General features: G+C 64.8%; 94 protein-coding genes and 1 pseudogene. 43 read left to right on the forward strand and 52 right to left on the reverse strand.

The features are described from left to right. The 7 genes and pseudogenes from C493_RS05065 to C493_RS05095 all read right to left on the reverse strand — a co-directional run. Positions 1–947: elongation factor 1-alpha (locus C493_RS05065; RefSeq protein WP_007258335.1), on the reverse strand; the 947-nt coding region annotated here is incomplete at its 3' end. Between the two features lie 801 nt (positions 948–1,748). Next, positions 1,749–2,890 (reverse strand): annotated as a pseudogene (locus C493_RS05070) (homoserine dehydrogenase). After that, complete coding sequence (locus tag C493_RS05075) at positions 2,890–3,453, reverse strand: hypothetical protein (RefSeq protein ID WP_007258336.1); 564 nt, start codon at positions 3,451–3,453, stop codon at positions 2,890–2,892. The pseudogene C493_RS05070 and the gene C493_RS05075 overlap by 1 nt, the downstream one beginning before the upstream one ends. 580 nt (positions 3,454–4,033) lie before the next feature. Next, entirely contained in the window at positions 4,034–5,038 is a 1,005-nt protein-coding gene (locus C493_RS05080) for a Bug family tripartite tricarboxylate transporter substrate binding protein (RefSeq protein WP_007258337.1), read from the reverse strand. Between the two features lie 63 nt (positions 5,039–5,101). Beyond that, positions 5,102–6,004 carry an NAD-dependent epimerase/dehydratase family protein gene (locus tag C493_RS05085; protein ID WP_007258338.1) on the reverse strand — a complete coding sequence of 301 codons (903 nt, stop codon included), beginning with the start codon at positions 6,002–6,004 and terminating at the stop codon, positions 5,102–5,104. A 249-nt stretch (positions 6,005–6,253) separates the two neighbouring features. Further along, positions 6,254–7,030: an IclR family transcriptional regulator gene (locus tag C493_RS05090; RefSeq protein ID WP_007258339.1), complete on the reverse strand. Its 777-nt coding sequence runs from the start codon at positions 7,028–7,030 to the stop codon at positions 6,254–6,256. Between the two features lie 251 nt (positions 7,031–7,281). Beyond that, positions 7,282–7,971 carry a 4-carboxy-4-hydroxy-2-oxoadipate aldolase/oxaloacetate decarboxylase gene (locus tag C493_RS05095; RefSeq protein ID WP_049889143.1) on the reverse strand — a complete coding sequence of 230 codons (690 nt, stop codon included), beginning with the start codon at positions 7,969–7,971 and terminating at the stop codon, positions 7,282–7,284. 130 nt (positions 7,972–8,101) lie between these two features. Here C493_RS05095 and C493_RS05100 point away from each other — a divergent pair, with 130 nt between their 5' ends. Beyond that, complete coding sequence (locus C493_RS05100) at positions 8,102–8,758, forward strand: MBL fold metallo-hydrolase (RefSeq protein ID WP_007258341.1); 657 nt, start codon at positions 8,102–8,104, stop codon at positions 8,756–8,758. Here the strand turns inward: C493_RS05100 and C493_RS05105 are convergent. Further along, positions 8,743–10,092 carry a glycerate kinase type-2 family protein gene (locus C493_RS05105; protein ID WP_007258342.1) on the reverse strand — a complete coding sequence of 450 codons (1,350 nt, stop codon included), beginning with the start codon at positions 10,090–10,092 and terminating at the stop codon, positions 8,743–8,745. The two genes, C493_RS05100 and C493_RS05105, sit on opposite strands and share 16 nt — an antisense overlap. A gap of 94 nt (positions 10,093–10,186) precedes the next feature. Continuing rightward, positions 10,187–11,194: a Bug family tripartite tricarboxylate transporter substrate binding protein gene (locus tag C493_RS05110; RefSeq protein ID WP_049889144.1), complete on the reverse strand. Its 1,008-nt coding sequence runs from the start codon at positions 11,192–11,194 to the stop codon at positions 10,187–10,189. A 219-nt stretch (positions 11,195–11,413) separates the two neighbouring features. Here C493_RS05110 and C493_RS05115 point away from each other — a divergent pair, with 219 nt between their 5' ends. Then, complete coding sequence (locus tag C493_RS05115) at positions 11,414–12,457, forward strand: zinc-dependent alcohol dehydrogenase (protein WP_007258344.1); 1,044 nt, start codon at positions 11,414–11,416, stop codon at positions 12,455–12,457. A gap of 360 nt (positions 12,458–12,817) precedes the next feature. Here C493_RS05115 and C493_RS05125 read toward each other — a convergent pair whose 3' ends face one another. Beyond that, positions 12,818–13,495 carry an MBL fold metallo-hydrolase gene (locus C493_RS05125; RefSeq protein ID WP_007258345.1) on the reverse strand — a complete coding sequence of 226 codons (678 nt, stop codon included), beginning with the start codon at positions 13,493–13,495 and terminating at the stop codon, positions 12,818–12,820. A gap of 236 nt (positions 13,496–13,731) precedes the next feature. Between C493_RS05125 and C493_RS05130 the strand changes: the two genes are divergently transcribed. The 3 genes from C493_RS05130 to C493_RS05140 all read left to right on the forward strand — a co-directional run bounded on the left by C493_RS05130 (position 13,732) and on the right by C493_RS05140 (position 16,782). Next, positions 13,732–14,241: a tripartite tricarboxylate transporter TctB family protein gene (locus C493_RS05130; RefSeq protein WP_007258346.1), complete on the forward strand. Its 510-nt coding sequence runs from the start codon at positions 13,732–13,734 to the stop codon at positions 14,239–14,241. Beyond that, a complete protein-coding gene (locus C493_RS05135) occupies positions 14,241–15,722 on the forward strand; it encodes a tripartite tricarboxylate transporter permease (protein ID WP_007258347.1) in 1,482 nt (493 codons plus the stop codon). Before C493_RS05130 ends, C493_RS05135 begins: the two co-directional genes overlap by 1 nt. Before the next feature lie 619 nt (positions 15,723–16,341). Then, positions 16,342–16,782 (forward strand): universal stress protein, encoded by a 441-nt coding sequence (locus tag C493_RS05140; RefSeq protein ID WP_007258348.1) that lies wholly within the window; start codon positions 16,342–16,344, stop codon positions 16,780–16,782. 70 nt (positions 16,783–16,852) lie between these two features. On the opposite strand, the gene C493_RS05145 is transcribed toward C493_RS05140, so the two are convergent. Together C493_RS05145 and C493_RS05150 are read right to left on the reverse strand one after the other, a co-directional pair. Beyond that, positions 16,853–18,025 (reverse strand): MFS transporter, encoded by a 1,173-nt coding sequence (locus tag C493_RS05145; protein WP_007258349.1) that lies wholly within the window; start codon positions 18,023–18,025, stop codon positions 16,853–16,855. A 705-nt stretch (positions 18,026–18,730) separates the two neighbouring features. Beyond that, the gene (locus C493_RS05150) at positions 18,731–19,720 is read right to left on the reverse strand and encodes a transcription initiation factor IIB (protein ID WP_007258350.1); all 990 of its coding nucleotides are present in this window, start codon (positions 19,718–19,720) and stop codon (positions 18,731–18,733) included. A gap of 224 nt (positions 19,721–19,944) precedes the next feature. On the opposite strand from C493_RS05150, the gene C493_RS05155 reads away from it, so the two are divergent. From C493_RS05155 to C493_RS05165, 3 genes are all read left to right on the forward strand, one after another. Continuing rightward, entirely contained in the window at positions 19,945–20,484 is a 540-nt protein-coding gene (locus C493_RS05155) for a DUF84 family protein (protein WP_007258351.1), read from the forward strand. A 205-nt stretch (positions 20,485–20,689) separates the two neighbouring features. Continuing rightward, positions 20,690–20,923, forward strand: coding sequence for a DUF7123 family protein (locus tag C493_RS05160; RefSeq protein WP_083912374.1), 234 nt, complete (start codon positions 20,690–20,692; stop codon positions 20,921–20,923). Between the two features lie 110 nt (positions 20,924–21,033). Next, on the forward strand, positions 21,034–21,702 hold the full coding sequence (locus C493_RS05165; RefSeq protein WP_049889146.1) for an HAD family hydrolase: 669 nt from the start codon (positions 21,034–21,036) through the stop codon (positions 21,700–21,702). Positions 21,703–21,780: 78 nt separating this feature from the next. On the opposite strand, the gene C493_RS05170 is transcribed toward C493_RS05165, so the two are convergent. The 5 genes from C493_RS05170 to pyk all read right to left on the reverse strand — a co-directional run bounded on the left by C493_RS05170 (position 21,781) and on the right by pyk (position 26,747). Continuing rightward, positions 21,781–22,398 carry a winged helix-turn-helix transcriptional regulator gene (locus tag C493_RS05170; protein ID WP_007258354.1) on the reverse strand — a complete coding sequence of 206 codons (618 nt, stop codon included), beginning with the start codon at positions 22,396–22,398 and terminating at the stop codon, positions 21,781–21,783. 80 nt (positions 22,399–22,478) lie between these two features. After that, complete coding sequence (locus tag C493_RS05175; protein WP_007258355.1) at positions 22,479–23,621, reverse strand: SPFH domain-containing protein; 1,143 nt, start codon at positions 23,619–23,621, stop codon at positions 22,479–22,481. Between the two features lie 149 nt (positions 23,622–23,770). Then, a complete protein-coding gene (locus C493_RS05180; RefSeq protein ID WP_007258356.1) occupies positions 23,771–24,355 on the reverse strand; it encodes an NfeD family protein in 585 nt (194 codons plus the stop codon). A gap of 79 nt (positions 24,356–24,434) precedes the next feature. Then, positions 24,435–24,911 (reverse strand): DUF7312 domain-containing protein, encoded by a 477-nt coding sequence (locus tag C493_RS05185; protein ID WP_007258357.1) that lies wholly within the window; start codon positions 24,909–24,911, stop codon positions 24,435–24,437. A 78-nt stretch (positions 24,912–24,989) separates the two neighbouring features. Then, positions 24,990–26,747: a pyruvate kinase gene (pyk, locus tag C493_RS05190; protein WP_007258358.1), complete on the reverse strand. Its 1,758-nt coding sequence runs from the start codon at positions 26,745–26,747 to the stop codon at positions 24,990–24,992. Between the two features lie 134 nt (positions 26,748–26,881). Between pyk and C493_RS05195 the strand changes: the two genes are divergently transcribed. Next, on the forward strand, positions 26,882–27,169 hold the full coding sequence (locus tag C493_RS05195) for a GYD domain-containing protein (protein ID WP_007258359.1): 288 nt from the start codon (positions 26,882–26,884) through the stop codon (positions 27,167–27,169). Here the strand turns inward: C493_RS05195 and metG are convergent. Next, complete coding sequence (gene metG / locus C493_RS05200; RefSeq protein ID WP_007258360.1) at positions 27,166–29,265, reverse strand: methionine--tRNA ligase; 2,100 nt, start codon at positions 29,263–29,265, stop codon at positions 27,166–27,168. The two genes, C493_RS05195 and metG, sit on opposite strands and share 4 nt — an antisense overlap. A 207-nt stretch (positions 29,266–29,472) precedes the next feature. Here metG and C493_RS05205 point away from each other — a divergent pair, with 207 nt between their 5' ends. Beyond that, on the forward strand, positions 29,473–30,828 hold the full coding sequence (locus tag C493_RS05205) for a sodium-dependent transporter (protein WP_007258361.1): 1,356 nt from the start codon (positions 29,473–29,475) through the stop codon (positions 30,826–30,828). Between the two features lie 17 nt (positions 30,829–30,845). Here the strand turns inward: C493_RS05205 and C493_RS05210 are convergent, their stop codons facing one another. The 7 genes from C493_RS05210 to C493_RS05240 all read right to left on the reverse strand — a co-directional run bounded on the left by C493_RS05210 (position 30,846) and on the right by C493_RS05240 (position 38,068). Further along, the gene (locus tag C493_RS05210) at positions 30,846–31,193 is read right to left on the reverse strand and encodes a hypothetical protein (RefSeq protein ID WP_007258362.1); all 348 of its coding nucleotides are present in this window, start codon (positions 31,191–31,193) and stop codon (positions 30,846–30,848) included. 391 nt (positions 31,194–31,584) lie between these two features. Then, entirely contained in the window at positions 31,585–32,670 is a 1,086-nt protein-coding gene (gene mfnA, locus C493_RS05215) for a tyrosine decarboxylase MfnA (RefSeq protein WP_007258363.1), read from the reverse strand. Between the two features lie 254 nt (positions 32,671–32,924). Beyond that, positions 32,925–35,264, reverse strand: coding sequence for a phosphoenolpyruvate synthase (gene ppsA / locus C493_RS05220; protein ID WP_007258364.1), 2,340 nt, complete (start codon positions 35,262–35,264; stop codon positions 32,925–32,927). Between the two features lie 173 nt (positions 35,265–35,437). After that, on the reverse strand, positions 35,438–36,193 hold the full coding sequence (locus C493_RS05225; RefSeq protein ID WP_394295407.1) for a 50S ribosomal protein L11 methyltransferase: 756 nt from the start codon (positions 36,191–36,193) through the stop codon (positions 35,438–35,440). 148 nt (positions 36,194–36,341) lie between these two features. After that, entirely contained in the window at positions 36,342–36,722 is a 381-nt protein-coding gene (locus C493_RS05230) for a nascent polypeptide-associated complex protein (RefSeq protein ID WP_049889147.1), read from the reverse strand. Between the two features lie 65 nt (positions 36,723–36,787). Then, positions 36,788–37,306: a DedA family protein gene (locus C493_RS05235; protein ID WP_007258367.1), complete on the reverse strand. Its 519-nt coding sequence runs from the start codon at positions 37,304–37,306 to the stop codon at positions 36,788–36,790. A 192-nt stretch (positions 37,307–37,498) separates the two neighbouring features. Then, positions 37,499–38,068: a PUA domain-containing protein gene (locus C493_RS05240; RefSeq protein WP_152421101.1), complete on the reverse strand. Its 570-nt coding sequence runs from the start codon at positions 38,066–38,068 to the stop codon at positions 37,499–37,501. A 151-nt stretch (positions 38,069–38,219) separates the two neighbouring features. Between C493_RS05240 and C493_RS05245 the strand changes: the two genes are divergently transcribed. Next, entirely contained in the window at positions 38,220–38,402 is a 183-nt protein-coding gene (locus C493_RS05245) for a hypothetical protein (RefSeq protein ID WP_007258369.1), read from the forward strand. Positions 38,403–38,510: 108 nt separating this feature from the next. Here C493_RS05245 and C493_RS05250 read toward each other — a convergent pair whose 3' ends face one another. After that, positions 38,511–39,008 (reverse strand): LabA-like NYN domain-containing protein, encoded by a 498-nt coding sequence (locus C493_RS05250; RefSeq protein ID WP_007258370.1) that lies wholly within the window; start codon positions 39,006–39,008, stop codon positions 38,511–38,513. A 189-nt stretch (positions 39,009–39,197) separates the two neighbouring features. After that, positions 39,198–40,022, reverse strand: coding sequence for a M48 family metallopeptidase (locus C493_RS05255; RefSeq protein ID WP_007258371.1), 825 nt, complete (start codon positions 40,020–40,022; stop codon positions 39,198–39,200). Between the two features lie 451 nt (positions 40,023–40,473). Between C493_RS05255 and dapA the strand changes: the two genes are divergently transcribed. The 11 genes from dapA to C493_RS05310 all read left to right on the forward strand — a co-directional run bounded on the left by dapA (position 40,474) and on the right by C493_RS05310 (position 50,071). Further along, complete coding sequence (dapA, locus tag C493_RS05260) at positions 40,474–41,424, forward strand: 4-hydroxy-tetrahydrodipicolinate synthase (protein WP_007258372.1); 951 nt, start codon at positions 40,474–40,476, stop codon at positions 41,422–41,424. After that, on the forward strand, positions 41,421–42,188 hold the full coding sequence (gene dapB / locus C493_RS05265; protein ID WP_007258373.1) for a 4-hydroxy-tetrahydrodipicolinate reductase: 768 nt from the start codon (positions 41,421–41,423) through the stop codon (positions 42,186–42,188). Before dapA ends, dapB begins: the two co-directional genes overlap by 4 nt. Then, positions 42,185–43,021 (forward strand): 2,3,4,5-tetrahydropyridine-2,6-dicarboxylate N-succinyltransferase, encoded by an 837-nt coding sequence (locus tag C493_RS05270; RefSeq protein WP_007258374.1) that lies wholly within the window; start codon positions 42,185–42,187, stop codon positions 43,019–43,021. Before dapB ends, C493_RS05270 begins: the two co-directional genes overlap by 4 nt. A gap of 100 nt (positions 43,022–43,121) precedes the next feature. Then, positions 43,122–43,373, forward strand: coding sequence for an AbrB/MazE/SpoVT family DNA-binding domain-containing protein (locus C493_RS05275; RefSeq protein WP_007258375.1), 252 nt, complete (start codon positions 43,122–43,124; stop codon positions 43,371–43,373). A gap of 6 nt (positions 43,374–43,379) precedes the next feature. Next, positions 43,380–43,760: a type II toxin-antitoxin system VapC family toxin gene (locus tag C493_RS05280; RefSeq protein WP_007258376.1), complete on the forward strand. Its 381-nt coding sequence runs from the start codon at positions 43,380–43,382 to the stop codon at positions 43,758–43,760. Between the two features lie 52 nt (positions 43,761–43,812). After that, positions 43,813–45,189: a diaminopimelate decarboxylase gene (gene lysA, locus C493_RS05285; RefSeq protein WP_007258377.1), complete on the forward strand. Its 1,377-nt coding sequence runs from the start codon at positions 43,813–43,815 to the stop codon at positions 45,187–45,189. A gap of 4 nt (positions 45,190–45,193) precedes the next feature. Further along, positions 45,194–46,024: a diaminopimelate epimerase gene (gene dapF / locus C493_RS05290; protein ID WP_007258378.1), complete on the forward strand. Its 831-nt coding sequence runs from the start codon at positions 45,194–45,196 to the stop codon at positions 46,022–46,024. A 2-nt stretch (positions 46,025–46,026) separates the two neighbouring features. Further along, a complete protein-coding gene (locus C493_RS05295; protein ID WP_007258379.1) occupies positions 46,027–47,256 on the forward strand; it encodes a M20 family metallopeptidase in 1,230 nt (409 codons plus the stop codon). 193 nt (positions 47,257–47,449) lie between these two features. Then, complete coding sequence (locus tag C493_RS05300) at positions 47,450–48,256, forward strand: enoyl-CoA hydratase/isomerase family protein (RefSeq protein WP_007258380.1); 807 nt, start codon at positions 47,450–47,452, stop codon at positions 48,254–48,256. 106 nt (positions 48,257–48,362) lie between these two features. Beyond that, positions 48,363–49,265: a BKACE family enzyme gene (locus C493_RS05305; protein WP_007258381.1), complete on the forward strand. Its 903-nt coding sequence runs from the start codon at positions 48,363–48,365 to the stop codon at positions 49,263–49,265. Further along, positions 49,262–50,071, forward strand: a complete 810-nt coding sequence (locus tag C493_RS05310; protein ID WP_007258382.1) for an SDR family oxidoreductase — start codon at positions 49,262–49,264, stop codon at positions 50,069–50,071. Before C493_RS05305 ends, C493_RS05310 begins: the two co-directional genes overlap by 4 nt. Positions 50,072–50,086: 15 nt before the next feature. On the opposite strand, the gene C493_RS05315 is transcribed toward C493_RS05310, so the two are convergent. Then, a complete protein-coding gene (locus C493_RS05315; protein WP_007258383.1) occupies positions 50,087–51,784 on the reverse strand; it encodes an acyl-CoA carboxylase subunit beta in 1,698 nt (565 codons plus the stop codon). A 164-nt stretch (positions 51,785–51,948) separates the two neighbouring features. Here C493_RS05315 and C493_RS05320 point away from each other — a divergent pair, with 164 nt between their 5' ends. Next, positions 51,949–53,115, forward strand: a complete 1,167-nt coding sequence (locus C493_RS05320) for an acyl-CoA dehydrogenase family protein (protein WP_007258384.1) — start codon at positions 51,949–51,951, stop codon at positions 53,113–53,115. Positions 53,116–53,687: 572 nt separating this feature from the next. Here C493_RS05320 and C493_RS22985 read toward each other — a convergent pair. Beyond that, positions 53,688–53,825: a hypothetical protein gene (locus tag C493_RS22985; protein ID WP_161606882.1), complete on the reverse strand. Its 138-nt coding sequence runs from the start codon at positions 53,823–53,825 to the stop codon at positions 53,688–53,690. 25 nt (positions 53,826–53,850) lie between these two features. Beyond that, positions 53,851–55,527 carry a class I adenylate-forming enzyme family protein gene (locus C493_RS05325; RefSeq protein WP_049889148.1) on the reverse strand — a complete coding sequence of 559 codons (1,677 nt, stop codon included), beginning with the start codon at positions 55,525–55,527 and terminating at the stop codon, positions 53,851–53,853. A gap of 426 nt (positions 55,528–55,953) precedes the next feature. Here C493_RS05325 and C493_RS05330 point away from each other — a divergent pair, with 426 nt between their 5' ends. After that, positions 55,954–56,925: an MFS transporter gene (locus tag C493_RS05330; RefSeq protein WP_007258386.1), complete on the forward strand. Its 972-nt coding sequence runs from the start codon at positions 55,954–55,956 to the stop codon at positions 56,923–56,925. 65 nt (positions 56,926–56,990) lie between these two features. On the opposite strand, the gene C493_RS05335 is transcribed toward C493_RS05330, so the two are convergent. Beyond that, the gene (locus tag C493_RS05335) at positions 56,991–57,764 is read right to left on the reverse strand and encodes a CPBP family intramembrane glutamic endopeptidase (RefSeq protein ID WP_049889149.1); all 774 of its coding nucleotides are present in this window, start codon (positions 57,762–57,764) and stop codon (positions 56,991–56,993) included. A 120-nt stretch (positions 57,765–57,884) separates the two neighbouring features. After that, the gene (gene purB, locus C493_RS05340; protein WP_007258388.1) at positions 57,885–59,273 is read right to left on the reverse strand and encodes an adenylosuccinate lyase; all 1,389 of its coding nucleotides are present in this window, start codon (positions 59,271–59,273) and stop codon (positions 57,885–57,887) included. Between the two features lie 177 nt (positions 59,274–59,450). Here purB and purH point away from each other — a divergent pair, with 177 nt between their 5' ends. Together purH and C493_RS05350 are read left to right on the forward strand one after the other, a co-directional pair. Beyond that, a complete protein-coding gene (gene purH / locus C493_RS05345) occupies positions 59,451–61,088 on the forward strand; it encodes a bifunctional phosphoribosylaminoimidazolecarboxamide formyltransferase/IMP cyclohydrolase (RefSeq protein ID WP_007258389.1) in 1,638 nt (545 codons plus the stop codon). Between the two features lie 301 nt (positions 61,089–61,389). Then, entirely contained in the window at positions 61,390–62,514 is a 1,125-nt protein-coding gene (locus C493_RS05350; protein ID WP_007258390.1) for a hypothetical protein, read from the forward strand. 115 nt (positions 62,515–62,629) lie between these two features. On the opposite strand, the gene carA is transcribed toward C493_RS05350, so the two are convergent. Next, positions 62,630–63,706 (reverse strand): glutamine-hydrolyzing carbamoyl-phosphate synthase small subunit, encoded by a 1,077-nt coding sequence (gene carA / locus C493_RS05355; protein WP_007258391.1) that lies wholly within the window; start codon positions 63,704–63,706, stop codon positions 62,630–62,632. 102 nt (positions 63,707–63,808) lie between these two features. Here carA and C493_RS05360 point away from each other — a divergent pair, with 102 nt between their 5' ends. After that, positions 63,809–64,222: an Lrp/AsnC family transcriptional regulator gene (locus C493_RS05360; protein ID WP_007258392.1), complete on the forward strand. Its 414-nt coding sequence runs from the start codon at positions 63,809–63,811 to the stop codon at positions 64,220–64,222. Between the two features lie 93 nt (positions 64,223–64,315). On the opposite strand, the gene C493_RS05365 is transcribed toward C493_RS05360, so the two are convergent. The 3 genes from C493_RS05365 to C493_RS05375 form a co-directional block, all read right to left on the reverse strand. Further along, positions 64,316–64,777 (reverse strand): universal stress protein, encoded by a 462-nt coding sequence (locus C493_RS05365; protein WP_007258393.1) that lies wholly within the window; start codon positions 64,775–64,777, stop codon positions 64,316–64,318. Between the two features lie 136 nt (positions 64,778–64,913). Next, a complete protein-coding gene (locus tag C493_RS05370) occupies positions 64,914–66,032 on the reverse strand; it encodes a GNAT family N-acetyltransferase (RefSeq protein WP_007258394.1) in 1,119 nt (372 codons plus the stop codon). 271 nt (positions 66,033–66,303) lie between these two features. Then, a complete protein-coding gene (locus C493_RS05375; protein WP_049889150.1) occupies positions 66,304–67,023 on the reverse strand; it encodes a PHP-associated domain-containing protein in 720 nt (239 codons plus the stop codon). Positions 67,024–67,476: 453 nt separating this feature from the next. On the opposite strand from C493_RS05375, the gene C493_RS05385 reads away from it, so the two are divergent. Continuing rightward, positions 67,477–68,043, forward strand: coding sequence for an NUDIX hydrolase (locus C493_RS05385; protein ID WP_007258397.1), 567 nt, complete (start codon positions 67,477–67,479; stop codon positions 68,041–68,043). A gap of 147 nt (positions 68,044–68,190) precedes the next feature. Continuing rightward, complete coding sequence (locus C493_RS05390) at positions 68,191–68,508, forward strand: DUF7853 family protein (RefSeq protein WP_007258398.1); 318 nt, start codon at positions 68,191–68,193, stop codon at positions 68,506–68,508. 83 nt (positions 68,509–68,591) lie between these two features. Here C493_RS05390 and C493_RS05395 read toward each other — a convergent pair whose 3' ends face one another. Continuing rightward, the gene (locus tag C493_RS05395) at positions 68,592–68,900 is read right to left on the reverse strand and encodes a hypothetical protein (protein WP_007258399.1); all 309 of its coding nucleotides are present in this window, start codon (positions 68,898–68,900) and stop codon (positions 68,592–68,594) included. 79 nt (positions 68,901–68,979) lie between these two features. Beyond that, positions 68,980–70,005 (reverse strand): zinc-binding dehydrogenase, encoded by a 1,026-nt coding sequence (locus C493_RS05400; RefSeq protein WP_007258400.1) that lies wholly within the window; start codon positions 70,003–70,005, stop codon positions 68,980–68,982. Positions 70,006–70,195: 190 nt separating this feature from the next. Between C493_RS05400 and C493_RS05405 the strand changes: the two genes are divergently transcribed. Together C493_RS05405 and C493_RS05410 are read left to right on the forward strand one after the other, a co-directional pair. Next, positions 70,196–70,876: a MogA/MoaB family molybdenum cofactor biosynthesis protein gene (locus tag C493_RS05405; protein WP_007258401.1), complete on the forward strand. Its 681-nt coding sequence runs from the start codon at positions 70,196–70,198 to the stop codon at positions 70,874–70,876. A gap of 1 nt (position 70,877) precedes the next feature. Further along, complete coding sequence (locus tag C493_RS05410; RefSeq protein WP_007258402.1) at positions 70,878–71,675, forward strand: 5-formyltetrahydrofolate cyclo-ligase; 798 nt, start codon at positions 70,878–70,880, stop codon at positions 71,673–71,675. 512 nt (positions 71,676–72,187) lie between these two features. Here C493_RS05410 and C493_RS05415 read toward each other — a convergent pair. From C493_RS05415 to infB, 6 genes are all read right to left on the reverse strand, one after another. Then, a complete protein-coding gene (locus tag C493_RS05415; RefSeq protein ID WP_007258403.1) occupies positions 72,188–72,514 on the reverse strand; it encodes a DUF7126 family protein in 327 nt (108 codons plus the stop codon). Further along, positions 72,511–73,428 (reverse strand): glutamine-hydrolyzing GMP synthase, encoded by a 918-nt coding sequence (guaA, locus tag C493_RS05420; RefSeq protein WP_007258404.1) that lies wholly within the window; start codon positions 73,426–73,428, stop codon positions 72,511–72,513. Before guaA ends, C493_RS05415 begins: the two co-directional genes overlap by 4 nt. Next, complete coding sequence (gene pyrG, locus C493_RS05425) at positions 73,428–75,131, reverse strand: glutamine hydrolyzing CTP synthase (RefSeq protein ID WP_007258405.1); 1,704 nt, start codon at positions 75,129–75,131, stop codon at positions 73,428–73,430. The genes guaA and pyrG overlap by 1 nt, the downstream gene beginning before the upstream one ends. Positions 75,132–75,281: 150 nt before the next feature. Next, complete coding sequence (locus tag C493_RS05430) at positions 75,282–75,677, reverse strand: hypothetical protein (RefSeq protein ID WP_049889154.1); 396 nt, start codon at positions 75,675–75,677, stop codon at positions 75,282–75,284. 80 nt (positions 75,678–75,757) lie between these two features. Next, the gene (locus C493_RS05435) at positions 75,758–75,967 is read right to left on the reverse strand and encodes a hypothetical protein (protein ID WP_007258407.1); all 210 of its coding nucleotides are present in this window, start codon (positions 75,965–75,967) and stop codon (positions 75,758–75,760) included. 123 nt (positions 75,968–76,090) lie between these two features. Further along, positions 76,091–77,890, reverse strand: coding sequence for a translation initiation factor IF-2 (gene infB, locus C493_RS05440; RefSeq protein WP_007258408.1), 1,800 nt, complete (start codon positions 77,888–77,890; stop codon positions 76,091–76,093). 212 nt (positions 77,891–78,102) lie between these two features. Here infB and C493_RS05445 point away from each other — a divergent pair, with 212 nt between their 5' ends. Further along, positions 78,103–78,348 carry a PRC-barrel domain-containing protein gene (locus C493_RS05445; protein WP_007258409.1) on the forward strand — a complete coding sequence of 82 codons (246 nt, stop codon included), beginning with the start codon at positions 78,103–78,105 and terminating at the stop codon, positions 78,346–78,348. A gap of 4 nt (positions 78,349–78,352) precedes the next feature. After that, positions 78,353–78,811: an NOB1 family endonuclease gene (locus C493_RS05450; RefSeq protein WP_007258410.1), complete on the forward strand. Its 459-nt coding sequence runs from the start codon at positions 78,353–78,355 to the stop codon at positions 78,809–78,811. A gap of 36 nt (positions 78,812–78,847) precedes the next feature. Here C493_RS05450 and C493_RS05455 read toward each other — a convergent pair whose 3' ends face one another. Further along, complete coding sequence (locus tag C493_RS05455; RefSeq protein ID WP_007258411.1) at positions 78,848–79,969, reverse strand: CPBP family intramembrane glutamic endopeptidase; 1,122 nt, start codon at positions 79,967–79,969, stop codon at positions 78,848–78,850. Between the two features lie 195 nt (positions 79,970–80,164). Next, on the reverse strand, positions 80,165–81,466 hold the full coding sequence (locus tag C493_RS05460) for a hypothetical protein (protein WP_007258412.1): 1,302 nt from the start codon (positions 81,464–81,466) through the stop codon (positions 80,165–80,167). Positions 81,467–81,683: 217 nt separating this feature from the next. Between C493_RS05460 and C493_RS05465 the strand changes: the two genes are divergently transcribed. Next, on the forward strand, positions 81,684–82,136 hold the full coding sequence (locus C493_RS05465; RefSeq protein ID WP_007258413.1) for a response regulator: 453 nt from the start codon (positions 81,684–81,686) through the stop codon (positions 82,134–82,136). Positions 82,137–82,172: 36 nt separating this feature from the next. On the opposite strand, the gene C493_RS05470 is transcribed toward C493_RS05465, so the two are convergent. Beyond that, complete coding sequence (locus tag C493_RS05470) at positions 82,173–82,982, reverse strand: TrmB family transcriptional regulator (RefSeq protein ID WP_007258414.1); 810 nt, start codon at positions 82,980–82,982, stop codon at positions 82,173–82,175. Positions 82,983–83,714: 732 nt separating this feature from the next. Next, positions 83,715–84,281: a response regulator gene (locus C493_RS05475; protein WP_083912375.1), complete on the reverse strand. Its 567-nt coding sequence runs from the start codon at positions 84,279–84,281 to the stop codon at positions 83,715–83,717. 148 nt (positions 84,282–84,429) lie between these two features. Between C493_RS05475 and C493_RS22990 the strand changes: the two genes are divergently transcribed. Together C493_RS22990 and C493_RS05485 are read left to right on the forward strand one after the other, a co-directional pair. Then, complete coding sequence (locus tag C493_RS22990; RefSeq protein ID WP_161606883.1) at positions 84,430–84,585, forward strand: hypothetical protein; 156 nt, start codon at positions 84,430–84,432, stop codon at positions 84,583–84,585. Between the two features lie 146 nt (positions 84,586–84,731). Continuing rightward, the gene (locus C493_RS05485) at positions 84,732–85,205 is read left to right on the forward strand and encodes a DUF5812 family protein (RefSeq protein WP_007258417.1); all 474 of its coding nucleotides are present in this window, start codon (positions 84,732–84,734) and stop codon (positions 85,203–85,205) included. A 337-nt stretch (positions 85,206–85,542) separates the two neighbouring features. Here the strand turns inward: C493_RS05485 and C493_RS05495 are convergent, their stop codons facing one another. Beyond that, positions 85,543–86,205, reverse strand: coding sequence for a helix-turn-helix domain-containing protein (locus tag C493_RS05495; RefSeq protein ID WP_007258419.1), 663 nt, complete (start codon positions 86,203–86,205; stop codon positions 85,543–85,545). A 128-nt stretch (positions 86,206–86,333) separates the two neighbouring features. On the opposite strand from C493_RS05495, the gene secF reads away from it, so the two are divergent. Together secF and C493_RS05505 are read left to right on the forward strand one after the other, a co-directional pair. Further along, positions 86,334–87,221 carry a protein translocase subunit SecF gene (secF, locus tag C493_RS05500; RefSeq protein ID WP_241430876.1) on the forward strand — a complete coding sequence of 296 codons (888 nt, stop codon included), beginning with the start codon at positions 86,334–86,336 and terminating at the stop codon, positions 87,219–87,221. Next, positions 87,218–88,837 carry a preprotein translocase subunit SecD gene (locus C493_RS05505; RefSeq protein ID WP_007258421.1) on the forward strand — a complete coding sequence of 540 codons (1,620 nt, stop codon included), beginning with the start codon at positions 87,218–87,220 and terminating at the stop codon, positions 88,835–88,837. The genes secF and C493_RS05505 overlap by 4 nt, the downstream gene beginning before the upstream one ends. Positions 88,838–88,911: 74 nt before the next feature. Here C493_RS05505 and C493_RS24265 read toward each other — a convergent pair whose 3' ends face one another. After that, the gene (locus C493_RS24265) at positions 88,912–89,016 is read right to left on the reverse strand and encodes a DUF7563 family protein (RefSeq protein ID WP_449289423.1); all 105 of its coding nucleotides are present in this window, start codon (positions 89,014–89,016) and stop codon (positions 88,912–88,914) included. A 799-nt stretch (positions 89,017–89,815) separates the two neighbouring features. Here C493_RS24265 and proC point away from each other — a divergent pair. Genes proC through C493_RS05520 form a run of 3 tightly spaced genes read left to right on the forward strand, consistent with a single transcriptional unit; the run spans position 89,816 to position 92,745 of the window. Beyond that, positions 89,816–90,592, forward strand: coding sequence for a pyrroline-5-carboxylate reductase (gene proC / locus C493_RS05510; protein ID WP_083912376.1), 777 nt, complete (start codon positions 89,816–89,818; stop codon positions 90,590–90,592). Continuing rightward, positions 90,585–91,424 (forward strand): glutamate 5-kinase, encoded by an 840-nt coding sequence (proB, locus tag C493_RS05515; protein WP_007258423.1) that lies wholly within the window; start codon positions 90,585–90,587, stop codon positions 91,422–91,424. The genes proC and proB overlap by 8 nt, the downstream gene beginning before the upstream one ends. Beyond that, positions 91,417–92,745: a glutamate-5-semialdehyde dehydrogenase gene (locus C493_RS05520; protein ID WP_049889155.1), complete on the forward strand. Its 1,329-nt coding sequence runs from the start codon at positions 91,417–91,419 to the stop codon at positions 92,743–92,745. Before proB ends, C493_RS05520 begins: the two co-directional genes overlap by 8 nt. Here C493_RS05520 and rnhB read toward each other — a convergent pair whose 3' ends face one another. Beyond that, positions 92,746–93,474 (reverse strand): ribonuclease HII, encoded by a 729-nt coding sequence (gene rnhB, locus C493_RS05525; protein ID WP_007258425.1) that lies wholly within the window; start codon positions 93,472–93,474, stop codon positions 92,746–92,748. A gap of 173 nt (positions 93,475–93,647) precedes the next feature. Beyond that, entirely contained in the window at positions 93,648–95,021 is a 1,374-nt protein-coding gene (locus C493_RS05530; protein WP_007258426.1) for a tRNA pseudouridine(54/55) synthase Pus10, read from the reverse strand. 149 nt (positions 95,022–95,170) lie between these two features. Here C493_RS05530 and C493_RS05535 point away from each other — a divergent pair, with 149 nt between their 5' ends. Together C493_RS05535 and C493_RS05540 are read left to right on the forward strand one after the other, a co-directional pair. Then, a complete protein-coding gene (locus C493_RS05535) occupies positions 95,171–96,334 on the forward strand; it encodes a S1C family serine protease (RefSeq protein ID WP_007258427.1) in 1,164 nt (387 codons plus the stop codon). Between the two features lie 223 nt (positions 96,335–96,557). Beyond that, positions 96,558–96,755 carry a DUF7511 domain-containing protein gene (locus C493_RS05540; protein WP_007258428.1) on the forward strand — a complete coding sequence of 66 codons (198 nt, stop codon included), beginning with the start codon at positions 96,558–96,560 and terminating at the stop codon, positions 96,753–96,755. The last annotated feature ends 60 nt before the right edge of the window (positions 96,756–96,815 follow it).

Here is a 96,815-nt window from a genome sequence, read left to right on the forward strand (position 1 = left end):
AACGTCTCGGCGACGCTTGGCGGCTCGTCGGCTGGGCCACAGACGTCACCGCGGCGGATGTCGTCCTTGCCGATGCCGCGGACGTTGAATCCGACGTTGTCACCGGGTTCGGCCTTGGGCACCTCTTCGTGGTGCATCTCGATCGTCTTGACCTCGCCGCCGACGTCGCTCGGCTGGAAGGAGACGTTGTCGCCGATGTTCATGACACCGGTCTCGATACGTCCGACGGGGACGGTACCGATACCGGAGATCGTGTAGACGTCCTGGATCGGGAGTCGGAGCGGTGCGTCCGTCGGTGGCTCCGGCTCCGGCAGGTCGTTGAGGGCCTCGAGCAGGGTACGGCCGTCGTACCACGGCGTCTCGTCGGAGGCCTCGGCGATGTTGTCGCCTTCGAACGCCGAGATCGGGATGAACGAGGCGTCGTCGGTCTGGAACTGCACCTGCTGGAGCAGCTGGTTGACTTCGTCGACGACCTCGTCGAAGGTGTCCTCCTTGTAGTCGACGACGTCCATCTTGTTGACGCCGATGATGAGTTCGTCGATACCGAGGGTACGAGCCAGGAAGACGTGCTCCTGGGTCTGGGGCGCGACGCCGTCGTCGGCGGCGACGACGAGGACGGCGTTGTCCGCCTGGGACGCCCCGGTGATCATGTTCTTGACGAAGTCACGGTGGCCAGGACAGTCGACGATGGTGAAGTCGTAGGCGTCCGTCGAGAACTCCTGGTGGGCGATGTCGATGGTGACACCACGTTCTCGCTCCTCGGCGAGGTTGTCCATGACGTAGGCGAACTCGAAGCCGCCCTTACCCTTCTCTTCTGCTTCTTCGCGGTGCTGCTCGATCACGTGCTCGGGTACGCTCCCCGTCTCGTAGAGGAGTCGTCCCACGAGCGTACTCTTCCCGTGGTCAACGTGGCCGATGATGGCCAGGTTCTGGTGTTGTTCGCTCATTGTTGTAGCTCACGCGCAGAGGCGCTTATATCGGTCTCTTTGGCTCGTTGCGGTTAAAACCATTTCGAAAGCGTATTCTGCCGAACCCGACGCCGTCTTGCGGTTTGCTCAGCGTTCACACAACACGATTGGTTCGACAGACGACGGCTGGTCGAATCGACCGGGGTGCAGTCTCCCGTTTCGCTTCGACGACGCGGCCCCATCCCAAACGGTTCTAGATCGTTCGACACATCGGCGTCCGATATCGTTGACGAGTTCGTCGATTGTATAATAGCCACTGAAACGAGTTACACACTGACCGTAACGTCATCTGGCGATCAAGTTCGCAATGACGTTCGGTGGGTACTATAGCTCGCTGCGCTCGAGAACGAAGAGTACCGACTCCGACATCGCGGCTCGTCGTCTGGGTTCTCGCTCTGGGGTCTGGCGGCGCTGGCTCTGAGTTCTCTAAGCGGCGCTGGCTCTGGTTGAGTGATATATTGCCCGCGCGTATGCGGAACGCTGCGAGTCGGGCCGGAGGCTACCCCCGACGATAGTAGCTCTTGCAACGATTTATACACCAATCGCAACGCAGCCCTGCGATCGGGCGTGCGATAACTTGCAAGAGCTACTATCGGCCCACCGACGAGAGTACAGACTCGATCGTCGGCGAACGCATCGGCAAGGAGCGAAAAACGTCGGGAATCCGCAGTACCGAGACGAGACGAGTCGATTCGAGCGTCACGTTCGACCTATGGTAGTCAGTGAACGTCACTGCACACCCAATCGCAGGATGGCATTGCGATCGGTGTGTAAATCGTTTCACTGACTACGATAGCGTGAGGGAAGTCGACCGACGTCCGAGAGCACCGCCGTCGCCGTCTCCGGGCCGCCCGCGCCGCGCCCGCTCGAGTGTAGCGAACCGGCGTTGCGGGTCTCGAGCTGGACGATGTTTCGCGTGCCGGTGACCGCGAGCGCACCGTTCTCGGGGACGAGTCGTGGGCCGACGCGGACGCTGTCACGGGTCGCCTCGCCGATGAGCCGGATCGTCCGGCCGTCCTCGGCCGCGAGGTCGAGGGCGCTGCCGGGGATGTCCTGAATTCCCTCGACCGTCGCATCCTCGAGTGAGAAGCCGCCGCCGTTGAGGACGTTCGCGAGGATGACGAACTTGAGCGCAGCGTCAGTGCCATCGACGTCGAACGTCGGGTCGGCCTCCGCGACGCCCAGATCCTGGGCTTCCGCGAGGACGTGCTCGTAGTCCAGTCCTTCGGCGGCCATCCGCGTCAAAATGAAGTTCGCGGTGCCGTTCAGGACGCCGCGGGCCGCGGNTCCGCGAGGACGTGCTCGTAGTCCAGTCCTTCGGCGGCCATCCGCGTCAAAATGAAGTTCGCGGTGCCGTTCAGGACGCCGCGGGCCGCGGTAACAGCCTGTGGCGTACAGTCCTCGACCGTCGACAGCACCGGGATGGCGCCGCCGACGGTCGCCTCGAACCGAACCGACCCCGCGCTCTCTGCCTCGAGTGCGCGCAGGTCTTCGTAGCNCGACAGCACCGGGATGGCGCCGCCGACGGTCGCCTCGAACCGAACCGACCCCGCGCTCTCTGCCTCGAGTGCGCGCAGGTCTTCGTAGCGTTCGGCCACGGGACCCTTGTTCGCGAGCACGACGTGGCGGTCGTCCTCGAGGGCGCGTTTCACGTGCGAGAAGCCGGGCTCGGCGTCGCCGAGCGTCGTCGGGGTCGTCTCGACGAGGACGTCGTAGTCGGTCTCGAAGACGTCTTCGGGGTCGTTGATACCGATGGGCTCGTCGCCTCCCTTTCGCTGGAGCGCCGATTCGACGTCGATGCCGTCGGCGTCGATCACGGCGTTCGTGGAGTCGGCGAGCGCGACGACTTCGTGGCCGTAGTCGCCGGCGAGGTCGGCGACCGACTGGCCGACTGTCCCGGCGCCGAGAACTGCGAGCTTCATCAGGCGTCCACCCCCAGAAGCGGCTCGACGACGGTAAGATCCTTCTCCGCGCTGATCGAGCGAATCGTCTCGAAGACCTCCTCGGATCGGCCGGAGTCGATCGCGAGTCGAACTCGCGCACTCGAGATGTCGCCGGTTCCTTCAGGCGCCGACAGCGACAGGTCGAGGAACGCGGCGCTCGTGCTGTTTTCGATCTGGAGGATCGTATCCGAGAGATCCGTCTCGATGAGGTGGCCGACGAGGACGAGCGTGACCTCCTCGCCGTAGCGTTCGGCACCGGCCTGAATGACGTTGACGCCCGTCTCGCGGAGCCCCTCGACGATGTCGTCGAAGCGGTCCGGCGGACAGCCGAGGTCGACTTCGACCGGGATGTGGCCACGCGGCGTGATATTGCCGCGCTCGTGGTGGATACTCATGAGGTTCCCGCCGTTCTCGGCGATCGGCGCGAGCGCGTCCAGCAGTTCGCCGGGCTCGTCGACAAGCTCGAGGCGGACGGTGTACGTGCGAACGCCGCCGTCTGCGACAACCGTTCGATCCGTTCGTCGGGACGGTGTGTCACCCATGGTCGACACCACCGCTCGACGCGTTGTAGTCCGTGCTCGTGGGCATGGTATACGACTCCGTAGCGGGCACGTAAAAGGTTATAGATATGCGTATTCTCGCCTGAGAGCCGTCGAGAGAGTCGCTACGGCGATTCAGTCTCGAGTCGGTCGTCGGTTGGCGGGACGCTCGAGAAAATCGCTACTAAGATAGTTTGTTTACTTACTATTTCTACAGATAGCCATATACATTACCTGTCGGGAAAATTTGTTTATGAACTGTACTGGAAACGATCGGAGACTGCTAACCGACCATTTGAACCCGATTTCCGACCAGTTAGGCAAATAGTTGGCGAGGGCGGAGAAACGAGATAGCCGACAGTGTGACGCACACTGAATAAGATTCGTATGGCCGAAATTTTGGCATTTCGAGCCCAGATACGACAATTTCTGAGTATATGCCTGATGGCGCCCGTCGGAGTTATACTTTCTCCGCTCTGTTTATTACCAGATTTAATAGTATCATATGCTTCTGGTAGGTTGGTCTGAAGAAGACGAGTGGAGCGCTCTTCGGTCGGTGACCGAAACCGTGCCTCCGGTCGGCTCAAATTCCGAGTTCGTCGATAATCTCGCCGTAGGTTTCGTACTGGTCGTCCATGAAGTCGGCCAGTTCGTCGGGGCCGCGTCGAACCATCGCGTAGTCGTTCGACTGCATGAACGATTCGAACGCTTCGTCCTCGTAGACCGCGTTGTAGACCTCGAGGAGCGAATCGTAGACGGTATCTGGCGTCTCCGGCGGGACGAAGCCGGCGAGCCACGACCCGAGCTCGAGATCGTACCCCAACTCGGACAGCGGCTCCGTTTCCGGCAGCGCGTCGTGGCGCTCGTCGCTCATGACGCCGAGTGCGCGCAGCGGTCCGTCGTGTACCTGCGGGGCGACCTCGGGTGCGCCGACGGTCGTCGCGTCGACTTCCTCGTTGACGGTGTTCTGAATCGCCGTCTCGGCACCGTCGTAGGGGACGTGCTGGACGTCAATATCGGCCTCGAGTTCGAAGCCGCCGGCACAGAGGTGCCAGGTACTCCCGGTTCCGGAGTTGCCGATCTGGAGTTCTCCGGAGTTGTCGTCGGCGTAGTCGACGAGGTCGTCGATGGTCTCGAACGACGAGTCCTCGTGGACGGCGACGGCCGCCGGCGTCTCGGTGTACTGAATGAGCTGGCGGACGTCCTCCGGGCCGAGGTCCGCGAGTCCGAGGTGGTCGAACATCGTGATTTCGCCGGCGATAACGCCGATCGTGTGGCCGTCGGGCCTGGCCGATCGGGCGACCGAGGCCATTCCGACCAGTCCGGTGCCGCCGGTCTCGTTGACGACGGACCAGGACGTCTCGGTGTGCGCTTCGGCGACGTCCGCGATCGCACGGCTCGTCTGATCCGCGCTTCCGCCGGCGGCCCACGGCGAGACGATTTCGATCTGTCGCGTCGGAAAGTCGCCGGGCTCGCTCTCGAGGGCGTCCAGACAGCCCGCGACGCCGACGAGTCCGCCGACACCGGCGCTGCTGAGGAGGGATCGCCTGCTAACCGCTCGTTCCGAACCGCGGCTCGCATCGTGCATTCACCGTGAGCGTTGTGTGACCGGGGTAGTAGACCTTTTCATCCGATCGCAGCGATCACGTCGTTACGATTGCGGCGTCTCGTTCACGTTCGGCGGCTGGTCCCACTCGGAGCCGTCGTCCTGCGGTTCGTAGCCGAGGACGTCCTTGGCGTGTTCGGTGTCGAACCAGCGGGCGGCGTTGTCGCTGACGGCGTAGAACGTGTCGTAGGTGACGGTCTCGTTCTCGAGGCAGCACTCGATCAGGTGCGCGAAGTCTCGCTGGGAGGTCCAGGAGGCTTTCAGTCGGTCGACCATCTCCTCGTACTCCTCGCTGCCGCGCTCCCACGAACCGGTCTGGGACGGGTCCCAGGCGTCGTCGCCGTCGACCGCGTCGTCGGTGCCGCGGTGGACGCCGCGCTCGGCGTCGCCGTAGGGGTGGTCGTACGCTTCGGCGCGGACGCTCGAGATCCGAATCGAAAAGAACTGCGAGGGGGCGCCCTCTCGTCGCGCATAGACGCGACCCATGTTCTCGCCGAACACTTTCGTCGCGCCGTAGAAGCCGTCGGGCTTCGGGAGCGTCTCGTGGTCGAGGAGCAGGTCGTGGTCCTTCTCGTAGAGCTCCGGCGCGTTGTCCTCCTCGTAAAGTCCCATCACGCGCTGGGAGGAGGCGTAGATCACTTTCTCGACGCCGGCGTCTTCCGCGGCCTCGAGGACGTTGACGGTGCCGACGATGTTCGGCTGGATAACCTCGTCCAGCTCCGCGCCGGCGTCGGACTGCGCCGCGAGGTGGATCACCGCGTCCTGGTCCTCGAACGCGGGACGGATCGCGTCGTAATCGCTGATATCCGCGACGTGCGTCTCGTAGTCGGGGTGGTCGTTGCGGTCGAGCAGCGTGAACTCGTACTCCTCCGAGCCGATGAGATGCGTCCGTAGCGCCTGCCCGGCTTCGCCGAACGGACCCGTAACTAAGACGTTTTGCGTAGCCATTTCTGGAGTCTATCGGTCGCTACAGCCGAATCGCCTATATATGTTTCGGAGCCCCGCCCTATGCCGGTTCCGCGCTCGACGCGACTCCGCCGCCGCGCAGGCCTTTCAATATTATCGAAACTCGAGCGATCGCAATCAATCCGTTATTACACCCATACAATCGTAATACCAGTGTGAGAACGACGGGACGGTGTCTGGGTACCAGCCTCCGGTTGACGGCGAAAATCGGGAACGGACGCGGCCGCGTCGCTACTGGTGCTGGCGAATTTTCAGTTCGATAATGTTCTGCTTGTTGTGCAGTTTGGGGACGAGTTCGTCCTCGATTCGGTCCGTCCCCATCCGACTGAGCGGACCGCTGACGCTGATCGCACCGATTACCCCGTCCGGTTCCGACACTATTGAAGTCGCGACGGCACAGACGCCCGGATAGTGTTCGCCGCGATTGATCGAGTAGCCTCGGTCGCGGATCGTCCGTAGCTCGTCGCGGAGGTCGTCCTCGTCGGTCACCGTGTTTTCGGTGACGGCGGGGAGGCCGCGCTTCTCGAGGACGGCCTCGAGTCGCTCCTCGGACAGTCGCGCCAGGATCGCCTTCCCGGTCGCCGTCGAGTGAAGGTGGAGGTGCCGGCCGAGGGGCGCGTTGTCGTCGACCGAATCGGGGCTCTCGGACTTGTACAGCTGAACCGCGTAGCCGTTCTCCTCGACCGTGAGGTTCGCGTGTTCTCCTAACTGCTCCCGTAGATCGTCGATCTCGGGCTTCGTCGCCTGAAAGAGCGCCATGGTGTCTCGCATTTCGCCGCCCGTCGCGAGAAACCGAAAACTGCAGTCGTACTCGCCGTCAACCTTGACGACGTACCCGGTATCGAGTAGCGTCGACAGGTGGATGTGGGCGGTGCTGACCGGCATCTCGAGATCGTCGGCGATCTCCGTGAGCGTCGCGCCGTCGCGCTCTCGCAGGTATTCGACGATGGTGAACGACTGCTCGACGCTCTTCAGCCGCCGCGTGTCCGTTTTCGTGTTCTCCCCCATACCGCGTGGTACGGTCACGCGCTATTAAGGGCTACGGGTTCTTTCGACCATTTTGAAACTCGGTCGTCGTCGGCGATCTGCAGCCGTCACTTCGTGACCGTCCGCTGGTACGACGGACCCGATCGCAGAGGGCAGACGACTCGAGTCGTCGATTATCGATCAATAACGGAAATAAAGGATGAATATATATGGCGGCAATATCACCGCGTGTTTCGGCGTCTCGACGCGTCAGTCCGAGTCGAGAACGACTATCACTGGATCGAGTCTTCCGGACCGACGACCTCGAGGTCCTCGAACAGGCTGTCGTAGCCGTTGCGTTCGAAGAGGTACTCGCCCTCGAGGACGTCCTCGCGGACGTCGTCCTCGGAGGCGAGCTTCTCGCGCGAGCGCTCCAGGACGGTCTCGGCGCTGTCGGCGGGGACGACCGCGAGGCCGTCGTCATCGCCGACGACGACGTCGCCGGGTTCGACGGTGACGCCGCCACAGGAGACGGGCACGTTGATCGAACCGGGGTCTTGCTTGAGCGGACCGCGCGGGTGGACGGCGCGGCCGTAGACGGGGAACTCCATCTCGGCGATCTCGCGACTGTCGCGGTAGGCGCCGTCGATGACGAGACCGGCGAGATCGTTCGCCTGGCAGGAGGTACACATGAGTTCGCCGATGTGGCCCGTCTCGGTGAAGCCGTCGGCGTCGATGACGAGCACGTCGCCGGGTTCGGCCATCGTGATCGCCTTGTGGATGATCAGGTTGTCTCCCGGGGCAGCCTTGACGGTGATCGCGGTTCCCGCCACGTCGATCCCGTCGTAGGCGGGACGAATGCCCGAGTCTATCGTCAGCCCGACGTTCCCCGTCACGTCGGAAACGATGGTGCTCGGAACGTCTTCGAACGCCGCCACGATATCGCGGTCCGGTCGCTCCACGTCGTACTCTATCGTATGCATAGTGGGGAACACAGCCGAGCGTTACGTTAATCTACCGGTTCTCGAGCACCCGGGCCGGCGGAGCGAAACTCCACGCCGCTGGGAAGTCCACTCGCGGTTTATACGGACGGTCGCCGATTGTTCGGACGCAATGTCCGTCCGAGAGCTATCCGACGGTATCCACGCCATCGAGTTCGACCACATCCGCGTCTTCGTCCTCGAAGACCGGCCCGAAGACACGATCACGCTCGTCGACGCAGCCTTCCCCGACGACGGCGACGAACTGGTGACGATCGTCGAGGCGGAGTTCGGCGGCCTCGACCGCGTCCTCATCACTCACGGCGACGAGGGACACTTCGGCGGGCTTCCGACGTTGATCGAACGCTTCGATCCCGAAATCGCCGCGCCGGCGGGTGCGAAACACTTCTACGAGTCCCTCGACGTTCGACCGGACGTCGAGTTCGTCGACGGCGACCGGCTCGCCGGAAACGTCCGCGCGATCGAGATCCCCGGCCACACGGTCGCGACGACCGCGTTCTTACTCGAGGACGATCGAACGCTGATCTCGGGGGACGCACTCGAGGGCTCCGACCGGCGCGGCCTGCCGCCGGGCTACCTCGTGCCGCCGGCCGAGCAGTTCAACGATCACGGTCACGCCGCGGCGGAGCGCAACCTGGTCAAACTGTTCGACCACGACGTCGAGACAGTGCTGGTCCATCACGGGACCAGCGTCCACGAGGAGCCACTCGAGAAACTCAACGACTGGCTGCTCGACCGGGAGTGGACGCTCACCTACGACCGGGAGTGATCGTCGGTCGCGGGAACGAGCAGCACGCGCAGATCGTTCACGTTCGTCCCGGTCGCGCCGGATCGCACGAGCGCGCCGCGCTCGTCCAGATACGGGTAGGCGTCGTTGTCGGCCAGCATCGCTCGAGCGCGACGCTCGTCGTCGACGACGTCGGGTGTGACGACCGCCCCCGCGGCGTCGGTCGGCCCGTCGATCCCGTCCGTGTCGACGGCCCCGAGTACCGTCTCGGCCGGTAGCTCGAGCGCCGCGCCGAGTGCGAACTCCTGGTTCGGGCCGCCCGTTCCGTCGCCGGTAACCGTCACCGTCGTCTCGCCGCCCGAGACGATCGCAGCGGGTGGGGAGACGGGGCGGCCGCTCCGACGGATCTCCTCGGCGATAGCGACGTGGGTCGTGGCGGCCGCTCGAGCCTCGCCGCGGATCGACGACGACAGGAGCAGCGGCTCGAACCCCGCGCGTTCGCAGACCGCGGCGGCCGCCGTCAGCGCGGTGGCGTTGTCCGCGAGGATGGTCACGGACGCCGACTCGAGGGCCGGATCGTTCGGTCCCGGCGTCTCGGCGACGGTTCCCTCGACGCCGGCCCGAAGCTGGCGCGTGACGGCCGCCGGCGCGTCGATTTCGTACGTCGCTAACACCTCGAGTGCGTCCTCGTACGTGGTCGGGTCGGGAGACAGGGGGCCGCTGGCGACGACGGACGGATCGTTCGACGTCACGTCGCTGAAGACGAGGCCGACGGTCGTCGCGGGGGCGAGTTCGCGAGCCAACTGCCCTCCCTTCAGCGCGGAGACGTGCTTTCGGACGGCGTTGATTCGATCGATCGGCGCGCCGCTCCGGAGGAGTTCGTCGGTCAGGGTCCGAACGTCGTCCAGGTCGACGCCCTCGACCGGCGCGGTCAGCAACGCGCTGCCGCCGCCGGTCACCGGCGCCAACACCAGCGTCTCGTCATCGCACGCCCGCGCTCGCTCGAGAACGCGACGCGCGCCGTCGACGTTCGGTTCGCTCGGCGTCGGATGGGTGCCCTCGATTACATCGACGGGACCCGCCGGCGCCGGATCGTCCGTTACGACGACGCCGCCCGCCAGTCGCTCGCCGAGGCGGTCGGCGAGGTGACTCGCGATCCGTCCCGCGGCGTTGCCGCCGCCGAGGACGACGACCGACTCGTAGCTATCGAGGTCGTACTCGTCGACGGCGATCCGGAGCGTCGATCCCTCGAGGTCGATCGCGTCCGAGAGAACGGTATCCGGATGGGCGGCCGTGATCCCGGCCTCGAGTGCGTCGAGTACCGCTCGAGTCCCCCGCTCCCGAGATCCGCCGTGGCGCGTGTCGCGGTCGAACATGGTCGAGAATATCGCTGTGACGACCTAAAGGTTCGGCCGATCCACGGCTGAATCCGTGAGCTTCTCGAGGCGGTCGTCGTTCGGCAATCGGGGCTTAGATGTCGAGGTCGTCGATGAGGTCGCCGTAGTACTCGTACTGCTCGTCGAGGAAGTCGGCGAACTCGTCCGGGCCGCGCTGGACCAGCATGAAGTCGTTGTTATCCATGAACTCCTCGAACTCCTCGTCCTCGAACACCGACTCGTACACGTCAACGATCTCGTCGCGCGTCTCGTCGTCGACGTCGCCCGGCGCGAAGTGGCCGAGCCAGGACCCGATCTCGATGTCGAGGCCCTGGTCCGCAAGCGTCTCCACGTCCGGCAGCGCGTCGGCCGGCTCCTCGAACGCGACGCCGAGGGCCTGCAGTTCGCCGTCGTGAACCTGCGGCGCGGCTTCGGCGGCACCGACTGCGGTACAGTCGGCTTCACCGTTGATGACGTGCGACATCGCGTCGGATGCACCGTCGTAACTGATGTGTTCGACCTCGACCCCCGCCTCGTCGGCGATCCCGGCTGCGGCCAGGTGCCAGGAGGAGCCCGTCCCGGAGTTCGCCATCTGGAGTTCTCCCGGATTGTCCTCGGCGTACGCGATCCAGTCGTCGAGCGAATCGATGTCGTCGTTGTCCTCGTGAACGACGAGCGTCGCCGGCATCTCCGTGTACTGCATGATCGGCGTGATGTCGTCGGGGCCGAGATCCTCGATGTCGCGGTGTTCGAACATCGCGATTTCCGGCGCCGTACAGCCGAGCGTGTGGCCGTCGGGATCGCTGGTGGCGACGGCGTTCATTCCCACCGAACCGGAGCCGCCGGTCTGGTTGCTCACGTTCCAGGAGACGTCGGTGTGGCTTTCGGCCACCTCTGCGATCTGTCGACTCGTCCGGTCGGCGCCGCCGCCGGCGGACCACGGCGCGACGACTTCGACCGAACGCGACGGCCAGTCGCCGTCGCCCTGCAGTTCGTCGAGACAGCCTGCCGTCAATCCGAACCCAGCGGCACCCACCGCTGCCAGTGCGGTGCGTCGACTGACCGTGCGCTGTTCCCCACAACCATTGGTATTCTCTACCATTATACCTGAAGGAATTCTCATGCCAATATTTAAAACCTTCGAATATGGAGATGGAACGGTATTTTATTGACAGAATATATGTCATAATATCTCGATACGGGTCGCCAGCCGGTTCTGTGCCGGACGGGGCGACGAGCACCGATCGACGGCCAGTGAGAGACAGCGGACCGTTCTCTCCCGATCCGTAAGTTTATAGCTCGGTAGCGAGGAAGGGAGACCATGCGCGGCCTAGCCAAGACCAGTCGTAGCGCTGGGAGTATGGAACTCGTCACCGCCGACCGTCCAGAGCCGGCGGCGGACGAGGCGCTGATCGAGGTGGAGTACGCCGGACTCTGTGGAAGCGACGCCGGTATCTACGCGTTCAAGCCGGCGTTCGAACGGATGGAACTCCCGACGATCATCGGTCACGAGTACACCGGCCGAATCGTCGAGACCGGCGACGCGGTCACGACGTTCGACGTCGGCGACCGCGTCGTCGAGCGACCGATCCGGAGCTGTGGTGTCTGCTATCAGTGCGAGATGGGACAGGCGAACGTCTGTCCGAACAAGGAGATCACCGGCGTCGACCACGACGGCGCCTACGCCGGCTACATCGCCGTCCCCGAAGAAGACCTCCACCCGGTTCCCGACGACATCGAGCCACAACACGCCGCGCTCGTCGAACCGACCGCGATCACCACGCGCGCGGTCATCCAGAACTCGAGAGTCAAACCCGGCGACCGCGTCCTCGTCGCCGGACCCGGACCGATGGGAATCCTCAGTGCGCAGGTCGCGGACGCACAGGGCGCCGAGGTCGTCGTCGCCGGCGTCGGTCAGGATACGGCCTACCGTCTCCCCCTCGCCGAGGAACTCGGTTACCCGACGATCAACGTCGAACGCGACGACCTCGAGGCCTATCGCGAGGAGCGAACCGACGGCGTCGGCTACGACGTCGTCTTCGACACGACCGGCCACCCCTCGGGACTGGCGATGGCGATCGACGAGGTCCGAACCGGCGGACAGATCGTTCTCGTCGGGCAAACCGGCGAGACGACGGTCGACCTCACGCCGCTCGTCCGCTCGGAGATCGATCTCCAGTGTACCTACAGCGCGATGTACGAGGACTTCGAGCGCGCGTTCCGGCTGATCGACTCCGGCGACGTCGACCACGACACGTTCCTCGACGATCGGTTCAGCCTGCTCGAGGCCGAGTCGGCGTTCGAAACGTTCCTCGAGGGAGAGACCTGCAAACCCGTCTTCGACGTTTCGGTGCTTCGCGACTGACGAGGCGCGATCGACGGCGCTAGTGTGACCGCGATCCGTTCAGCGATCGTACCGGTTGTCAGTCCGCACGCTGTTCGACGTCGAGTCGACCGCGAGTCGCGTTCGGTCGACTGGCGGGAGAAAAGAGCCCGTTCGATCACTGACGCTGTTCCTGTCGACTGCTTGACTCTCGAGTGTCCGACTCGTTATCACCCTGTGACCTCGCGCTCGAGCCTCGACGCTCCTACCCCGTTCCGTGCCCGTCGAGCCTCGACACTCGAGCGAATCCGTGTACAGAAAACTGCCCGTCGATCCCGACACGGCCGCGGGTCGAGTCGCGGGTTCGCCGGGACGTCGTCATCGTCGCTGCCGAGATCCGTCTTACTCGTCGTCCGTCCGCGGGTCCCACTCGTTCCACTCGCGCTCGACCAGGAAGTCGTCGAGTTTCTGCTTCGGGTTCTCGAAGACGTGCGAGCCGTGGAAGACGAGTACCGCCTCGAAGTCGTACTCGAGCAGGTTGTAGAGGTTGAGTTCGGCGGCCTCGTGGTCGTCGTTGAACAGCGCCGGCGGCGGGAGAAGGTATCCCTCCGGCATTCCGCCGCGGTCGGCGCCGTCGAGCGTGTCGCCCGAGATCAGAATCTCGCGGTCCTCGAGCAACAGGGCCGACGTCGCCTCGGTGTGGCCGGGCACCTGAACGACGCGGATGTTCCCCTCGAGCAGGTCGCCGTCCTCGTAGGCGACGTCGGGTTCGACGTCGAGGTCCGCTTCCTCGAGGTGGTCGTAGAGCTTGGATTCGTCTGCCGGCATGACGAGTTTCGGATCGAACGCGTCGACGACGTGGGCGAGACCGCCGTGGTGGCCGTGGTCGCCGTGCGTGAGGATAACGCGATCGATGTCGCCGTACTCGGCCTCGAGCGTCTCGACGAGTTCCTCGCCGTTCTCCTCGAAGGCGGTGTCGACCAGCGTCGTCTGGCCCGTCGGCACGTCCTCGAGCACTAACACGCGGACGTGTTCGAACTGAACCTGATCGATACCGTCGGTTACGCTGCTCAGGGTCATGAACGGTTATCGATAGCGTCAGTTCCCTCATTAACCTGTCGGTGGGATAGCGACGGCGAGATGGCCGAATCGGCCCCCCTCGGGACGACCGGTCGCCGGCCGGGGCGCTCGAGTCGCCGTCGACCGAAACCGGTCAACGGGACCGAATGTCCGGTAGCCGCGCGGCAGGGCCGCTCTTTCAGTAAATTTATGACGATCCATGATAGTCAGTGCACTACGAGCACGGGAGATTACAGATGATAAAGAAATTCACACGGAGCGTTCGACAGCTAAACGTAGACAACATCACGTCGAATCCGCTCGCGGCCGTCTTCATACTGCTTTCGTTCGCGACGATCTACTACGCGAGCCAGTTCCCGAGCGGAGAGGGACTCGGGGCCGGATTCTTTCCGATCGTCATCTCCCTGACGATCATCGTCTTCGCGGTCGCAGATATCATCGTCGACGACGATACGGAACTCGACGTGAGTGACTTCGAACTGACGCCAGCAGTGATCGTCACCGGGTTGCTCCTGGCGTACCTCGCTGTGATGCCGTACACCGGCTTTCTCGTCGGTTCGATGCTGTTCCTGCCGCCGATCATGTACTACTCCGACGTTCGATCGAAGCCGCTGATCGCGACAGTGTCGCTTCTCTTGCCGATCGTCCTGTTCTACATCTTCAGTCGGATCTTCATGGTTCGACTGCCGGAGGGGATTATTCCGATCTCACGGCTACTCCCTGAGCTTCCGCTGATGGTGATATAATGGTCGTCGAACACATCGCAACCGGCGTTTCGAACGTCATGGATCCGGCCGTTCTGGCCGTCATGATCGGTGGGGTGTTGCTGGGGATGCTCATGGGATCGATCCCCGGTATGACCGCGACGATGACCATCGCGGTCATGCTGTCGTTTACGTTCACGATGGAGCCCGCGACCGGGATGATGCTCCTGCTCGGCATCTACGGCGGAGCCGTCTACGCGGGGTCCATTCCGGCGATCCTGATCCGGACGCCCGGGACGCCGTCGGCCGCGGCGACGATCTTCGACGGCTACCCGCTCTCGCAGAAGGGAGAGGCCGGACGGGCGATCAGGGTTGCGACGATCGCGTCGTTCGTCGGCGGATTCATCAGCGTTCTCGCGTTGATGTTCTTCTCGCCGGTCATCGCGGACGCGGCGATGCAGTTTCGCTCGCCCGAGTTCTTCGCGCTCGCGATCTTCGGACTGACGATCATCGCGAGCGTCAGCGGCGACTCGCTGACGAAGGGGATGATCTCCGGGCTGCTCGGGATGCTCGTCGCGACGGTCGGGATCGACCCGGTGTCGGGCTACCAGCGGTTTACGTTCGACGTTCCGGAACTCCTCACCGGCGTCGAGTTCATCGCGGTGATGATCGGCCTGTTCGGGATCGCCGAGGGACTCAGAAAGTACTCCCAGGGGATCAGCGACGAACAAAACAAGATCAACCAGCAGATCACGGGCTTTCTCCCGTCGAAATCCGACCTGAAGGCGATCGCACCGACCTCCGTCGGCTCCGGCGTGATCGGCTCGCTCATCGGCGCGATTCCCGGCGCCGGCGGTGACATCGCCGCGTTCATCACGTACAACGAGGCGACCCGATGGCTCAAGGACACGATGCCGTCGTTCGGCGACGGAAACGTTCGCGGCGTCGCCGCCGCGGAGTCCGGTAACAACGCGAGTACCGGCGGCGCGTTGATTCCGACGTTCACGCTCGGGATTCCCGGCGACTCGGTGTCGGCGATCCTCATCGGCGCGTTGCTCGTCCACAACGTCAACGCCGGACCGGAGCTCTACCAGGACGAGACCGGCCTGCTGTACACGATCTTCGTCGGCTTCCTGCTCATCTACGTCTTCATCCTGATCTTCGGGCTTCTCGGCGCGAACTACTGGGCGCGGCTGATCAACATTCCCCAGTCGCTCATCTGGCCCGTCATCTTCGTCCTCTGTGTCGTCGGGGCGATCGCGCTCCGCGGAAACGTCTTCGACGCCTGGATCATGCTCGCCGCGGGCGGGCTCGGGTTCATCATGCGACTGCGGGGCTATCCGCTCGCGCCGATGGTCCTCGGACTGATCCTCGCGCCGATCGCCGAGGAGAACCTCCGGCGCTCGCTCGTTATCTACGACGGGCCGATGGAAGTCCTCACCGCCAGCCCGATCGCCGTCGTCGTCTTGCTCCTGAGCGTGGCCACGATCCTGCTCCCGGTCGTGCGAGCCATGCGAAGCTAACGACGAACCGCACCCCTTCGGTTCGTTGATATCGACTCTTTTCACTCTGTCCTGCGGGTGTCGACTGACGCGCTCGACGCGCGAGTGACCCACCCGTCGTCCTCGTAGACCGTCGTTCGAATTCAGCGATGGTTCTGAGTAGCAGTTGAAACGAGTTACACACCGACCGCGACGTCGTCCGGCGATCGAGTGGGCAACGAGATCGGTGATCGATAGCTGGCACTCGCGACGGAAAAAGCGAGGTCGACACTCGAGTCGCTGCGACGAAGCGTCGTCGGCGTATACGAACGATCGAATCGATGGTGCGTCGACGAACGCTACACTGTTTCAATAATGGTGAAACCCTGTATCTGCCTGCAAATCGGGCTCTCTCGAGGTCTCCTCACAGGCATTTACAGTAGTACCTCTGTATACAATTGGGTGGTTCGCTACACAGCTAGTTTCAACAGTACTGAAATCGTCTGATTTGGGTCTGAAACAAACCACTCGGTAGTGGTACTCTCGTGGCGACCTCTTCGACGGAAAAGAACACACGGTTCAGCAGACCGAACCGAGCCCATATACGAACCCGTGATACACGGGAGCGTAACTTTTTGTGCCTCGCACTGTATCCTCGGATATGCACACGGCGTTAGTCGTCTTGACCGAAGAATCGGCAGATGAACAGTTGTTGGCGGCCGCAAAGCGATACGCGACCGGAACCGACACCGAACTCCTCGTCTGTACGTTCGTCGACCGGCAAGAGTACCAGCGCGAGGCTCGCACCGACGCCCGGGACGGGAACCAGGTTTCGACGCTCGAGATGATCGAATCGGACGCCGAAGCCGAGGCCGAGTCCGTCGCGTCGCAGGCGTTCGAAGGGACCGATATCTCGTATACCGCCCTCGGTGCGGCGGGTGAGTTGCCGGAACGGATCATCGAATTGGCGAACGAACGGGACTGCGATCACGTCTTCGTGACCGGGCGAAACCGATCGCCGACGGGGAAGGCGCTGTTCGGCGACGTCGCCCAGACGGTGTTGTTGCGATTCGACGGGGCGACGACGGTGACGACGAAGTGATCGCGAGCTGGCGTTGGCTCGAGTGACGCGCAACCCTCATGACCGGTGACGAGATGGTCCAGGAGCGATCTCAGTAGCCGAGGTCGAACAGGGCGTTGACGAGCAGGAGGGCGCAGACGAGTCCGAGGAGTGCGGTCAGGAATCCGAAGGAGACGGCCCAGCCGAACAGATCGGCGAGGAGTCCGACGACGACGGAGCCACTCGCCGCGACGGTCATATACACCGTCCTGAACAGCCCGAATCCGAACGACTGTTCGTCCGCCGAGAGCCGATCCATGAATCGCGGGAACACCGCCGCGCCCCACCCCATCCCGATGCCGAGGAGAAGCGTCCCGGCCGTAAGCGTCACGAGATCGCCACCGGTGACGAGCAGCGCGAGTCCCGCGATGCCGGCAGCCATACAGAGACCGATCGCGACGTCGCGACCGAAGCGGTCGGCGATCGCGCCGACGCCGACCTGTAACGTCCCCTGAATCAGGAAGTAGACGCCGAAGAAGATCCCCGCGACCGTGGTCGAATACCCGTGGTACTGGGCGAAAAACGCCGGCAGAAACGAGGCCACGGCTTGCCAGGTGAACTCGACGATAATCGCGATGACGCCGGTGAAGATCACCGCCGGTCGGGAGAGCAGCCCTCGCATCGCTCCGAGGTCGAACAGGTCACGCAGCGGCTGCGTCGGTTGGCGCGGTTCGGTAGGCCGGATTCGCCACGCCGCGAGAACGAATACGGGAACGCCGACGGCGACGGTGAGCGCGACGGCCGGCCGCCAGCCGTACCGGACGGCGACCCACGAGACGATAACCGGGGCGGCGAGGCCCGCCAGCGGGGCCCCGGAGTTGTGGACGCCGATCGCGGTGCCGATATCGTCGTAGACGCGCGTGAGCAGCGTCGTCGCGACGCTGTAGTGTAATCCCGCGAGGGCGCCGAGCACCAACACGCCGGCCGAGAACACGACGAACCCGGGCGCCGCGACGATGACGAACGTCGCGAGGACGGTTCCGGCGATCGAGGCGAGAATCACCAGCCGCTCGCCGTACCGTTCGGCGAGGAGACCGCTCGGAAACTGCGTCAGCGCGTAGGTGAGCCACATGCCGGAGAGCGCGGCGCCGATCATCGCGTTCGAGACGTCGAACTCGGTCGCGACGTCGGGGACGACCGGACTCAGCGCTAACCGGCCGTACACCGTCACGAAGAGCGCGAGCGTACAGATGACCAACACCGTATCGCGATACTGCCAGCGCATCACCGATTCGTCGGTTCGAGCGACCGGTACCTAAACGCTGCGACAGACGCTCGCGTCCCGTCTCCGCGAAGAACCGAGACTCGAGGCGACGTTCGGCGTCTCCGAAGGAGCGCCGAGGCTGGTCGCTCCCGCCGGAACCGTCGGCGTCCTCGTCGCCGTCGTCGCGACGGGATCGATCGCTGGACGTGTTCCGTGACAACTCGACGGATTCAACGATCAGACGACTATTATTTCGCTAAGCAAACTACTAGATAGCCATTATAGTATGGGATATGACTGGTTTAGAGAAGAGAGTAAAACACCGGCAGTAAATCAGCTTAGAAGCCGCTGAAGTGCATGTGTTCGTGTACACCGAGTCGAGAGATACAACAGTAACATCTATTTTCTCACCTTATTTCCCGATAAGATAGACACACATGCCCGGAGAGCTTCAATATCTATAACACAGCAGTTATAACGGACACAAAAACTAGCTTCTTCAACAAGCCTACGAATAGCTATCATAAGTTAGAACTGACTCTCGAACTATCTGTATATGGATGTTTTGAGATGGGCTCGAGCAGACACCGATCCGAAACTGTATGAGGTAGTCACGCACGCCTATCGGGAGTCAAACCAGTAAGGACGAGACGCGGTCTCGAGCGAACCGAGAAAGACAAACAGCAAAGAGATCGTCGAACGTCGACGACTGTCGACGAGTGCCGATTACGCCAGACCGAGAGTCTCCTCGGCCTCGAGGAGTTCGTGGTAGCGGTTCCGGATCGTGACTTCGGAGATGTCCGCAACGTCGCTGACGGCGGCCTGGGTCGTCTTTTCGTTGGTGAGAAGCGCTGCGGCGTAGACGGCGGCGGCTGCGAGGCCGACCGGCGACTTCCCGCTGTGGACGCCCTTCTCCTTGGCGTTCTGGAGGAGTGCGCGGGCGCGGTGTTCGGCTTCGTCGGAGAGTTCGAGTCCCGAGGCGAACCGGGGGACGTAGCTCTCGGGGTCGGCGGGCTGGACCTCGAGGCCGAGTTCGCGGACGACGTAGCGGTAGGTGCGAGCGATCTCGTTTTTCTCGACGCGGGAGACGTCGGCGATTTCGTCGAGGCTGCGGGGAACGCCGGCCTGGCGGGCCGCGGCGTAGACGCAGGCCGTCGAGACGCCCTCGATGGAGCGGCCGGGGAGCAGGTCCTCGTCGAGCGCGCGGCGATAGATGACCGACGCGGTCTCACGGACGTTCGTCGGGAGGCCGAGCGCGGAGGCCATGCGGTCGATCTCGCCCAGTGCCTGTTTCAGGTTGCGCTCCTTGGAGTCGCGGGTCCGGAAGCGCTCGTTCCACTTGCGCAGGCGCTGCATCTTCTCGCGCTGGCGTGAGCCGAGGGAGTTACCGTAGGCGTCCTTGTTACGCCAGTCGATGTTCGTCGAGAGCCCCTTGTCGTGCATCGTGTTCGTCGTGGGCGCGCCCACGCGTGACTTCTCGTTTTTCTCGGTGGCGTCGAAGGCCCGCCACTCGGGGCCGCGGTCGACGGAATCCTCCTCGACGACGAGGCCGCAGTCCTCACAGACGGTTTCGCCGTGTTCGTCGTCGACGACGAGGTTGCCTGCACACTCCGGACAGGCGAGGTCGTTTTGCTCGGATTCGGTCGCGGTCTCTTCGGTGTCGGTTGTTTCGCGTTCGGTACGTCGTACTCTGGTGTTCGATGGTGTGTTGCTCATGCGATGGCGAATGCTGACCGGCCGAACTGGCTGCAAAAGCCCGGACGGGTTCGTTACCTTCCACGTTCAGAGACCCGATGGTTAAGGGTTTCGGAATCGAAAGCCGACACCTCTCGAGACCGGGTAATTCGTCGAAACTAGTATGATCGATAGAAACATTAAAGGTGAGAAGCAGTGCCAAACCGGTACGCCCAACCGCGTCCGCGACCAGCGGCCACACAACGATGGAACCCGCAGTCGTAGTCGCAGTCGGAAGCACGAACCCCGTCAAACGTGAGGCCGTCGAACTGGCCCTCGAGCGATTCGAACCGACAGTCGTTACTGCCGCCGTCGAGTCCGGCGTGTCGGAACAGCCCCGGTCGATCGAGGAAACCGTCACCGGTGCGGAAAACCGCGCTCGCCGAGCGCTCGCGGCGACCGACGCGGACTACGGCATCGGTCTCGAGGGCGGCGTCGCTCGAATCGACGGCGTGCCGGGACTTTCGCTCATCATGTGGGCCGCCGCGACGGACGGGGACCGACTCGAACGCGGCGGTGGACCGACGCTTCGCCTTCCCGACGCTATCGCCGAGCGACTCGACGGCGGCGGCGAGCTGGGGCCGGTACTGGACGACAGACGCGGCACCGACGGCCTCGCCGAAGCCGAGGGCGCCGCAGGCGTTCTCACCGGCGGACTCACCGATCGCACGCGAGCCCTCGCTGAGGCGGTCGCCTGCGCGGCCGGCCCCTTCGTCGCCGACGCTGGGACGCACACTACGTCGTAGTTCGAGACAGTCACGAGTAGCATTCAGTTACAAAAGACGGTATACACCCAGTGACAGTCAAGAATACACCTATATTAACCGGACGTACCAACGAAAGCTTTCTGCCGGGTTATGGGTCCATTAACCGGCGGAAAAATCGCCAGACTGCGGCGGGGTAACTGCACGTACCAAACCCCCTAAGGGCATTCCTGGCATCCAATCGGGTATGAGCACTGCAATGGCGGCCGACCTCACGAGCAAGCAACGACAGATCCTCCAGTATCTTCGCGATAACGCCGGAACGAAGACGTACTTCAAATCACGGCTCATCGGGAAGGAACTCGGGATGACCGCAAAGGAGGTTGGCTCGAACATCACCGCGCTACAGGACGGTAACTACGACGTCGAGATCGAAAAATGGGGTTACTCCTCGAGCACGACGTGGAAGGTTAGTACGTAGCGTTCACGCGACCGGTCTTCCAGACACGCAGTGCCGTTCGGCCTGCTGCTTTCCTCCGGGTTGACGGCGTTCATCGTTATTATTCTCCAGTTGGTAGTTGACAATCAGCAATGCCAACGCCACTAGCGATCTGCTTCGATATGGACGGCGTCGTTCTCGAGGGGCCGCGGACCGATCCCGCCGTCTACGCCGACGCCGCCGACGCTGCGCTCGAAACGCTCGACGCGGATCCAACCCCCGATCAGCGTTCCGATCTCAGACGCAACGATCTCGAGGGCGTCAGAGAACACTGCGAGCGGCTGGGGATCGACCCGACGCGGTTCTGGGAACTGCGAGAACGGTACGCGTCCGAACGAACACACGACAGAATCCGATCGGACGAGCGCGGGTTCTACGACGACGTCGACGCGATCGCCGCCCTAGCCGACCGAACCACCGTCGGACTCGTGACGAACAACAGACAGGCGACCGCCGAATTCGTCGCCGAGACGGTCGCCGCGGACTTCGACGTCGTTCGCGGTCGCGACCCGACGTTCGAAGGCTTCGAGCGTCGCAAACCCGACCCCTACTACCTCGAGGATGCCCTCGACGACCTCGGCGTGACGAACGGCCTCTACGTCGGCGACTCGATCAAAGACGTGACCGCCGGTCGCGCCGCCGGCCTCGAGACCGCGTTTCTCCGCCGTCCGCACAACGACCACCTCGAGCGACCCGCTGACGCGACCTACGAACTCGAGTCGCTGGCGGCGCTGCCGTCGCTGGTCGAGGCGAGCGAGTAACCGTCGCAGAACGCGAACCCGACGCAAAACGAATCCGAATCGGTGAGTAATAGCGTATTACCGGCCGATAAGATACGCTTATTCGACGTACTCGAGATACTGGTCGGCGTTCCGGGCGAGTTCCTGTGCGGCCACACCGAAGGAGTCGGCGTGGCGGACGACGAGGAGCAACACTGTCGCCGGACGGTCGACGGCATATCCGTCCTCCCGGGAGAGCAACCCGGCCTCCTCGAGTTCGCCGGCGTACTTGCTTACCGTCGGCGGCGAGACCTCGAGCGCGTCGGCGAGATCGCCCGCGGTCGCCTCCGGCCGTCGGAGGAGTTCGATCAGCATGCCCCTGGGTGTTTCCCGGCGGAGATAGCCGAGCGCTTGCTTTTCGAACTCGTCGAACCGACCCGAGGTGACGAACCGCTTGTAATCGCCGTCGCGATAACGCTCTATTACCTCGAGCTCTTCGAGGCGGCGCAGGTGATGTTGGGTCTCTCCCGTTCCGAGCTGGAGATCGTCCCGAATCTTCGAAAAGTGCGCTCCTGGAGTCGTCGACAGGTAACCAGCAATCGCGTCGCGAGCGTCGCTCTCGCCGGTTTCGGCCGCGGCGGTCTCGGAGAGTCCGACCACCGATGATGCCGCACCGATCGCGGCGAAGCGACGGAGGGTCGCTCGCTTCTCGTCGTCGACCCCGTTTGATGTCGTCATACTGTGCGTACTACCGGGGACGGGTTGGCCCCTAAAACAGGTTTCGCTCCGCTTTATTCACCGAAAACGGACTCTCTGGACTACGGACTCTTATCGGAGTTGGCGTCACCCGCAAACTCCTGATCCATCTCTTCGATGACGTCGTCCGGATCCGAGATTTCGGCGGCGTCTTTGCCTTCCTTGATCGCCTGGGCCTCCTGTTCCATCGCCTCGAGGTCCATCTCGGCCTCCTCGTCGATCTCGCCGATGATCTCGGCGATGTCGTCGAGGCCGATCAGTTCGCGCGTCTCCTCGTCGAAGTCCAGGCTCTCGAGGGAGTCGCCGTCTTCCTTGACGTCGCTGCCCGAGAGGTGCTTGCCGTAGCGGCCGACCATCGACGTGAGTTCCTGGGGCATGACGAACGTCGTCGACTCGCTCTGGCCGATTTCGGTGAGGGTCTCCATCCCCTGGTCGATGATGGCGCGTTCGCCCATCGATTCGGCGGACTTGGCGCGTAGGACCGTCGAAATCGAGTCACCCTGTGCCTCCAGGATCTGACTCTGCTTTTCACCCTGTGCGCGGATGATCTCACTCTGCTTGTCACCTTCGGCCTTCTCGACGGCGCTGCGGCGTTCACCCTGGGCCTCGAGGATCATGGCACGGCGCTTTCGCTCGGCGGAGGTCTGTTGTTCCATCGCGCGCTGGACGTCCTTCGAGGGATTGACCTCGCGGACCTCGACGGACTCGACGCGGATTCCCCACTCGTCGGTGGGTTCGTCGAGTTCCTGGCGGATGCGGGCGTTGATCTCCTGGCGCTTGTTGAGCGTGTCGTCGAGTTCCATATCGCCCAGCACGGCGCGGAGGGTCGTCTGGGCGAGGTTGGAGACGGCCTTCTTGTAGTCGTCGACCTGCAGGAACGCCTTCTTGGCGTCCATGACCTTGATGTAGACGACGGCGTCGGCCGTGACCGGCGAGTTGTCCCGCGTGATCGCTTCCTGACGGGGAACGTCCAGCGTTTGCGTTCGCATGTCGAACCGGTAGGTGTTCGAGACGAACGGCGGGACGAAGTTGATACCCGGCTCGAGCAGTTTACGGTACTCGCCGAAGACCGTGAGTGCGCGCTTTTCGTACGCGTCGACGATTTCGATCGCACTGAGCAGTGCGGCGATAACGACGAGGAGGACGAGGGCGCCGAGGAACAGGAGGGCGCCACCGGTTTGCAACGGGAGTAGTTCTACGACCATAGTTTCGTCTTGTGAGTCTGGCGGCAAAAACGTTCCCTTATTTCAGCAACATATACGGGTCGATGAGTGTCGGTGGGCGGAATCGAGACCGCCGCACGGGGCGCACGGTACTGGTCTACCGGCCCGTTTCGTCGGACCGGTCGGACGGATCAGTTCGACCGCTCGGTTTCGGTTTCGGTCTCTGGGTCGGTCTCCGACTCCTCGTTCTGTGACGTCTCGTCCGAATCGACACCCTGTGCGAGCGCGCGGTCGATCTCGTCTTCGCCGATCGCGCCGAGGGATTCGACGGTCAGGACGTTCCCGCCGCCGGGATCGAGAACGATGATCTCTTCGCCCTCCTCGATCGTTCCGCTCGCGGTTCGCGCGCTGTAGTATGGCGCAAAGCCGCCTTCGTCGAGTTTGACCTGGCCGTCTCGCGTCGTGATCGTCTCCGTGGCGTACCCCGTCGTTCCGGACAGCGAGCTCGAGTCCGACGTTTGGGCGGTCCCCTTCCCGCCGTAGAAGTCGAACTCGTTGTAGACGTACGCCGCGGCGAGACCGATGACGAGGGTCAGTCCCGCCAGTATGAACGGGCTCAGCGCCGTTGGAAAGAGCACGCCGATGAGCCCCGCGCCGACCAGCGCGACGCCGACGACGATGAGGTGTGCGCCGGGCGAGAGGGCCTCAAGACCCATCAGTATGAGCCCCACGACCAGCAACGCAAGCGGCATGTTCCCGAAGAGGAGTTCCAGCATGTGCCGAGCTAAGTTCTCACCCGAATTAAAGGTTGTCGAGCCATCGCGCGTTTCGCCCGGCCGCCGGTCGTGATCGGCGTCACATAACCAGTCCGAAGAGCCGAACCATCACGAACATCATCGCCATCGCACCGAGGATGACGAAAACCGCAGCCTCGAGGCTCGGATTTCCCGGCTCGACCGGCGTCGAACTCGGCTCCGGGCCGTACTGCGGCTCCTCGCCGGCGTCCGACTCGCCGTCGGTGTTCGCCCCCTCGTCGGCGTCGCCGCCGGAGAGGTCGAGCGGGATTCGGTACTCGTCGTCGCGGTCTACGGCCGCGGTATCGTCCACCGCTCCGATCCCGGCACGGTCGTCGGCGTCGGTACCACCGTTTTCGCCGTTTTCGCTGTCTCCGCGCCGACGGTCGTGGTCCGTTCGATCTCGCTCGTCGTTCGTCAGGTCCCAGTCGTCGCTCCCCGTCCGCTGATCCGCGGTCGATCGCGAGCCGTCCGGATCGGTCGGCGACGACGGCTGTTCCTCGCCGTCGTCACCGCTTCCGGACGCGTCGTCTGCCATGGGTGCCCGTAGTAGTTCCGCCGTCAAAAACCCGCGGTCCGACCGGCGGCCGTATCGAAACCGACGGACAGCAGTCGCTCAGTCGCGGTCGGTCCGCGTTCCGATCTCGCCGCCGTAGACGACCCCGCGCTCCGCGTCGACGGTCACGACGTCGCCGTCGACGAGTTCGGTTCGGTCGACGCCGCTGATCATCGGCACGTCCATCTCGCGGGCGACCAGCGCCGGATACCCCGTCAGTCCCCGCTGGGCGTCGACGATGCCGCCGATCTTCGTCAGGTCGCCCTCGAACTCCTCGTCGTAGTCGGCCGACAGCGAGAGGATCGCCCCCTCGGGAACCCTCGAGAGGTCGCCGTCGGAGAGTTCGGCGACGGGACCCGTCACTCGGCCTTCGACGACGACGCGGCCGGTCGTCAGCGCCTCCGCAGCGACGTGGACCTTCAACATGTTCGTCGTGTTCGCCCCCTCGAGGTCGGTCATCATTCCACAGAGAACGACGACGGTGTCGCCGCTGTCGGCGACGCCGGCGTTCAGCGCCGACTGGACGGCCCGCTCGACGACGGCGTCGGCGCCCTGATCCGACACGTGGGCGTACAGCGGCGTCACCCCCCACGAGAGGGCGAGCCGTCGCCGAACGTCGCGGTTCGGCGTCGATGCGACGACGGGGACGCCGGGGCGGTACTTCGCAGTCTTTAGCGCCGTGTACCCGGATTCGGTCGCCGCGACGACGGCATCGGCGTCGACGTCGCGCGCGAGAAACCGTGCGGACCGCGCCAGCGCGTCCGTTCGCGCCTCTCCGGCGGTGGGAACGCGTTGTTCGAGCAGTTCGTCGTACTCCTCGGAGCCCTCGACCTGTCTGACGATGCTGTCCATCGCGTCGACGACCGCGACGGGGTGGTCGCCGATGGCAGTCTCGGCCGACAACATTACCGCGTCGGTGCCGTCCAGGACGGCGTTGGCGACGTCCGAGGCCTCCGCTCGCGTCGGCCGGCGCGCGTGGACCATCGAATCCAGCATCTCGGTCGCCGTGATGACCGGCGAGCCGGCCTCGCGACACCGGCGGATGATCTGCTTTTGGATCATCGGGACGTCCTCCATCGGACACTCGACGCCGAGGTCGCCGCGGGCGACCATGATCCCGTAGGACGCCTCGATGATCTCCTCGAGGTTTTCGACCGCGCCCGAGCGTTCGATCTTCGCGACGAGCGGAATCTCCGCGCCCAGTTCCTCGAGCACCTCGCTGACCTCGTAGACGTCCTCGGCGTCGCGGACGAAACTCGCGGCGACGAAGTCGACGTCCTTCTCGGCGGCCAGTTCGAGGTCCTCGCGGTCCGAGTCGGTGACGATATCGAGGTCGAGGTCGACGCCGGGGACGTTGACCCCCTTTCGGCCGGCCAGTTCGCCGCCGGTGTCGACGCGAGCACGGACCCCGTTTTCCGTTCGGTCTAGCACCGTCGTCTCGATCAGACCGTCGTCGAGTAAGATCGTATCACCCGCTTCGACAGCGTCAATCGGCAGCGAGAGCCCGACCGTCTCCGGCGACGCCTCGTCGCCGTCGACGAATCGGATTTCGGAACCCGTCTCGAGGGTCACCGTCTCGCCCTCCGGCAAGGGTGCGGTTCGGACCTCCGGCCCCTGCATGTCGAGCATCACCGCGACGGGTTCGTCGCGTTCCTCGTCGATGGCTCGAACGCGATCGATCAACTCGGCACGATCCGCTCGGCTCCCGTGGCTCGCGTTCAACCGAGCGACGGACATCCCCGCCTCGGCGAGCTCCCGGATCGTCCCCCGATCGCTCGAGGCCGGCCCCAGCGTACAGACGATCTTCGCGTTTCTCATGGCTCGAGCTAGCGCGGGCACGGACAAAAAGATGGCCGGTTTACTCGATATCGAGTATACATTCCATCCACCGACTGGCCAGCCCGTCGACTGCCACGTGAACGGTTTTCCGCGGGACAACCCTCTATCGAGATATGGCTACGTACGCCTCGCTCGTACACGTCGACGACCGTAACGTGCAGAACGCACAGGAGCTCTCGTCGATCTGGGGCGAGATCAAAACCGAGTTCGAGGAACACGAGGCCGAGGTGATCGACTCCTACGCGATCCTCGGCGAGCACGATTTCCTCGTCACCTTCGACGCCCCCGACCGCGAGTCGGCGTTCAAATCGGCGCTGACGCTGCGCCGACACGGGCTGTCGGCCCAGACGATGGAGGTCGTCGATACCGACGACTTCTCACAGCTGGTCGACGAGATCTAGCGGACCTTCTCGCCGACCTCGGCGTCGCCGTGGGTCGTCAGCAGGTCCGCCTCCTCGCCCGCCGCGAGGATCATCCCGTTGGACTCGACGCCGAACAGTTCGGCCTTGGCCATGTTCGCCAACAGGATGCACTTCTCGCCCGGAAGCTCCTCGAGGTCGTGTAGCTGCTTGATTCCCGCGACCACCTGCCGGGTCTCGAAGCCGATGTCGACCTCGAGTCGCGCGAGGTCGTCCGCTCCCTCGATGCCCTCGGCCGACTCGATGCGGCCGACGCGGATGTCGACGTCCTGGAAGTCCTCGAACTCGATGCGCTCGTCGGCGAGCGGTTCGAGATCGTCGGTGTCTGCCATACTGCCCGCTTCGTCCGCGGCGGTGTCGTCGCTTTCGGTTTCCGCGTCCGCACCGTCGTCCTCGTCGTCCGATGCGGCGGCGACGCGCTCCGCGAGTTTCTCGTTCAGTTCGTCGACGCGGTCGTCTTCGATCTTCTCGAAGAGTTCGCCGGGCTCGTCGAAGTTTCGGGGTGGCGCCTCGAGGGCGTCCTCGAGGTGGGCGTCGGCGACCGCACCGTCCTCGCCCAGCTGTTCCCACAGCGCCTGGGCTTTGTCGGGCGCGATCGGTTCCAGGAGGACGCCGACGGCCTTGGCGATCTGGACGCAATCGCGGATGACCTGTGCCGCGCGTTCGGGCTCGTCGTCGGTGAGCTTCCAGGGCTCGTTGCGCTGGATGTACTCGTTGCCGAACTGCGCGAGTTGCGTGGCGGCCCGGCCGAGTTCCCGAAGGTCGTAGTCGTTGACCGCCTCGCGGGTCTGGCCGATGGCGCCCTCGATCCGTTCCTGGACGTCTTCGGAGACATCCGTGTCCGGCGTCCCCTCGTAGTTCCGGTAGGCAAAGAGCAGCGACCGGTACCAGAAGTTGCCGACCGTCCCCACCAGCTCGCCGTTGACCTTCTCCTGGAAGGCGTCCCAGGAGAAGTCGACGTCCTGCTGGAGGCCGCCCGTCGTCGTCAGGTAGTACCGCAGCAGGTCGGGGTGGAAGCCTTCCTCGAGGTATTCTTTCGCCCAGATCGCGCGGTTGCGGCTGGTCGAGAGCCCCTTCCCGTTGATCGTGATGAAACCAGTCGCGGCGACGGCACGCGGGGCGTTGTAGCCGGCGCCTTCGAGCATCGCGGGCCAGAAGATCGTGTGGTGCTGGATGATGTCGCGACCGATGATGTGAACGATCTCGCCTTCGTCCTTCCAGACCTGTTCCCAGTCGTACTCGTCGCGTCCGACGCGTTCGGTGTACTGCTTCGTACTGGCGATGTACTCGATCGGCGCATCGACCCAGACGTAGAGAACGAGATCCTCGCCGCCCTCACCGGGGTAATCGATCCCCCAGTCCATGTCGCGGGTGATACACCAGTCCTGAAGCCCGTCTTCGATCCACTGTCGGGGCTGGTTGCGGGCGTTCGAGGTTCCCTCGAGGCCGTCCAGGAACTCGGTCAAGTAGTCTGCAAACTCCGAGACCGCGAAGAACTTGTGGGCGCGCTCGCGGTACTCCGCGTCGTTGCCCGTGATCGTGCTTCGCGGATCCTCAACCTCGCCCGGCTCTAAGTGGCGCTGACAGCCCTCGTCGCACTCGTCGCCGCGGGCCTTCTCGCCGCAGTAGGGACAGGTTCCCTCGACGTAGCGATCGGGGAGGTACTGGTCGGCGTCGGGGTCGTAGGCGACCTGAATCTCCTTCTCGTAGACGTAGCCCTCCTCGTCTAAGGTACGGACGATCTCCTGGGTGAGTTCAGTGTTGGTCTCGTCGTGGGTGTGGCCGTAGTTGTCGAACTCGACGTTGAACTTGGGGAACGTCTCCTCGTACTGGTCGTGCCACTCCAGTGCGAAGTCCTCCGGTTCGACGCCTTCCTGCTCGGCGTTGACGGCGACCGGCGTCCCGTGCATGTCCGAGCCGCTGACGTAGGCCGTCTCCTGTCCCAGCGTCTCGAGGGCGCGCGCGAACGCGTCGCCGCCCACGTACGTTCGGAGGTGACCGACGTGCAGGTCGCCGTTGGCGTAGGGCAACCCACAGGTCACGACTGCGGGCGTCTCCGTCGGAAAGTCGTTGCTCATACCAGTGTGGTGTCGGTGGCGGGCGTAAAACCCGCCGGTTTTCGGTCGCGAACGACCGGCGCAATCGTGACGCCACACTCGCGACGCGTCGCCCGCCAGTTCCCGTTCGGAATCCGAACAGTTACCGTGACAATACGGTGTCAAACGTTCCGTTTCTGATGACGACGGTCGTGTACTGTTTTGACACCCCTCGTGAGTCGGTAACACATGGCTGCCGACAGTCCGCGCGAACAGTGGGCGACTCGAGTGGGCTTTATTTTCGCGGCCGTCGGGAGCGCCGTCGGCCTGGGGAACATCTGGCGGTTCCCGTTTCAGGTCGGTCAGGAAGGCGGCGCCGCGTTCCTCTTGATCTACCTGCTATTCATTGTCCTCATCGGCTTCCCTGCGATGCTGGTCGAGTTCGTCGTCGGACGCCACACCAAACGCAACCCCGTCGGCGCGCTCAAACGCATCGGCGGCGGCGTCTGGCAGTACGTCGGCTGGATCTTCATCGCGACCGGATTCGTCATCCTCTCGTACTACAGTGTCGTCGCCGGCTGGACGATTCGCTATACGTTGTTGGGACTCCAGGACGGCTACCTCGGCGACGCCGCCGAAGCCGAAGCACAGTTCGTCACGCTCGCCAGCGGTCTCGACGCGATCCTCTTTCACGCGATCTTCATGGCCATCGTGATCGCCATCGTCGCCGTCGGTATTCAGCGCGGCATCGAACTCGCGGTGAAGGTGATCGTTCCCGCAATCGTCGTCATCACGGTCGGACTGGCGATCTACGCGGCCACGCTCGCGGGCGCCGGCGACGCCTACAGCTACTACCTCTCGCCGGAGTGGGGCACGATCGCCGCCGAGTGGCAGAGCATCCTCCCCGCGGCCGCCGGCCAGGCGTTCTTCACCCTCTCGCTCGGGATGGGCGTCATGATCACCTACGCGTCGTATCTCGACGAGGATCGCAACCTCGCCGAGGACGGCGCGATCATCATCGGCTTCGACACCGCGATCGCGTTCGTGACGGGTCTGATCGTCTTCCCGATCCTCTTTACCGCGGGGGTCGATCCAGCCGACCCGGGCGCCGGCGCGATCTTCGTCTCGCTCGCGGCCGCGTTCGGCGATCTCACGCTGGGGTGGCTCATCGGCGCCGTCTTCTTCGGCACCGTCGCCATCGCCGCCCTCTCGAGCGCGATCAGTCTCATGGAGGTGGTCGTCTCCTACGTCGTCGACGAACGGGACGTCGACCGCGCCACCGCAGCGCTCGTCATCGGCGGGGCGATCTTTCTGCTCGGCATTCCGTCGGCGTACGACCTCGTCTTGCTCGACCTGTTCGACCTGTTCGCCGACCAGATCCTGCTCGTCTTCGGCGGGCTCCTCCTGATGATCCTCGTTAGCTGGTCGCTCTCCGAACTCGCGGTCGACGAACTCGAGCGCGGAATCGGCGACCTCGGCTCGCTCGGTCCGGTCTGGATCTGGACCGTGCGGCTGCTCGTCGTGCTCGTCCTGATCATCGCGCTCGTCCTCGGCATCCTCGACTACTACGAGTTCCTCACGACCGACTTCGCCGACTGGCTCTGAGGGTCGTCCCCGCGCCGTCAGTCGGCCCGCTCGTCGACCTCCGCCGGCTCCGTCGCGTCCCAGATCGACGGCAGCCACTCGAGTCGCGCCGCGAGCAACAGTCCCAGTCCTCCCAGCAGACAGCCGAAGAAGGCGACGACGAACGGCGCGCCGCCGGGAACCACGACGATCGAGACCGCCGCGCCGACCCACGCCAGCCAGGCCAGCGCCTCCCACGGCCGACCGCCGTACAGGCGCCAACTCGCGAGCGAGAGCGCGAAGCCGCCCAGCGCGGCCGCGACGAGGACGCCCTCGAGAACCGTCGACGCGGCGATCAGGGCGACGAAGCCGACGATCGCCGCAGCGTCGATCCGATCCAGTGCCATACGCGGTCCTCGCAGCGACGGGACAAACGGCTACCGATTGCGCATTCCCCGACACTTCACCGCGGTGGTGCGCGCTGCGATCGGATCGAGCGAAGCGAGGTGTGAGCGTCGCGAGCACCTCGAAATGCGAACGGCGAACGGAGTGAGCCGTGAGCGATAGCGAGGGCCGATCGGCAATGCCGCGCGAGGGACGAGCGACCGAACGAAGTGAGCGAGCGAGTCGGCTGGGGAGGACGTGGAAATCCCCCGTTGCCAGTGCGAGCAGCGCGCTCGAGTCTCTGAACGCTTCCCAGTAGACGAAAAACCACTGACCTCCTCTCAGGAGACACCCGCCTCGATCTCGAACCCGTCCCTCGAGAATCGTCCGAGACGTCCAACCGACTCGCCCCGGCTAGTCGTCGCTCATAACGGGCACGCTCGCGCGCACCTCGAGTCGGTCCAGATCCCCGATGAACGAGGCCAGCATCTCCCGGGTGACGTGGGGCATACAGACGACTCGCAGTTCCCCGGTCGCGGTCCGGGAGATGCGCCAGCCCTTGGCGCGCAGCGCGTCGAACGTCGACCGCGGAACGTCGGCCGCGACCAGCGGCAGCGTCGGATCGGCGACCTCGTAGCCGCGCTTTTCGAGGGCGTCGGCGAGCCACTCGGCGTTGTTCTGCGAGCGGACGTACTGCCGGCGGTAGCCGTCGGGCCACAGCTCCTCCATCGCAGCCACGGCGCTCGCGACGCCGGCGCCCGAGCGCGTCCCCGTCAGCGTCGCCTGCGAGGTCGACTCGAGGTAGGGCGTATCGACGGCGAGTTCGTCAAGCAGGTCCGCCGAACGAGCGAGCAATCCGCCTGCGGGGACGGCGGCCTGTCCCATCTTGTGGGGATCGATCGCCATCGTGTCGACCGCCGCGTGGCCGAAGTGCCACTCGTGGTCGGTAAACGGCAGCACGAATCCGCCCCAGGCGGCGTCGACGTGACACATCGCGTCGACCGACCGGGCGATCTCGCCCAGTTCGGGAATCGGATCGACGCGGCCGTACTCGGTCGTCCCCGCGACGCCGATCACCAGCGCCGTCTCCGAATCCACCGAGGCGCGGACGGCCTCGAGGTCGGCTCGGTACTGCTCGTCGGTCGGAACGATTCGCAACTCGACGCCGAGAACGTCGGCGGCCTTCTGAAAGCTGAAGTGGGCCGACTCGGGCATAACGACGTTCGGCGTCCGCGTCTCCGCGCGGTTGCGAGCGATACGAACGGCCTGAATGTTCGCTTCCGTCCCCCCGCTGGCGATGTATCCGGCGGGATCCTCGAGGCCGGCGATCTCCCCCAGCAACGCGATCGCGTCGTCCTCGAGCGCCGAAACCGTCGGATACGTTCCCGGATCGCCGGGGTTCGTCGCGAGAAACCGCTCGGCCGCCTCGCGCGCCACCGGGTGTGGCTCCGTACACATCGACGACAGAACCCGGTCGAACGCTTGCGGCTCGATTTGCATATCACGCACAAGTACGTTCTCTGGTTTCAACGTTGCGCTTAGCCCCGCCGTGACCGTTCGTCGCGACGATCGGCATCAATGAGAACACTGCACACAGGAGGGAGAGAGAAATTCTCGAGTGTTCAACGTATTCGCGGATCTATGCGGAAGATGTCAATTACGCTCGGCGGCCGAGACGAACGCGATCGGCGATCGGTATCGGTGGTCGAGCGCGCTCCGGTTCGAACGAAAATATCCCGACAGCGCGGGCTGGGCTATCGAACCGAATCGAGCAGCAGTTTCTGTTCGACGCGTTTGACCTCGTGTTGGACGTCGCGGACGGCGTCGATGTTCGCCGAGATGGAGCTGGTTCCCTCTCGGACGAGGAACTGAACCATCTCGGGCTTGGAGCCGGCCTGCCCGCAGATGCTCGTGTCGACGTCGTGTTCGCGACAGGTCTCAATGACGTCGCCGATCAGGCGCAACACCGACGGATGAAGCTCGTCGAAGCGGTCAGCGACGTTCTCGTTGTTGCGGTCGACGGCGAGCGTGTACTGGGTGAGGTCGTTCGTCCCGAAGGACGCGAAGTCGATACCGGCTTCGGCCAGTTCGTCGATCGCCAGCGCCGCCGCCGGCGTCTCGATCATCGCTCCCCACTTGCGCTTCTCGGGATCGATGCCGGCCTCGCGCATCAGCGATTTGGCCTGGTAGACGTCCTCGGCGTCGTTGACCAGCGGCAGCATGATTTCGACGTTGTCGTAGCCCATCTCGTACAGGCGCCGGAACGCCTCGAGTTCGTGGGCGAAAACGTCGGGTCGATCGAGCGAGCGCCGAATGCCGCGGTAGCCGAGCATCGGGTTGTGCTCGTTCGGCTCGTCCTCGCCGCCCTCGAGCTGACGGAACTCGTCAGTTGGGGCGTCGAGCGTGCGCACGCGGACGGGCCGCGGATAGAACTCGTCGGCGACGCCGCGGATGCCGTCGACCAGTTCCGTGATGTAGGCGTCCTCGCCGTTTTCCTCGATGAACTTGGCGGGCGTCTGGTTCAGCGAGAGGATCATGTGCTCGGTCCGCAGCAGGCCGACGCCGTCGGCGCCGGTCGCGGCCGCGCGCTCTGCGGCCTCCGGAATGGAGACGTTGACCTTCACTTCGGTCGCGGTCATCGGCTTGACCGGCGACTGCGGGCGAACCTCTTCGACCGGCTCGGTCTCCTCGTCGGGTTCGACCTCCTGGCCCTCGAGGACCTGGCCCTTGTCGCCGTCGAGCGTGACGACCTGGCCGTCATCGAGGACGGTCGTCGCGTTGGTCGTCCCGACGATAGCGGGGACGCCCAGTTCGCGGGACACGATGGCAGCGTGGCTGGTCATGCCGCCCTCGTCGGTGATGATCCCCGAGGCGCGTTTCATCGCCGGCACCATATCGGGCATCGTCATCTCGGTGACGATAATGTCGCCGTCGCCGACCTTGTCCAGATCGTCGAGTTTCTTGACGATCCGGGCCGCGCCGCTGACGGTACCCGGACTCGAGCCGAGTCCGTCGACGATGACCTCGCCGGAGGCGTCCGGACTCGAGGCGCCGCCGCTTGCAGCCTGTGCAGCGCCGCTACCGTCGGTGAGACCCTTGGAGGCGTCGACGCTGCCGGCGTCGGCGGCTTCGGTCCCGGCCCCGGCGCCCCCTTCGTCGATGGTCGTGATCGGGCGCGACTGGAGCATGAAGACCTCGCCGTCGACGATGGCCCACTCGACGTCTTGCGGGTCGTCGTAGTGGTCCTCGACGCGCTCGCCGAGGTCCATGAGCGCGTTGATCTCCTCGTCGGAGACGACGCGTTCGTTTCGCTTCTCCTCGGGGACCTCGCGCTCGACGGTCTCGCCGGTCTCCTCGTCTTTTTCGTGCATCACCTTCTTCTCGGCGACGGTGACGTCGACTTCGCGGTCCTCGCGCTCGACGACGTAGTTGTCAGGCGAGACGGCGCCGGAGACGACGGCTTCGCCGAGTCCCCACGCGGCCTCGATGATCATCGTCGGCTCGCCCGTCGAAGGGTGACTCGTAAACATCACGCCCGATTTCTCGGCGTCGACCATCTGCTGGACGACGACCGCGATGTTCACGGCGGAGTGGTCGAAGCCCTGCTCCTGGCGGTAGTAGATCGCCCGCTGGGTGAACAGCGACGCCCAGCACTCGCGGACGCGGTTGAGCAGGTTTTCCTCGGTGACGTTCAGGAACGTCTCCTGCTGGCCCGCAAACGAGGCGTCGGGCAGGTCTTCGGCCGTCGCCGACGACCGAACGGCGACGAACGCCTCGCCGTCGCCGACCTCGCGGTAGGACTCGAGGATCTCCTCGCGCAGGTCGTCGGGGAAGGGCGTCTCGAGAATGAGGTTCTGTGCACGGTCGGCCGCGTCGGCAAGCGCCGCGGAGTCGTCGACGTCGACGTCGACGGCCTCGAACAGTTCGTCGTCGATTGCAGCTTCTTCGATAAACGATCGATAGGTCCCGGCAGTTACGACGAATCCCGGTGGCACGGGCAGCCCAGCACCCGTGAGTTCGCCCAGGGAGGCGCCTTTGCCGCCGACCTTCTCGAGGTCGTCGGCACTGATCTCGTCCAGCCAGAGTACAGCCATTGCTATCTGGTTCGACACCCGAGCGAATAAAGAAGGTTGCGAACAGCCGCGGGAGTTCGCAACTCACAACCGAATGAATATTTTTCAGTAAGAGGCTGTTTACAATCCGATCTCGGCGGTTTCGCGAGGGTGCGTCACACACTTACGACCTAGCCGAGCGGCGGTTCGTCCGATCAGACGTTTCGGGCGAGTGTGAGGTACCCGGTGTGGCCGACCGGCGCCGTCGACGGACGCGAGCCGCGGTCGTCGAACTGCATCTCTCGCTGGATCGTTTCGCGCGTGCGAACGTTCGAGAGGTCGACCGCACGAGCCGTTTCGACGACCTCGCGAGTCGACTCGATGAACGGGCTGTAGACCGCGACGAAACCGCCGTCGACCAGCAGTTCGGGCGCGTACTCGACGATATCGGCCGCGTCCCCCGTATCGAGCGTGAGGACGTCGAACGAGGACGGCTCGAGGTCGGTCCCGTCGCCGGTCTCACTCTCGAGGCCGCCGTCCTCGAGGATCGTCGCCAGATCGCCCGTCCGGACGTCGACGGCGTCCTCGACGCCGCCCAGCTCCATGTTCTCGCGGGCGACGTCCGCGAACTCCGGATCGCGCTCGTAGGAGACGACGTCGGCGCCAGCGCGGGCCATCGAGGCCGCGAGGACGCCGGTTCCGGTCCCCGTATCGAGCACGCGATCGCCCTGCGAGACGCCGGTCTCGCCGATCACGAGGCCGACGTCGCGGGGGACCATCGGCGCGCCCGTGCGCTCGAACTGGTGGAACAGATCCGGACCGCGGAGCCGTCGCACCTGAAACGCCTCGCCCAGGTGAGTTTCGACGGTGTCGCCGGGCTGGACGTCCTCGGGAACCTCGAGGACGCCCAGGTCCGTCCCCTGCTCCGCGCCGGGTTCGATCAGGAACTCCCGGTCGCCTCGAACGAGCAGGACGGGGACGCGGTCGTCAGCCGTGGCTTCGTCCGCGGCTGCGTCGGTCTCTGTCGTCGTGTTCGTGTTCGTGTCCGTGTCAGTATCAGTACCTGCGTCCACGTCCGCCGTCTCACCGGACGGATCGGAATCGGAATCGTCGCTCACGTCACTCGAGGGATTCGACCGCCGCGGCGAGGTCGCCGTCGACGTCCTCGAGGGCCGCGCGGGCCTCGTCCTCGCTGACGCCGGCGCGGGTCGCGACGAGTTCGACGTCGTCGTCGGGGATCGCACTGCCGGCGTCCGCGTCGCCGGCGCCGGACGCGCCGGCCGAACCGGCTTCGACCTGTTCCGGAGAGCCGATGACCTGGTAGGTTTCCTGGCCGCGAGCGTCCATCTTCGTGACTTCGGCGTCGTTGAAGACGAGGTCGTACTCGTCGGTTCGGATGATTACCTCCTCGGCGTCGATGTCCTCGACGTCGATTCCCATCTGTTGCATCATCTGTTCCATCTTGCGCGGATTCAGTCCGCCGCCGCCTCCTCCAAACATACGCGACACGTCGCTCCCGGCAACCTTTTACCCTGCGGTCTGGGTCGCCGACCCGCCGCCGGCGCTCACGCCAGCATCGCGAGGCCGAGCAGCGGAACGGCGACGTAGACCGTGTGGTACAGCAGCGTCGACGTACCGACGTGGACGAGATAGCGTCGGCGCGGATACGAGCTCACGCCGGCCGGAATCGCGATCAGGCCGCGACTCCAGGGGATCACGTTCGTCCCGAAGACGGCCACCCCGCCGTAGCGGGTAAACCAGTCGTCGACGCGCTGGAATCGATCCGACGAGGGATCGAGGTCGACGTACGGGATCGACGAGACGATCTGCTCGCCGTACCGTCTGCTGCCGGTGTAGACGACGAACTGCCCGATCACGTGGGCGACCGTGACGAGCACGATGATCGTGATGGCACCGACGTACGTCGGCGTGGTGATGGCGACGTACCCCGAGAGGAAGACGCTCGTCGGAAAGATCTTCCCGACGAGGGCGCCTTTCATCACGAAGACGACGAACAGCGCCGGTAACCCGAGGACGTTGAGCACTGCGAGGGCGTACTCGAGGGAGAGCGTTTCGGGGGACATGGTTGGAGGGGAGTCGAGCCCGGTGGAGGGGATGTGTTTGTGGCTCGAACTGTACGCGATAGTTGTGATATCGAATACATAAAAGTGTATCGTGAGTTTCTGAGTCGGAAATTCGTCCCGTTCGGAGTCCCGAACGAACCAAAGCGGATGACGACGGTGGGATTGAATGGTCGAAGTGCGACGCCGGTCCGCTCAGTTCTCGGCGGACGCCCCCTCGCGGACGTTCACCGCCATCCCCGTCTCGAAGTCAGCGATGGCCTCGGCCGCGAGCTGGGCCGTCCCGACCGCGATCAGTTCGCCGCGCTCGTGGACCACCAGAACCTCGTCGCCCGGCCGGATTTCCTCGCCCGCCTCGAGGACGAACTTCGCGAAGACGTTCTTCTCGTCGCGGACGAACGGCTCGCTCTCGTCGTCGACGACGACCCTGTACGCCGGGTGCGAAAGAACGTCGTGGAGTCGACGGCCGCCCTCGAGGCCGAGCGTAAACCGGCCGTCGGTGCCAAACGAGACGATCCGGCCAGCGTCGGCGTGAATCTGCTCGGGGCGACCGGACGTGGTTCGTTTGACCCGCAGCGATTCCCCGGACGGGAACAGCGCCTCGCCCGCGCCGGCACCGAACTGGTAGTCAGCGATGACCCGTAGCTGTGGGAGTCCGGCCTGCCCAGTATTCGTCCGTCCGCTGTCGCTCGCAGTCCGTTCCCCGTCCGCACTCTCGGTTTCGCCTCGACTCCCGTCCCCGTTCGCGTCGCCAGCGTCGCTCATTGCCCGCCCTTTCGCGCGGCCGGTCGAAAGCCCTTCGACCTCGACCGCGGTCTCGCGGCGATCGACGCTCACGGTCGGCTAACTATCAAAACTGATCACAGCAACGAGATAGCGAACGTTATGGTGCTCGATTCGGTAGTGACGCTACCGAATGGACGTCACGCAAATCACCCTCGGGGTCGCCTTGCTGGTACTCGGTGCCATGACGCTCGCGGGGCCGGCAACCATCGTTTCCGGTCCGGTCGCGTATCTCCTCACGGGTGCGACGCTGGCTGTTACCGGCTACGCGCTGTTGATCGGCCTCTCGCGGAGCCGAAGTCCGAACCGCTTCTGACGCCGACGCTCGACGCGATTGCAACCGCGAGTCTCCGCGGGCGCTCGAGCGCGCTCGAGAGCGAGCGTCGCAGCGACGTCACAACGGCGACGCAGCGACGATAGCCGCCTACAGAAGGAACGTTTCGGGTCGCTCGCCCAGATCGAGAAACGAGTCGGCGGCCGTGATCAGTTCCTCGGCGGTCGAAGACTCGAAGGCCATCACCTCGACGCGGACGCCCTCGTGGCGCAGGTGCGAGCAGAGCCGCGAGAAGTCGCCGTCGCCCGTACAGAGCACGAGCGTATCGATGTGGTTCGCGAGCGTCACTGCGTCCAGACTCATTCCGACGTCCCAGTCGGCCTTTTTCGAGCCGTCGGCGAACGTCTTGATATCCTTGATCTTCGGCTCGAAGCCGATGTCGACCAGCGCTTCGAAGAAGCTCTCTTCTTCGGGTGAGTCCGCGCGGATCACGTACGCGATCGCGCGGGTGAGCTGGCGGTCCTGAACCGCTTTGTCGAGCAGCGCGGAGTAGTCGATGTTTCGGCTGTGGAGGCTCTGTGCCGTATGGTAGAGGTTCTGGGCGTCGACGAGGACGGCGACGCGCTGGCCGGGGTGAATTTCGGTCACGTGCTAGATTGTGGCGGCCGCCGGTAAAAAATCGCGTCGGTTACCGTGCTCGTTTCCGAACGAGTCGCGACCCGCATCGCGCGACGGGCGGATCCGAAACTGACGGGAGGACGGTGACGACGCTGGCCGTGTGAACCCGTGAAAAAGATCGAAACGGACCGGAACGTCGTGGAACGGATTGTATCCGTTCTAGCTGCGGAGTTTCTCGATGCGCTTTTCCGTCGGCGGGTGGGTCGCGAACACCGTCTCGAGCAGTCCGCGCTCGGAATTGAAGATACAGAGCGCAGCCTGCCCGTCGTCGATGGTCGACTCGCGGTTCTCGGCGCCCTGGGAAATCTTCTCGAGGGCGCGGGCGAGCGGGTCGCCGCTGCCGATGTACTGGCGGGCGTCGTCGTCGGCGACGTACTCGCGGTACCGCGAGATGGCCATCACGAGCACCGTCACGAGCATCTGGGCGATCATCGAGAGCACCATCCCGACGATGAAGCCACCGGGGTTGTCCTCGCCGGCGAAGACGTAGACGAAGTAGACGGCGTAGCCGACCATCATCCCGATGGAGCTGCCGACCGTCATCATGAGGACGTCGCGGTTCTTGATGTGGGCGAGCTCGTGGGCGACGACGCCCTCGAGTTCGTCGCGGTCGAGCAGTCGGATGAGTTCCTCGCTGACGACGACGACGCCGTTGCCTTTCCGGCCGGTCGCGAAGGCGTTCGGGACGCCCATCTGCTGGACCATCAGCTTGGGCTTGTCGATGCCCATGTCGCGGGAGAGCGATTCGGTCATCCGGTGGATATCCGCGTACTGGCCGCTCTCGGGCATCTCCTCGGCGCCACGGGTGGCGGCCCAGGTCCCGATCTTATACTGGATGAACGGGAACGTGACCAGCAACAGCAAGACGATCGGCCACGCGCCCGTGCCGAGGAACGCCAACCCGACAGCCCCGACGAACAGGTACAGCGCCGCCAGCATCGAACCGACGATGAACATCCGCACTTTCAGTCCGAAGTCTGTCATAGGCGGGGGTAAGTCGTCACCATGTATAAATTCAGCGGGATATTCGTCCATCGTGACAGGGGATACCAATCATTTTAGAATCGCCAGCCGCCGCGACCCCGGAACGAGTAGAGACGGCTCCGTAACGACAGGCGTGTCAACGCGTGTATATATCGTGTTCCTCGGAGAGGGCCACCGAAGAGCGAAATCCATAAGTCCGTTCCCGCTGAGTGTTCGCCTATGCGTCGCTCCGCTCCCGCCACGGTCAGTGTCGACAGCAGCGGAGCGAGTGCGGTTCCCTTTCCTAAAAAACGCCCGTAAGCAGCGCTCGAGGCGGGCGTAGCGTCCCCGTCTCGGGTGCGATTCGGGCGCGACTGACTCGAGGTCGCCGCGACTGCACTCGAGTCGAAATGCGACAGTCACACGCAAGTACGCGGTACGCGACTACCACACCACGGACACCGACACACACATGACATCCAACATCGACTTCAGCGGCGTCTTCCCCGCGATGTGCACGCCGTTCGACGAGGACGAACGAATCGACTTCGAAACGCTGCAGGCCGACGCCCAGCGACTCGAGAAGGCAGGCGTCGACGGGCTCGTGCCCGTCGGTTCGACCGGCGAATCGGCGACGCTGACCCACGACGAACACGTCCAGGTCGTCGAGGCGGTCATCGACGCCGTCGAGGACGTCCCGGTCATCGCGGGCACGGGCTCGAACAACACCCGCGAGGCGCTCGAACTCTCCGAGCGGGCCGCCGACGCCGGCGCCGACGGCCTCCTGCTCATCTCGCCGTACTACAACAAGCCCGAACAGCGCGGGCTGATCGACCACTACGAGACGATCGCCGACGCCGTCGACGTTCCCCAGATCGTCTACAACGTCCCCTCGCGGACGGGCCGGAACATCGAACCCGACACCGTCGTCGAACTCGCCGCCCACGAAAACATCGCGGGCTTCAAGGCCGCGAGCGGCGACCTCGGCCAGATCGGTGAGATCGCCGAGCGGACGATCGACGAGGACTTCGCGGTCCTTTCGGGCGACGACGCGCTTACCCTTCCGATCCTCTCGGTCGGCGGCACCGGCACGATCAGCGTCTGTGCGAACATCGAACCCGAACTGACCTGCGCGATGGTCGGCGCCGCGCTCGACGGCGACTATACGCGTGCGCGAAACATTCATCATACGCTCGGGCCGCTCTACCGCCACCTCTTCGTCGAAACCAACCCGATCCCGGTCAAGGAGGCCATGGAGATCCGCGGCTACGGCCCGGCCCGGCTGCGCTCGCCGCTTTCCCGGCTCGCCGACGAGTACCGCGACGACCTCGCAGCCGTCCTCGAGGACCTCGAGAACGAGTCGCCTGCGGGCGGCGACGGCGGCGACTCCGAACCCGAGGCCGCGGTGGAGGGTGATCGATGACGGTCGGGATCGGCGTCACCGGTGCGACGGGTCGCATGGGCCAGGAAGTGATCGCCGCGGTCGCCGATCACGACGACTGTGAGGTCGCGTTCGCGGTCAACCGCGAGCCCGACGGCGAGGCCGTCGACGGTGTCGAGATCGAACCCGCCGCCGAGTTCGACTCGCTGGTCGTCGAGCGCGACCCGACGGTCGTGATCGACTTCACCGGCCCCGAGTCGGCTCTCGGCTACGCCGAGGCCTGCGTCGACGCCGACGTCGCCTTCGTCACCGGGACGACGGGCTTCGACGACGACCAACTCGAGTCTCTGGAGGCCGCCGCCGACGAGATTCCGCTCTTGCACGCGCCGAACTTCGCCCGCGGCGTGCAGGCGCTGGTCAACGTCGTCGGCGAGGCCGTCCGGAACCTGCCCGGCTACGACGTCGAACTGGTCGAGACCCACCACAACGGCAAACGCGACGCGCCGAGTGGAACCGCGAACCGACTGCTCGACGAGATCGAAGCCAACGGCGAGTTCACCGAGCGAACCCACGGCCGCGAGGGCGACCAGCCCCGCGAGGGGCCCGAGATCGGCGTCCATGCGCTCCGCGCGGGCGACGTGACGGGCGAACACGAGATTCTCCTCGCGGGCAACCACGAGGAAGTTCGGCTCACCCACCGCGCCGAGGACCGCGGCGTTTTCGCCGCCGGCGCCGTCGACGCGGCGGTCTGGATCGCTGGACAGAAGGCGGGTCGCTACGACTTTACGGACGTGATCGGACAATGAGCGCACTGCAGAGCGACGTTTCGACGCTGTGGGACCGGTACCAGAACGACGAGATCGACGCCGACTCGGCCGGCGAGGACGCCTACGCCACCCTCGAGGAGTTCCTCGACGCCCTCGAGGCCGGCGAGGTTCGCGCCGCCGAGAAACAGGGCGACACCTGGGAGGCAAACGAGTGGGTCAAGCAGGGCATCCTGCTCAACTTCGGCCTCCGATCGATCCAGCAGTACGAACACGGCGGGACGACGTACAACGACGTCCTGCCGCTCGCCGACTCGGGCGAGTACGGCGACCGCGGGAGCCGCAACACGCCCGACGGGACGGTCGTCCGCCAGGGCGCCCACATCGGCTCGGACTGCATCCTCATGAGCCCCGCGTTCGTCAACATCGGCGCCCACGTCGGCGACGGCACGCTCGTCGACTCCTGTGACACCGTCGGCTCCTGCGCCCAGATCGGCGAAAACGTCAAACTCGGCGCCAACACGCTCATCGGCGGCGTGCTCGAGCCGGTCGAAAACGCCCCCGTGATCGTCGAGGACAACGTCTCGCTTGGCGCCGGCTGTCGCGTCACCAGCGGCTTCGTCGTCGGCGAGAACAGCGTCGTCGGCGAGAACACCCTCCTGACGCCCCGAATTCCCGTCTACGACCTCGTCGAGGAGGAAGTCGTCTACGGCGAACTGCCGGCGAACCGCCGCGCGTTCACCCGCTTCGTTGAGTCCTCGATCAGCGACCACGACCTCTTCGAGGGCGGCGCCTACAAGCCCGCCGTCGTGGCGACGGATCTGGAGACGGAGACGCTCGAGGCAACCGAGCGCGAGGACGCGCTTCGCGAATAGAGCGGTCGACTTCGTGAAACGGATTCGACCGTAACCGACCGGGGATTTCTTCGATTTCCGTGGGAGACTTTTTATCGATTCCCGCACTACTGTGAACACGATGAGTAAAACGGCCGAGGCGGACGACCGCGGTCGAATCGTCATCCCCCGCGAGATCCGTGAGAAACACGGCGACCGATATCGTGTCGTCGAACTTGAGGATCGAGTCGAACTGATCCCGCTAAAAGATGACCCCATTCAGGGACTCCGGGATGCCGTCGGCGACGCCTTCGATGAGACATCCATCGAGGAGATCAAGCGAGAGTCACGCGACGTCGCTCGAGACAACGCCGTCGACAACGTAACGGAGTAGGACTCGATGATCTACGCCGACACGGACTTCTTTATCGCGCTGGTAAAAGACGACGACTGGTTGCAGGACCGGGCAGCGAAGGTCGCACTCGAGAACGAGGGTGAGATCTACACCTCACGAGCGACGCTGCTCGAGTTGCTCTTGATCTCGGAGCGGTTCGAGTTCGATCAGATGGAAGCGCTCACCTACGCGCTCGAGATCGCGACGGTCCCCGAAGACGAGGACGTTCTGTTCCAGGCAGCGGACTACATGGAACAAGACGGGCTGACTGCGTTCGATGCATACCACGTCGCCTACGCGGACGAGGACGCCATTATCTCCTCAGACAAGTCGTTCGACGACGTAACGGACGGCCGGATCGCGATAGAAGAGCGTGAACTCGAGTAAACGAGAGCTCGAATCCAAACCCTTGAATTCTCACGCTCACTACGAACGACCAATGACCGAACTCGCGGAGTCGCCGGCCGTTCGCCGTCTCAGTGACTGGGACGCGGCCGCCCTCCAGGAGCTCGTCGACGACTACGGGTCGCCGCTGTACGTCCTCGATCTCGAGCGCGTACGCGAGAACTACCGTCGCCTCGAATCGGCGTTTCCCGACGCGGAGATCCTCTACGCGGTGAAGGCCAACGCGTTGAGCGACGTCCTCGAGGCGCTCTCCGAGGAGGGCGCGGGCCTCGAGTGCGCCTCTGCGGGCGAAGTCAAACGCGCACTGGAAGCCAGCGAATCGGGCGCCGACGTCCACTACACCGCGGTCAACCCGCCCGCGCGGGACCTGGACTGGGTCGTCGACGCGTGGGAAGCGTATCCCGACCTGACGATCACCGTCGGCGCCGAGGACACGATCGACCGACTCGAGGAACGCGGCTACGACGGGCGGCTCTGTCTCCGCGTCAACCCCGGCATCGGCGCGGGCCACCACGAGAAGGTCCAGACCGGCGCGGCCGCGAAGTTCGGCGTGCCCGCCGAGCGTGCCGTCGACGTGCTCGCGGACGCCGCCGAGCGCGGCTTCGACGTCGTCGGGATCCACGCCCACGTCGGCTCGGGCGTCTCGAGCGACCAGCTGGACGACCACCGGGAGTTCGTCTCGCGGATGGGCGACCTCGCCCGCTCCGTCGAGAGCGAAATCGGCGGCCTCGAGTTCGTCGACGTCGGCGGCGGCTTCGGCGTCCCCTACCGCGAGGACAAAGAGCCGCTCGACCTCGAGGCGGTCGCCGAGGCGACCCGCGACGCGCTCGGCGAGGTCGACGCGCGGCTGACGGTCGAACCCGGCCGCTACTTCGTCGCCGACGCGGGCGTCCTGCTGACGGACGTCAACACGGTCAAGGAGGCCCGCGACACCCTCGCGGTCGGCGTCGACGCCGGCATGACGACGCTCCTGCGGCCCGCGATGTACGACGCCTACCACCCGATTCGGAACCTGACGGCCGCCCTCGAGGGCGATGCGGGTGAATCGGTCCGAGAGACGGTCCCGCAGACGATCGCCGGCCCGATCTGCGAGAGCGGGGACGTCTTCTGTTCGGACCGCGACCTCCCCGCGAGCGAGCGCGGAGACGTCCTCGCGATCGGCAACGCCGGGGCGTACGGCTACGAGATGGCGAACCAGTACAACTCACGGCCCCGGCCCGCGTCGGTCGTCCTCGAGAGCGAGACCCGACGCGCTTCGGACGACGGTGACACGGCGCGGCTCGCGCGCCGACGCGAGACGTTCGACGACGTGACGCGACCCGAGACGAACCGATCCCGGTCGGCGGACGGAGACGCGGACGGGAACACTGATGCGGACCGAGAAGCACATAACGACTACGACACTCGATAGCACGATGAGCGTTCCATTCCAAAAATACCACGGCACCGGCAACGACTTCCTGATCATCCACGCGGACGAATACGTCCCCGACCGCGGCGCGCTCGCCGAGCGCGAGTGCGACCGCGAGGACGGCGTCGGTGCCGACGGCATCCTCTATCTCGCCCTCGAAGAACGGTTCCGCCCGCCCCGCGTCATCATGACCCTCGTCCAGCCCGACGGCGCGACGGCCCCGATGTGCGGTAACGGCGCGCGCTGTGCGGCCGACTGGGCCATGAAGAAAACCGGCAGCGACAGCGTCATGATCGACACGCAAGCCGGCACCCTCCGCGCGGACCGCGAGGGTGACGAAATCACCATCGAGATGGGGACGCCCACCTTCGACCCCGAGGAAGTCCCCGTCAGGGCCGACGAACCGGTCTTCGAGGAAGAGATCGACGGCCTCGAGGTTACGATGGTCAACACGGGCGTCCCCCACGCGGTCGCGTTCGTCGACGACGTCGACGACGTCGACCTCGCGACGGTCGCGCCGCCGATCCGCTACGGCGACGAGTTCCCCGCGGGGACGAACGTCACGATCGCCAGCCCCGACGGCGACGGCGGCTTCGACCAGCGCAGCTACGAGCGCGGCGTCGAGGCCGAGACCGACTCCTGTGGCACCGGCGCGGTCGCCATCGCCGTCGTCGCCCGACGGCTCGGGCTGACCGACGCCGATCCGGTCTCCGTCAACCCGCCGGGCGGCGAGTTGCTGGTGAGCTTCAACGATCGCGGAAACGCGACGCTCACCGGTCCCGTCGAACACGAGTTCGACGGCGAAGTGGCCGTCGAGTCGCCGACCGAACTGTAGCCGTGAACGGAGACGACGCCGACGCGACGGCGACTTCCCCAGCGGCCAACGCCGGCGACGGGTTCGACCCCATCGCCTTCCTCGAGACGGCGGTTCAATATCCCTCCCACGAGGACGTCGAACCGATGCGAGGCTTTCTCCGTGAAACCCTCGAAAGTCGCGGCGTCGAGGCGCGCGTCGACGAGGCGGGCAACGTCGTCGCGACCCGCGGGCCGGCCGACGCCGAGACGCACGTCGTGTTGAACACTCACATCGACACCGTCTCGCCCCACGTCCCCTTCGAGCGGGACGCGACCGGTCCGGTGGCGGGCGACGCCGACGCTGGCGCTGACGCCGATTCCGACTTCGGCTCCGCCGACGGCGCCGCAGACGACGTGATCCGCGGCCGCGGCTCCTGTGACGCCAAGGGGCCGCTGGCCGCGCTCTTAGCCGCGTTCTTCGCCGTCGAACCGACCGACGGCCGCGTCACGCTCGCGATCACGCCCGACGAGGAGGTGCTCTCGATCGGCGCGTACGAACTCGTCACCGGCGAGAACTCACCCACGCGAGACGCCGACGCCGTGATCGTCGGCGAGCCCACGGATCTCGACGTCTGTACGGCCGCGAAGGGGCGCTTTCAGGGAACGATCCACCTCGAGGGGGCGAACGCCCACGCGGCCGAACCCGAGACGGGAAGCAACGCGGTCGCGGCGCTCGAGTCCGTTCTCTCCGCGATCCGTACCTTCGACGAGCGCGATGACGCGCCGCCCGCGCATCTGCAACTCGGCGCGGCGACGCTGACGCCGACGGTCGTCGAGGGCGGGGCGGCGACGAATCAGGTACCTGCCGACTGCGCGCTGACGGTCGACCGCCGGAGCGTCCCGCCCGAGACGGCCGACGAGTTCCACGCGGCGCTGACCGACCGACTGGCGCGGGCGGTGCCAGACGACGTCGGCGTCGACTTTCGCTTTACCGACCGGCCGACGCCGTTCCTCGAGGCCTGGGACACCGACCCCGACGCCGAAATCGTCGAGATTCTCTCGAGCGCCTCGGGGGGTGCGGTACGTCCCTTCACCGCTGCGACGGAGGCCTCCTACTTCGCGGCGGACGCGCCGACGGTCGTCTTCGGCCCCGGCGTGCTCGCCGACGAGACGGGCGCTGTCGCTCACGCACCCCGAGAGTACGTCCGCGTCGAGCAGGTCCGAAAAGCCGCGAGCGCGCTCGAGGAGACGCTTCGGACGCTGGTCGAATAGTCGACCTTCCGGGTTCGATCGTCCGACCAACTCCAAGCGAGACCAAACGAGTTGTTTTGCTGTACACTTACGTTCCTGGTTGGCAATAACACGCACGTACTTATGGACGATCCGTGCGCCACTGACGAACTGGTCCCGGCCGAGGGAATCGGAGGGGTCGATCGATCGACGAGTTCCCGGCTCGAGGTGTCCGATGATCGACGCTGACGCCCGCTCGAACGAGGATCTCTCGGTCTCGGTCAGCGACGACGAGGTGGTGATCCGGGCGACGATCGACCGCCCGGATCGGCACAACGCGCTCAACGAGAACGTCATGTCCGGACTGTACGACGCGCTCGAGGCGGCCGACGAGGGGCCGGCGCGGGTCGTCGTCGTTCGCGGCGCCGAGGGTACGTTCTGCTCGGGTGGTGACCTCACCGAGATGGCCCAACTCGTCGACGCTGGCCCCCAGGCGTACCGCGATCAGCTCTCGTCGATTTCGGTGCTGATGCGTTCGATGCGCGAGACCGACGCGCTCGTCGTCGCCGCGGTCGAGGGCTACTGTCTGGCAGGCGGGATGGGCGTGGCGACGGCGGCCGATATCGTCGTCGCGGCCGACGACGCGACGTTCGGCACCCCCGAGAAGGAGAGCGGGCTGTTCCCGATGCAAGCGATGGCCCCGATCATGCGCACCGTACACGAAAAGAAGGGGCTCAAGCTGCTGTTTACCGGCGAGAAGTTCGACGCGGCGACGGCCGACGAACTGGGGCTGGTGAGCGAACTGGTCCCGGCCGAGGCGTTCGACGAGGAACTCGACGACCTGGTCGACACACTGGCGAACAGCAGTCCGACGATGATCTCGATGGGCAAGGAAGCCTACTACCACCAGCAGGGGATGGACTTCGCGGAGTCGCTGGCCTACCTGCGGGAGATGTTCGCGCTGTTGGTGATGAGCGAGGACACCGAGGAAGGGTTGAACGCGCGGCTGATGGACGAAGAACCGGACTGGAGGGTGCGGTGACGATGAAACCCCGAAAGAACGCGGTGACGACGTCGACCAGAACGGCATCGCGAGTACAGCCACGAAACCGACACGCTGTGGCGATCGACGCGGCAGATCCACGACCATGACCATCGAACTGTACGACCGACAGGAGTCGACCAAGGGGAACCACCCGGCGAAACCGATCATCTCGGCGGCGCTGACCGGCGCGCTCACGACCCGCGACCAGTGCGAGGCGATCCCCTACACTCCGGAGGAGATCGCGGAAGACGCGGCCGCCGCCCGCGAGGCCGGCGCCGCCGTCGCGCACATCCACGCGCGCACCGAAAACGGCGCGCCGACGTTTTCGACCGAGACCTACCAGGAGATCTCCGACGAGGTTCGCGAGCGGACCGACATCATCATCAACTTCTCGACCGGGGCGCTGGACGAACCCCTCGAGAACCGCCTCGAGTACGTTCAGGCGGTCCAGCCCGAGATCGCCGCGCTCAACATGGGCTCGATGAACTACGCGAAGTACTCGAACTCCCGCGAGGAGTTCGTCTTCGATATGGTGTTCGAGAACCCCTTCTCGGAGATCCACGACCTGGTTTCGGGGATGAACGAGGCCGGCGTCGCGCCCGAACTCGAGTGTTTCGACACCGGCCACATCAACAACGCGACGCCGCTGTTCGAGGAGGGCGTCCTCTCCCCACCGTACACGGTGAGTCTAATCATGGGCGTCCTCGGCGGGATTCCGGCGACGGTGGAGAACCTGGCCCACCAGGTCCGCCAGTTGCCAGACGACGCGCCGTGGCAGGTGATCGGCATCAGCCGGGATCAGTGGCCGCTGGTCTCGGCGGCGCTCGCGATGGGCGGAAACGTCCGAGTCGGCCTCGAGGACAACTTCTACCTGCCGAACGGCGAGATGGCCGACGGCAACGCCGAACTCGTCGAGGCGGCCGCCGACCTCGCGCGAGGGGTGGGCCGCGAGCCCGCGACGCCCGACGAGGCCCGCGAAATCATCGGACTGGAGGACGGCCGATGAGTTTCGGCGAGACGCCACCCAGCACGGACGTCTTCGCCGACGACCTCTTGACCGGCGAGACGGCGCTGATAACCGGCGGCGGGACGGGGATCGGCAAGGCGCTTGCGCTGGCCTACGCCGACCACGGCGCGGACGTGGCGATCGCGAGTCGGTCGATGGAGCACCTCGAGCCCGTGGCCGAGGAGATCGAGTCGAAAGGCGTCGACGCCTGCGCGACGACCGTCGACGTCCGGGAGCCGGACGCGGTCGACGCGATGGTCGAGACCGTCCTCGAGGAACTGGGCGACCTCTCGATCCTCGTCAACAACGCGGGCGCGAACTTCCTCTCGCCCGCCGAAACCCTCTCGGCGAACGGCTGGCGCTCCGTCGTCGGGACGATTCTCGACGGCACCGCCAACTGCACGTTCGCCGCGGGCGAGCACATGATCGAGCGCGAGGACGGCGGCGCGATCATCTCGATGGGGGCGACGAACTCCGTTCGAGGCGCGCCCTACCACGCCCACTCGGGTGCGGGAAAAGCCGGCGTCCACAACCTGATGCAAACGATCGCCGCGGAGTGGGCCGAGTACGGAATCCGTGCGAACACCGTCGCGCCAGGTGTGATCCGAACCGAGGGCGTCATGGAGGTGATGGGCGAGGCCGTCGCCGAACGAGTGATCGAGGACGACCTCGCGGCAGACCGGCTCGGGACGCCTGCAGACTGCGTCTCCGTCGCGCTCTTTCTCTCGAGTCCGGCCGCAGCGTACGTGACGGGGTCGTACTACGCGGTCGACGGCGGGCAGTTGCTGGCGCCGACCCCGATGTGAGTCGACGACGCGTGATCAGAACAGCACCGTCCCGTGGTACCGATCCCGCTCGGTGCGGCGCTTGTTTTGCAACGTGCGCAGGCGTGCCGCCAGCTGATCGCGGAGGTCGCCAGCGGGCAGCAGTTCGTCGACCTGCATCTTCCCGGCCTGGGCGCGAATATCGATCTGTTTCTCGTACTCCGCCCGCATGCTCTCCTCGAACCCCTCAGCCGTCTCCGGATCCATGTCCTCGAGCTGGTCGGCGAACAGGGCGTTGATCGCGGCGTCGGGCCCCATCACGGAGATCTCCGCGCTGGGGAGTGCGAGGGTGGCGTCGGGATCGAAGGAGGGGCCGGCCATCCCGTAGATCCCCGCGCCGTAGGCCTTGCGCGTGATCGTACAGATCTTCGGCACCTGCGCGTTCGAGGTCGCGTAGATGAACTTCCGGCCCTTCTGGAGGACTCCCTCGCGCTCGACGGCCGAGCCGACCATGTAGCCCGGCGTGTCACAGAGGTAGACCAGCGGGATGCCGAAGGCGTCGCACTTCCAGACGAAGTCGGCCCCCTTCTCCGCGGAGTCGGGGAAGATCGCGCCGCTTTTGACCGCGGGCTGGTTGGCGACGACGCCGACCGGTCGGCCATCGATGCGGCCGAACCCGGTGACCAGCTCCGGTGCGAAGTCGGGTTTGAGCTCGAACCAGGAGTCGTCGTCGACCAGCCGGGCGATGACGTCGTGGACGTCGTAGGCGGCGTTTGGCTCCTCCGGGATGATCGCGTCGAGTCCCTTCGGATTGGCTCCCGGCGGGGCGGGCTCCCGCGTCGGCAGCGGCGCGTCGTGGCGCTGCGGGAGAAAGCCGAACAGCTCCCGGACCGAGTCGGCGGCCTCGCGTTCGTTCTCGACGACGAGATCCGCGCTGCCGGACTGGGTGGCGTGGATCTCGGGACCGCCGAGTTCCTGCATCGTCGTCTCCTCGCCGGTCACGGCCTCGACGACCCGCGGGCTGGCGATGGCCATCCCGCTGATCTCCTCGACCATGATCAGGTAGTCACAGAAGACGGGCGTGTACGCCGAGCCCGCGATGTTGGGGCCGTAGAGGACGCCGATCTGGGGCACCTGCCCGGAGTGGATACACTGATTGTAGAACATCTTCCCGCCGCGGTAGCGGTCCATGTGGGTGTCGCCGGGCTCTCGGTCGTCCAGGTTCAGCCGCGCGCCCGTCGAGTCGATCAGCCGGAGGATCGGCGCGCCGGCCTCCGCGGCGCGCTCGGCCAGCCGAATCTCCTTTTCGACGCCCATCTGTCCGAGCGAGCCCGCCTTGACCGTGTAGTCGTTGGCCGCGAAGAAGACGGTCCGGCCGCGGATCGTCCCGACGCCCGTGATCATCCCGTCGGCCGGCAGCTCGCCGTCCGCGTCGTGGCGGGCGAACGTACCGTCCTCGTACTCGATTTCGTCGAAGATCATATCCAGCCGATCGCGGACGAACACCTTTCCCAGCTCCTCGATCTTCTCGTGGCCGCGTTCGGGGCCACCCGAGAGGATCGACTCGACCTCCTCGCGCAGTTCCTGCTCGCGGTCGGTGACGACCGCATCCTCCCAGCTCCCCTCGCCGGCGGACGCGATCGATTCCCCGCCGTCGGTGACCAGTTCGACCGAACGTCCGAGGTGTTCCGACAGCGCGGTCGCGATCGCGCGGGCAGTCTCCTCGTCCGGCGTGGCGTCGAGAGTGACCTTCATGCGCTCACCCCGGCTCCGTCGTGCCGTCGGATATCCCGTTGCATAGGGAGATTATTGGTAGCAAGTGTCAAAACCGTTCGGCCAGTTGCTCGAGTTGAACGCAGTTTCCGTTTCATGTCATGGTTAACCATAACAATATTGCACGTCCCTAGCGACGATCTGTCATGGACTACGGTGAAACCGAGGAACACGAGCTGATCCGCAACAGCGTGCGTGAGATCGCCGCCGACTACGACCACGGCTACTGGCGAGAACACGTCGAGAACAAGACGTTCCCGGAGGAGTACTGGGACGACCTCGCTCGAGACGGCTGGCTCGGCGTCACGATCGACGAGGAGTACGGCGGCGCCGGCCTCGGGATGCTCGAGATGTCGATGGTGATCGAAGAGCTCTCTCGCGGCGGCGGACAGGGGGGCGTCATCTTCGTTCTCACGCCCGTCTTCGGCGGGATCAGCGTCCAGCGCCACGGCACCGAAGCGCAAAAAGAGCGGATCCTGCCGGCGATCGCGAACGGCGAGATGCGCTTCGCGATGGGACTGACGGAGGCCAGTGCGGGGACGAACCTGCTGAACATCGATACGATCGCCGAGCGCGAGGGAGACGAGTTCATCCTGGACGGCCAGAAGATGTGGATCAGCGGCGTCGAGAACGCCGACGAGATGCTGCTCGTGACCCGCACCAGCGAGTACGACCCGAGCAACCCGACCCACGGTATCACGCTGTTTCTCGTGCCCAACCCCGCCGAGCAGGACGCCATCTCGCTGACGCCCCTCGAGGTCGAGGTGCCGTGGTTCGAGACCCAGTATCAGGTCGATATCGACGACCTGCGGCTCCACGAGGACCGGATTCTCGGGAGCGAGGACGGCGGGCTCTACCTGCTGTGGGACACGCTGAACACCGAGCGCATCGGCGGCGCCGCGAGCGCCGTCGGCGCCGGGCTGCGCGCGACCGACCTCGCCGTCGAGTATGCGAACGATCGGTCGGTGTTCGGCCAGAAGATCGGCGGCCACCAGGCGATTCAACACCCGATCGCCGACGCCTACTCGGAGGTCATGTGCGCCCGCGAGATGATGTACAAGGCCGCCTGGAAGTGGGACAACGGCGAGGACGCCAGCGCCGAAGCGAACATGGCGAAACTGCGCTCGAGCGAGGCCGCGACCTACGCCGCCGACCGGGCTCTCCAGACCCACGGGGGCAGCGGCTTCTCCGCCGACTACGAGATCTTCGGTCTCTGGGCGAACGCCCGGCTGCTCCAGACGGTGCCGATCACCAACGAGATGGTCAAGAACTTCCTGGGCGAACACGAACTCGGGATGCCGCGGTCCTACTAACCAACCTCTTTTCCCGGGGGCATCAGCTGGCGTCTACGACGCCAGCTCAACCCCCGTCTGCTCACGGGCGCGTAGCGCCCGTTCTCACGGCTCGCGGGACCTCCGGTCCCGCGCTGGCAAAACCCGTTGATGCCGTCAGAACGCGTCGCGTTCTGACTGCCAATCAGAACCGTACGCGGTTCTGATGATGCCAAAAGGCCGACGGATCGGCCTTCGGCCTCACCGTCGGTGTCGTTCGAAAGAGCGCTTGCGCTCTTTCGTGATGCCGAGAGCGCTCGCGCTCTCGTAGCAAAACGCCTCGCGTTGCTCGGCGTATGCGAGTTTAGAATGACACCGTGCCGTGGCGCGTGCTGTCGGCCGGCCGAGCAACTGCGAGGGCGGCCGATACCATCACGCGAGGGATGAGAACCGCAGCGGACGAACGCGGCGCGTCGCGCCGCGAGGAAGCGAGGACCGCAATCGGCTGGGGAGGACGTGGCGATCCCCAGCGCCCACGATAGCAGAGTCACCGTACTCTGTCTTCGGTCACCGTGACAGCCGCGTACGACGTCCGGATGCGTCGAGGCGGAGCGTCACCTCCGCGTTGCGGTGTACAGCAGCGCGATCAGCAGGGCGATCACCAACACGAACGATAATACGGTGACGATCTCGAGCCGTTCGACCGTGTCGACCGTTCGCCGTCGGATCAAAATCGATGTCGGTCGGTGCACCACCCGTCAGCAAGACGCTACGTCGTCACAGCTCTTCGTCGCTGGACTCGAGCGACCCCTCGAGTCGCTCTTCGACTTCCGCCTCGAGTTTGAACCGCTGGACCTTCTGGGTCGCGCTCCGCGGAAGTTCGTCGACGACGAACACCCGTCGCGGGTGGGCGTAGGTCGCGACGCGCTCGAGGGCGAACGACCGGATCTCGTCCTCTGCGAGGTCGGCGTCGGGTTCGGGGACGACGAACGCCACCGGAGCCTCGCCTTTGACTTCGTGTGGGGCGGCGACGACGGCGGCCTCGGCGATATCTGGGTGGTCGTAGAGGGCGTCCTCGATCTCGGCCGGATAGATGTTGTGTCCCCCGGCGATGATCATGTCGTCGGCGCGGTCGACCATCCAGAAGTAGCCGTCCTCGTCGACGCGGGCGATGTCCTCGGTGTAGAACCAGCCTTCGTCGTCGAAAACCGCCTCGTTCTTCTCGGGGCGATTGTAGTAGCCCTCGAACACCGTCGGGCCACGGATAGCAATCTCGCCCGTGACCTGCTCCTCGTCCTCGAAGTCGATGTCCTCGTCCGGGTATGGCTCGAGTTGCTCCGTACTGATCCGCGTCTCGCGGCTGTCGGGGTCGACGAGTCTGAGGTCTACGTTCCGGAGCACCGGGCCGATACAACCGGCGGACTTGCGAACGCCGCGAGCGGGCTCGACTGTGCCGGCGGGACCGGTCTCGGTCATCCCCCAGCCCTCGACCATCGGCACGCCCCAGGCTTCTTCGATGGTCCGACGGGTGTCGTCGGCCAGCGGCGCGGCCGCACAGATGACGTCCTCGAGCGAACTCAAATCGTAGGCCTCGGGGTTCTCCCGGTACTCCTGCCACATCATCGTAAACAGTGCGGGGACACCTGCGAAGTTAGTGACCTCCTTTTCCGAGAGCGTCTGGAGGAGCATCTGTGGGTCCGGGCGCGGCACCATGTGCATCGTCGCGCCGTTGTAGAGGAAGGTCCCCTGGATGGCGTTGAGCGCGTAGATGTGAAACAGCGGCAGGACGAGCGCGATACTGTTGTCGGGATCGACCGCGATCCCACCCTTGGCGTAGGCCTCGATCGTCGACAGCAGGTTCTCGTGGGTCAATAGAACGCCCTTCGGTTTGCCGGTCGTCCCCGAGGTGTAGGGTTGACAAACCACGTCGTCGAACGCCCGCGGGACCGTCTCGAACTCCGTAGCGGCGTCGGCAACCGCCGCGGAGTAGTCGATGACGCTGTCGTCGGTAACCGCCGAGACGTAGACGTTGGACACGCCAGCCCGCTCAGCGAGGTCCGTCGGCGGAATGATCCGTCCGTCGTCGGTGTCCATCCCACCGGCGAGCAGCGGCGAGGCGATCATGTGGTCGACGTTGCCGTCCTCGAGGACGAACTCCAGCGTGGACGGATCCATCCGAAGGTTCAGCGGCACCGGAATCGAACCGGCCTTGATCACCCCGAAGTAGGCTTCCGGAAACTGGTCGGTGTTCGGGATGTAGAGTCCGACGCGGTCGTCGGGTTCGACGCCGTTGTCGACCAGCACGTTCGCGACGCTGTTCGCTCGCGCCTCGAGATCCCGAAACGACGTTTCGGATCCCATGAACGACAGCGCCGTCTTCTCGCCGTATCGATCGGCAGCCATCGTCGGCAATGCACCCATGTGTGTCAGCCGTTCTCCGTTGTGGTACTCCATATCGCGATTGACAATAACACCCAATATGGTATAAATTATCGTTATGGATCTACCAGTTCGACACGGGAGAACTCGGATCGCCGCTCGGCGGCCAGAAGCGCCTCGGGCACAGGCAACGTCGATGTCGATGTCGACGCTGACGCTGACGTCCGTCGATCCGTCCGGCGAGCTACCACCGTGTGGAGATGTAAAGAAGCACGATCATGCCGATAATCGCCACCACGAACAGGGCAGCGGTGGCGATCTCCGGAAAGAGCAGGTCGACTATCGAATCGCTCATACGCGTCCTTGGCAGCACCCGCCCAAAGCGGTGTTGATGTCGTTTTCGGTACCGGTCCGGTTGGGCTACACCCTCGCTGCGTGGGAACGCAAACCGCCCCGATCGCACGTTTTTTGTCGGCAGTGACTAATCTACGCGACACGCACGTGTCTCCGCTCTCCGCCGCCGATACCGACGTCGTCGCCACCGCGATCGAAGCGCCAGCAGCGCTCTCGAGCCTCGAGGCGAGCCTGTCCGGCCCGCTCGGAATCGCACTCGGCTCGACCGCGCTCGCCGTGACGATCGGCGTCGTTCTCCTCGCTGCCGCCCCGACGACGGTCCGGTCGGTCAACGACGAACTCTCGCGGTCGCCGGATCGCACCCTCGCGGCCGGCTTCCTCGGCTTCTTCGGCGCGCTCGTGGTCGCCGCGGGCCCGCTGATGGCCGCGACGCTGCTCGAGCACCCGCTCGTGACCCCGTTTGCGATCCTCTCGGTTCCGGGGTTGCTGGCGTGGGGACTGCTGTGGGTCGTCGGGGGCTGTCTCGGCGCGATCGCCGTCGGCGACCGCCTCGTCCGACGGCTCGGGATCGGCGGCGAGTCGCCGTCGCTCGGCTGGGGGATCGCCGGCGGCGGCGTCGTCCTGGGTGCGAGCCAGGCGGTCCCGGTCGTCGGAGCGCTGGTCGCGATGGGCTGTGCGACCGCCGCAACCGGCGTGTTCCTGCGTCGGCGGTTCGACGTCGACGGACGGCTCTTCGACGGCCCCGAGTCCGCGCCGACTCCGACCGCGACGCCGACGCGCTCGGCGACGGCGCCGGCGCCGTCTCCCGCACGGTCGCCGGGACAGACGGCCGGCTGGGAAGCCGACCGCTCGAGACCGACGGACGGCGTGTGGGAAGAGAGCGCACAGACAGGCGACGCTCGAGCCGGCGCCGAAACGAGCACCACCCGCTGGACGGCTGACGGCGACGGTCGAACGGCCGACAGCGACGATTGGACGGTCGACGATTGGGAGTGGGAGACTGACGACAGTGGCGAGGATAAGGGGACGGATGAGAACGAGAACGAGACTAAGGACGCTCGGTCGAACGACGAGTGGACGAAACGGGGCAAGGACGGCGAGGCGGGAAACCGGCGCTGACGGGCTCGAGGGGCGAGTCGAACGCGGACGACCTCAGGCGCCGTCGAGGACGGAGAGTTCGGGTCTCAGGCGTACGTCAGGTAATTCGAGAGGTAGACCGTCGCGTTGTACAGCCCGTGGATCAACGCGGGGACGAACAGGCTGTTCGAGAGTTCGTAGAGCACGCCGAAGTAGAGTCCGAGCATTCCCACCGTCCCGAGGCTCACGAGCACGGCCCCGAAGTCGTCGCCCATGTAGACGGGCAGGTGCACGATGGCGAAGACGAACGAGGCGACAACGACCGCGACGGCCGTCGGGAACGACTCGCCCAGCCGGGACTGGATCACGCCCCGGTAGAGCAGTTCCTCGCCCGGGCCGGTCAGGAAGATGGCGATCGGAATCGCGACCAGGAACAAGACCGGATACTCGCGGTTTTCCTCGATACTCGAGTGCGTCTCGCCCTCGCCGCCGGTTCCGAACGGGTCGACGAGTTCGATGAACGCGTGGTAGCTCGTGAGGACGACGAACGCGCCGACGAGGCCGAAAACGATCCAGGCGAGGTCCCACACCGTTGGCTTTCGAATGCGAAGAAACGAGAGCGCGAACTCGAGGTCGAATCCGTTCCGACGGACGATCAGGTACGTCAGCGCGAGTCCGGCGGCGCCGACGACGTTGAACGCGACGGAGCTGCCGATCTGGAGGATCGCCGCGGCGTCGTAGCCGAGCGCGAGGGTGTGAAGTTCGACGCCGAGCGTCGCAGCGAAGCCGGTGAACCAGCCGCCGAACGCGAGGGCGAGGCAGACGGCGACGGCGCGACTCCGCGACCGGACCGACACCGCGATCGAACGTCTCGTGGACACAGACGCCGCTAGTCGTTCGTGATAGAAGTAGGTACTGACACGTCCGCGCATTCGACTCGAGACTCGAACCTGGATTCTGCCTCCCTGATAACCGGGTCGGGAGAACGAAACCCGGCGCGACTACTCGAGGTCGTCCACCAACTCGCCCGCGACGCCCGTATAGCCAGTCGGCGTCAGCGCGTGCAGTTCCTCGCGGACGTCCTCGTCGACCTCGAGGTCGTCGAACATCTCGCGGAAGTCCTCGAGCGAAACGTCCTGGCCCCGGGTCACGGCCTTGACGCGCTCGTAGGCGTCGGCCTGGCCCTCCCGGCGGAGGATGGTCTGGACGGCCTCGCCGATGATCTCGGGAGTCGACTCGAGGTCCTCGCGCATGACCCGCTCGGTGGGGACGACCTTCGACAGGCCCGCCTGCGTCTTCCCGTAGCCGATCAGGCAGTGGGCGAAGGCGGCGCCGATGTTGCGCTTGACGGTCGAGTCGGAGAGGTCCCGCTGGAGGCGGGAGGTGGTGACGTAGTCGGCGAGGAACGTGAGATCCGAGTTCGCCTTCGAGAGGTTGCCCTCGCTGTTCTCGAAGTCGATCGGGTTGACCTTGTGGGGCATCGTCGACGACCCCGTCTCGCCCTCGACGGCCTCCTGGCCGAGGTAGCGGTCGGAGACGTAGAGCCACATATCGAGATCCAGATCGAGGAGCACGTCGTTCGCGCCGCGGAAGGCGTCGAAGACGGCCGCGAGGTCGTCACACGGGTTGACCTGCGTCGTGAGCGACTCGAACTCGAGGCCCAGTTCGTCGGTGACGAACGCCTCGGCGAACGCCGACCAGTCGACGTCCGGGTAGGCGGCAACGTGGGCGGCGTAGGTCCCGGAGGCGCCGCCGAGCTTGCCGCTGAGTTCGTCGGTCGCCCGTCGGATGCGCCCCGTCGCGCGACCGAGCCGAGCGGCGTAGACGGCCATCTCCTTGCCGAACGTCGTGGGCGTCGCGGGCTGGCCGTGGGTGCGGGCGAGCATCGGGAGGTCGCGGTACTCCCTGGCCAGTTCCGCGAGCGCGTCGCGAACGTCGTAGAGTTCGGGCAGCAGCACCTCGTCGACGGCGTCCCGGACGAGCAGCCGGTGAGCGAGGTTGTTCACGTCCTCGCTGGTCAGCCCGAAGTGGATCCACGGCGAGGCATCGCTGTCGTCGTCGAGGTTGTGCCGGAGGAAGTACTCGACGGCCTTGACGTCGTGGTTGGTCGCCTCGAAGTCGGCGTAGCCCTCCGTCTCGAGCGTCTTGATCAGGCGGGCGTCCTCCTCCGCGAAGTGCTGGTAGAGCCCGCGCAGTCGCTCTCGCTCGTCGCCGTCGATCTCGAGGGGCGTCGCCTCGAGGTCGGCCAGCGCGAGCAGGTACTCGACTTCGACGCGGACGCGGGCCCGCATGAGCGCGGCCTCGCTGGCGTACGGCGACAGCGGTGCGGTCCGGTTGCTATAGCGGCCGTCTAGCGGCGAGACGGCGTACAGGGCGTCGGTATCGGTCATTGCGCGACTCTTCCGGCACGCGGTGCAAAAACGTATCGAAGTTACGGTCCGGCGAAGCCACGAGCATGCATATATTCGGCTCCCGTCTCGGAAATACTGTCGTAGTAATGCATTGTCGTGTATAACTCCGGGACCGAGACCGCAACCACTTTGCCTCTCGCGGGCGGCCCTACGCTCATGACGCGAATCGCCGGGCTGGCCGGTAACCGGGGGCGCAACCTACTGAACATCGCCGATCGAGCGCCGGGCGGGGTCGAACTCGCCGTCGTCCTGACGAACGACGCGGACGCGCCGGTCCTCGAGGCCGCCGCGGAACGTGAGATTCCGACCGAGACCGTTCCGCAGGAAGACGGAATGAGCCGCAGCGAACACGAGGAGGCCGTCCTAGAGGCCCTCGCGGAGTACGAGTTCGACCTCGTCTGTCTCGACGGCTACATGCGCATCCTCTCGGATACCTTCCTCGAGGAGGCCCCGACGACGCTCAACGTCCACCCCTCGCTGCTCCCGTCGTTCCCCGGCATGGACGCCTGGGGCGACGCGCTCGAGGCGGACGTCTCCGTGACGGGCTGTACGGTTCACGTCGTCACGGACGCGACCGACGAGGACGGCGAGGTCCTCGAGGAGGAAGTCGACGCCGGCCCGATCGTCACTCAGGAGCCGATTCCGGTCTACGAGGGCGACGACGCCGACTCGCTGAAAGAACGGGTCCTCTACGAGGGCGAGTTCCGCGCCTACCCGCGTGCGGTGAAGTGGTTCGCCGAGGGTGTGGTCGACGTCGATACGGACGCCGGCACGGTCAGCGTCGACGCCGACGTCGCTACCGTGGGCGACGACGACCACGACGGACTCCCCGCGCGTCGACTCGTCTCGAGCGACCGCGTCGACACCCTCCGCTACGGGGAAAACCCCCACCAGGACGCCGCCGTGTACGCCGACTACACCGCAGACGAGGCCAGCGTCGTCCACGCCGACCAGCTCAACGAGGGTGCGAAAGCGCTGTCGTACAACAACTACAACGACGCCGACGGGGCCCTGAACCTCATCAAGGAGTTCGACGACCCCGCCGCCGCGGTGATCAAACACACCAACCCGGCCGGCTGTGCGACCGCCGACTCCCTGTCGGCGGCCTACGAGAAGGCCCTCTCGACGGACCCGATGAGCGCCTTCGGCGGCATCGTCGCGCTCAACCGCGAGTGTGACGCCGAGACCGCCGAACTGATCATCGACTCCTTCAAGGAGGTGGTCGTCGCCCCCGGCTACACCGACGACGCCCTCGAGGTGCTCTTCGAGAAGGACAATCTCCGCGTGCTCGACGTCGGCGAGTTAGGCGAGCGCACCGAGCGCTTCACCGAGAAGCCCCTCGTCGGCGGTCGACTCGTCCAAGAGCGCGACCTGCAGTCGATTTCGGTCGACGACCTCGAGGTCGTCACCGAGCGCGAGCCGACCGAGGCGGAACTCGAGTCGATGGTGTTCGCCTGGCAGACGCTCAAGCACGTCAAATCGAACGGCATCCTCTTCGCCGACGGCACCGAGACGGTCGGTATCGGCATGGGACAGGTCTCCCGCGTCGACGCGGTCCGGCTCGCGTCCATGAAGGCCGACGAACACGCGGAGGGCAAGGACGCCGAGGGCGCCGTGATGGCGTCTGACGCCTTCTTCCCGTTCCCGGACGGCATCGAGGAGGCCGCGAAGGCGGGCATCGAGGCGGTCGTCCAGCCCGGCGGCTCGGTCAACGACGACGACGTGATCGAGGCCGCGGACGAACACGGCATGGCGATGGCGTTTACGGGGCAGCGGAGTTTTAGACACGACTGAGCAGCGCGAAGGAGTGTCTAAAGCTCGAAAGACGAGCGGAGCGAGTCTTTCGTTGTTTCCGGCACGATTGAACGGCCGCGAACGAAGTGAGCGGCTTTTTGGTCGAGAAAAAGGTCGATGCCGCGATGGCGTTTACGGGGAAGCTCGAAAGACGAACGGAACGAGGCTTTCGTTGTTTTAGACAGGATTGTTGGAAGCGATCCCGCCAGCGTTCACGCCGAGAGCACCGTCGTAGAACGCACCGATACTGGCGGTAAGACGGCCATACGACTTATGATAGTTTGATAGAAAATCACCCCTGATGCAACGAAGAGCGGTACTCGGAACGTCCGCCGCGGTCCTGGCGGCGCTGGCCGGTTGTAGCGAAACGAGCGAAGAGTCGGAAAACGGAGCCGATGACGGTGACGGAGCCGATGAGGGGGCCCACAATGGTGACGAGGAAGAGCTGACGCTCGAGACGTTCGACTATCCGGAAGGGGTAAGCGAGGACGGGTTCGACAGTGACCTAGCGAGCGTACAGGAGGCCTATCTCTCGGAAGCCGGATCGGTGACGGTGACTCGAGAGCAGACGTTCGAAATGGGCGGTCACGGAGCGGATCCCTCGGTAGAGACTGCCGAGATAGAGGGAGATCAAGCGCTACTGTCGACTGAGCAGGGGGGTACAGCCCTGGAAATATGGGTCGACTCGATGAGCGAGGAGGATCCGGTTCTCCTCCGCAGTGACGACGGGTCGAACGTCCGGTATCTGGCGAGCGAGCACCTACACGAGATCGTCGACGACGCAGACGGAATCGCCGCGCTCGACGCGATGGTGAACGCCGCATCGTTCGATGCAGCCGAACTCGATGACGACGACGATACGCCGGTCGTGGTGTTCGAGTCGGCCGAACTGACTGACGAGGAGTCGCTTCGAGACCTCGAACACTTCGACGAGTACGACGCGTTCGATGCGAGAGCCACGGTATCGACGGACGCCCTCGTCGAGTACGAGTACGAACTCGAAGGGGCGGCCGGTGATCAAATGGCGGAGTCAACCGAGACGATAACGGTCGAGGACGTCGGTGAGACCGATCTCGGGGAGCCCGAGTGGCTCGACGAAGGACTCGACGACGCAGTCGAAATGACGATCGAGCTGACGGATGACGAGTCGGCGATCGCACTGACGATGGAAGGAGGTGAAACGATCCCGGAGGGTTCGTTTGTCCACCTCCATGCTGATCGATCCCTCGACGGTATCCTCGATCAGGACGTGTCCGAGGGAGAGACGCTCTACCTCTACGGCGATGGCGAGGAACTTCGCACGGCGGTCGACGAGGAACCCGAGACAGATTCGACGTTCGACGACCAACACTTCTTTGTCTCGGTTCACCTCGAGACCGGTGCGCTCGCCTACGAGGGCGAACACATGACGTTCGGCGCACCCTGAAATCGAGTCACCGATTCCTCTGCTTTTCGGTCGAGTGCGAGACGAGGAGCACGGTTCTTCGGGCGAAGCGCTCCGTGAGGCCAGAAAACGAAGTACGAATTTCGAAATCCGCAATTCAGTCGTCCGCGGGGACGGCCGTCGAGGCTCGCTCGTCGGCCATCGCGAGCACGTCGTCGAAGAAGTCGAGGGTGTCCTCCGGGCCGGGGTTGGCCTCGGGGTGGTACTGACGGGTGATGACGTCGTGGACGACGCCGTCTAAGCCTTCGGGCGTGTCGTCGTTGACGTTGATCTGCGTGACCTCGAGGTGGTCACCGGGTTCGGCGACCGTGTAGCCGTGGTTCTGGGTGGTCATAACGACCTGTCCCGACTCGAGGTCGAGGACGGGCTGGTTGACGCCGCGGTGACCGAAGGTCATCTTCTCGGTCGAGCCGCCAAGCGCCTCGGCGACGATCTGCTGACCGAGACAGATGCCGGCGACGGGGGTGTCCTCGACGAACTCCTGGACGAGGCCGATGGCCTGCTCGTAGTTGGCGGGGTCGCCGGGACCGTTCGAAATGAACAGAATATCGGGATCGATCGCGGCGACGTCATCGGCGGCCGCGTCGTAGGGAAGGACGTGAACCGTCGCATCGCGGGCGACGAGCGAGTCGACGATCGAGCCCTTCGCACCGCAGTCGACGAGCGCGACGTCGGCGCCGTCGTTGTCCGCGCCGTAGACGGTCTCCTCGTCGACGCTGACCTGCGCGCCGATGTCGGTGTGTTCGCTCATGCCCTTGCAGGCCTCGAGTTGCTCGAGGGCGTCCTCTTCGGTGACGTCCTCACCGACGGCGATGCCACACTTCATCGCGCCCTCGTCGCGGATGTCGGTGACGATCTCGCGGGTGTCGAGGTGGTCGACGGCCGGGACGCCCTCCGATTCGAGCCACTCGGCGACGTCCGCGGTGAACTCCTTTGCCAGCGCGGCACGCGGGTGGACGCGATCGTCCTCGAACCGCTCCTCGCGGACGCCGTAGTTGCCGATCAGCGGGTAGGAGAACGTCAGGATCTGTTCCTCGTAGGATGGATCGGTCAGACTCTCCTCGTAACCCGTATACGCCGTCGTGAAAACGAGTTCGCCGCGAGCCGTTCCCGGAGCACGACCACGACCCTCGATTACGTGGCCGCCCTCGAGTGCAACGTACGCCTGTGTCATTACGATCTACGTATTGGATCGACCGGCATAAGTGTTGTCTTCGAAGCTGAGTTACGAATTTCGTAATCGGTAAATGTGAGTCACACGTACTCACGCATCTCTATGGACGAGCTGGACCGACAGATCCTCGATATTCTTCGGCGAGACGCCCGAACGCCGTATACGGAGATCGCCGACGAAGTCGAGACGAGCGAGGGGACCGTCCGCAACCGCGTCGAGCGGATGATGGACGAGGACGTCATCGAGCGCTTTACGATCTCGACGCGGACGGGCAACGTCAAGGCGATGATCGAGATCAGCGTCGCGGTCGACGTCGATACGAAGGCGGTCGCCGAGCGAATGGCCGAGTGGGAGGAGGTCGACTTCGTCTGGATGGTCTCGGGCGAACAGGACGTCGTCCTCGTCGTCGACGCCGCGGACACGCGCGGGGTCAACGGACTCATCACACAAGCACGCGATCAGGAGGAGGTCGTAAGTACGAAAACGCGGCTGATCCTCGACGAAGAACTCGGCTGACCGACCGTTTCAGACCGATCCCGACGCGGTACCGGCGACGATTCCCGTCAGTCGACACCGCACGCGTCTCGAGCGATCGCCAACGGTCGTCGGTCAGTCGTCGTGTGGCACCGCGACGACGGGACAGTCCGCGTTCAACAACAGTGACTGGGTGATACTCCCGAACAGCGCCTGGCCTAGTGGGCGCCGCTTGCGACCGCTGACGACGATGTACTCGGTGTCGTGTTCCGCGGCGTAGTTCCGAATCACTTCCGCGGCGTCGCCGACGAGCCCGACCGCCTCGTACTCTTCGAGCCCCTCGACCTGTTCGGCGGCCTCGACGGCGACGTCGGTCGCCCCGGCCTGGGCGCGCTCGACGATGAGTTCGGACGGCTTGCCGTCGTACGCGCGAAGCGCCTCCTCACCGACGTCGGTAAAGTCCTCTCGAGCGTCGACCGTCGGATCACCGACGTGAATCACGTGCAAGTCGACGCCGTAGCGATCGGCCAGTTCGTTCGCCTGTTCGATGACGGCGACCGCTCGGTCGGAGCGGTCGACCGCCGCGACGATGGTCATACGCCCTTATTGGGGAGCCGACGATTTAGAACTGCGGGCCCGCGAGACGGTCACGCGACCGAACTGACTTCAGCGCTGTCGAGTGGAGTTCGTCGAGTCGAGACACTCTGTCGGCGCCAGTGTCGAATCCAGAGTACTAAGCAGAATCTGTCGACTTGTTGTATCGGTTGTACAGCGACCGACCGGCGTCGACGACCTTCCAGGACGGGTTGGTTCCCCGCTCCCAGTAGATGTTCGGGATCAACTCGCCCCCGAACTCCTCTTTGAACTGGAACGCGCCGTCTTCGAAGTCCGCGCCGCCGCCCCCGAAGTCGTAGGTCTCGTACCCCTCGTCGATCGCCCACTGGAACAGGTAGTCGTAGAGCACCTCGGAGGCGTGATACTGGAAGTACTCGGAGGGAACGCCCGCGAAAAAGCCGTGGACGGTGTCTTGTTCGTCGTTGAGCAGTTCGAGAAAGCCGCCGGCGTACTCGCCCTCGACGTAGAGCTGGAGGAGCAGGATTCGATCCTCCATCGCCCGCAACTGTTCGAGGAACTCGAGGGGGTAGACCTTCGCGTCGATATCCTTCATGTGTCGCTCGTACTTCTCGTGGAAGCGCGAGAGTTCCTCGTGGGTCAGATCGGCTTCGACGATTTCGTGGTCGGTCTCGCGACCGCGTCGGATCGCGCGGCGCTTCGAACTCGACATGTCGTCGAACAGCTGGTCGTACCCCTTCTCCAGGTTCATCACGAAACGGCCGCCGACGCGACTCGAGTCGTAGCCTTTGGCCTCCAGATAGTCGTTGTATCGCAGGAAGTCCGTGTTCGAGGCGCGAATCTCGTGAACGATCGTGCGCCGATCGCAGAGTTCGGGTACCGCCTCGAGGATCAGCGAGAGCGAGTCGGTGACGTCGGTCGTCAGCAGCGGCCCCCCGAAGCCGGGATAGATCGACGTCAGGCGGTAGAACGGTGTCTTCGGTAGTTCGACGATGAAGTTCGGAAAGAGACCGATCGGGTTCGTATCCTTCTCGACGACGAGGTGTCTGGCCGGATGACCGAGGGCGTTCTCGATCGCCTCGAGCCACTCGTAGCGGTGGAAGACGGTCCCGTTGTCGGCGCGCTCGACGACGTCGTTCCACCGATCGCGGTCAATCGCCCGAACCGTGTTCAACACGTTCACCTCGAGACCGGAGTCGGTGTCCGCCACCGTCTGTACGGTCCCGGCGGTAGTTACCTCTCGGTTCGAGTGAATGTTGCCTGTCGCTTGTTTAGCCATCGGTCGTCTATTCGGTGACGTGCCAGCACGACGCGGTTAAGTTATTCCTGCTTACAGCCGTTTGCGGCCGTAATTATCAACGAACTCACCACTGTAGGACGCTCATAGTGACTCGCCGTGTCACGGTTCGGCTATCGACCCGTCAGCCGCAAGCGAACGCGATGTGACGAAGGAAAACGAACGGTGACGGTCGAAACGATCGACGGATGAGACTCGAAACGATTCCCGTGAAGAGAGAGGAAGCCATACTCGGACCCTGTTGTTCGACGGCTTACCCGTTCGAACGGCGCGCGTCGAGGCGATCGATCGCCGTCCTCGGCCGTGCTAGCACGTCGTCGGGGTACTTTCGCTCGTGAATCTGTCGGTAGAACTGACGGAGCAGTTCGTCGGCTGGACTGTTCTCGACGCGCGCTTCGACGCGACCGTCGCGAATCGCGTCGACGATCGACGCCGGCGTGAGCGTCTCGGCGTCGACCAGCGTGTACGCTCGTCCGGCCTCGAAGGGAAAGTGGGCGTCGCTTCCGGCGACGATCGGAACGTCGCGTTCGGCGGCGATTTGCTCGACCAGCGGTCGCGTGCGCGGGTGTTTCCCGTTGATCTCGACCGCGTCGAAGTCGACGTCGGCGAACCGCTCGCTCGCCACCTCACTGTTGCGGTAGGGGTGGGCGATGATCGCCACGCAGCCGCGGTCGTGGGCCAGTTCGACGACCTCGGCGGGCGTGTACTCGAGTGGGACCGTCTCGGTCGGCGGATCCGGGCCGATCACGAGGACGTGTCCGTGCGTGGTCGAGACTTCGATGCCGGGAATCGAGACGACGCGCGACGACGAAAACCTCGTACAGTAGTCGTGGTTCGTCGTCGCTACGCCGTCGATGCCGCGTCGCTCGAGGGCGCGAGCGACCAACCGGAATCCGAGGGGATCGAACCGGTCGCCGAGGCGGCGACGACCGTGGAAGAATCGCGTGTGCGCGTGGAGATCGACGGCGAACATATCTCAACCATCGTGAACGATGGGCTTTGTTCTTGCTACATCGTTCACGGCGCCCTCTCGGAGAACGTGGCGGCTGGTGCGTACGCCAGACGGGGCTTTTTCGCCGAGCCGGTCTGGTTCGAGATATGTCCCATGCCCCGGAAGACGGTGGGAGACGGGAGGACGGACCGAATTCTCGTCTGCAGTCGGTCGGCGACGGGTATCAAACCGATCCGGACTGATACTGCCGGACAGACCGAGTTGACGATCGGTCGCGCGACTGCGGTCGTCGCCGTCGGAGCCGACCGCGACGTCGCGACCGACTGCTCACTGACTGCTGTCCAACAGTATGGCACGGTGATAGTCGGACGGCGATCACCAGGACGTGGAAATCGGAGTCGAGAGCCGTCGCGAACGAAACGACGGGACGCGCCGAGACGATACTGGTTTGAGGATTCGCTCCGACTGTGACGTATGAGCACGCCTCGAGACGACGACCTGCACGAGAACGCCGAACAGGACGTCATCGCCGTCGACGCGGACGACACCGAACGCGAACTCGTCAACCGACTCGAGGCCCACACCGGCGACGGAATCCGCCACCGGGCGTTCACGTCGCTCGTCTTCGACGGCGAGGGGAACATCTTGCTGGCCCAGCGAGCCCCCGACAAGCGCCTCTGGGGAACCTACTGGGACGGCACCGTCGCCTCCCACCCCGTGCAGGGCCAGAGTCAAAAGGAGGCCACCCGGCAGCGACTCGAGGAAGAACTGGGGATCACGCCCGACCAGTACGGCGACCTGCGCCTAACCGACCGCTTCGAGTACAAGCGTTACTTCGAGAACGCGGGCGTCGAACACGAGGTCTGTGCCGTCCTGAAGCTGACGCTGACCGACCGCAGCCTCGAGCCCGACGAAACGGAGGTTGCCGGACTGCTGTGGGTACCCTACGAGCGGCTTCACGAGAACCCCGAGTGGTACCGCCAGCTCCGGCTCTGTCCGTGGTTCGAAATCGCCATGCGTCGCGACGTCAGCAAGCAGTAGCGGCCGGCCGAGACACCCCGCCGTCCGTCGGCACGGACGAACGCACGACCCATCGCTTTTTCGAGATATGGTAACTAGAGACAAGGTTTATAATCCACCCGTTCGTAGCCTGGCGTGAGGACCGATAACACAGGTCCGTGTGACGTAATGAGTTCCCAACCACCGGAAACCGAGACGCAGGAAGTCAGCCTCTCCAGAGACGAGCAATGGGTCGTTCATGCAACTCTCGCCGACTATATCGACTCGGCTATCGACGCCGACGAGACGCCGCCGTCGTGGACACTCGAGTTGCTCGAGGCGATCGAGGCCGGAGACGGCACCGAGGAACTCACCGACCGACAGGCGCGACGGCTCGCGGACGCGATGATCGACTATCTCGGCCGCGAAGACGCTCCCGAGCGCGATTGCGTCCACGGATCGGACGTCGTGGACCAACTCGAGGACGGACTCGAGTCGAAAGTGTAATCTGCTAACTGGCGGCTTCGAGATCCGTTCGCTCTCGTTTTTCGACGATATCGTTCTGACAACGGAGGCGCGTCTCCGGCCGCTCAGGGACGGGTCGTTCCCCAGACGGCCGCCAGTGCGAGAAACAGCGCGGGGAACAGCGGGAAGATAATCAACGCGAAGCGATAGCCGACCGCACCCGGCGGCCAGAGAGTGACGATGATCGGGGCGACGATGAACGTCAACACGATCATTCCGACGACGACCCAGCCCCGCCAGTCGAACTCGCGATCCGCTTGTTCGGGATGGATCGGTCGCTCGAGCCAGTCGTCGTCGGACGAGTCAGTCCGCTCTCCGTCGTCGTCGAACGCGGCCGGGTTGTGAACGTAGCCGCCGTCGTCACTCGAGCTCACAGACGACGGTTTCGAGGGAATGGTAAAAGCGTTCACGGTTCGACCCCACGACAGTCCGTGGGTCAGCGTGCGCGCTTGGTCAGCACTCGCTGTCGGGTCTGACGACCACCTTCCCGAACCCTTCGCGGTTTTCGATGATCTCGTGGGCCCGCGGCGTCTCGCTCATCGGCAACTCCTCCCGGATCGCCGGCTCGAACGTGCCGTCCCAGACGAGTTCCATCACGTCGTCGACCTGGTCGGGCGTCGCCATCGTCGAGCCGATGATCTCGAGTTGGTTCCAGAAGATCCGCGGAATGTCGGTCTCGGGGTTACCGCCGCCGGTTCCGCCACAGGTCACTAGCCGGCCGCCCTTGGTGAGACTCGCCAGCGAGTCCTGCCAGGTCGGCGCACCGACGTGTTCGACAACGACGTCGACGCCGCGGCCGTCGGTCTCCTCGCGGACCCAGTCCGAGAAGCTCTGCTCCTCGTAGTTACAGACGTGGTCGGCGCCGTGTTCGCGCGCGTAGTCGAGCTTCTCTTCGGTGCTGCCGGTGGCGTAGACCTCCGCGCCCGCGTAGTCGGCGATCTGGAGCGCCGCGTGGCCGACGCCGCCGCTCGCGCCCAGAACGAGCACGGACTCGCCGGCCTGGAGTTCGGCCCGCTCGATCAACATCCGCCAGGCGGTCTGGAAGACCAGACAGCTCGAACCGGCGACCGACCAGTCGACGTGCTCCGGGACGGGAATCAGGTTGTCCTCGGAGATCGCGGCGTACTCGGCGTGGATCCCGTCGACGTGCTCGCCGATGATGTGGAATCGCGGATCGAGCGTGGGGTCGTCCATCCGCAGGTCGCCGACGCCTGCCGAGAGTGCGACGCGGTCGCCCTCCTCGAAGCGCGTGACGTCTTCGCCGACCTCTTCGACGACGCCCGCGCCGTCGCTGCCCGGGATGTGGGGCATCTCGAGGTCGAGTCCGGGAATCCCGCGGCGGGTCCAGATGTCGAGGTGGTTGAGCGCCGCGGCCTTCACGTCGACCAGCACTTCGTCGCGGCTGACCTCCGGATCGGGGAGCTCGCCGTACTCGATGACGTCGGTGTCGCCGTGCTCGGTGATTTTCACAGCTTGCATAGTCGGGTATGACGGAAACTCGGGTGTTAACAGTTGGCCTACCAGCACGCTAGTCACCCAACCGGCCCAGGAAACTGACCTGATAGTTCGAGACCGGTCGCGTCGATGTGTACTGTGTTGATCAACGGTACTCGAGGAGCGCGGACGACAGGAGACCAGCGTTTACCTGCTGGCGGTCGAACGGGCCAGCATGAGTGAGACGGATGCGGACGGAGCGGCGGCCCCCCGAAACGGGACCGACGAACGGACGGAATCGAGTGCAACCGACGAGCAGACGGCGGACGGCGACCGCACCGCGGAGGGAAAATCCCTCGGGGTCGGCGTCGTCACGATCGCCACCGAACGGCGACTCGAGACCGACGCTGCGGGCGAGACGATCGCCACGGCTCTGAAGTCGGCCGATCACGAAATCGTCACGCGAGAACACATCGGCAGCGACCACGACCGCATCCAGTCGATCGTCTCGCGGATGATCGACCGCGGCGACGTCGACGTCGTACTGACGGCCGGCGCGACCAGTATCGAACCGAGCGACGTCGCGATCGAGGCCGTCGAGCCGCTGCTCGACAAACGGCTCACGGCGTTCGGCGAACTGTTCACCAGACTCGTCTACGAGGCCGTCGGCACCCGCGCCGTCGCGGCGCGAACGGTCGCCGGCGTCGCCGACGGAGTGCCGGTGTTCTGTCTCCCCGGAAACGCCGACGCGTCGCGACTCGCACTCGAGAACCTGATCCTCCCGGAGGTCGCCTACCTGATCGACCTCGCCCGGGCGGACCTCGACGGCGACAGGTGGGCGGTCGCCGGTGACGAGGACGAGAACGGAGCCGGTGACGACGGCCGAGCCGATACCGACCAGAACGGAGGCCGGTAAGATGGGGGAAGCCGACGAGAGTGACGACGTCGACGCTGTCGGCGCCGCCGACGCCGACGACAAAGCGTCGATCCGCCAGCGCGTCTGGGACGACCTGGAGGAGAGCGGCGACGCCCGATTTCCGTTCCCGCCCCACGGCCGAATCCCGAACTTCGCGGGTGCCGACGAGGCCGCACGCCGTCTCGCCGACCAACCGGAGTGGCAGGAGGCGACCACCATCAAGGCCAACCCCGACGCTCCGCAGCTACCGGTTCGCCGGCGCGCGCTTCGCGAGGGCAAAACCGTCTACATGGCCGTGCCGCGTCTCGCCGACGAGCGGTGTTTCCTGCGGCTCGATCCCGACGAACTCGAGGACTACGACGCGGCGACGACGGTTTCGGGATCGTCGAAACACGGCGTGCAGGTCGGGCCCGACGCGGTCGACGAGATCGATCTGATCGTCTCCGGGAGCGTCGCGGTGGGCGTCAATCGATCCGCGGAACCGGGAGACGACGGGGCCAACGCGTTCGGAGGCGGCCGGATCGGCAAGGGAGAGGGCTACAGCGACCTCGAGCACGCGATCCTCTACGACCTCGGGCTGATCGACGACGAGACGCCGGTCGCGACGACGATTCACGAGCGCCAGCTGATCGACGACCCCGTTCCGACCGACGACCACGACGTTCCGATGGACCTCGTCGTCACGCCCGAGCGGACGTACCGACCCGACGAGCGCGAGGGACCGACCGGCATCGACTGGGACGCGCTGTCCGAGGAGCGACTCGAAGAAATTCCGGTGTTGAAGCGGTTGCAGCCGTAGCACGGGACGACCGCGTGCCCGTGTGACCGCGATCGGTTGGACGAGAGCCGCGGCTACTGATACGTTGCAGTCGAGAGACACCGCGGCTGCGCCCGGGTGAAAACGGCGCCGAGGCGCGCGAGAACGCGCCTCGAGAATGCCACCCGCAGGGTGGATCGCAGACTGGTGCAGGTCCGGATCGGATACGGTGTGGCGGTGGTGGGGGAAGGGTGCTGTGGGTGGGGTTGCTGGAAGTCGCGGGAACAGGCGGTGGATGCCGTGGGGTCTGCCCGTCGACCTCCATCTGAGTAGTGGGGCGACTCCCACTTCAACGCCGGCGATGGTACGAAGGCTTATGTCGAATTCGTGCGAGTTTAATTCGCGTTTACCCGACGCAATACGCCCTCGAGAACGTTTATCACGCCGGATCTGGTCGAAACGAGCGATTTCCGGGAGAAACGTCCCAACGAACGGGCATCCCAGCCGCTAGACGGCGTCTCAGCTTCGGCGCCGACGAACGGCCGACCGTCGGCTCAGTTGGCCAGTTCTTCCGCGACGATCGACGACGACATCAGCGCCGGATCGATCGCGAGATCCAACTGACCTTTCACGAACTCGGGTGCCGAATCCCGAGCGTAGACGACGGTCCGAATCTCGTCGGCGAGATCGCAGACGATCGGAATCGTCGTCGCTTGCCCGACGTCGGTCAGGACGTAGAGATCGGCCTCGAGGACGCCCGCCTCCTCGAGGGCGGGCCGGGAGACGACGCCCGTGAGTCGGGCGACGTCGGCGCCCTCGGCCTCGAGGGCGGCGGTGAGCTCGTCCTCGTCGGGACCGACGACGATCGCGCGCAGACTCATTCGTACTCGATCGTCGCGGGCGGTTTGTGCGTCACGTCGTAGACGACTCGGGCGACGTTCTCGTTCTGGCCGGTGATCCGGGACTGGATGCGCTGGAGCGTCTCCCAGTCGATCTCCTGGGCGCGGGCGGTCATCCCGTCCCGGCTCTCGACGGAGCGGACGGAGACGATCCACCCGTGAACTCGGTTGTCACCCTTGACGCCCGTGGCCTTGCCGACGACCGCGGCGAGGGCCTGCCAGGGCTCGTACTCCTCGAGTTCCTCCTCGACGACGTGACAGGCGTGGCGGGCGACCTCGAGTTTCTCCTCGGTGACCTCGCCGATGACGCGGACGGCGAGTCCGGGGCCGGGGAACGGCATGCGCTCGGCGACGATTTCGTCGAGGCCGAGGTGGCGAGCGACCTCGCGCACCTCGTCCTTGTAGAGGTCGCGGACGGGTTCGACGATGCCGTCGAAGTCGACGACGTCGGGGAGGCCGCCCACGTTGTGGTGGGACTTGATGCCGCCCTCGCTCTCGATGCGGTCGGGGTAGATCGTCCCCTGGACGAGGTAGTCCGCGTCGGCGTCTTTGGCCTCGCGCTCGAACTCCCGGATGAACTGCTCGCCGATAACCTTGCGCTTTTCTTCAGGGTCGGTGACGCCCGAGAGCGCCTCGAGGAAGCGGTCCTTGGCGTCGACGATTCGCAGCGACTCCATGTAGTCGAACGTCTCTGCGATCTGGTCGGTCTCGCCCTTTCGCATGAGGCCGGTGTCGACGTAGACCGGGGTGAGTCGGTCGCCGATGGCCTCGTAGGCGAGTGCGGCGGCGACCGAGGAGTCGACGCCGCCCGAGAGGGCGATGACGGCATTTGCGTCGCCGATTTCGTTGTCGATCTCTTCGACTGCGTCTGGAACGAACGTGTCGGTGTCTACCATCAGTGGGTTACCTCAGTTTCGGTGTCTGCATCGGCATCCGCATCCGCGTCCGCGTCGTTGCTCGAGTCGTCGTTCGTACGCTCGCGTTGCGCGAGAACGGCATCGACGAGTCCGAGGAACGGCGGGCTCGGCTGGCCGGGTCGCGACGTGTACTCGGGGTGGAACTGCGTCCCGAAGAAGAACGGGTGGTCGTCGAGTTCGAGGATCTCCATCCGGTTGCCGGCAGTGCCCGAGAACGTCAGCGGCTCGTCCTCGAAGTCGTCGAAGTACTCGGGGTTGACCTCGTAGCGGTGACGGTGGCGCTCCGTACACGAGGTGTCGTCGTACAGCTCGTACGCCAGCGTCTCGGGTTCGATAACGGTCGTGTGCTCGCCGAGTCGCATCGTCCCGCCCATGTCCTGGACCTCGTACTGCTCGGGCAGAATGTCGATGACCGGATGCGGCGTGTCCTCGACCATCTCCGCGGAGTGGGCGTCCTCGAGTCCGAGGACGTTCCTGGCGTACTCGACGACGGCCATCTGGAAGCCCAGACAGAGGCCGAGGAACGGAATATCGTTCTCGCGGGCGTAGCGGACGGCCTCGATCTTGCCCTCCGAGCCGCGCATCCCGAAGCCGCCGGGGACGATGATCCCGTCCATGTCCTCGAGTCGGCCGTCGTGAGCGTCGGCCATCTCGTCGGCCGACACCCAGTGGACGTTCACGTCGACGCCGACCTCGAAGCCGGCGTGTTTCAGCGACTCGTGGATCGACATGTAGGCGTCCTCCAGGTCGTACTTGCCGACCAGCGCGACGTCGACCTCGCCGTCCTTGTCGGTCGTGACGATCTCGCGCCACTCGTTCGCTCGCTCTCCCTCGGGCAGGGCCTCGTCGGCCATCCCGAAGTGCTCGAGGACGTACTGGTCGAGTCCTTCCTCCTCGACCATCAGCGGGACGTGGTAGACGTCTTCGACGTCGGGGTTCGAGAACACGGCCTCGGTCGGAATGTCACAGAACAGCGCGATCTTCTCTTTCGTCTCGGGGTCGAGTTTGTCCTCGCAGCGACCGACGATGACGTCGGGCTGGAGACCGATCGAACGAACCTCCTTGACGCTGTGCTGAGTCGGCTTCGTCTTCTGCTCGCCGTTTTTCGAGTACGGAACGAGCGTGACGTGCGTAAAGAGGACGTTCTCCTCGGGTTCCTCGTGGGCGAACTGGCGCAGCGCCTCGAGGTAGGGCATCCCCTCGATGTCGCCGACCGTGCCGCCGACCTCGATGATACAGACGTCGGTGCCTTCGGCGGCCTCCCGAATCCGCCGTTTGATGTCGTCGGTGATGTGGGGGATGATCTGGACGGTCTTCCCGAGGTAGTCGCCCGCACGCTCCTTCTCGATGACGTGCTGGTAGGTCTTCCCCGTGGTGATGTTGTGATCCGAGGTCATGTCGATGTCGAGGAACCGCTCGTAGTTCCCCAGATCGAGGTCGACCTCGCCGCCGTCCTCTAAGACGTACACTTCCCCGTGTTGGTACGGGTTCATCGTTCCTGCATCGACGTTCAGATACGGGTCGATCTTGACTGCGGTGACGTCGAAGCCGGCGTTGGTGAGGAGCCGGCCGGTGCTCGCGGCCGTGATCCCCTTGCCGAGTCCCGACATCACGCCGCCGGTGACGAAGATGAACTTGTTCCCCAGGGAGGGGTCATAATGAGTGTCCGATTCCGTCGGCATACCGAGTGTGAGCGCGACCGGTTGAAAACGATTTCGGGAACGGACCGCCACCGAGAGACGCTGTCATTCTCGCGCGTGACAGGTTGTCACCGAGTCGCCCCGTCGCTGAGTCACCCCGTCGCCACACCGACTCGCCGTCCGCCGTCGACGTCACGAGGACGGATCGTGGTCCTGGACGTCGACGACCGCAGCGTGCTCGAGTCGTTCGGTCCCGCCGTCCAGTCGCAACTGAATCGGGCGTCCGGGGAGGGTCGCGTACTCCGTCCCGCCGGCGTCGTCCGCCTCGCCGTTCTCACCGTCCGTCTCGTCCGGCGCCTCGAGGACGGAGAGGGCGGTGACGCCGTCGACGGTGACGGAACGGCGCTGGATCGGATCGTCGTCGTACTCGACGGTTTCCCACGTCTCAGCGCCTAACTCGTCGACATCGACGCCGAAGTACGACTTCGGATCCTGGTCGACCGCGTCTTCGGTCTGTGACTCACCGGTCGTCCGGTTGTCGTCGAACTGTACCTCCTCGTGTTTGTACTGATAAAGCTGGACGAGCACGGCGCGATACACCACCGGACGCGTGTTAATTGTTTCAGGGGAATACACAAGGTCGTTTCCAACACCGTCCGAACCATCCGTCAGGTCCCGTCTCGCGGGAGACCGCCGGACGCACTCAAGTGCTCGCCGCGACGGGAGAGGAAGACGAAAACCCACTGCGAGGCCGCGAGCACGACGAACGTCGCGGCGCTCGCGAGAAACAGGGGCGACGACTCGACGACGAGGCTGTAGAAGATGCCGACGCCGAGGACGACGTACGACACGACGAATATCCAGACGATCCGGTACATACGACAGACACGCTTCGAGAGACGATAACGGAATCGGCCGGGTTCGAAGAGTGCACGAATCGACGGACGAAACGGACTGGGAAAGCAACGCCCGACCAGCGGTCGAGTCGGAGCGACGGTCGGCTACTTGCCCCAGAAGGGATCGCGGCTGCGCTGGTTGTCGAGGTACATGTTCAGCGCCTCGAGTTCGTCGCCGGGGATCTCGTCGGCCAGTTCCTGCTCGAGAATCTTCGCGTGTTTCTCGGGGATCTCGATCCAGAGTTCGTCGTCCTCTTCGATCTGGCGGCCGACCGTGGGGCCGTCGATGGCGACCGAAACGCGGTTGCCCGCGCGGGCCTCGTCGACGTCCTCGCCCTGTTCCTGAATCCCTTTGACCTGTCCGACGCGGTTTGGCTCGTTGCCGTCGAACTTGACGACGTTCGCGTTGTTCTGGATCGTCCCGGCGTTTACCTCGACGCCGACGACCGCGGGATCGTTCTGGCGGAAGGTGTGATCCGGCAGGATTCGGAACCGAGCGGGTCGAGAGATGTTCTCGAGGATGGTATCCTGCTGGGCCTTCTCGATCCCTTCGACGTGGTCCTCGTACTCCTCGATGAGCTGGTAGATGACCTGGTCGGTAAAGACCGTCACGTCCTCGATCTCGGCGCGCTGTTTGGCGTCGCTCAACACGTCGACGTTGAAGCCCAGAATCGCCTGTTGTTTCGGATCCTCGGCCGTCGAGGCGACCGAGATGTCACGCGGCGCGACGTCGCCGACCTCCGCGCGGACGATCGGCACCTCGGCTTCGTCCAGGGCGTCGGCCATCGCCTCTAAGCTACCGAGCGTGTCGGCTTTGACGACGACCCCCTCTTCGGCGGTGTCGACTGCGATATCGGCGAGTTCGGCCTCGACCTCGCCGACGACCTCGTCGAGACTCCGATCGCGGACGACGCGAACCGGCGCGCCGGCCATCGCGTCCTCGAGTTCGGGCGCGGCGACCTTGATCCCGGCCGCGGCGCCGACCTCGTCGACGTTTTCGAACCGGCTCTCGGTTCGAATTTCGGCGAGCGGGCGGGGCTGAAGCAGGGCGCGAACTTCGGTGACGATCGGATCGTTCTGGCCCCCGACGACGAGCGTGTCGTCCTCGCGGATCGTCCCGTCGTAGAGGACGATGTCGACCGTCTTTCCGAACCCTTTCTCCTCTTTGACCTCGAGGACGGTGCCGACGCCCGGTCCGGCGACGTCGATCTCCATCTCCTCTTTCATGTAGCGCTGGGAGAGGCCCATCATGACGGTCAGCAGGTCGGGGACGCCCTCGCCGGTCATCGCCGAGACGGGGACGACGCCGACGTTGCGCTGGAAGTTCTGGACGCGCCAGTAGAGGTCGGCCGAGAACCCTTCGTCGGAGAGGTTGCCGATGATCTCGTAGAGGCTTTCGTCGAGTCGCGAGCTGACGCGGTCGGTCTGTGCCTCGTAGGTGTCGTTGATCGGCGAGTCCTCGTTAACCGACCAGCCCGGAACGGTGTCGATCTTGTTCGCCGCGACGATAAAGGGCGTCTGCGAGCGTTTGAGGATGTCCAGCGCCTCGAGCGTCTGGGGCTGGAAGCCGTCGTTGACGTCGACGACGAGGATGGCGATGTCGGCCAGTGCACCGCCGCGGGAGCGAAGCGTCGTAAAGGAGTGATGACCCGGCGTATCGATGAAGAGTAGGCCGGGCAGGTCGAAGTCGTCCGGGTCGACGAGCTCGCCGGCGATCGAGGAGATGATATCCAGCGGGACGGCCGTCGCTCCGATGTGCTGGGTGATCGCGCCGGCTTCGCCTTCGATAACCGCGGAGCCGCGAATTTTGTCTAGGAGACTGGTCTTGCCGTGATCGACGTGTCCGAGGACGGCGACGATCGGCGTCCTGAGAGATGTGTGGTCGCGCGTATCCGTATTCGACATGGTGAACCACCGAGAAGGTCTTATCTAAGGCGTCGGTAGAGCGGTAGTTAAACCCATCGTCATCCGCGTCCGCGATCGGGCGCCACGGGACACGACGGCCGGTCGAGCGCGCACTCGAGTCGACGACGCGAGGGTCGACCGCCCCGAGTGGGAGACGGATACTCGTCGCGTTCCCCGAGGATTTTAATACCGATTAGTAAATACGGGTATGCATGAGCGATATACTCGCTGAGAACCTCTCGGGGAAAGCCGTCATGGGTTCCGACGGCACTGAACTGGGACTGCTCTACAACATTACGATGGACCTCAAATCCGGCCAGCTTCACGACCTCGTCATCGAACCCGACGACGAGCTTCCGTCTCGAGCGGTCGACTTCGACCGCGACGACGCCGACCGCTTCCTGGTCCCCGTCAACCGCGTTCAGGCGGTCAAAGACTACATCGTCGTTCAGCGCTAACGGTATGTACGTTCTCGACTCCTCGGCGTTTATTCACGACTTCCACACGACAGAACAGACTGCAACGATCCCGCTCGTCCGCGAGGAACTCGAGGACGAGAGCGCCTATCGCTTCGACGCGATGGAAGGATCGGGGATGCACATCCACATTCCAAACGAGGACACCACCGAGAAGGTCAAACGGGCGGCCAAGGAGTCCGGCGATCTGGACGTCCTCTCGGATACCGACATCCGCCTCGTCGCCGCGAGCTTCGAACTCGACGCGACGCTCGTGACCGACGACTACGCGATGCAAAACGTCTCGGAGAAGCTACACGTCGAGGTCGAAGTGATCGCCCGCGACGGCATCGAAGAACAACGTCACTGGCACTACCAGTGTCAGGGCTGTGGCCGTGAGTTCGACGAGCAGAAGGACCGCTGTCCGATCTGTGGGTCGGAGCTGGCACGCAAGAATCCGTCGTAGTCCCCTCGAGACCGCCACCGTTCCGCGGTTGGTCGTTCACACGAGGACCAGCGCCACGACGACCGCGTTGTATCCGCCATGGACCAGCGCCGGCACCAGGAGGTTATCCGTTCGCTCGTAAACCGTCCCGAGAATCAGCGAGAGCACGAACAGGAGCGAGAGGCTCGCGAGGAGTTCACCCGCGCCCGCGGTCGCGTACGCTGGAATGTGAACGAGCGTGAAAACGACGCTCGTCGCGACGACCGCCCCGTAGCGAGAGAACGGCTCGTAGAGCGATTTCTGGATGACGTTTCGATACAGCAACTCCTCGGCCGGGCCGACGATCAACAGCATCGCCGGAATCACGACGAGCAGCAGGTCGGGGTTCTCGAGGATGTCCTCGGTCAGCGAGTGTTCCGACCCTTCGATGCCGGCGTAGCTCATGAGCGACGACATCCCGACGTTCGCGCCGAGGATCACCACCAGTCCGACGGCGATCCAGCTAATCGTCCGCAGAGTCGGTCGCTCGAGGTCGAGAAACGAGCGGTCCCGTTCGCGGAACGCGAGGTAGCCGAGCGAGACGGCGGTGAGACCGACGCCCATCGCGAGGTAGTTGATGACCGTCCACTGAAACTCCGACAGTTCGCCGAAGACGAGCTGGGCCGGCAACGCGAGTAACGCACCCGCAGCAGACAGGCTCAGGAGTCCAACCGCCGCGAGAATCGAGACTTCGATCAGCCACCTCGTCCGCTGAACCAATCCCTGGCCGGAGATGCCAGCGGATTCAGCGACCGCGGCGCTAACGGCACCGATGGCGACGAAAAACGCAAGAAAGAGCGTGGAGACCGACCACCCGAGCCCGGGTATCGAAATCGAACCGGTCGATCCGAGCGCGATCACGTAGCCCGAAAGCGCGACGACGGCGAGACTCGAGCCGGCGGCGACGGCGCCGCCGACGCGTCGCCCGAGACGGTCGTCTCGACGGGCGAGAAAGGCGCCGGCTGCGAGCAACGCCGCGACCGCGGCCGCGACGACGGCGACGTCGTCGACGCCGCTCCCGATCGAGAGGGCGAGCGCGACGAACGCGACGACCGAGAGGGCGGTACCCACGGCGGGGACGGTGGCGGACGAGACCGGGACGCCGTCGTCGGCGTCGGCGGCCCGCGCGGTATCGCTCATGTCTACTCCTTCGAGCGCGTCCCCATAGGCGAACCGAAAGCGGGCGACCGGCGACCGGAATCGGGTGGGCAGGGCATCGCCTCGAGCAGCGTGTAGGGGTTCTCGATGACCGGGTTGCGGGTACGGACGACGAAGCCGGCGCTCGAGCGCTTCAGCTGAATCGCTCGACCGGTCGAGGAGAGTCCCGAAGACGGCTTACCGCTCGATTCGAAGCGCCGTCTTCTCGGCGACGGCGTCTGCCTCCTCGAAGTCCCCGCCGCCTAGCAGGCCGCGGGTCGCCTTCTTCGCCCACTCGACGGCCGGCTGTTCGAAGGTGTTCACGCCGTAGAGTTCGCCGGCGAGCACCGTCGCGGCCTCCATCCCGTACAGCAGCCCGCCGAGTTCGTACTCGTCGACGCCCTCGAGTTCGATCCGGACGTTCGGCCGCCCCGCGGCCGCCAGACTCGCTTCGGTGGCCTCGAACTCGGCTTCGAGCAACTCGCCGAGACCGGTACCCCCGAGATACGACAGGTCCTCGACGTCGGTCTCGGGAATCTCCCGATCCTCGAGGTCGCCCGGCGAGACGAAGGTGACGAGCTTGTCCCGCGGCCCGGCCCGGTAGAGCTGTAACTGGGAGTGCTGGTCGGTCACGCCGAGGGCGCGGGCGGGCGTCTGGCCGAGGTCGTCCTTGCCGAGGCTCTCGGCCCACAGCTGGGCGAACCACTCGGCGTAGGTCTCGAGCGACTCGGCGTAGGGGACCATCGCGTTGACGCCGGCGCCGCGCTGGTCGAGCGCGTAGGTCGTCGCGCCGTAGGCGTAGGCCGGACAGTCGAACAACGATCCGGAGAGCGTCTCGGCTTCGGCGGCCGCACCCTCGAGGAGCGCCTCGAGGTCGTGACCGCAGACTTCGGCGGCGACGAGCCCGACGGCCGAAAGCGCCGAGAACCGGCCTGGGACGCCGTCGGGGACCTTCAGCGACGGCAGGTCGTGTCGATCGGAGAGCTCACGCAGCGGGCCGGCCTCGCCGGTGGTGACGATCGTGCGCTCGGTCCAGTCGACGCCCGCTGACTCGAAGGCCTCGCGAACGACGAGGAAGTTCGCCAGCGTCTCCGCGGTCGTTCCCGACCGCGAGACCACGTTGATCGCCGTGTTCTCCAGATCGAGTCGCTCGAGATGGCCCGTGATCCACTCGGGATCGACGTTGTCGAGGTAGATCGCCTCGGTGTCGCTTTCGTCGGCCAGCGCGTCCGTGATGGTCGCCGCGCCGAGGGCGCTCCCGCCGATGCCGACCGTGAGTAAGGCGTCGGCGTCGGCGACCGGCTCGACGGCCGATCGAATCTCGTCGGGATCGGTCCGCCGTGGCAGATTCAGCGCCTCGTAGCCGTGCTCGGCGTTTGCCATCCCGCCTTCGATACGCTCGTGAGCGTCCGCGACGTGTTCGTCCAGGCGCTCGAGAGAGTCCTTCGAGACGCCCGGCGACGCGACGGATGCCAGCGCGTTCCCGATGTCGACGTTCATAACCGAGAGAGCGACTGCCGGGGTCAAAGAAGTTCCGTCAGCCACCCACGAGTACACTCGTGGGCTTTCGCACTGTTGTCGCGTGATGCCGCGCGCAGCGGGTCTCGATGGAACCGTCGAAACGAGCCGAATACGGCGCTCACAACCGACGTGACCACCACTACATGTGTAGGGGCTAGCCTTACACCATCGACAGGTCTAGGACGACTCGAGCACAATGACTGCGCACACACCGAGCGAGCCGGTCGACATCCTGCTCGTTGAGGACAACCCGGGGGACGTGCGACTCACCAAGGAGGCGTTCAAATCGATCGACAGCGAGACCGAGTTCCACACCGTCACCGACGGCGAGGAGGCGACCAGATACTTCGACGTCTGCGAGACCGACATCGAAGGAACGAATCCGGACCTGATCCTGCTCGATCTGAACCTCCCCCGCGTAGACGGGTTCAGGATCCTGGAGATCCTTCGAAGCGAACTCGACTACCCGCCGCCACCGATCCTCGTCCTCTCGAGTTCGGAGACAGAAGAGGACATCACCGAAAGCTACGACCGGGCCGCAAACGCCTACCTCACGAAGCCGGATACGCCCGACGAGTTCGATTCGCTAGCACAGGCGATCGAGGACTTCTGGATCGAATCGGCGCGCCATCCGCCCGCACCCTCGTAACGGCCGATCGAGGAACGGCGGTCGTCTCGTCGTCGATCACTTTCCCGGATCGTTTATCGGCGGAAGACCCGCAGTCACTAACCGGCGCAGTAGTACGACGACGCCGTTTTGCAGCCCCTTTGCGAAGATCGCCTGCTCTTTCGTTTCGCCAGTGGACGGATAGTACGTGCCAATCAGGAGCGTCTCGCGATCGATCAGCAGAATTCGGCTGATCGCGACCTCGGTTTCGTCCTCGGACGCGACAAGCCAGTCCAGACCGGTCTCGAACACGCGGAAATCGGGGAGTCTCGACTCGAGTCGGTCGATAACCGCCTCCGACTGTCCACCGAGGACCACCGAGAGCTCTCGACCGGCGCTCTGCTCGAGGCTGTCGAACAGCGTCTCGGAGAGAACCGCTTCGTCGACGACGAGAAGCACGATTTCTGAGTCCGCCCGCTCGATGAGTTCGAACGTTCGTGATTCGATCGCCTCGTAGCCCGTCAGCGACCAGATTTCCTGGACGGAATCGTCCTCGTCCGTTCGCTGGACCTCGGTGTTCTTGAGGTGCGTTTCGAGGGTGTCGATCCGATCGTTGTACCGCTGTCGGAGGATCTGTGTCGCCTCGTTGATGTCTACGGCTCGGTACTGCTGTGGACTCGAGTGCTGGACCTCCACGAGACCCTGCGATTCGAGGACGCGAATCGCATCGTACACTCTCGTGCGCGGCACTTCGGAGATTTCGTGGATCTCCTTGGCCGTGCCGTTCGGCAACTGATTCAACGCTATAAAACAGCGTGCTTCGTACTCCTGCAACCCCAGATCCTGTAGCAGACTGATCGCTTCTGCCGTTGTTTCGTCCTGTGTCATGGCCCAACCACGAATTCGGATATCCGATCACCCAGAATACGGCTTGAGGGTGGAAAAGAATTCGTGTTTGATCGAACCGTCCTGCCGATATGGCCAGACTGCTGACTCGAACGGGGTGTTCACTCAGATTATCACACAAACTACTTAATGATACGTTCGATAGTAGGTACTGGTAGGTCTCGCGATGGCCCAACCACAGCGAGGCCTACCAGATACTCACCGCTCTAGTGACAAGTTAGTCCGCCGCGCCGATCTGTCGACACGGCCGCGGGGCGGGTCACGATTGCCTCGAAAATGACGTACAGTAGCCCGAAGCAGGGCTACGACAGTCATCCACGCTGTCGTCGTGAGTTTTCGGCTCGCGACGCTGTGCGGTCGCGTCTGTATTATGTATGCGGTACAGGGCGCTAAAACCTCGCCGCTCACGGCGGGGATACAGCGCCCGTCTTCGTTTCATTTTCACTGCGCATGGCGCATATTCACATCCACTCCGTTCGTTGAGATGGATGTGTGCGGAAAACTGGCAGTTGACTCGGTGTTTGCCCCGGCGAGAGCCGAAACCAAACACGTAAACCGACCGCGCCGACCGACACAAAACAAGATAACTCCAAGCCGTCACCACGGTAGGAGTACCGGCTTCGTGGCAGAGCCAGCGCCGTCGGTCGCAAACCGTAGCTTCCCGACCATCCGAATTGACGGGAGCAACAGAGGAACCTCGGGAAGCGTCGCTCGTTAGGGCGGCGAGGATGTCACATTACGGGGAGAACGGTGGCTGCACCCGACAAAAAGTGACGGAAAGAGTTCCCCACCCGTCGAGTCGGGGTGGATGTCACGCTGACGGGGAAGGAGCAATGCCTCCTCGACCCAGAAGCAGACGATCGCTTCGACGAACGTCGCGAATTTGTCATCGGACGTCGGTTTCGTGAGATAGGCGTTCGCGTTCGCATCGTAGCACCGAACGACGTCCGCACTCGACTCGGAGTCCGCAAGCACGAGCACCGGAAGCGGCCGTAACGCGTCGTCGTCCGTTATCGACTCGAGGAGGGAGCTACCGTGTCGATCGGGTACCGTCAGATCCAGCAACAAGAGATCCGGGCGTGTCGTCGATTGTGCGCCGTCCTGTGGGTGGAGAAACGACATCGCCTCGTTCTCGCTGTCAGCGGTGTGCAGTCGAACGTTGCGATCCGTCTCGATCTGTTCGAAGGCGGTCCGTATCTGCTCACGATGCTGTGGGTCGTCTTCGATGAGCAACACGTCAACCGGTTCGAACGAATGGGTATCCGGAGATATCGAGGACATACTACACTAATGCAACTGGGAAGGAATGTCGTCGCTCGAGAAACAGTTTCAGTACGGGTTCGATCGTCTCGAATTTTGGTCCGCGCTCGATTTCGTCGGTCTGCTGATTCCGCTCGATAAAGCCACACGCTTCGAGTTGTGGAAGATGATGGTGGCGTCGTGCGATCGCCACCGAACGGTCGCCGGCAGCGGCATCCGAGCGCTCGCCGAGACGAATCGGTTCATCGTCCATCACGAGACTGAAGAGGATCCGTCGTCGCTGTTCGTTCGACAGCGCCTCGAAGAGGTCATCGAGCACCCGTGACATGACCAGATCATTCGCAACCAGCGGTGTTAAGTCGCACACATTTTCATGATTGTCTGAGTTTTGATTAAGCGGGTGAATCAGTCTCGGCGTCGCCGCAACTGGAAGTCGAAACCCCGAAACCGATCCCCACCGTACGACCGCTCATGAGCGAGAAGACGGGTACGTTCGTCGTCACCCACGCCGAAAGCGAGTCGGCCGTCGTCCGCGACGTCGAGACCGCACAGGTCCACACCCTCGCCTCGAATCCCGGCCTCGAGGTCCACGACGTCCTCGAGGCGACCGTCGCGCCGGAGCCACCCCTCGAGGTGACCTGGGAAGTGATCGACGTCGGCGATCGACGGTCCATCGAACTGGTCGACAGCGACCTCGAGCCGACCCAACACGAGAAAGACCTCGCGGCCGACGCCGAGGTCGGCGATCTCCAGCAGGAAGAACGGGCCGGAACCGGGGAAATCCACGTCTTTTGCGTTCCCGAGGACGAAGTCGAGGCCGCGGCGACGGACGTTCTCGAAGACGAGGAGACCGTCGCCAGAGCCGCACGACTCGAGGCGGTCCGCGTCGAGGTTCGGCGAGCGCCCGACGCGGGCGTGCTGAGCGTGCGGTATCTCCCGGACTGACTACCGAGTAACCGAGTCGCATCCGCGTGCAACGTCGGACGCAAGCCGCCGTTTCGCTCAGTCGCGAGCGTACTCTTCGGCGGCGTGTTCCAGTTCCTCGGTTCGAAGGCTATTGAACGGCACGTCCTCCTCGATCGTGAGCTCGGCGACGCAGCCACAGCCGTAGCACTCGAGTACCAGCTCCGTCCCGTGGACGAGAACGGTGAACTACCCTGCCTACTCGCCGTCTTCGGCGGCTCCTTGAGGCAGGGGCTTCCTGCTTTGACGACGTTCTAATCCATATCGGGTCGGCGTTTCGACGGGTTCGGTGCAGTCGTCGGTGAGCCGGACTCGCTCGTCACTCGTCGTCCGGGTGGCTGATCGTCAGAGTGCTCCTGATGAGGTTCTTGTGACCGGCGTGGAATCGCTTCGAGAGCGCCTGTTGAGAGATTCCCAGCTGGGCTGCAAGCTCGCCCATCGTCACCGCCTGCGGAACGTCGTAGTACCCCGACTCGAGTGCCGTTAACAGCGTTTCGCGCTGTTTCGGCGTGAGATCGTACTGGGCACTGGCCATCGGCTGTTCCTGCGCTTTGAGCTGCGTGAGTTCGTACGGGATCCCGTGCTCCGCACAGTAGGACTGAAACTTCGAGAGTGCGTCACGGTCGTCGAATCGCATCCGTAGTTCCCAGTTTTCGGCCCGGCCGATCGCGTGGAGGATCGTTGCTCCGAGTTCGACGTAGGCGTAGACGAGGCTTTCGACGTTTTTCGTCCACTCGGCGCGATACAGTCTCGCGCCTTCGACCTCGTCGATCACGGCGGCGTTCGTGACGGACTCGTCCTCGCGAAACGCGGATTCGAACACCTCGTGATCGTCGCCGCTGACCCAGAAATACGGCATAACTCGATCCTCCATCGTCGCGACGACGCGCTCGATCTCGACGATCATCTCCGGGGCCGTCGTCAGCGCGTGATACAACGCGAAGTCATCCGCCTTGACAGAAAACTCTGCCACGATGCTCATAGCGCCCGTTCGTCGCCGATCGACATAGACTCGGCGACGGAAGATGTCGCGACGCCACTGTTCTCTCGAGAAAACATCCTGTAGAAATTGAGAAGGCTTACTTGAGGCGGGCGTCAGGAATGGGGTATATGGCGACTTTCGACGTACCGGAGTTCGATTACACCCGGTACAGCAACCGCCAGCTCGCGGCGGTGCCGCTCGCGGTCCTCGCGGTTGCGCTGCTCGTTCTCACCGGCTCGTTTCTCGTGACGGGAACGCCGGTTCAGTTGGGAATGGACTTCGCCGGCGGCTCGGAGCTGACGGTTCAGACGACCTCCTCCGAAGAGGAGATCGTCGAGGCGTTCGACGAGGAGCCCGAATCGATCCAGTCGGTGACCGCACCCGACACGGAGAACCAGTACATCGTACAGTTTACCTCGACCGATCTCGAGTCGCTGACTGACCAGGCCGAGGCGAACTTGGCACAGGACGGCGACGTCGACATCGTCCAACAGGAGTCGACGGTCTCCGAGAGCTTCGGCTCACAGACCCAGCAGACCGCGCTGCTCGGGATCGCCGTCGCGTTCGTCGGGATGAGCGTCATCGCGTTCTTGCTGTTTCGGACGTTCGTTCCGTCGATCGCGATCGTCGTCTCGGCGTTTTCGGACATCGTGATCCCGCTCGCGTTCATGACGGTCACCGGCATCTCGCTGTCGCTCGGGACCGTCGCCGCGCTCTTGATGTTGATCGGCTACTCGGTCGACTCGGACATCCTGTTGAACAACCACGTGTTGCGCCGGCAGGGTGACTTCTACGAGAGCGTCCAGCGAGCCACCCAGACCGGCGTGACGATGACCATCACGTCGATGTCCGCCATGCTCGTCATGGGCGTCGCCGCGTGGCTGTTCGGCGTCGAACTGCTCGCGTCGATCGGGATCATCCTCTTCGTCGGCCTCGCGGCCGACCTGATGAACACGTACATGTTGAACTTCAGCCTGCTTCGATGGTACAAATTCGAGGGGATTCGATCGTCATGAGACCGAAACGGTTCATCCTCGAGTACTGGCGGCTCATGCTGTTGCTCGTCTTCGTCGCCGGCGCAGGGATCGCCCTGTTCTACCCCGGCGGCGTCATCGCCGACGACGGCTACGTCGACGACGAGAGCCTCGACGACAACCCGACCAACCTCGAGTACGGCCTCGGCCTCGACGGCGGGACGCGTATCAGCGCGCCGCCGATCGGAATGACGGCCGAAGACATCGACGCCGGCGCCGTGAGCGACGACGGCGCGATCGACCGGGAGCGCCTCACCGAGATCGAGGACGCGCTGTACGACGAACTCGGCCTCGAGACCGGCGACGTGCGGGTCAGCGTCGACGACGGCGGCAGCGTTCACGCTGAAATCTTTACCGACGAGGTAAGCGAAGACGAGTTCGCCGCCGCGCTCGATGCCGCAGACGTCGAGGTCGATCCCGACGACGGCATCCGCGAGGGCGTCACGGAGGAGACGCGCGACGATATGATCGCGACGATCGACTCGCGGATCAACGCGGCCGGGCTCTCCGGCGGCGACGTCTACGAGTCGGCCCAACTCGGGGGCGCTTACTACGTCGTGACCGAGGTCCCCGACATGGACCCCGACGAACTCCGCGAACTGCTCTCCGAGCGCGGACTCGTCGAAGTGGTCGCCTACTACCCCGACGAGGACGGCAACCACACCAACGAGACGGTACTGGAGGGCGGCGACATCGCGGCGGTCGATCCGCCGCGGGCCGACGGCGGCGGATACGCCGTTCCGGTCGAGGTCGACAGCAACGCCGCACCCGAGTTCCAGGATCGGATGAACGAACTCGGCTTCACCGATCCGAACGTGGGGATGGGACAGTGCGGGCTCGCCACCGGCACCGACGGCGTCGACTTCGATCAGGCGGGCGAACACTACTGTCTCCTCACGGTCGTCGACGGCGAACCGGTCGACGCGCACTCGATGGGCGACCTCGCCGACGGTATGCGCGCCGAAACGTGGGACAGCGACCGAACGTTCCAGATGGGAGCACAGGACCAGCAACAGGCACAGGCCCTCTCCGTGAACCTCGAGTCGGGCCAACTGCCCGCGCCGCTGAACTTCGAGGACGAGCAGACGTACTCGCTGTCGCCGGCACTGGCGGATCAGTTCAAGCTCTACTCGCTGATCATCGGCGCGCTGTCGATCCTGACGGTGAGCGGCGTGGTCTTCCTGCGCTACCGCGACGTTCGGGTCGCGACGCCGATGATCCTCACCGCGATGTCGGAGGTGGTAATCCTGCTCGGCTTCGCGGCGCTGATACGCATGCCGCTCGATCTCTCCCACGTGGCCGGCTTCATCGCGGTCGTCGGGACTGGAGTCGACGACCTCCTCATAATCGCCGACGAGGTGATGGACGAGGGCGAGGTGAACTCCCAGAAGGTCTTCGAATCCCGCTTCCGGAAGGCGTTCTGGATCATCGGCGCCGCCGCGGCGACGACGATCATCGCCATGTCGCCGTTGGCCGTCCTCAGTCTCGGCGACCTGCAAGGGTTCGCCATCATCACCATCCTCGGCGTGCTGATCGGGGTCCTCATCACCCGACCGGCATACGGGGACATCCTCCAGCGGCTCCTGACGGACAAGTAGGGAGACGGCTCGAACCCTCGTCGTTTCTCGCGGTTTATCGCGGTTCGGATCGTCGTCTCCGCTCGTGGCTTCGCTCACCCGTCCCGACAGCGCGGACACCAGTCGACGGCGCCGTCGGTGCCGTAGACTCGAGCGAAGTCCAGCGAGACGGGTTCGTCGCAGTTAGTACAGATCGGCATGGGCAGAGACGAACGAAACACAGTGACGATTATATACTGAACAGGCGCAATACCACGTCGTTTACGGCGTGGATACGCGCCGTCACTTGGGAATCTATCCACGCAAGGCTGCCAATCTAAGAGTTAAATGTTAGCGTTAAAGTAGGTAGGCGACATACTGAGAGAGTAGGAATCGGGCTGGGAAGAGGGCGATTCCCACCAGTCCTACGATGGCGGCCTGTCCGCCCCAAGCAACCAAGCAGTAATCGGAACCAGTCGATGACCGCCGTACTCTNCCGTACTCTCACAGAGTACGAGTGGAGTTGACTGCTGCAAGCACGATTCAAAGTAACTCCAAGTCTGGTGACACTGACTCGACCCTCGCTGGGCAAAAACAACCACGAGGGTCGAACCTAGTCGAGGATAGGAGTACCGGGGGATTGGCACTCCCAGCAGCCCCACCCGTTACAGACCACGAGCATCCCTCTCAGATTCGTACTGGTTGGATGCTCGGTGGAGCTGTAAACCTAAAATCTCCAACGCTCAGGATTCCTCNTCGTACTGGTTGGATGCTCGGTGGAGCTGTAAACCTAAAATCTCCAACGCTCAGGATTCCTCCGTGTTCACGCGGAGGAGGATGTCAAGAGCAACGGGCTTGCGAGCGCAGCCGGTCGAGACGGGCTGTGTGAACGCGCTCGGCCATCACGTGTTCTCAATCGGGCGACGTGCGCTCACAGCGACGAGACGATTGGGCCGGAAACGGCCGGCGCCGATGCGAAAAGCCAAGTTGTATATTCGGCCAGTGGCAGTTCACACGGTAATGACTGCTGTGAGCGTTATCGGTTGCGGGAACATGGGGGGAGCCTTCCTGAAGGGGCTCTCCGAAACGGAGCAGTACACGCTGACGGCCTGCGACCTCGATCCCGAGGCGCGCGAGGCCGTCGCGCCCTACTGCGCGGAGACGACGGCCGATATCGACGTCGCCGCGGACGCCGACGTCGTCGTCGTCGCCGTGAAACCGAAGGTCATCCGGACGGTCCTCGAGGACCTCGAACTCTCGACCGACCAGACGCTGCTCTCGATCGTCGCGGGCGTCCCGACGGACCTCATCGAGCCCTACACGGACGCGCGAGTCGTCCGCGTCATGCCGAACCTGGCGGCGGAAACGGGGAATATGGCGGCCGCCGTGACGGCGGACACCGTCACCGACGAGGTCAGAGCCATCCTCGAGGCCGTCGGCGAGTACGTCGAAATCGACGAGTCGCAGATGGACGTGGCGACCGCCGTCAACGGCAGCGGCCCGGCTTTCGTCTTCTATCTCATCCAGGCGATGAAAGACGCCGGCGTCGAGGGCGGCCTCGAGGAGGAGCAGGCGACAGTCCTCGCCGCCCAGACGTTCAAGGGCGCGTCCGAAACCGTGTTGCGCTCCGAGAAGTCCATCGACGAACTGATCGACGCGGTCTGTTCGCCGAACGGGACGACCATCGAGGGGATGGACGTCCTCTGGGACAGCACCGCTGACGACGCGGTCGCCGACGCCGTACGGGCAGCCGAACGCCGATCCGCGGAACTCGCCGAAGAACGTACCGATGAGTGAGACACTGGAATACGACGAAATCGAACGCGCGAGAGAGCTGGCCGCCGACGCCGGACGCGTCGTCGTCAAGGCCGGAACGAACTCGCTGACCGACGACGAATCGAACCTCGACGACGACAAACTCGACAAACTCGTCGACGACATCGCGGCGCTTCACGAGCGAGGGAAAGACGTCATCCTGGTCTCGTCGGGTGCCGTCGGCGCCGGAAAGGGACGCGTCGGCTACACCGGCGAAACGGTCGAGGAGTCCCAGGCGCTCGCGACCGTCGGGCAAAGCTACCTCATGCGCCGGTACACCGAGAGCTTCGAGCGCTACGACCGGAAGATCGCTCAACTGCTTCTGACCCAGCACGACCTCGACAACCCCGAGCGCTTCACGAACTTCCGGAACACGATCGAGACGCTACTCGAGTGGGACATCGTCCCGATCATCAACGAGAACGACGCCGTCGCGACCCAGGAGATCCGGATCGGCGACAACGACATGCTCTCCTCGTCGGTCGCCATCGGCACCGACGCCGACCTGCTGGTCACGCTGACGGACGTCGGCGGCGTCTACACGGGCAACCCGAAGGAAGATCCCGACGCCGAGCGGATCGAGGCCGTCGGCCAGAACTACGACCGCGTCCAGACGATCATCGACGAGAGCTCCTCCAGTACGTTCGGCGGCATCCAGACGAAAGTCAAGGGCGCACGCGACGTCAGCGAGCACGGTATCCCGGCGGTCATCGCGCGGTCGACCGAGGCGGACATCCTCGAGAAAATCGCCAGTGCCAAGCCCGTCGGGACGCTATTCGTCCCTATCAACGGAGCCAGCGATGACGATGACTGAAAAAACAGCCACGACCAAAGTCCAGGAGGCACAGGCCGCCTCGCTCGAGCTCGCGACGCTCTCCGACGCCGAGCGAAAGCGTGGCTTGCACGCGATCGCCGACGCGATCGACGACAGCCACGAGGAGATTCTGGCGGCGAACGAGAAAGACGTCGAGGCGGGCGAGGAACTGCTTGCAGCGGGCGAGTACAGCCAGGCGCTCGTCGACCGCCTGAAGCTCTCCGAGTCGAAACTCGAGAGCATCACCGACATGGTTAGAAGCGTCGCCGAGCAGGACGACCCGCTCGGTGAGACCCTCGCCGCGCGACGCCTCGACGACGACCTCGAACTGTTCAAGGTCGCCGTGCCGATCGGCGTCGTCGGAACCATCTTCGAGTCCCGACCCGACGCGCTCGTCCAGATCGCCGCGCTCGGCCTCAAATCCGGCAACGCCGTCATCCTCAAGGGCGGCAGCGAGGCGAGTCACTCCAACCGGATCCTCTACGAGATCATCCGCGAGGCGACCGCCGACCTCCCCGACGGCTGGGCCCAGCAGATCGAGGCCCGCGAGGACGTCGACGCCATCCTCGAGATGGACGACTCGATCGACCTCCTCATGCCGCGTGGCAGTTCGGAGTTCGTCCAGTACATTCAGGACAACACGAGTATCCCCGTTCTCGGCCACACCGAGGGCATCTGTCACGTCTTCGTCGACGCCGAAGCCGACCTCGAGATGGCGACCGACGTCGCCTTCGACGCGAAAGTGCAGTATCCGGCCGTCTGTAACGCCGTCGAGACGCTGCTCGTCCACGCGGACGTCGCCGAGGCGTTCCTGCCGGAGATGGTCGAGCGCTACCGCGAGGCCGACGTCGAGGTTCGCGGCGACGACCGCGTCCAGGAGCTCGTCGACGTCGAAGCGGCCACCGACGAGGACTGGGCGACCGAGTACGGCGACCTCGTCCTTTCGGTCGCGGTCGTCGACTCCCTCACGGACGCGATCGGTCACATTACCCAGTACGGCTCGAAGCACACCGAGTCGATCCTCACCGAGGACGACGAGCGAGCGAGCAAGTTCATGCGCAGCCTCGACTCGGCGAGCGTCTTCCACAACGCCTCGACGCGCTTCAGCGACGGCTACCGCTTCGGTCTCGGCGCCGAGGTCGGTATCAGCACCGGAAAGATTCACGCCCGCGGCCCCGTCGGCCTCGAGGGGCTGACGACCTACAAGTACCACCTCGAGGGCGACGGCCACCGCGTCGCCACCTACGCCGGCGAGGACGCCAGGCCGTTCAGCCACGAGGAGTTCGACGGCGAGTGGACCGACGCGTCGCGGACGGAGTGATTAAAATTCGCCGAGGCCCGTCTGTTCAGCCTCGGCGAGCAGTTTTTCGCAGGTCGACCACGATTCTCGCGCACACACGGGTAACTCGCCGTGGTCGTCGACGTAGGCCTCGAGAAACGCCTGCGTGTTCGGATCGCTCGGATAGCCGCTGCCGACGGTCTCGTACGCGTCGTAGGCCGCTGACAGCGACTCCACGTGCGCGTCGCGTTCGACCTTGGCGACGATGCTGGCCGCGCCGACGATCGGCGACTCGTCGTCGGCGCCGTGGCGGGCCTCGAGGTCGAGGTCGATCTCGAGGGAGTCGGCGGTCGCGTCGGGAGTCGATGCCGCCCCGATCGAACAGGCGTCGTGGACTCGACGTGCGAAGCGCTCGGCGTCGGTATCACAGGCGTCACAGAGACCTGAAACGGGATTCTCGAGGTCGTCGTTCGACTCGCCCTCGAGTCCGGCGAGCGCCGCGTCGATCGCCTCGGCGTGGGCCGCGACGGCGAGCGAGTTCATGTCCGTCTCGGGGTCGTCGATGCGCCGCGTCGGAACTTCGGCGACGCCGACGCGGAGGCGGTCGTCGTCGCGGATCGCCGCCGCCAGTTCCTCGCGGCGCTCGGGCGCGAGTCGCTTCGAGTCGGCGATTCCTGCGGGGAGGTTGTCGGGATCCGGACAGTAGACCGCCGCGGCGAACATCGAGCCCAGCGCCGGTCCCTTGCCGGCTTCGTCGACGCCGAATGGCATGCCTCGAGGGTGCCTCGCCGGCGGCTAAACCGTTGCGTTGTTCGCTCGTCGTGGTCGGAACTGACACGTAGTCAGCGGCGGAAGCCGCCGTCATACGGATTACTGTCCGTCAGGTCCGGTGCACCCGCGACCCGGGCGGCGGTTGCGCCGGGACATCGGGACAGCAATCCGTCTCAATCGTCGTCCGCTGTCGATTCGCCGTCTTCGCGTGGTTCGTCGAGAAAGTACTCCTCGAGTTCGAAGGGCTCGTCTTCGCCCGCGACGCCGAGGACGTCGAGCGCCGTCACCTCGGCGTCGGTCTCGAGCACGCCGGCCAGACTCGGCTCGGTGCGGCCCTCGTCGCTGCTGATCAGTTCCTTGATGTAGAGGCCGCCCTCGCCGTGGATTCGAACCTCGGCCTCGGTCGGCCCGCGCAGTTCGCCGTCCGCGTCGTAGACGGTTCGTTCGCGCGTGAGGTCGGCTCGACGGTGGTCGACGCGCTGGGGCGTGTCCTGTTGCACGGTGGTACCCGACAGCTCCTCGAGTGCGTCTTCGAACTCCGTCTCGTCGACGGCATCGGCGAACTCGACGTCCGCGCGGTACTCCTTGCTCGCGTCGTGTTCCTTGACACGCTCGACCATCTCGTAGGTCGCGAGACGAAGCCCCTCGACCTCGACTGCCCCCTCCGCGGCCGCGTTGATCTCGCGCTCGAGCGTCGCGACGTCCGGATCCCGGATTGTGGGGCGATCGACCTCGAGGACGAACGGCCGGCCGCCCTCGAGCATGCGGGCGTCGACGTCCTCGCGGCCCGCGCCGTGGAAGGTGCCCTCCTCGCCGTCCATCGCGTCGACGACGTGCGGGCGGACGACCTGCTCGACGCTGGTGTCGTACATGTACCCCGAGCCGCCGCAGTAGTCACAGGGCTCTTCGCCGTCGTCGCCGAGCTGGACGCCGCTGCCACCACACTCCCGGCAGGGCCATTCCGTCTGGGGAATGTCCCGCTCCAGTTTGCGGTAGCGGCCGTAGACGAACGCGGCATTGACCTGCACGTCGACGGCGTGGCTCGTGACCGACTCGGCCTCGAGCGCCTCGAGCGGGTCGAACGCCTCGAGGTCGACGACCGCGAGGACGTCCGGACGATCGAAGTCGACGTCGGTGCCGGTCTTCGCGCCGACGCGACGGCCCACTTCGCGGTTGATCTCGCGTTTGAACGCCTCGCCGGCGTCGGGCTCGAGGGCGGCGTCCTCGCGGACGAGTCGGTCGTTCTCCTCGATCAGCGGCGGGACGCGGGAGCCGACCTGGTAGGTCGCGAAGTCGACGTCGGCGAGTTCGTCGACGATCGTCTCGGCGATGGCGTCGACGGTTCCCGAATACCCCTCACAGACCCAGCACTCGTCGGGGTCGTCGGCTTCGTAGGGCTCGTCGTCCTCGAGGGCGATCGTCGTCCGCAGCGCCCGGCCGCGCTCGGCGTTTTTCAGTCCGAAACTTCGGTCGGCGAACGGCCGACCCAGACAGGAGTCGCAAACGGGGCCCGTCTCGAGCAGCGCGCGGGCGTCGTCCGTGATCATGAACGGGAATCGGGGGGCCGCGGGTAACACGTTTTCCCTTCGTCAGTCCGGAACCGCGCTCGTACGCGGACTCGAACGCGAATATTCGAGCGAGGGAGACGCACGCTCGAGCAGGGAGGTTCAAATGGGTTCGATTCCAACCGCTCGACATGAACGGTTTCCGAACGGATCGTCGCGACTTCCTCGCGCTCGTTGGGGCCGGCGTCGCCGGATCGCTCGCCGGCTGTGCGGAACCCTCCGCAGACGACGACTCGGAGGCGAACTCGCCGTCGCCGATCGGCCAGCGAACGCTCGCCGAGGGGTCGGAGTACACCGACGTCTACGAATCCGTCATCGACGCCGTCACACAGGTTCGTGCGATGGGGATCGTCGACTCCCCCTTCGGCGGCGGCGAAGGCCAGGGCTCCGGCTTCCTTTTCGACGAGACGCACGTCGTCACGAACGAACACGTCGTCGCCGGCGCCGACGACGTCGACCTGCAGTACGTCACCGGCGACTGGACCGACACCACCGTCGTCGGAACGGACCACGACAGCGATCTGGCCGTCCTCGAGGTCGACCGCGTCCCCGACGAAGCGACGCCGTTGTCGCTCTCGACCGACCGGCCCGTCGTCGGACAGGAGGTGCTCGCCATCGGCAACCCCTACGGACTCGAGGGGACGATGACCACCGGCGTCGTCAGCGGCGTCGATCGAACGCTCGACTTTCGAGACCGGAATTTTTCCTTCCCGAACGTGATCCAGACCGACGCCGCCGTCAACCCCGGCAACAGCGGCGGCCCGCTCGTCGACCTCGAGGGGGACGTCGTCGGCGTGATCAATGCCGGTGGCGGCGACAACATCGGCTTCGCCATCTCGGCGGCGTTGACCTCCCGGGTCGTTCCAGCGCTCATCGAGTCGGGCGAGTACGACCATCCGTACCTGGGGATCGGACTCGCGACCGTCGACAAACCCATCGCCGAGGCGAACGACCTTCCCGAAACGACGGGAATCGTCGTCACCGACGTCGAAAGCGGCGGTCCCGCAGACGGCGTCCTCGAGGACGCGACGCCGAGAACGAGCGACGGCGTCCCGACCGGCGGCGACGTCGTCTTCGCCATCGACGGCGAACCGATCCCGGACCGTCACGCGCTCTCGACCTATCTCGCGCTCCGGACGAGTCCGGGCGAGACGATCGACCTCGAGTGCTGGCGCGACGGTTCGGAAACGACCGTGTCGATGACGCTCGGCGCACGACCGCAACCCAGCGGTTCGGGCGGGTTCGGTACCCGCGGGGTGTTCGAAGAGACCGCAGAACGCGACTCGAGCGTTTGAAACGGTTTCTTAACCCGCCTGTTTTGTCCGGTCTCGACGTCGATCCGTCCGTAACCGGCCCGTACACGTCAGTTCTCGTTTCGATCTCAGACTCGTGATGTGTTCGATTACACTGAGAGTAAACCGTTCGTGACAATCCTCGATGAACAGGTTAGCAACGAGATAACAATAGGTGAGCTACTGGAAGAACGGAGTAGAGCGATCACTGAATCGCCCGTCATCTATGACCCCGGACATCGACACCCCTATCGAGACGCCGACCGATGAATCGTCGATCGAACTCGATCACGCGCTGATCGAGAACGAAGATGCTCCCGACGAATGTGCACTCTTTCCGCGGGAGGTCAGCGAAGACGAACTCAGCACCGCCTGGATCGTCGCCCACGACGACGGATTCGTCTCGCTGGACACGATGCGTTGAGGCCACGACGATGCACCTCGGACACTCCGTTACCGCTGTCTCTTATACACATCTCTGAGC

Source organism: Natronolimnohabitans innermongolicus JCM 12255 (assembly GCF_000337215.1).
GTDB classification, from domain to species: Archaea; Halobacteriota; Halobacteria; order Halobacteriales; family Natrialbaceae; genus Natronolimnohabitans; species Natronolimnohabitans innermongolicus.

Coding starts and splice junctions, on each gene's coding strand:
- C493_RS05485 (WP_007258417.1), top strand. CDS start 84,732: ATGAGCGAGAAGACGGGTACGTTCGTCGTCACCCACGCCGAAAGCGAG.
- C493_RS22990 (WP_161606883.1), top strand. CDS start 84,430: ATGGTGGCGTCGTGCGATCGCCACCGAACGGTCGCCGGCAGCGGCATC.
- C493_RS05300 (WP_007258380.1), top strand. CDS start 47,450: ATGATCGACGCTGACGCCCGCTCGAACGAGGATCTCTCGGTCTCGGTC.
- C493_RS05085 (WP_007258338.1), bottom strand. CDS start 6,004: ATGGCTACGCAAAACGTCTTAGTTACGGGTCCGTTCGGCGAAGCCGGG.
- C493_RS05135 (WP_007258347.1), top strand. CDS start 14,241: ATGGTCGTCGAACACATCGCAACCGGCGTTTCGAACGTCATGGATCCG.
- C493_RS05460 (WP_007258412.1), bottom strand. CDS start 81,466: ATGAACGTCGACATCGGGAACGCGCTGGCATCCGTCGCGTCGCCGGGC.
- C493_RS05370 (WP_007258394.1), bottom strand. CDS start 66,032: ATGGCTAAACAAGCGACAGGCAACATTCACTCGAACCGAGAGGTAACT.
- C493_RS05105 (WP_007258342.1), bottom strand. CDS start 10,092: ATGTTCGACCGCGACACGCGCCACGGCGGATCTCGGGAGCGGGGGACT.
- C493_RS05145 (WP_007258349.1), bottom strand. CDS start 18,025: ATGCGCTGGCAGTATCGCGATACGGTGTTGGTCATCTGTACGCTCGCG.
- C493_RS05325 (WP_049889148.1), bottom strand. CDS start 55,527: ATGGAGTACCACAACGGAGAACGGCTGACACACATGGGTGCATTGCCG.
- rnhB (WP_007258425.1), bottom strand. CDS start 93,474: ATGCCATTCGGCGTCGACGAAGCCGGCAAGGGACCGGCGCTGGGCTCG.
- C493_RS05195 (WP_007258359.1), top strand. CDS start 26,882: ATGGCTACGTACGCCTCGCTCGTACACGTCGACGACCGTAACGTGCAG.
- C493_RS05455 (WP_007258411.1), bottom strand. CDS start 79,969: ATGAGCGATACCGCGCGGGCCGCCGACGCCGACGACGGCGTCCCGGTC.
- C493_RS05160 (WP_083912374.1), top strand. CDS start 20,690: ATGAGCACTGCAATGGCGGCCGACCTCACGAGCAAGCAACGACAGATC.
- C493_RS05245 (WP_007258369.1), top strand. CDS start 38,220: ATGGACGTCACGCAAATCACCCTCGGGGTCGCCTTGCTGGTACTCGGT.
- C493_RS05210 (WP_007258362.1), bottom strand. CDS start 31,193: ATGGCACTGGATCGGATCGACGCTGCGGCGATCGTCGGCTTCGTCGCC.
- C493_RS05475 (WP_083912375.1), bottom strand. CDS start 84,281: ATGTCCTCGATATCTCCGGATACCCATTCGTTCGAACCGGTTGACGTG.
- secF (WP_241430876.1), top strand. CDS start 86,334: ATGGCGACTTTCGACGTACCGGAGTTCGATTACACCCGGTACAGCAAC.
- mfnA (WP_007258363.1), bottom strand. CDS start 32,670: ATGCAAATCGAGCCGCAAGCGTTCGACCGGGTTCTGTCGTCGATGTGT.
- C493_RS05090 (WP_007258339.1), bottom strand. CDS start 7,030: ATGGGGGAGAACACGAAAACGGACACGCGGCGGCTGAAGAGCGTCGAG.
- C493_RS05180 (WP_007258356.1), bottom strand. CDS start 24,355: ATGCTGGAACTCCTCTTCGGGAACATGCCGCTTGCGTTGCTGGTCGTG.
- C493_RS05505 (WP_007258421.1), top strand. CDS start 87,218: ATGAGACCGAAACGGTTCATCCTCGAGTACTGGCGGCTCATGCTGTTG.
- carA (WP_007258391.1), bottom strand. CDS start 63,706: ATGACACAGGCGTACGTTGCACTCGAGGGCGGCCACGTAATCGAGGGT.
- C493_RS05360 (WP_007258392.1), top strand. CDS start 63,809: ATGGACGAGCTGGACCGACAGATCCTCGATATTCTTCGGCGAGACGCC.
- infB (WP_007258408.1), bottom strand. CDS start 77,890: ATGTCGAATACGGATACGCGCGACCACACATCTCTCAGGACGCCGATC.
- C493_RS05275 (WP_007258375.1), top strand. CDS start 43,122: ATGAGTAAAACGGCCGAGGCGGACGACCGCGGTCGAATCGTCATCCCC.
- C493_RS05390 (WP_007258398.1), top strand. CDS start 68,191: ATGAGTTCCCAACCACCGGAAACCGAGACGCAGGAAGTCAGCCTCTCC.
- C493_RS05155 (WP_007258351.1), top strand. CDS start 19,945: ATGGAACCCGCAGTCGTAGTCGCAGTCGGAAGCACGAACCCCGTCAAA.
- C493_RS05075 (WP_007258336.1), bottom strand. CDS start 3,453: ATGGGTGACACACCGTCCCGACGAACGGATCGAACGGTTGTCGCAGAC.
- C493_RS05095 (WP_049889143.1), bottom strand. CDS start 7,971: ATGCATACGATAGAGTACGACGTGGAGCGACCGGACCGCGATATCGTG.
- C493_RS05255 (WP_007258371.1), bottom strand. CDS start 40,022: ATGACAGACTTCGGACTGAAAGTGCGGATGTTCATCGTCGGTTCGATG.
- C493_RS05240 (WP_152421101.1), bottom strand. CDS start 38,068: ATGAGCGACGCTGGCGACGCGAACGGGGACGGGAGTCGAGGCGAAACC.
- C493_RS05205 (WP_007258361.1), top strand. CDS start 29,473: ATGGCTGCCGACAGTCCGCGCGAACAGTGGGCGACTCGAGTGGGCTTT.
- C493_RS05405 (WP_007258401.1), top strand. CDS start 70,196: ATGAGTGAGACGGATGCGGACGGAGCGGCGGCCCCCCGAAACGGGACC.
- C493_RS05170 (WP_007258354.1), bottom strand. CDS start 22,398: ATGACGACATCAAACGGGGTCGACGACGAGAAGCGAGCGACCCTCCGT.
- ppsA (WP_007258364.1), bottom strand. CDS start 35,264: ATGGCTGTACTCTGGCTGGACGAGATCAGTGCCGACGACCTCGAGAAG.
- purB (WP_007258388.1), bottom strand. CDS start 59,273: ATGACCGATACCGACGCCCTGTACGCCGTCTCGCCGCTAGACGGCCGC.
- purH (WP_007258389.1), top strand. CDS start 59,451: ATGACGCGAATCGCCGGGCTGGCCGGTAACCGGGGGCGCAACCTACTG.
- C493_RS05540 (WP_007258428.1), top strand. CDS start 96,558: ATGACCCCGGACATCGACACCCCTATCGAGACGCCGACCGATGAATCG.
- C493_RS05435 (WP_007258407.1), bottom strand. CDS start 75,967: ATGTACCGGATCGTCTGGATATTCGTCGTGTCGTACGTCGTCCTCGGC.
- C493_RS05230 (WP_049889147.1), bottom strand. CDS start 36,722: ATGTTTGGAGGAGGCGGCGGCGGACTGAATCCGCGCAAGATGGAACAG.
- C493_RS05495 (WP_007258419.1), bottom strand. CDS start 86,205: ATGAGCATCGTGGCAGAGTTTTCTGTCAAGGCGGATGACTTCGCGTTG.
- C493_RS05270 (WP_007258374.1), top strand. CDS start 42,185: ATGAGCGCACTGCAGAGCGACGTTTCGACGCTGTGGGACCGGTACCAG.
- metG (WP_007258360.1), bottom strand. CDS start 29,265: ATGAGCAACGACTTTCCGACGGAGACGCCCGCAGTCGTGACCTGTGGG.
- C493_RS05365 (WP_007258393.1), bottom strand. CDS start 64,777: ATGACCATCGTCGCGGCGGTCGACCGCTCCGACCGAGCGGTCGCCGTC.
- C493_RS05530 (WP_007258426.1), bottom strand. CDS start 95,021: ATGATCACGGACGACGCCCGCGCGCTGCTCGAGACGGGCCCCGTTTGC.
- C493_RS05310 (WP_007258382.1), top strand. CDS start 49,262: ATGAGTTTCGGCGAGACGCCACCCAGCACGGACGTCTTCGCCGACGAC.
- C493_RS05375 (WP_049889150.1), bottom strand. CDS start 67,023: ATGTTCGCCGTCGATCTCCACGCGCACACGCGATTCTTCCACGGTCGT.
- C493_RS05165 (WP_049889146.1), top strand. CDS start 21,034: ATGCCAACGCCACTAGCGATCTGCTTCGATATGGACGGCGTCGTTCTC.
- dapB (WP_007258373.1), top strand. CDS start 41,421: ATGACGGTCGGGATCGGCGTCACCGGTGCGACGGGTCGCATGGGCCAG.
- C493_RS05400 (WP_007258400.1), bottom strand. CDS start 70,005: ATGCAAGCTGTGAAAATCACCGAGCACGGCGACACCGACGTCATCGAG.
- C493_RS05315 (WP_007258383.1), bottom strand. CDS start 51,784: ATGAAGGTCACTCTCGACGCCACGCCGGACGAGGAGACTGCCCGCGCG.
- proB (WP_007258423.1), top strand. CDS start 90,585: ATGAGTGAGACACTGGAATACGACGAAATCGAACGCGCGAGAGAGCTG.
- C493_RS05520 (WP_049889155.1), top strand. CDS start 91,417: ATGACTGAAAAAACAGCCACGACCAAAGTCCAGGAGGCACAGGCCGCC.
- C493_RS05415 (WP_007258403.1), bottom strand. CDS start 72,514: ATGAGTCTGCGCGCGATCGTCGTCGGTCCCGACGAGGACGAGCTCACC.
- C493_RS05100 (WP_007258341.1), top strand. CDS start 8,102: ATGTCCGTCCGAGAGCTATCCGACGGTATCCACGCCATCGAGTTCGAC.
- guaA (WP_007258404.1), bottom strand. CDS start 73,428: ATGGTAGACACCGACACGTTCGTTCCAGACGCAGTCGAAGAGATCGAC.
- C493_RS24265 (WP_449289423.1), bottom strand. CDS start 89,016: ATGCCGATCTGTACTAACTGCGACGAACCCGTCTCGCTGGACTTCGCT.
- C493_RS05450 (WP_007258410.1), top strand. CDS start 78,353: ATGTACGTTCTCGACTCCTCGGCGTTTATTCACGACTTCCACACGACA.
- dapF (WP_007258378.1), top strand. CDS start 45,194: ATGAGCGTTCCATTCCAAAAATACCACGGCACCGGCAACGACTTCCTG.
- C493_RS05130 (WP_007258346.1), top strand. CDS start 13,732: ATGATAAAGAAATTCACACGGAGCGTTCGACAGCTAAACGTAGACAAC.
- C493_RS05280 (WP_007258376.1), top strand. CDS start 43,380: ATGATCTACGCCGACACGGACTTCTTTATCGCGCTGGTAAAAGACGAC.
- C493_RS05110 (WP_049889144.1), bottom strand. CDS start 11,194: ATGGTAGAGAATACCAATGGTTGTGGGGAACAGCGCACGGTCAGTCGA.
- C493_RS05125 (WP_007258345.1), bottom strand. CDS start 13,495: ATGACCCTGAGCAGCGTAACCGACGGTATCGATCAGGTTCAGTTCGAA.
- C493_RS05470 (WP_007258414.1), bottom strand. CDS start 82,982: ATGACACAGGACGAAACAACGGCAGAAGCGATCAGTCTGCTACAGGAT.
- C493_RS05115 (WP_007258344.1), top strand. CDS start 11,414: ATGCGCGGCCTAGCCAAGACCAGTCGTAGCGCTGGGAGTATGGAACTC.
- pyrG (WP_007258405.1), bottom strand. CDS start 75,131: ATGCCGACGGAATCGGACACTCATTATGACCCCTCCCTGGGGAACAAG.
- C493_RS05465 (WP_007258413.1), top strand. CDS start 81,684: ATGACTGCGCACACACCGAGCGAGCCGGTCGACATCCTGCTCGTTGAG.
- C493_RS05175 (WP_007258355.1), bottom strand. CDS start 23,621: ATGGTCGTAGAACTACTCCCGTTGCAAACCGGTGGCGCCCTCCTGTTC.
- C493_RS05410 (WP_007258402.1), top strand. CDS start 70,878: ATGGGGGAAGCCGACGAGAGTGACGACGTCGACGCTGTCGGCGCCGCC.
- C493_RS05305 (WP_007258381.1), top strand. CDS start 48,363: ATGACCATCGAACTGTACGACCGACAGGAGTCGACCAAGGGGAACCAC.
- C493_RS05385 (WP_007258397.1), top strand. CDS start 67,477: ATGAGCACGCCTCGAGACGACGACCTGCACGAGAACGCCGAACAGGAC.
- dapA (WP_007258372.1), top strand. CDS start 40,474: ATGACATCCAACATCGACTTCAGCGGCGTCTTCCCCGCGATGTGCACG.
- C493_RS05320 (WP_007258384.1), top strand. CDS start 51,949: ATGGACTACGGTGAAACCGAGGAACACGAGCTGATCCGCAACAGCGTG.
- C493_RS05445 (WP_007258409.1), top strand. CDS start 78,103: ATGAGCGATATACTCGCTGAGAACCTCTCGGGGAAAGCCGTCATGGGT.
- C493_RS05185 (WP_007258357.1), bottom strand. CDS start 24,911: ATGGCAGACGACGCGTCCGGAAGCGGTGACGACGGCGAGGAACAGCCG.
- C493_RS05140 (WP_007258348.1), top strand. CDS start 16,342: ATGCACACGGCGTTAGTCGTCTTGACCGAAGAATCGGCAGATGAACAG.
- C493_RS05080 (WP_007258337.1), bottom strand. CDS start 5,038: ATGCACGATGCGAGCCGCGGTTCGGAACGAGCGGTTAGCAGGCGATCC.
- proC (WP_083912376.1), top strand. CDS start 89,816: ATGACTGCTGTGAGCGTTATCGGTTGCGGGAACATGGGGGGAGCCTTC.
- C493_RS05350 (WP_007258390.1), top strand. CDS start 61,390: ATGCAACGAAGAGCGGTACTCGGAACGTCCGCCGCGGTCCTGGCGGCG.
- C493_RS05150 (WP_007258350.1), bottom strand. CDS start 19,720: ATGAGCAACACACCATCGAACACCAGAGTACGACGTACCGAACGCGAA.
- pyk (WP_007258358.1), bottom strand. CDS start 26,747: ATGAGAAACGCGAAGATCGTCTGTACGCTGGGGCCGGCCTCGAGCGAT.
- C493_RS05535 (WP_007258427.1), top strand. CDS start 95,171: ATGAACGGTTTCCGAACGGATCGTCGCGACTTCCTCGCGCTCGTTGGG.
- lysA (WP_007258377.1), top strand. CDS start 43,813: ATGACCGAACTCGCGGAGTCGCCGGCCGTTCGCCGTCTCAGTGACTGG.
- C493_RS05235 (WP_007258367.1), bottom strand. CDS start 37,306: ATGTCCCCCGAAACGCTCTCCCTCGAGTACGCCCTCGCAGTGCTCAAC.